This is a genomic window from Bradyrhizobium sp. Kon37, from assembly GCF_055807535.1.
The window spans coordinates 53,553-164,126 of sequence record NZ_JBVVOY010000002.1 but is presented as its reverse complement, the minus strand read 5'-3'; the positions used below and the strand labels follow the sequence as shown (position 1 = coordinate 164,126).

The 110,574-nt window shown below is 63.9% G+C and carries 110 protein-coding genes and 1 tRNA gene (2 of these 111 running past the window's edge); 59 read left to right on the top strand and 52 right to left on the bottom strand.

Annotated features, from left to right (window positions below):
• The 3 genes in view from AC0L3J_RS04925 to AC0L3J_RS04915 are tightly spaced (at most 60 nt apart) and all read right to left on the bottom strand, a layout consistent with a single transcriptional unit that may run on beyond the window.
• On the bottom strand, window positions 1-256 hold the 5' end (the start) of the coding sequence (locus tag AC0L3J_RS04925) for an NAD(P)/FAD-dependent oxidoreductase (protein ID WP_473346216.1). The gene continues 977 nt to the left of window position 1, outside the view; 256 of the gene's 1,233 nt are visible here — the first part of the coding sequence; it begins with the start codon at window positions 254-256; its stop codon lies off the left edge, out of view.
• A gap of 17 nt (window positions 257-273) precedes the next feature.
• Entirely contained in the window at window positions 274-1,500 is a 1,227-nt protein-coding gene (locus AC0L3J_RS04920) for an MFS transporter (protein ID WP_473346215.1), read from the bottom strand.
• A 60-nt stretch (window positions 1,501-1,560) separates the two neighbouring features.
• Window positions 1,561-3,057, bottom strand: a complete 1,497-nt coding sequence (locus AC0L3J_RS04915) for an amidase (protein ID WP_473346214.1) — start codon at window positions 3,055-3,057, stop codon at window positions 1,561-1,563.
• Between the two features lie 209 nt (window positions 3,058-3,266).
• On the opposite strand from AC0L3J_RS04915, the gene AC0L3J_RS04910 reads away from it, so the two are divergent.
• Window positions 3,267-3,950, top strand: coding sequence for a helix-turn-helix domain-containing protein (locus AC0L3J_RS04910; RefSeq protein ID WP_473346213.1), 684 nt, complete (start codon window positions 3,267-3,269; stop codon window positions 3,948-3,950).
• Window positions 3,951-4,017: 67 nt separating this feature from the next.
• Here AC0L3J_RS04910 and AC0L3J_RS04905 read toward each other — a convergent pair whose 3' ends face one another.
• On the bottom strand, window positions 4,018-7,080 hold the full coding sequence (locus AC0L3J_RS04905; RefSeq protein WP_473346211.1) for an Rne/Rng family ribonuclease: 3,063 nt from the start codon (window positions 7,078-7,080) through the stop codon (window positions 4,018-4,020).
• Window positions 7,081-7,784: 704 nt separating this feature from the next.
• Between AC0L3J_RS04905 and AC0L3J_RS04900 the strand changes: the two genes are divergently transcribed.
• The 8 genes from AC0L3J_RS04900 to AC0L3J_RS04865 all read left to right on the top strand — a co-directional run bounded on the left by AC0L3J_RS04900 (window position 7,785) and on the right by AC0L3J_RS04865 (window position 17,669).
• Entirely contained in the window at window positions 7,785-9,077 is a 1,293-nt protein-coding gene (locus AC0L3J_RS04900; RefSeq protein WP_473346210.1) for an N-acetylmuramoyl-L-alanine amidase, read from the top strand.
• A 247-nt stretch (window positions 9,078-9,324) separates the two neighbouring features.
• Entirely contained in the window at window positions 9,325-11,826 is a 2,502-nt protein-coding gene (locus AC0L3J_RS04895) for a penicillin-binding protein 1A (protein WP_473346209.1), read from the top strand.
• A gap of 111 nt (window positions 11,827-11,937) precedes the next feature.
• Window positions 11,938-13,069, top strand: a protein-coding gene (gene prfB, locus AC0L3J_RS04890) for a peptide chain release factor 2 (protein WP_456764514.1) whose coding sequence is annotated in 2 segments (ribosomal slippage) — window positions 11,938-12,006 and window positions 12,008-13,069 — 1,131 coding nt in all. Because the reading frame shifts where the segments join, the coding sequence is not laid out codon by codon here.
• Window positions 13,069-13,950, top strand: coding sequence for an NAD(P)-dependent oxidoreductase (locus tag AC0L3J_RS04885; protein WP_473346207.1), 882 nt, complete (start codon window positions 13,069-13,071; stop codon window positions 13,948-13,950). The genes prfB and AC0L3J_RS04885 overlap by 1 nt, the downstream gene beginning before the upstream one ends.
• A gap of 14 nt (window positions 13,951-13,964) precedes the next feature.
• Complete coding sequence (locus AC0L3J_RS04880; RefSeq protein WP_473286936.1) at window positions 13,965-14,840, top strand: DMT family transporter; 876 nt, start codon at window positions 13,965-13,967, stop codon at window positions 14,838-14,840.
• Between the two features lie 113 nt (window positions 14,841-14,953).
• Complete coding sequence (locus tag AC0L3J_RS04875) at window positions 14,954-15,313, top strand: hypothetical protein (RefSeq protein WP_473286934.1); 360 nt, start codon at window positions 14,954-14,956, stop codon at window positions 15,311-15,313.
• A gap of 100 nt (window positions 15,314-15,413) precedes the next feature.
• A complete protein-coding gene (locus tag AC0L3J_RS04870; RefSeq protein ID WP_473286930.1) occupies window positions 15,414-16,325 on the top strand; it encodes a DMT family transporter in 912 nt (303 codons plus the stop codon).
• Between the two features lie 108 nt (window positions 16,326-16,433).
• Complete coding sequence (locus tag AC0L3J_RS04865) at window positions 16,434-17,669, top strand: ABC transporter substrate-binding protein (protein ID WP_473346205.1); 1,236 nt, start codon at window positions 16,434-16,436, stop codon at window positions 17,667-17,669.
• Window positions 17,670-17,694: 25 nt separating this feature from the next.
• Here the strand turns inward: AC0L3J_RS04865 and AC0L3J_RS04860 are convergent, their stop codons facing one another.
• The 3 genes from AC0L3J_RS04860 to AC0L3J_RS04850 form a co-directional block, all read right to left on the bottom strand.
• Entirely contained in the window at window positions 17,695-18,180 is a 486-nt protein-coding gene (locus AC0L3J_RS04860; protein ID WP_473346204.1) for a low affinity iron permease family protein, read from the bottom strand.
• A 97-nt stretch (window positions 18,181-18,277) separates the two neighbouring features.
• Window positions 18,278-19,636, bottom strand: a complete 1,359-nt coding sequence (locus AC0L3J_RS04855; protein WP_473346203.1) for a M23 family metallopeptidase — start codon at window positions 19,634-19,636, stop codon at window positions 18,278-18,280.
• 110 nt (window positions 19,637-19,746) lie between these two features.
• Window positions 19,747-20,439 (bottom strand): peroxiredoxin, encoded by a 693-nt coding sequence (locus AC0L3J_RS04850; RefSeq protein ID WP_473346201.1) that lies wholly within the window; start codon window positions 20,437-20,439, stop codon window positions 19,747-19,749.
• Between the two features lie 204 nt (window positions 20,440-20,643).
• Here AC0L3J_RS04850 and AC0L3J_RS04845 point away from each other — a divergent pair, with 204 nt between their 5' ends.
• On the top strand, window positions 20,644-24,441 hold the full coding sequence (locus tag AC0L3J_RS04845; protein WP_473346744.1) for a YhdP family protein: 3,798 nt from the start codon (window positions 20,644-20,646) through the stop codon (window positions 24,439-24,441).
• A 185-nt stretch (window positions 24,442-24,626) separates the two neighbouring features.
• Here the strand turns inward: AC0L3J_RS04845 and AC0L3J_RS04840 are convergent, their stop codons facing one another.
• From AC0L3J_RS04840 to tyrS, 4 genes are all read right to left on the bottom strand, one after another.
• Window positions 24,627-26,321: a methyl-accepting chemotaxis protein gene (locus AC0L3J_RS04840; RefSeq protein ID WP_473286919.1), complete on the bottom strand. Its 1,695-nt coding sequence runs from the start codon at window positions 26,319-26,321 to the stop codon at window positions 24,627-24,629.
• A 397-nt stretch (window positions 26,322-26,718) separates the two neighbouring features.
• Entirely contained in the window at window positions 26,719-27,123 is a 405-nt protein-coding gene (locus AC0L3J_RS04835) for a DoxX family protein (protein ID WP_007609771.1), read from the bottom strand.
• Between the two features lie 221 nt (window positions 27,124-27,344).
• On the bottom strand, window positions 27,345-28,616 hold the full coding sequence (locus AC0L3J_RS04830) for an MFS transporter (RefSeq protein WP_473346200.1): 1,272 nt from the start codon (window positions 28,614-28,616) through the stop codon (window positions 27,345-27,347).
• Window positions 28,617-28,673: 57 nt separating this feature from the next.
• A complete protein-coding gene (gene tyrS / locus AC0L3J_RS04825; protein ID WP_473346198.1) occupies window positions 28,674-29,927 on the bottom strand; it encodes a tyrosine--tRNA ligase in 1,254 nt (417 codons plus the stop codon).
• Between the two features lie 164 nt (window positions 29,928-30,091).
• Here tyrS and AC0L3J_RS04820 point away from each other — a divergent pair, with 164 nt between their 5' ends.
• The 3 genes from AC0L3J_RS04820 to AC0L3J_RS04810 all read left to right on the top strand — a co-directional run bounded on the left by AC0L3J_RS04820 (window position 30,092) and on the right by AC0L3J_RS04810 (window position 32,314).
• Complete coding sequence (locus tag AC0L3J_RS04820) at window positions 30,092-31,195, top strand: anhydro-N-acetylmuramic acid kinase (protein WP_473346197.1); 1,104 nt, start codon at window positions 30,092-30,094, stop codon at window positions 31,193-31,195.
• Window positions 31,196-31,302: 107 nt separating this feature from the next.
• A complete protein-coding gene (locus tag AC0L3J_RS04815) occupies window positions 31,303-31,980 on the top strand; it encodes a glutathione S-transferase family protein (RefSeq protein ID WP_473346196.1) in 678 nt (225 codons plus the stop codon).
• Between the two features lie 10 nt (window positions 31,981-31,990).
• A complete protein-coding gene (locus AC0L3J_RS04810; protein WP_473346194.1) occupies window positions 31,991-32,314 on the top strand; it encodes a DMT family transporter in 324 nt (107 codons plus the stop codon).
• Here the strand turns inward: AC0L3J_RS04810 and AC0L3J_RS04805 are convergent.
• Window positions 32,311-32,823, bottom strand: a complete 513-nt coding sequence (locus AC0L3J_RS04805; protein WP_473346192.1) for a DUF1697 domain-containing protein — start codon at window positions 32,821-32,823, stop codon at window positions 32,311-32,313. The genes AC0L3J_RS04810 and AC0L3J_RS04805 overlap by 4 nt on opposite strands.
• A gap of 7 nt (window positions 32,824-32,830) precedes the next feature.
• Window positions 32,831-33,478 (bottom strand): alpha/beta hydrolase, encoded by a 648-nt coding sequence (locus AC0L3J_RS04800; protein WP_007591562.1) that lies wholly within the window; start codon window positions 33,476-33,478, stop codon window positions 32,831-32,833.
• 344 nt (window positions 33,479-33,822) lie between these two features.
• Between AC0L3J_RS04800 and AC0L3J_RS04795 the strand changes: the two genes are divergently transcribed.
• The 8 genes from AC0L3J_RS04795 to AC0L3J_RS04760 all read left to right on the top strand — a co-directional run bounded on the left by AC0L3J_RS04795 (window position 33,823) and on the right by AC0L3J_RS04760 (window position 41,626).
• On the top strand, window positions 33,823-34,962 hold the full coding sequence (locus AC0L3J_RS04795; RefSeq protein ID WP_473346190.1) for a cysteine desulfurase family protein: 1,140 nt from the start codon (window positions 33,823-33,825) through the stop codon (window positions 34,960-34,962).
• Between the two features lie 116 nt (window positions 34,963-35,078).
• Window positions 35,079-36,575 (top strand): Fe-S cluster assembly protein SufB, encoded by a 1,497-nt coding sequence (gene sufB / locus AC0L3J_RS04790; RefSeq protein ID WP_007609805.1) that lies wholly within the window; start codon window positions 35,079-35,081, stop codon window positions 36,573-36,575.
• A gap of 285 nt (window positions 36,576-36,860) precedes the next feature.
• The gene (sufC, locus tag AC0L3J_RS04785; protein WP_027569859.1) at window positions 36,861-37,610 is read left to right on the top strand and encodes a Fe-S cluster assembly ATPase SufC; all 750 of its coding nucleotides are present in this window, start codon (window positions 36,861-36,863) and stop codon (window positions 37,608-37,610) included.
• Window positions 37,611-37,621: 11 nt separating this feature from the next.
• On the top strand, window positions 37,622-38,926 hold the full coding sequence (gene sufD, locus AC0L3J_RS04780; RefSeq protein ID WP_473346189.1) for a Fe-S cluster assembly protein SufD: 1,305 nt from the start codon (window positions 37,622-37,624) through the stop codon (window positions 38,924-38,926).
• The gene (locus AC0L3J_RS04775) at window positions 38,923-40,170 is read left to right on the top strand and encodes a cysteine desulfurase (RefSeq protein ID WP_247408656.1); all 1,248 of its coding nucleotides are present in this window, start codon (window positions 38,923-38,925) and stop codon (window positions 40,168-40,170) included. The genes sufD and AC0L3J_RS04775 overlap by 4 nt, the downstream gene beginning before the upstream one ends.
• Window positions 40,167-40,538, top strand: a complete 372-nt coding sequence (locus tag AC0L3J_RS04770) for an SUF system Fe-S cluster assembly protein (protein ID WP_007591551.1) — start codon at window positions 40,167-40,169, stop codon at window positions 40,536-40,538. The genes AC0L3J_RS04775 and AC0L3J_RS04770 overlap by 4 nt, the downstream gene beginning before the upstream one ends.
• Before the next feature lie 85 nt (window positions 40,539-40,623).
• Window positions 40,624-41,034 carry a HesB/IscA family protein gene (locus AC0L3J_RS04765; RefSeq protein ID WP_081747958.1) on the top strand — a complete coding sequence of 137 codons (411 nt, stop codon included), beginning with the start codon at window positions 40,624-40,626 and terminating at the stop codon, window positions 41,032-41,034.
• 136 nt (window positions 41,035-41,170) lie between these two features.
• Entirely contained in the window at window positions 41,171-41,626 is a 456-nt protein-coding gene (locus AC0L3J_RS04760) for a TfoX/Sxy family protein (RefSeq protein ID WP_473346187.1), read from the top strand.
• A gap of 3 nt (window positions 41,627-41,629) precedes the next feature.
• Here AC0L3J_RS04760 and fabA read toward each other — a convergent pair whose 3' ends face one another.
• The 4 genes from fabA to AC0L3J_RS04740 form a co-directional block, all read right to left on the bottom strand.
• A complete protein-coding gene (fabA, locus tag AC0L3J_RS04755; RefSeq protein WP_473286892.1) occupies window positions 41,630-42,160 on the bottom strand; it encodes a bifunctional 3-hydroxydecanoyl-ACP dehydratase/trans-2-decenoyl-ACP isomerase in 531 nt (176 codons plus the stop codon).
• Window positions 42,161-42,268: 108 nt separating this feature from the next.
• On the bottom strand, window positions 42,269-43,336 hold the full coding sequence (locus AC0L3J_RS04750; RefSeq protein WP_473346186.1) for a GGDEF domain-containing protein: 1,068 nt from the start codon (window positions 43,334-43,336) through the stop codon (window positions 42,269-42,271).
• Window positions 43,337-43,502: 166 nt separating this feature from the next.
• Window positions 43,503-45,107, bottom strand: coding sequence for a DEAD/DEAH box helicase (locus AC0L3J_RS04745; protein WP_473346184.1), 1,605 nt, complete (start codon window positions 45,105-45,107; stop codon window positions 43,503-43,505).
• Between the two features lie 298 nt (window positions 45,108-45,405).
• On the bottom strand, window positions 45,406-46,371 hold the full coding sequence (locus AC0L3J_RS04740) for an AraC family transcriptional regulator (RefSeq protein ID WP_473346183.1): 966 nt from the start codon (window positions 46,369-46,371) through the stop codon (window positions 45,406-45,408).
• A 210-nt stretch (window positions 46,372-46,581) separates the two neighbouring features.
• Here AC0L3J_RS04740 and AC0L3J_RS04735 point away from each other — a divergent pair, with 210 nt between their 5' ends.
• On the top strand, window positions 46,582-48,096 hold the full coding sequence (locus tag AC0L3J_RS04735) for a caspase family protein (protein ID WP_473346182.1): 1,515 nt from the start codon (window positions 46,582-46,584) through the stop codon (window positions 48,094-48,096).
• Window positions 48,097-48,162: 66 nt separating this feature from the next.
• On the opposite strand, the gene AC0L3J_RS04730 is transcribed toward AC0L3J_RS04735, so the two are convergent.
• Window positions 48,163-48,297 carry a hypothetical protein gene (locus tag AC0L3J_RS04730; RefSeq protein ID WP_456764490.1) on the bottom strand — a complete coding sequence of 45 codons (135 nt, stop codon included), beginning with the start codon at window positions 48,295-48,297 and terminating at the stop codon, window positions 48,163-48,165.
• Window positions 48,298-48,415: 118 nt separating this feature from the next.
• Between AC0L3J_RS04730 and AC0L3J_RS04725 the strand changes: the two genes are divergently transcribed.
• Window positions 48,416-49,672, top strand: coding sequence for an FAD-dependent oxidoreductase (locus AC0L3J_RS04725; protein WP_473346181.1), 1,257 nt, complete (start codon window positions 48,416-48,418; stop codon window positions 49,670-49,672).
• A gap of 179 nt (window positions 49,673-49,851) precedes the next feature.
• Window positions 49,852-50,619 carry an outer membrane protein gene (locus AC0L3J_RS04720; protein WP_473346180.1) on the top strand — a complete coding sequence of 256 codons (768 nt, stop codon included), beginning with the start codon at window positions 49,852-49,854 and terminating at the stop codon, window positions 50,617-50,619.
• A gap of 108 nt (window positions 50,620-50,727) precedes the next feature.
• Here the strand turns inward: AC0L3J_RS04720 and AC0L3J_RS04715 are convergent, their stop codons facing one another.
• The 4 genes from AC0L3J_RS04715 to parE all read right to left on the bottom strand — a co-directional run bounded on the left by AC0L3J_RS04715 (window position 50,728) and on the right by parE (window position 55,232).
• A complete protein-coding gene (locus tag AC0L3J_RS04715; RefSeq protein WP_473346179.1) occupies window positions 50,728-51,498 on the bottom strand; it encodes an SDR family NAD(P)-dependent oxidoreductase in 771 nt (256 codons plus the stop codon).
• A 21-nt stretch (window positions 51,499-51,519) separates the two neighbouring features.
• Entirely contained in the window at window positions 51,520-51,705 is a 186-nt protein-coding gene (locus AC0L3J_RS04710) for a hypothetical protein (RefSeq protein WP_007591540.1), read from the bottom strand.
• Between the two features lie 221 nt (window positions 51,706-51,926).
• Window positions 51,927-52,709 carry an outer membrane protein gene (locus tag AC0L3J_RS04705; protein ID WP_473346178.1) on the bottom strand — a complete coding sequence of 261 codons (783 nt, stop codon included), beginning with the start codon at window positions 52,707-52,709 and terminating at the stop codon, window positions 51,927-51,929.
• A gap of 480 nt (window positions 52,710-53,189) precedes the next feature.
• The gene (gene parE / locus AC0L3J_RS04700; protein WP_027569873.1) at window positions 53,190-55,232 is read right to left on the bottom strand and encodes a DNA topoisomerase IV subunit B; all 2,043 of its coding nucleotides are present in this window, start codon (window positions 55,230-55,232) and stop codon (window positions 53,190-53,192) included.
• Window positions 55,233-55,505: 273 nt separating this feature from the next.
• On the opposite strand from parE, the gene AC0L3J_RS04695 reads away from it, so the two are divergent.
• The 5 genes from AC0L3J_RS04695 to AC0L3J_RS04675 all read left to right on the top strand — a co-directional run bounded on the left by AC0L3J_RS04695 (window position 55,506) and on the right by AC0L3J_RS04675 (window position 59,656).
• Window positions 55,506-56,036 carry a DedA family protein gene (locus tag AC0L3J_RS04695; protein WP_027569874.1) on the top strand — a complete coding sequence of 177 codons (531 nt, stop codon included), beginning with the start codon at window positions 55,506-55,508 and terminating at the stop codon, window positions 56,034-56,036.
• A gap of 223 nt (window positions 56,037-56,259) precedes the next feature.
• Window positions 56,260-56,928 carry an FMN-binding negative transcriptional regulator gene (locus AC0L3J_RS04690; RefSeq protein ID WP_473346177.1) on the top strand — a complete coding sequence of 223 codons (669 nt, stop codon included), beginning with the start codon at window positions 56,260-56,262 and terminating at the stop codon, window positions 56,926-56,928.
• Window positions 56,925-57,908: an N-acetyl-gamma-glutamyl-phosphate reductase gene (gene argC / locus AC0L3J_RS04685; protein WP_473346175.1), complete on the top strand. Its 984-nt coding sequence runs from the start codon at window positions 56,925-56,927 to the stop codon at window positions 57,906-57,908. Before AC0L3J_RS04690 ends, argC (AC0L3J_RS04685) begins: the two co-directional genes overlap by 4 nt.
• A 99-nt stretch (window positions 57,909-58,007) precedes the next feature.
• Window positions 58,008-59,054 carry an N-acetyl-gamma-glutamyl-phosphate reductase gene (gene argC, locus AC0L3J_RS04680; protein ID WP_473346173.1) on the top strand — a complete coding sequence of 349 codons (1,047 nt, stop codon included), beginning with the start codon at window positions 58,008-58,010 and terminating at the stop codon, window positions 59,052-59,054.
• Window positions 59,055-59,068: 14 nt separating this feature from the next.
• Complete coding sequence (locus AC0L3J_RS04675) at window positions 59,069-59,656, top strand: class I SAM-dependent methyltransferase (RefSeq protein ID WP_473346172.1); 588 nt, start codon at window positions 59,069-59,071, stop codon at window positions 59,654-59,656.
• A gap of 197 nt (window positions 59,657-59,853) precedes the next feature.
• Here the strand turns inward: AC0L3J_RS04675 and AC0L3J_RS04670 are convergent, their stop codons facing one another.
• The 3 genes from AC0L3J_RS04670 to AC0L3J_RS04660 form a co-directional block, all read right to left on the bottom strand.
• On the bottom strand, window positions 59,854-60,621 hold the full coding sequence (locus tag AC0L3J_RS04670) for an outer membrane protein (RefSeq protein ID WP_473346170.1): 768 nt from the start codon (window positions 60,619-60,621) through the stop codon (window positions 59,854-59,856).
• Window positions 60,622-60,802: 181 nt separating this feature from the next.
• A complete protein-coding gene (locus AC0L3J_RS04665; protein WP_027517739.1) occupies window positions 60,803-61,201 on the bottom strand; it encodes an MAPEG family protein in 399 nt (132 codons plus the stop codon).
• A gap of 65 nt (window positions 61,202-61,266) precedes the next feature.
• Window positions 61,267-63,075 (bottom strand): PHA/PHB synthase family protein, encoded by a 1,809-nt coding sequence (locus tag AC0L3J_RS04660; RefSeq protein WP_456764481.1) that lies wholly within the window; start codon window positions 63,073-63,075, stop codon window positions 61,267-61,269.
• A gap of 253 nt (window positions 63,076-63,328) precedes the next feature.
• Between AC0L3J_RS04660 and AC0L3J_RS04655 the strand changes: the two genes are divergently transcribed.
• From AC0L3J_RS04655 to AC0L3J_RS04635, 5 genes are all read left to right on the top strand, one after another.
• Window positions 63,329-63,604: a hypothetical protein gene (locus AC0L3J_RS04655; protein ID WP_027517741.1), complete on the top strand. Its 276-nt coding sequence runs from the start codon at window positions 63,329-63,331 to the stop codon at window positions 63,602-63,604.
• Between the two features lie 215 nt (window positions 63,605-63,819).
• Window positions 63,820-65,040: an LL-diaminopimelate aminotransferase gene (locus AC0L3J_RS04650; protein ID WP_027569882.1), complete on the top strand. Its 1,221-nt coding sequence runs from the start codon at window positions 63,820-63,822 to the stop codon at window positions 65,038-65,040.
• Between the two features lie 29 nt (window positions 65,041-65,069).
• Window positions 65,070-66,386, top strand: coding sequence for a homoserine dehydrogenase (locus tag AC0L3J_RS04645; protein ID WP_473346168.1), 1,317 nt, complete (start codon window positions 65,070-65,072; stop codon window positions 66,384-66,386).
• A gap of 97 nt (window positions 66,387-66,483) precedes the next feature.
• Window positions 66,484-67,485 carry a class II fructose-bisphosphatase gene (gene glpX / locus AC0L3J_RS04640; protein WP_007609885.1) on the top strand — a complete coding sequence of 334 codons (1,002 nt, stop codon included), beginning with the start codon at window positions 66,484-66,486 and terminating at the stop codon, window positions 67,483-67,485.
• 91 nt (window positions 67,486-67,576) lie between these two features.
• On the top strand, window positions 67,577-68,296 hold the full coding sequence (locus AC0L3J_RS04635) for a haloacid dehalogenase type II (RefSeq protein ID WP_473346166.1): 720 nt from the start codon (window positions 67,577-67,579) through the stop codon (window positions 68,294-68,296).
• 30 nt (window positions 68,297-68,326) lie between these two features.
• On the opposite strand, the gene AC0L3J_RS04630 is transcribed toward AC0L3J_RS04635, so the two are convergent.
• From AC0L3J_RS04630 to AC0L3J_RS04620, 3 genes are all read right to left on the bottom strand, one after another.
• A complete protein-coding gene (locus tag AC0L3J_RS04630) occupies window positions 68,327-70,147 on the bottom strand; it encodes a peroxidase family protein (RefSeq protein ID WP_473346165.1) in 1,821 nt (606 codons plus the stop codon).
• A gap of 195 nt (window positions 70,148-70,342) precedes the next feature.
• Entirely contained in the window at window positions 70,343-71,314 is a 972-nt protein-coding gene (locus AC0L3J_RS04625; RefSeq protein ID WP_456764477.1) for an MBL fold metallo-hydrolase, read from the bottom strand.
• A gap of 153 nt (window positions 71,315-71,467) precedes the next feature.
• Entirely contained in the window at window positions 71,468-72,133 is a 666-nt protein-coding gene (locus AC0L3J_RS04620) for a GntR family transcriptional regulator (RefSeq protein ID WP_473346163.1), read from the bottom strand.
• A 116-nt stretch (window positions 72,134-72,249) separates the two neighbouring features.
• Between AC0L3J_RS04620 and AC0L3J_RS04615 the strand changes: the two genes are divergently transcribed.
• From AC0L3J_RS04615 to AC0L3J_RS04590, 6 genes are all read left to right on the top strand, one after another.
• Window positions 72,250-73,044, top strand: coding sequence for an enoyl-CoA hydratase/isomerase family protein (locus AC0L3J_RS04615; RefSeq protein WP_473346162.1), 795 nt, complete (start codon window positions 72,250-72,252; stop codon window positions 73,042-73,044).
• A gap of 9 nt (window positions 73,045-73,053) precedes the next feature.
• Window positions 73,054-74,313, top strand: a complete 1,260-nt coding sequence (locus tag AC0L3J_RS04610) for a CaiB/BaiF CoA transferase family protein (RefSeq protein ID WP_473346161.1) — start codon at window positions 73,054-73,056, stop codon at window positions 74,311-74,313.
• Window positions 74,314-74,359: 46 nt separating this feature from the next.
• Window positions 74,360-75,352 (top strand): Bug family tripartite tricarboxylate transporter substrate binding protein, encoded by a 993-nt coding sequence (locus tag AC0L3J_RS04605; protein ID WP_473346159.1) that lies wholly within the window; start codon window positions 74,360-74,362, stop codon window positions 75,350-75,352.
• A gap of 193 nt (window positions 75,353-75,545) precedes the next feature.
• Entirely contained in the window at window positions 75,546-76,028 is a 483-nt protein-coding gene (locus AC0L3J_RS04600; protein WP_473346157.1) for a tripartite tricarboxylate transporter TctB family protein, read from the top strand.
• Between the two features lie 11 nt (window positions 76,029-76,039).
• Window positions 76,040-77,602 carry a tripartite tricarboxylate transporter permease gene (locus AC0L3J_RS04595; protein ID WP_473346156.1) on the top strand — a complete coding sequence of 521 codons (1,563 nt, stop codon included), beginning with the start codon at window positions 76,040-76,042 and terminating at the stop codon, window positions 77,600-77,602.
• Window positions 77,599-78,603, top strand: a complete 1,005-nt coding sequence (locus tag AC0L3J_RS04590; protein ID WP_473346155.1) for a 4-hydroxythreonine-4-phosphate dehydrogenase PdxA — start codon at window positions 77,599-77,601, stop codon at window positions 78,601-78,603. The genes AC0L3J_RS04595 and AC0L3J_RS04590 overlap by 4 nt, the downstream gene beginning before the upstream one ends.
• A gap of 7 nt (window positions 78,604-78,610) precedes the next feature.
• On the opposite strand, the gene AC0L3J_RS04585 is transcribed toward AC0L3J_RS04590, so the two are convergent.
• The 3 genes from AC0L3J_RS04585 to AC0L3J_RS04575 form a co-directional block, all read right to left on the bottom strand.
• Window positions 78,611-79,027, bottom strand: coding sequence for a cupin domain-containing protein (locus tag AC0L3J_RS04585; protein WP_473346154.1), 417 nt, complete (start codon window positions 79,025-79,027; stop codon window positions 78,611-78,613).
• 10 nt (window positions 79,028-79,037) lie between these two features.
• Entirely contained in the window at window positions 79,038-79,781 is a 744-nt protein-coding gene (locus tag AC0L3J_RS04580; protein ID WP_473346153.1) for an SDR family oxidoreductase, read from the bottom strand.
• Between the two features lie 235 nt (window positions 79,782-80,016).
• A complete protein-coding gene (locus tag AC0L3J_RS04575) occupies window positions 80,017-81,027 on the bottom strand; it encodes a formylglycine-generating enzyme family protein (RefSeq protein WP_473346152.1) in 1,011 nt (336 codons plus the stop codon).
• A gap of 489 nt (window positions 81,028-81,516) precedes the next feature.
• On the opposite strand from AC0L3J_RS04575, the gene AC0L3J_RS04570 reads away from it, so the two are divergent.
• Window positions 81,517-82,536, top strand: a complete 1,020-nt coding sequence (locus AC0L3J_RS04570; RefSeq protein ID WP_473346150.1) for a helix-turn-helix domain-containing protein — start codon at window positions 81,517-81,519, stop codon at window positions 82,534-82,536.
• 127 nt (window positions 82,537-82,663) lie between these two features.
• On the opposite strand, the gene AC0L3J_RS04565 is transcribed toward AC0L3J_RS04570, so the two are convergent.
• Window positions 82,664-83,740, bottom strand: a complete 1,077-nt coding sequence (locus AC0L3J_RS04565) for a methyl-accepting chemotaxis protein (protein WP_473346148.1) — start codon at window positions 83,738-83,740, stop codon at window positions 82,664-82,666.
• Window positions 83,741-84,017: 277 nt separating this feature from the next.
• Between AC0L3J_RS04565 and recJ the strand changes: the two genes are divergently transcribed.
• The 3 genes from recJ (at window position 84,018) to AC0L3J_RS04550 (ending at window position 87,627) form a co-directional block, all read left to right on the top strand.
• Entirely contained in the window at window positions 84,018-85,859 is a 1,842-nt protein-coding gene (gene recJ, locus AC0L3J_RS04560) for a single-stranded-DNA-specific exonuclease RecJ (protein ID WP_473346146.1), read from the top strand.
• Between the two features lie 51 nt (window positions 85,860-85,910).
• Window positions 85,911-86,720, top strand: coding sequence for an SDR family NAD(P)-dependent oxidoreductase (locus AC0L3J_RS04555; RefSeq protein ID WP_473346144.1), 810 nt, complete (start codon window positions 85,911-85,913; stop codon window positions 86,718-86,720).
• Between the two features lie 109 nt (window positions 86,721-86,829).
• Window positions 86,830-87,627, top strand: a complete 798-nt coding sequence (locus AC0L3J_RS04550; RefSeq protein WP_473346143.1) for an aldolase — start codon at window positions 86,830-86,832, stop codon at window positions 87,625-87,627.
• Between the two features lie 6 nt (window positions 87,628-87,633).
• Here the strand turns inward: AC0L3J_RS04550 and AC0L3J_RS04545 are convergent, their stop codons facing one another.
• On the bottom strand, window positions 87,634-88,863 hold the full coding sequence (locus tag AC0L3J_RS04545) for a lytic murein transglycosylase (protein WP_473346141.1): 1,230 nt from the start codon (window positions 88,861-88,863) through the stop codon (window positions 87,634-87,636).
• 133 nt (window positions 88,864-88,996) lie between these two features.
• Here AC0L3J_RS04545 and AC0L3J_RS04540 point away from each other — a divergent pair, with 133 nt between their 5' ends.
• The 3 genes from AC0L3J_RS04540 to AC0L3J_RS04530 all read left to right on the top strand — a co-directional run bounded on the left by AC0L3J_RS04540 (window position 88,997) and on the right by AC0L3J_RS04530 (window position 89,846).
• Window positions 88,997-89,257: a hypothetical protein gene (locus AC0L3J_RS04540; RefSeq protein ID WP_219680264.1), complete on the top strand. Its 261-nt coding sequence runs from the start codon at window positions 88,997-88,999 to the stop codon at window positions 89,255-89,257.
• 72 nt (window positions 89,258-89,329) lie between these two features.
• Complete coding sequence (locus AC0L3J_RS04535; RefSeq protein WP_473346140.1) at window positions 89,330-89,581, top strand: hypothetical protein; 252 nt, start codon at window positions 89,330-89,332, stop codon at window positions 89,579-89,581.
• Between the two features lie 85 nt (window positions 89,582-89,666).
• Complete coding sequence (locus tag AC0L3J_RS04530) at window positions 89,667-89,846, top strand: hypothetical protein (protein ID WP_473346139.1); 180 nt, start codon at window positions 89,667-89,669, stop codon at window positions 89,844-89,846.
• A gap of 10 nt (window positions 89,847-89,856) precedes the next feature.
• On the opposite strand, the gene AC0L3J_RS04525 is transcribed toward AC0L3J_RS04530, so the two are convergent.
• The gene (locus AC0L3J_RS04525; protein ID WP_473346138.1) at window positions 89,857-90,381 is read right to left on the bottom strand and encodes a MarR family winged helix-turn-helix transcriptional regulator; all 525 of its coding nucleotides are present in this window, start codon (window positions 90,379-90,381) and stop codon (window positions 89,857-89,859) included.
• A 54-nt stretch (window positions 90,382-90,435) separates the two neighbouring features.
• Here AC0L3J_RS04525 and AC0L3J_RS04520 point away from each other — a divergent pair, with 54 nt between their 5' ends.
• Both AC0L3J_RS04520 and AC0L3J_RS04515 read left to right on the top strand, forming a co-directional pair.
• Window positions 90,436-90,915 carry a carboxymuconolactone decarboxylase family protein gene (locus AC0L3J_RS04520; protein ID WP_473346137.1) on the top strand — a complete coding sequence of 160 codons (480 nt, stop codon included), beginning with the start codon at window positions 90,436-90,438 and terminating at the stop codon, window positions 90,913-90,915.
• Window positions 90,916-90,936: 21 nt separating this feature from the next.
• The gene (locus tag AC0L3J_RS04515; RefSeq protein ID WP_473346743.1) at window positions 90,937-91,440 is read left to right on the top strand and encodes a cupin domain-containing protein; all 504 of its coding nucleotides are present in this window, start codon (window positions 90,937-90,939) and stop codon (window positions 91,438-91,440) included.
• A 100-nt stretch (window positions 91,441-91,540) separates the two neighbouring features.
• Here the strand turns inward: AC0L3J_RS04515 and AC0L3J_RS04510 are convergent, their stop codons facing one another.
• The 3 genes from AC0L3J_RS04510 to efp form a co-directional block, all read right to left on the bottom strand.
• Window positions 91,541-92,446, bottom strand: a complete 906-nt coding sequence (locus AC0L3J_RS04510; protein ID WP_473346135.1) for an amino acid ABC transporter substrate-binding protein — start codon at window positions 92,444-92,446, stop codon at window positions 91,541-91,543.
• Between the two features lie 180 nt (window positions 92,447-92,626).
• Window positions 92,627-94,249 carry a M23 family metallopeptidase gene (locus tag AC0L3J_RS04505; RefSeq protein WP_473346134.1) on the bottom strand — a complete coding sequence of 541 codons (1,623 nt, stop codon included), beginning with the start codon at window positions 94,247-94,249 and terminating at the stop codon, window positions 92,627-92,629.
• Window positions 94,250-94,272: 23 nt separating this feature from the next.
• Window positions 94,273-94,839 (bottom strand): elongation factor P, encoded by a 567-nt coding sequence (gene efp / locus AC0L3J_RS04500; RefSeq protein WP_027569909.1) that lies wholly within the window; start codon window positions 94,837-94,839, stop codon window positions 94,273-94,275.
• Between the two features lie 162 nt (window positions 94,840-95,001).
• On the opposite strand from efp, the gene epmA reads away from it, so the two are divergent.
• From epmA to AC0L3J_RS04485, 3 genes are read left to right on the top strand one after another with little or no spacing between them, the layout of a single operon-like run.
• Window positions 95,002-96,066 carry an EF-P lysine aminoacylase EpmA gene (gene epmA, locus AC0L3J_RS04495; protein ID WP_473346133.1) on the top strand — a complete coding sequence of 355 codons (1,065 nt, stop codon included), beginning with the start codon at window positions 95,002-95,004 and terminating at the stop codon, window positions 96,064-96,066.
• Window positions 96,063-97,157, top strand: a complete 1,095-nt coding sequence (locus AC0L3J_RS04490) for a lysine-2,3-aminomutase-like protein (RefSeq protein ID WP_473346132.1) — start codon at window positions 96,063-96,065, stop codon at window positions 97,155-97,157. The genes epmA and AC0L3J_RS04490 overlap by 4 nt, the downstream gene beginning before the upstream one ends.
• A gap of 30 nt (window positions 97,158-97,187) precedes the next feature.
• Window positions 97,188-97,439, top strand: a complete 252-nt coding sequence (locus AC0L3J_RS04485) for a hypothetical protein (protein WP_007609951.1) — start codon at window positions 97,188-97,190, stop codon at window positions 97,437-97,439.
• Between the two features lie 54 nt (window positions 97,440-97,493).
• Here the strand turns inward: AC0L3J_RS04485 and AC0L3J_RS04480 are convergent, their stop codons facing one another.
• The 7 genes from AC0L3J_RS04480 to AC0L3J_RS04450 form a co-directional block, all read right to left on the bottom strand.
• Window positions 97,494-98,579, bottom strand: coding sequence for a 3-deoxy-7-phosphoheptulonate synthase (locus tag AC0L3J_RS04480; protein WP_346770855.1), 1,086 nt, complete (start codon window positions 98,577-98,579; stop codon window positions 97,494-97,496).
• A 234-nt stretch (window positions 98,580-98,813) separates the two neighbouring features.
• On the bottom strand, window positions 98,814-99,392 hold the full coding sequence (locus AC0L3J_RS04475; protein ID WP_247361156.1) for an HdeD family acid-resistance protein: 579 nt from the start codon (window positions 99,390-99,392) through the stop codon (window positions 98,814-98,816).
• 74 nt (window positions 99,393-99,466) lie between these two features.
• Window positions 99,467-100,507 carry a PrsW family glutamic-type intramembrane protease gene (locus AC0L3J_RS04470; RefSeq protein WP_027569915.1) on the bottom strand — a complete coding sequence of 347 codons (1,041 nt, stop codon included), beginning with the start codon at window positions 100,505-100,507 and terminating at the stop codon, window positions 99,467-99,469.
• 570 nt (window positions 100,508-101,077) lie between these two features.
• Window positions 101,078-101,335 carry a hypothetical protein gene (locus AC0L3J_RS04465; protein ID WP_473294193.1) on the bottom strand — a complete coding sequence of 86 codons (258 nt, stop codon included), beginning with the start codon at window positions 101,333-101,335 and terminating at the stop codon, window positions 101,078-101,080.
• A 119-nt stretch (window positions 101,336-101,454) separates the two neighbouring features.
• The gene (locus AC0L3J_RS04460; protein WP_456764450.1) at window positions 101,455-102,081 is read right to left on the bottom strand and encodes a PilZ domain-containing protein; all 627 of its coding nucleotides are present in this window, start codon (window positions 102,079-102,081) and stop codon (window positions 101,455-101,457) included.
• Between the two features lie 165 nt (window positions 102,082-102,246).
• Window positions 102,247-102,876 carry a hypothetical protein gene (locus AC0L3J_RS04455; RefSeq protein ID WP_473346131.1) on the bottom strand — a complete coding sequence of 210 codons (630 nt, stop codon included), beginning with the start codon at window positions 102,874-102,876 and terminating at the stop codon, window positions 102,247-102,249.
• 122 nt (window positions 102,877-102,998) lie between these two features.
• Window positions 102,999-103,073: transfer RNA gene (locus AC0L3J_RS04450), tRNA-Glu, on the bottom strand.
• A gap of 224 nt (window positions 103,074-103,297) precedes the next feature.
• On the opposite strand from AC0L3J_RS04450, the gene AC0L3J_RS04445 reads away from it, so the two are divergent.
• Genes AC0L3J_RS04445 through AC0L3J_RS04435 form a run of 3 tightly spaced genes read left to right on the top strand, consistent with a single transcriptional unit; the run spans window position 103,298 to window position 104,018 of the window.
• On the top strand, window positions 103,298-103,552 hold the full coding sequence (locus AC0L3J_RS04445; protein ID WP_007610106.1) for a PilZ domain-containing protein: 255 nt from the start codon (window positions 103,298-103,300) through the stop codon (window positions 103,550-103,552).
• Between the two features lie 46 nt (window positions 103,553-103,598).
• Window positions 103,599-103,844: a hypothetical protein gene (locus tag AC0L3J_RS04440; RefSeq protein ID WP_473346130.1), complete on the top strand. Its 246-nt coding sequence runs from the start codon at window positions 103,599-103,601 to the stop codon at window positions 103,842-103,844.
• Window positions 103,845-103,850: 6 nt separating this feature from the next.
• Window positions 103,851-104,018, top strand: a complete 168-nt coding sequence (locus AC0L3J_RS04435) for a hypothetical protein (RefSeq protein ID WP_155809976.1) — start codon at window positions 103,851-103,853, stop codon at window positions 104,016-104,018.
• A gap of 109 nt (window positions 104,019-104,127) precedes the next feature.
• Here AC0L3J_RS04435 and AC0L3J_RS04430 read toward each other — a convergent pair whose 3' ends face one another.
• The 3 genes from AC0L3J_RS04430 to AC0L3J_RS04420 all read right to left on the bottom strand — a co-directional run bounded on the left by AC0L3J_RS04430 (window position 104,128) and on the right by AC0L3J_RS04420 (window position 106,151).
• The gene (locus AC0L3J_RS04430) at window positions 104,128-104,766 is read right to left on the bottom strand and encodes a glutathione S-transferase family protein (protein ID WP_473346129.1); all 639 of its coding nucleotides are present in this window, start codon (window positions 104,764-104,766) and stop codon (window positions 104,128-104,130) included.
• Window positions 104,767-105,074: 308 nt separating this feature from the next.
• Window positions 105,075-105,527, bottom strand: a complete 453-nt coding sequence (locus tag AC0L3J_RS04425; RefSeq protein ID WP_456764445.1) for a VOC family protein — start codon at window positions 105,525-105,527, stop codon at window positions 105,075-105,077.
• 225 nt (window positions 105,528-105,752) lie between these two features.
• Complete coding sequence (locus tag AC0L3J_RS04420) at window positions 105,753-106,151, bottom strand: VOC family protein (RefSeq protein ID WP_473346128.1); 399 nt, start codon at window positions 106,149-106,151, stop codon at window positions 105,753-105,755.
• A 260-nt stretch (window positions 106,152-106,411) separates the two neighbouring features.
• On the opposite strand from AC0L3J_RS04420, the gene AC0L3J_RS04415 reads away from it, so the two are divergent.
• The 3 genes from AC0L3J_RS04415 to AC0L3J_RS04405 all read left to right on the top strand — a co-directional run bounded on the left by AC0L3J_RS04415 (window position 106,412) and on the right by AC0L3J_RS04405 (window position 107,847).
• On the top strand, window positions 106,412-106,654 hold the full coding sequence (locus tag AC0L3J_RS04415; RefSeq protein WP_473346127.1) for a hypothetical protein: 243 nt from the start codon (window positions 106,412-106,414) through the stop codon (window positions 106,652-106,654).
• 5 nt (window positions 106,655-106,659) lie between these two features.
• On the top strand, window positions 106,660-106,929 hold the full coding sequence (locus AC0L3J_RS04410; RefSeq protein ID WP_473346126.1) for a hypothetical protein: 270 nt from the start codon (window positions 106,660-106,662) through the stop codon (window positions 106,927-106,929).
• 681 nt (window positions 106,930-107,610) lie between these two features.
• Window positions 107,611-107,847: a hypothetical protein gene (locus tag AC0L3J_RS04405; protein ID WP_473346125.1), complete on the top strand. Its 237-nt coding sequence runs from the start codon at window positions 107,611-107,613 to the stop codon at window positions 107,845-107,847.
• A gap of 77 nt (window positions 107,848-107,924) precedes the next feature.
• On the opposite strand, the gene AC0L3J_RS04400 is transcribed toward AC0L3J_RS04405, so the two are convergent.
• Complete coding sequence (locus AC0L3J_RS04400) at window positions 107,925-108,128, bottom strand: DUF3072 domain-containing protein (protein WP_051462968.1); 204 nt, start codon at window positions 108,126-108,128, stop codon at window positions 107,925-107,927.
• Between the two features lie 416 nt (window positions 108,129-108,544).
• Between AC0L3J_RS04400 and AC0L3J_RS04395 the strand changes: the two genes are divergently transcribed.
• Window positions 108,545-108,925 carry a hypothetical protein gene (locus AC0L3J_RS04395; RefSeq protein WP_473346124.1) on the top strand — a complete coding sequence of 127 codons (381 nt, stop codon included), beginning with the start codon at window positions 108,545-108,547 and terminating at the stop codon, window positions 108,923-108,925.
• A gap of 22 nt (window positions 108,926-108,947) precedes the next feature.
• On the opposite strand, the gene AC0L3J_RS04390 is transcribed toward AC0L3J_RS04395, so the two are convergent.
• The 4 genes from AC0L3J_RS04390 to AC0L3J_RS04375 form a co-directional block, all read right to left on the bottom strand.
• Entirely contained in the window at window positions 108,948-109,472 is a 525-nt protein-coding gene (locus tag AC0L3J_RS04390; RefSeq protein WP_473346123.1) for a hypothetical protein, read from the bottom strand.
• Window positions 109,473-109,690: 218 nt separating this feature from the next.
• A complete protein-coding gene (locus AC0L3J_RS04385; protein WP_007610124.1) occupies window positions 109,691-109,867 on the bottom strand; it encodes a hypothetical protein in 177 nt (58 codons plus the stop codon).
• Window positions 109,868-110,042: 175 nt separating this feature from the next.
• Complete coding sequence (locus AC0L3J_RS04380; protein ID WP_456764436.1) at window positions 110,043-110,315, bottom strand: hypothetical protein; 273 nt, start codon at window positions 110,313-110,315, stop codon at window positions 110,043-110,045.
• 126 nt (window positions 110,316-110,441) lie between these two features.
• Window positions 110,442-110,574, bottom strand: the 3' portion of a protein-coding gene (locus AC0L3J_RS04375) for a hypothetical protein (protein WP_473346122.1). Its footprint extends 170 nt past the window's final position; only the last 133 of its 303 coding nucleotides appear in the window; its start codon lies beyond the right edge, outside the window; the stop codon is at window positions 110,442-110,444.

Genomic DNA, 110,574 nt, shown 5'->3' with positions numbered 1-110,574 from the left:
TATGGAGATGAAGCGATGAGAGGCTGTAACGCACGTCGTTGGTGCGGCCAGTCGCGATCTTCAGGAGCGTGGCGAGGTCGCGTGGCATCGGATAGGGGCGCACCGCTTCCGCCTGGATCATCCCGGCATTGCCGTAGCTGGTCTCGCGGCCCGGCTCCCTGCGGTCGATCAGCGTGACGGACCAGCCGCGCTGCTGGAGGTGCAGCGCCGCGCTGACGCCGATCATGCCGCCGCCGAGGACGATCGCGCTTTGCATTGGAAGAAATTCTCCTGTCAGGCCGTCTGCGGCGTGAGCTTCGGCTCGGCCGTGTTGATGGTCGCGGCGACCACGGCGGATAACGCCGTCATCGCCACGAGGAAGCCGAAGGCGGCATCGAACGATCCGGTTCCGGTCACGATGAAGCCGATCGCAACGGGTGCGACGAAGCCCGCGCTCTGGCCGCCGAGATTGACCATGCCGATGCCGGATCCGATCTGGTCGTCGCGGAGCAGCTTGGTCGGAAGCGCAATCACCGAGGCCAGCACGAAGGATTTGAAGAAATAGACCACCGACTGGTAGGTGATCAGCATCGCGATCGTCTCCGCCTTGTACATGGCGTAGAGGAAGATGCCGGTCAATGCGGAGGCGCCGATCAGCAGATATTTTTCGCGCTCGGCGAAGAACGTCGTCATCACCCAGCCGCCGATCGCAGTCGCGATCGTCGCCATCACGAACGGGATCGGCGCCACGATGCCGACGGTCTTGAGGTCGAGCCCGCGCTGCTGGAGCAGATAGAGCGGCATCCAGGAATCCAGGCCCTTGTTGACGCAGCTGAGGCCGAACCACACCACCATCAGCTGCCACAGCAGCGGATTCTTCATGAGCTCGCGCATCGGTGCACGGTTCTCGGCCTTCGCCCCCGACGGGTTCGGATCGTTCGCGCCCGGGCGGCCCAGATACGGGACGAAGACGAAATAGGCCACCGCGAACACGATGCCCGCGATGCCGATCGCGTTGAAGGCATGGCGCCAGCCGAGCCAGAGGATCAACGGCGCCATGATCAGCGGCGCGATCATGCTGCCGGCATAGTTGGACGACAGCAGCAGCGCCGACATCTTCGGCCGGCTGTCCTTCTTGAACACCTCGGCGACGGCACGGATGCTCGCCGGCGGGAAGCCGCCCTCGGCGATACCGAATAGGAAGCGGATCGCGATCAGCGAGGTGAGTGACCAGGCAAGGCTCGTGAACGCCGTAAACAGCGACCACATCACGATGGTGATGATCACCACATATTTCGATCCGAAGCGGTCGGAGAGCCATCCGCCCGGCACCTGCATCGCGGCATAACCGAGGAAGAACGCGCTGATGACGATGCCGAGATCTGCGGCCTGGAGGTTGAAGTCCTTGCCGATCTGGGCCAGCGCCAGCGAGATCGCGGCGCGGTCGACATAGGAGATGCAGTAGGCGACGTAGAGCAGGACGAATGCGACGATGCTGGTCTTCCTCGGCAATTCCGTCATCCTCGTCTCCATTGCGTCGATGCCGCAGCTAGGGCTGGCTTCCGGTCATTCCCAAGTTCTTCATTCCCAGGTCAGGAAGCCGGGTGCAGTCGAGAGCGGCGGCGCCGCGGCAAGCCGGGCCAGATCGGGCGCAGGCCGGCACAATTGCGCGTCGCCGGCGAACGCTGCTTCGAGGCTCGCGGCCACCGCGAGCACGGCGGCGTCACCGCCACGCTGACCGACGATCTGCAGGCCGAAAGGCAGGCCAGATTCATCGAGGCCGAGAGGAATGCTGATGGCGGGATGGCCGGGAAGCGTGACCGCATAAGCGAGCGCGAGCCAATGGAAGTAGGATTTGGTAGGTAGCCCGTCGATCTCCGCGGGATGCGGCTCCGACCACGGCCGCGGACTGAGCGTGATGGTCGGGCTGATCAGCACGTCGCAGCTTTCGAAGAAGCTTTGCCAGGCGCGATAGATCCGCGTCTGCGTCGTTGCGGCGCGCGCGTGATCTTCGAGCGTGTAGCCGAGGCCTTCCTCGACATTGGCGCGGACATTGGGCCCGAGCATCTCGGGCCGCTCCTTGTAGTTCTTGCCATGTGTCGCCAGGAACATGCCTGCACGCAGCACGGCGAAGGCGTCGTCGGCGCCGGAGCAATCCGGCGTCGCCTCGCGGCACTCGGCAAAGAGAGGTGCAAGCTTGCTCACGCGCTGACGGAACACGCGCCGGATCGCCTGCTCGGTCGGAGCAAAGCCGAAATCTTCGGTGAAGGCGAGGCGCAGCCTGCCGAGCTCTGCGGGGCGCGGCGCGGCCCAGCGTTCGGCACGCGCGCGCACGGACTCGCCGGGCAGCGTATAAGCGAGCGGATCGCGGGCATCGTCGCTCGCCATCACCGACAGCATCAGCGCGGTGTCGGCGACATTGCGCGCCATCGGCCCGTCGGTCGACAAATTGGACCAGCCGAACACGCGCTTCTCGCTGGCGACGAGGCCGTAGGACGGACGCATGCCGACAATGCCGGCGAAGCCCGCCGGATTGCGCAATGAGCCGCCGGTGTCCGACCCCGAGGCGAGCGGAGCCATGCCGCAGGCGAGCGCCACCGCCGAGCCGCCGGAGGAGCCGGCCGCCGAGCGCATCGGATCGAACGGATTGCCGGTCGCGCCGAACACGGGGTTGCGGGTGTTGCCGCCGGCCGCCCATTCCGGTGTGTTGGTCTTGCCGAAGATGATGGCGCCAGCTGCGCGCAGCCGCGCGACCGAGGCCTGGTCGGCGAGCGGGACGTTGTCCGTGTGCAACGGGCTGCCATAGGTGGTGCGCAGGCGAGCAGTGTCCTGGGTGTCCTTGATGAGAACAGGGAGCCCGTGGAGGGCGCCATGATCCTCGCCGCGCAGGATGGCGGCCTCGGCTTCCCTGGCAGCGGCGCGAGCGCCTGATACGTCCAGCGTCACGACGGCGTTGACGGCGGGATTGACGGTGGCGATCCGCGAAAGGCACGACTCCAGCAGCTCGACGGGTGAGATGTCCCGGGTAGCCAGTCGGCGGCGCAGTTCAACGGCGCTGGAATCGCAAAGCTCGGACAATGCCAATCCCTTTCAAAATTTGAAAACGATTTAGCATATCGGAAAGTGAAGGCTGCGCACCAATATTCGTCAGAACCGGCCGTTTCATGCACAAATGCTGGTTTACCTGCCCAAGCCGCGACCAGATGCGGAACCTGGCGCCGCCCTCAGTCGAAAAGATTAAGTGGATCGGTCAAACAATTTCTCTGTTGCCGTGGTAGCCTTGCTGCATGAGCGAGATCCTGACCACGCCGGAGGGCGCGAACTCCCAGCTCGGCCAATGCCTCAAGGCTGCCCGCCAGGTGCGGGGGCTGACGCTCAAGCAGGTGGCGGAGCGGACCGGCATGGCGCTGTCGACCCTGTCAAAGGTCGAGAACGGCCTGATGTCGCTGACCTATGACAAGCTGCTCCAGCTCACCTCCGGCTTGAAGATGGAGATCGCCGAGCTGTTCAATCCGGCGCCCCCGCGTCCCGAGCAGAGCCGGCCGGTCACGGCGCGACGGAGCATCAGCCGCGCCGGGCAGGGGCAGGTGATCACGACCGGATTCTACACCTACACCTATCAATGCACCGATCTGATCGGCAAACGCATGGTGCCGATCCTGGCCGAAGTCCGGGCGCGCTCGCTGGAGGAGTTCGGTCCGCTGCTGCGCCACGCAGGTGAGGAATATTTCGTGGTGACGAGCGGACGCGTTGCCGTCCACACCGAGTTCTACGCGCCGGAGATCCTGGGCGAGGGCGACGGCATCTATCTCGACAGCACCATGGGCCACGCCTACCTCAACGCCGGTGAAGCGTCTGCTGCGAAAGGCGTCTGCCTCTGCACCAGCGAGGCGCCCGACCTCTATGATCAGCTCCGCCGCATCGCTTCGCGCGACGTGGCGCCGATCGAGGACGATCCACCGTCGCTCTGAAGTCGGCAACGAGAGTGCGGAACGAAAAACGCCCGGCCGAGGCCGGGCGTTCTTGATTGGGGCTTGTTTATTCGCCGCCGCCGAAGCGGCGCGACCACCAGCCGGCACGACGCGGTGCGGCCGACGTTTCGCTTGCCGCTGCGGGCGCGGGCTCCGGAGCCGGTGCGGGCGGGGCAACCGGCTCGGCCGCCTGAGCAACCGGTGCCGGTTCACTCTGGCTGCTCGATAGGAAGCTCACCTTCTCCCGAACTGTCGAACGGCGTCGTGCAGCCTTGTCGTCGGCGTGCTCTTCGTCCGCGGCAGCAGGAGCCGGTTCAGGCTGAGTCGTTGCCTCGATCTTTGCCTCGGCGCGCGGCTCTGGCTGGGTGACCTGTGGCTGCGAGGTGTGCTCGGCCTGCGCGATCGAGGGCGCAGCCTCGCCGCCAAAACCGTCGAAATCGGCGACTGCGTCGGTCGCCTCCGACGGCGCATTGGCCGCGAGCTCGTCGCCGATGGAGCCGGCGAGACCTTCTTCACCAGGACCGCGACGGCGGCGTCCGCCACGGCGGCCACGCCGGCGACGGCGATCGGCGCTGCCCTGCTGTTCGCCACGGGCTGCCTGTTCCTCGCCTTCCTCGCCGTCCGGCTCGGCCTCTGCATCCTCTTCGCCTTCGCCGGCCGCCAGGGCCGTCTCAACAATAGCGGGAGCGCCATCTTCGCGCGTCTCCTCGTCGCGCGGGCCACCGCGACCGCGGCGACGACGGCGACGCTTGCGGCGCTGGCTGTCCTGTTCGGTCGCGGCGTCGCCTGCGGCCTGCTCCTCGACGAGACCCTCGGTCTCCTCGGTCTCGACCTCGGATTCGGTCTCGGGATCGAACTCCTCGTCGTCATAGGCTTCTTCGACCAGGGGCGGCGGGCTTGCGGCCGCCTGGGCCGCCAGCAGAGCCTTGGCGGCTTCCAGCGTATGCACCTGCTCGCCGCGGTCGATGACATAGGCCTGAGGCCCGTTGACGCTCGGGTCGGCGATGACCGCCAACGTGACCTTGAAGCCGTTCTCGAGGTCGCGCAAATGGCCGCGCTTGTGGTTCAGCACATAGAGCGCGACGTCGGTGCGGGTGCGGACCACCAGATTGTGGGTCGCGCCCTTCATCAGGATCTCTTCGAGGCCGCGCAGCAACTGGAGCGCAACCGAGGACACCGAGCGCACATGGCCGGTGCCGCCGCAATGCGTGCAGGGATCGGTCGAGGACTCCAGCACGCTGGCGCGGATGCGCTGGCGTGACATCTCGAGCAGGCCGAAGTGCGAGATGCGTCCGACCTGGATGCGCGCGCGGTCCTGCCGGAGGCAATCGGACAGCTTGCGTTCGACCGCGCGATTGTTGCGCTTCTCGTCCATGTCGATGAAGTCGATGACGATCAGGCCGGCGAGGTCGCGCAGCCGAAGCTGACGCGCGACTTCCTCGGAAGCCTCGAGATTGGTCTTGAGCGCGGTGTCCTCGATATGATGCTCGCGCGTCGAACGACCGGAGTTGACGTCGATCGAGACCAGCGCTTCGGTCTGGTTGATCACGATGTAGCCGCCGGAGCGCAGTTGCACGGTCGGCGAGAACATCGCATCCAGCTGGCTTTCGACGCCCATGCGCGAGAACAACGGCTGGCCGTCGCGATACTGCTTCACCGCGCTCACATTGGCGGGCATCAGCATCTTCATGAAATCGCGCGCTTCACGGTAACCGGATTCACCGGCAACTGAGATCTCGTCGATCTCCTTGTTGTAGAGGTCGCGCAGCGAGCGCTTGATCAGCGAGCCTTCCTCGTAGACGAGGGTCGGAGCCTGCGACTTCAGCGTCATGTCGCGCACCGTCTCCCACATCCGGATCAGGTACTCGAAATCGCGCTTGATCTCGGGCTTGGTGCGGGCGGCACCCGCGGTGCGCAGAATGATCCCCATGCCCTCCGGCACGTCGAGATCCTGCACCACTTCCTTCAGGCGCGAACGGTCCTGCGCGCTCGTGATCTTGCGGCTGATGCCGCCGCCGCGCGCGGTGTTCGGCATCAAGACGGCATAGCGGCCGGCGAGCGAGAGGTAGGTCGTCAGCGCCGCGCCCTTGTTGCCGCGCTCTTCCTTGACGACCTGCACCAGCATCACCTGGCGGCGCTTGATGACTTCCTGGATCTTGTACTGGCGGCGGGGACGGAAGGTGCGTTCCGGCACTTCCTCCAGCACATCGTCGCCACCGACGGATTCAACGACGTCCTCTTCGGCTTCCTCGTCGTCCTCGTCTTCGTCGTCATCCTCGGCCGCCACTTCGGAGTCGTGGTGCGGAGCCTGCACATTCTCGCCGGGGGCGTACACGGCGTCGGCAGGCTCAGTCGCCGATGTCACGGCCTCGGCAAGATCGTCGGCGTGTGCGTCGGAGGCAACTTCGTGCGGCTCGGCAACGGCCTCAGTGGCGACCGCGGGCTCGGCGCCGATCGCTGCGACAGGCGCCGGTGTCTCGTCGGCATGATCATGGTCGTGGTGGTCGTGCTCGCCGTGATGACCGTGGTCACCATGGTCGTGGGCGTGATGATCGTCACCATGGGCATGATGATGGTCGTCGTGGTCATGTGTTTCGTGGCCGTGATCGTCATGATCGTGGCCGTCGTGCTCGCCGTGATGCTCTGCGGCGTGCAGGTGCTCGCCCTCGTGCGACGCGCCCTCGGGCAAGGCCTCGCCCTGGACCTGCCGGGCCGCGGGGTCGCTGCCTTCGACGATTTCGCTGCGGACGCGCTCGCCATGGCTACGGCGGCGGGAATTGCGGTGGCGGGAGCGGCGGCGGCCCTGGGAGCGGTTCTCGCTCTCTTCCTCGGCCTCGCGATGGGCCTGCTCCTCGGCTTCGATCAGCGCCTGCCGGTCGGCAACCGGGATCTGGTAGTAGTCGGGATGGATTTCGCTGAAGGCGAGGAAGCCGTGGCGGTTGCCGCCATATTCAACGAAAGCGGCCTGGAGCGAGGGTTCGACCCTTGTGACCTTGGCGAGGTAGATATTCCCGCGCAGTTGCTTGCGTTGCGCGGTCTCGAAATCAAACTCTTCGACGCGATTGCCGCGGACCACGACGACCCGGGTCTCTTCCGGGTGGGTGGCATCGATCAACATCTTGTTGGGCATGTCTTAACTCTTGGCGGCGGCGGGCGCGATTCACCGTGGGCGCCATCAGCGCTGCCGGGTGACGCGACGGTCCACCTGATTCGGGGGTGAGGGGAAGGCCGAAACGCCGTCTCTCGCGCCTTGCCGAACCGAAAGCCGGAGGACCAAAGCGGCGCGCGGAATTGTCACTCCGCAGCGTCGCGAATGGTCCTTCAGAATTGGTCGGCACAGTCTGGCGCATCAAGCGTCGGCCCGTATGAAACATTGGGCGGCGGGGCCGCCCCTCAATCAGTTGCTGTTGGCCAGGCATGGCGCGAGCGCGCTCGCCTTGGGTATTACGAACCGCTCCCTTGGGATTAAGGGACCGGGTAACGGGTTGCGCCGCTGTCAGAACCGTCCCGGAAACGTGGTGGTAACCGGGGACCGTCCGCCGCCGGGGCTTGCCCCGTCCACCTCGCTGCCGCGCACCGCGCTGGACTTAGAGGGGAACGGAAAAACGCTGGAATTCCCAAACCTTGAGAGTTCCGGCGCTGCACCGGGAGGCTGAATGCGACACAACCGGAAATATCGGCCGTCAGCATTCCGTACATACGTGGATTGGGCCATCCGTGCAAGGAGCGTCGCACGGCGGTCACAGTCAGCGAGTTTCGCGTGTCCGTCATTAAGGATCGTTTAACCCTGTGGTTCTATTGCGTTAAAGAGGCTGCTCGGAGGCACGGAATCTGGTGGCGAGCCGCGCAAATCAAAGGATCTTGCTGGGATGCGTGCTGCTCTGCGCGGCGGCATTGCCGTGCGCTGATTCCTCGCGCCTGAAGGCCGCCGAAAGTCAGCCTCAACTCCCTGTTGCATCAGCGAATTTCGCGACGGCCTCGGCCGCCCGGCTGGCCGGTGACGGCAAGCAAACCCGCTTTGTCCTCGACATCGATCAAACCGTGACCTTCCGCGCCGTCATCTTGGCCGACCCGTACCGGGTGGTGGTCGACGTCCCCCAAGTCAATTTTCAACTTCCCGCCGGAACCGGGTCCAGCGGACGCGGCCTGGTCAAGGCCTTTCGCTATGGGCTGGTAATGCCCGGCGGCTCCCGAATCGTGTTCGACCTGTCGGGCCCGGCCAAGATCGCCAATTCCTACGTGGTGGAGGCTGCCAACGGACAGCCGGCGCGGCTGGTGCTCGAACTGGAGGAGGTCGAACGCACCGCCTTCGTGCCGTCGCTGGCTCCGGAAAACCGTCCTGAGCTGCGGCCGGCAATTGCCGATCCGCCGCCCGCGACGGTTCCCGCATCTGCACACCCCGAAGCCGGGCAGAAGGCCGATGGCCGCGCGGTGGTCGTCATCGATCCCGGCCATGGCGGCATCGACAACGGCACGCAGTCGAGCGGCGAGAGCGAGAAGAATCTGGTGCTGGCCTTCGGCCTGGCACTGCGCGAACGGCTGGAAAAGACCGGTAAATATCGCGTGGTGATGACGCGCGACGACGACACTTTCATCCCGCTCAACGACCGGGTCAAAGTCGCTCGCAACCTCAAGGCGGCGTTGTTCGTCTCGATCCATGCCGACGCGCTGCCGCGCGCCGAGGGCGATGCGCAGGGCGCGACCATCTACACGTTGTCCGACAAGGCCTCCGACGCCGAGGCGCAGCGGCTGGCGGATGCGGAAAACCGGGCGGACGCCATCGCCGGCTTCAACCTCGCGGAGGAGCCGACCGATGTCGCCGACATCCTGATCGATCTCACCCAGCGGGAAACCCGCACCTTTTCAAGTCGTTTTGCTCGCCTGTTGATGGGCGAAATGAAGTCGACCGTGCGGATGCACAAGCATCCCCTGAAGTCGGCCGGATTCCGGGTGCTGAAGGCGCCCGACGTGCCGTCGGTCCTGGTCGAGATCGGTTATGTCTCCAACAAGGGCGACCTCGAGCATCTGGTCTCCGAGGGATGGCGGTCACGTGCCGTGGGCTCGATGGCGCAGGCGATCGACGGGTTTTTGGCGAAACGGATGGCCACGGCCGGATCCTCGAATTGAGAGTGATTTTCCGTCCCGCCGCAAAAGCCCTAGTTTGGCCACAGCGGGCGCTTTATAAAAACGCCGCAGGGGGTTCCGGAATCGGCGAGAATCCCGCTCGGCAAGCGTCTTGGGTCCGGCACTGATATTGAGTAAGGCCGGTGAATTCGCGATGGTTTGGTGCCTGTTTCGGGTGCTGAGGGCTGATCTTAAGCTGGTCTTGGGCTGTTCTTTGGGCTGATCCAGAGTTTGAACGGATAAACAGATAATGCGCTTGCTGGTGCGGTTCATGGGCTTCCTGTTCGCCGCGGGAACGGTGTTGTTCCTTGTCGGGGTCGGCGCCGTCGCAGGCCTGATCTGGCATTTCTCCAAGGACTTGCCGGACTACTCTCAGCTTCAGGATTACGAGCCGCCGGTGATGACCCGCGTGCACGCGACCGACGGCTCGCTGCTCGGCGAATACGCCAAGGAGCGGCGGCTTTACCTGCCGATCCAGGCAGTGCCGAAGCTGGTGATCAACGCTTTCCTCGCGGCCGAGGACAAGAATTTCTACGAGCATGGCGGCATCGACTACACCGGCATGGCGCGCGCCGGCGTGGTCTACATCCAGAACTACGGCTCCAACCGCCGTCCGCAGGGCGCTTCCACGATCACCCAGCAGGTCGCCAAGAACTTCCTTCTGACCAACGAGGTCTCCTTCGCGCGCAAGATCAAGGAAGCCTTGCTGGCGATGCGGATCGAGAAGACCTACTCGAAGGACAAGATCCTCGAGCTGTATCTGAATGAAATCTATCTGGGCTTAGGTGCCTACGGAATCGCGGCGGCGTCCCTGGTTTATTTCGACAAGTCGGTGAACGAGCTGACGGTGGCGGAAGCGTCCTATCTCGCGGCGCTGCCGAAGATGCCCGCGACCCTGCATCCCGTTCGCAACCGCGACCGCGCCATCGAGCGCCGCAACTATGTGATCGATCGTCTGGTTGAGAACGGCTGGGTCAAGCAGGCCGACGCCGACAAGGCGCGCAAGGAGCCGCTGGCCGTGACCAGCCGTTCCAACGGCGCCCACACCTTCGCCGGCGAATATTTCGCGGAGGAAGTGCGCCGCGACATCTTCGAGCGCTATGGCGAGAAGAAGCTGTACGAGGGCGGCCTCTCGGTCCGCACCACGCTCGATCCGAAGATCCAGGTCATGGCGCGCAAGACCATGGTCGCCGGTCTCGTCAACTATGACGAACAGCAGGGCTATCGCGGCGCCATCAGCAAACTCGACATTTCGGGCGACTGGGGCGTGAAGCTCGCCGAGATCAAGTCTCTGTCCGATATCTCGCCGTGGCGCATGGCGGTGGTGCTGGAGACCAGCGACCAGTCGGCGCGCATCGGCTTCCAGCCGAGCCGCGAGCTCGGCGGCGCCGTCAGCAAGCAGCGCGAGACCGGCCTCATCACGCTCGACGGCATCAAATGGGCGAGAGCGGCCTCGGGGGCTGCGAAGGGCAGGGCGGCGAGCGCGGTATCGCAGGTGCTCCAGCCCGGCGACGTGATCTACGCCGATCCGCTATACAAGGACGCCCAGCCTGTCGAAGGCCAGTACCGGCTGCGACAGATCCCCGAAGTGTCCGGCGCGATGGTGGTGATGGACCCCTGGACCGGTCGCGTGCTGGCGATGGTCGGCGGCTTCTCGTTCGACCAGAGCCAGTTCAACCGCGCCACGCAGGCCTATCGGCAGCCCGGCTCGTCGTTCAAGCCGATCGTCTATTCGGCCGCGCTCGACAACGGCTATACGCCCTCGACTGTCGTGCTCGACGCGCCCATCGAAATCGACCAGGGCCAGGGCGCCGGCGTGTGGCGGCCTGAAAACTTCTCCTCGGGCAAATTCCAGGGGCCGGTGACGCTGCGCAATGCGCTGCGGCAGTCGCTCAACACGGTGACGGTGCGCCTCGCCCAGGACATCGGCATGCCCCTGATCGGCGAATATGCCCGCCGCTTCGGCGTTTATGACGAACTGCCGAACTATCTCTCCTACGCGCTCGGCGCCGGCGAGACCACGGCGATGCGCATGGTCACGGCCTATTCGATGCTCGCCAATGGCGGCCACCGGGTGAAGCCGACCCTGATCGACCGCATCCAGGATCGCTACGGCCACACCATCTTCAAGCACGACCAGCGCGAATGCCGCGGCTGCGACGCGCCGGGTGGTTGGAAGAACCAGAACGAGCCGCAGCTGATCGACCGCCGCGAGCAGGTGCTGGATTCCATGACCGCCTATCAGATCACCGAGCTGATGGAAGGCGTGGTCCAGGCCGGTACCGCGACCGTGGTCAAGCAGGTCGGCAAGCCGATCGCCGGCAAGACCGGCACCACCAACGAGGCCAAGGACGCCTGGTTCGTCGGCTTCTCGCCCGACGTCGCCGTCGCCATCTATATGGGCTACGATAAGCCGCGTCCGCTCGGCAAGGGTAACGCTGCGACCGGCGGCCATCTGGCAGCTCCCATCGCACGCGACTTCCTCCAGCTCGCGCTCGCCGACAAGCCCGCGGTCCCGTTCAAGGTACCGGCCGGCATCAAGCTGGTGCGGGTCGTCGCCAAGTCCGGCATGCGCGCCGGTCCGGGCGAGACCGGCGGAACCATCCTCGAAGCCTTCAAGCCGGGCACGGCGCCGCCGGATAATTATTCGGTCATCGGCGTTGCCGATGCCGACGGCCGCATGCCGGCGTCACAGCAGCAGCAGCCGGATTCCGGCTTCTTCATGCGGCCGGGCACTGGCGGGCTGTACTAGGGCTTAGGACAATAAGGGCGTTCGTCGCCGCGGCGGTTGCGCTTTGCAGCCGCCGCCGCTACATCCCGTTGTCACTAGACGCGGAACAATCCCGCGAGATCAGAGAACCACATGCGCGCCGAAATCGAACGGTTGGTAGAAGAGATCAAGCAGTCTGTCGGGCTGCTGAGGAGGCATCTTTGACGTCGAGAAATCGACGGCGCGCCTCGCTGAGCTGAACAAGCTCGCAGAAGATCCCAACCTCTGGAACGATCCACAGAAAGCCCAGAAATTGATGCAGGAGCGCACCTCGCTTGAGGATGCGCTCTCCGGCATCGGCAAGGTCGAGCAGGAGCTCGAAGACGACATCGGCATGATCGAGCTCGGCGAAGCCGAGGGCGACGAGGGCGTCGTCAAGGAAGCCGAAGCTGCGCTGAAGACCCTCAAGAAGGAAGTTGCCCGGCGCGAGCTCGAGGCGCTGCTGTCGGGCGAGGCCGATAGTTTCGATTCCTATCTCGAAGTGCATGCCGGCGCCGGCGGCACCGAGAGCCAGGACTGGGCGCAGATGCTGCTCCGCATGTACTCGCGCTGGGCCGAAACCCGCGGCTTCAAGGTCGAGATGCTGGAAGAGTCCGAGGGCGAAGAGGCCGGCATCAAGTCCGCGACCATCCAGGTCTCCGGCCACAATGCCTATGGCTGGCTGAAGACCGAGGCGGGCGTGCACCGCCTGGTGCGGATCTCTCCATTCGATTCCAACGCGCGGCGGCACACCTCGTTCTCGTCCGTCGCTGTGTTTCCGGTGATCGACGACACCATCAAGATCGACATCAAGGAATCGGACGTTCGCGTCGACACCATGCGCTCCGGCGGTGCCGGCGGCCAGCACGTCAACAAGACCGAGTCCGCGGTGCGGCTGACGCATATCCCGACCGGTGTCGCCGTGGTCTGCCAGGCCGGCCGCTCGCAGCACAAGAACAAGGCGCAGGCCTGGGACATGCTGCGCGCCCGGCTTTACCAGATCGAGCTGAAGCGGCGGGAGGAGAAGGCCGCCGCCGACCAGGCCGCCAAGACCGACATCGGCTGGGGCCACCAGATCCGCTCCTACGTGCTCCAGCCGTACCAGATGGTGAAGGATCTGCGCACCGGTGTGCAGACCTCCGACACATCGGGCGTGCTCGGCGGCGACCTCGACGACTTCATGGCCGCGACCCTGGCACAGCGCGCCTTCGGCACTCCCGGTGCCGACATCGAGGACGTCGATTGATGCCCCGGATCGCCTTCATCGGGCTTGGGCGGATGGGCCATGGCATGGCCGGCCGCTACCTCGATGCTGGCTTCACGGTGACGCTGTGGAATCGCAGCAAAACAAAAGCTGAAGACCTGATCGCGCGCGGCGCGCTGTGGGCGACCTCGCCTGAGGACGCAGCAATCGACGCCGATGCCGTCGTGACCATGGTCGCCGATGACGAGGCCTCGCGTGCGGTTTGGCTTGGGCCCGAGGGCGCGGCCAAGACGGCGAAGGCCGGCACCATCGCGATCGAATGCTCCACCGTCTCCTATGACCATGCGCGCGAGATGGGCCGCGAAATGAATGCGCGCGGGCTGATCTATATCGATTGCCCCGTGACGGGATTGCCGGATGCGGCAGCCAGCGGAAAGCTGACGCTGCTCGTTGGTGCCGATGCCGCCGATCTCGAACGCGCGCGGCCCTATCTGACACCGATCGGCTCGACCATCCGCCATTTCGGCGCGGTCGGCTCCGGCACGGTCTACAAGCTGATCAACAATCTGATGGGCGCGATCCAGATCGCCGGCCTCGCCGAGGGACTCGCCATCGCCGAGCAGGCCGGGCTCGACATGAACCTCGTGCTGGACTCGATTCAGGCTGGCGTTGCCGCAAGTCCGCAGGTGCAGCGTCACTCCAAGCGCATGGTCGCGCGCGATTTTTCCGGCGCGACATTCACGGCAGCGCTGCGGCACAAGGATGCCGCCTACGCGGTGAAGCTCGCCGAGAGCCTGCTGGCCGACAAGCCGCTGGTCGCGCGCGCCGCGGTGGAAGCCTACGCGCAGGCCAAGGCCGTGATGCCTGACGACGACGAAGGCAAGATGATCGAACTGGTGTCGCGGCCGAAGAAACCGTCCTAGCGGATCACATCGACATGGGGCAGCCTCGTTCGGAACGCGGTCTCGGCATTGCCCTCGTCATATCAGCCGCGATTGCCTGGAGCACGGCGCCGTTCTTCACGCGGCTTCTGCCTTTCGATCCCTGGACCATCCTGTTCTGGCGCGGCCTGTTCGGCGGCAGCCTGACCACGGTCTTCCTGGTCATGATGCAGGGCCGCGCTGCGCTATGGCAATTGGTCGTGCCGGGGAAGGGCGGCTTGCTCGTCGCGTCATCGTCGACGGTCGCTATGGTCTGCTTCATTCCCGCTCTTCAGATGACCAACGTCATGAATGTCGCGGTGCTGATCGCAACGCAGCCCTTCGTCGCCGCGGCGCTGGCGTGGCTGTGGCTTGGCGAAGCCGCCACATGGCGGACGCTGATCGCGAGCGTGATTGCCTTTGCCGGCGTGGCCGTCACGGTCGGCGGTGTGCAGGCCGGAGCCGATCTGGGCGGCGTCGCCTTGAGCTGCCTGATGGTACTCGCCGTCTCCGCCATGACCGTGGCGATCCGGCGCTACCGGCAGACATCGATGGTGGCGGCGGCCGCACTCTCGAATTTCCTGGGAAGCCTCGCCAGTCTGCCATTTGCCCGTGATCTCGCGCATGTGGGTGGAAGTGATCTTCTGACACTTGCGATGTTCGGCTGCCTCCAGGTCGCACTCGGCCTGACGCTGTTCGTGCTCGGCTCGCGCTTCTTGCCGTCTAGCCAGTCCTCCCTGATCGCGACGCTGGAGACGCCGCTGATGCCGTTCTGGATCTGGCTTGCCTTTCGCGAGATACCTGCCGTCCACGCTCTCGTTGGCGGTGTCCTGGTGATTGGAGCAGTCGTCGCCGACATCGCTGCTGACGCGCGAAGCCGGGAAGACGTTTGACGGCCAACGTTGTGTGACCTGTGGAGCAATCGTCATTTCGGAAGCTGAACGAGGGATGGAACGCAGAGCCGAATGCTCCGTGGCCGCGCGTGGCTATATCTGGCCGAGACATCTTGCTGCGCTTCCTGGTCAACGCTTTTCGATTCACGTCGTTCGCGGAGGAAGATGAAGGCATCCTTCGTTTCAAAAATTGCGCTCGGTATCGCCTCGGGCCAACCAACGACGAGGGATGGTTTCGCGGGCAATGCCGTTACAGCAAATTAGCGCCGGGTTGGGGTGAATTCTACGAGATCGCAGGTCCTGATCTCCATTTGATGGATCCCGTCGACTGGAAGATGGCGGGTGGGGCTTCGACTTCGTCGCGTCACTTCCTGTTCTATTTTCGCGATGAGACGTTCGAGTGCATCGCCGACGAATGGACTTTCGAACCTGTTCCGGAAAATGCTTTGGCCAACAAGCTGCGTGCCGGTTGAGCTGAATCCCACTTCCCGATCTCCGTCGCGTCGGAAATCGGGTGGCGCTGTTCGCTGCGGTGTCCTAGGGCGGCTGTCTCGCCCACCGTCATGAGACGCCATGCCCCCGAATGATAACCGGATCGACGCGCGAGACTGGTCGCTGCTCGCTGTGCTCTCGGTTCTCTGGGGCGGCTCGTTCTTCTTCAACGGCGCGGCGCTGCGGGAATTGCCGCCGCTTACGCTGGTGCTTTTGCGCGTTGCACTCGGATCGGCCATTCTGCTGCCGCTGCTCCGCATGCACGGCATCGGTTTTCCCAAGGGCATCGCCGGCTGGAAACCGTTCTTTGCGATTGGGCTCCTCAACAACGTCATCCCGTTCTCGCTGATCGTGGTCGGCCAGACTTTCATTCCAAGCGGGCTGGCGTCGATCCTGAATGCCACCACGCCGCTGTTCACGGTGATCGTGATGGCGGCGGCAGGAGAAGAGGCCTTGCGGCTGCGGCGCGTTGCCGGCGTGGCAGTGGGCCTCGCCGGCGTGATCATCCTGCGCGGATGGGGCGCTGAACCACGGGCAGGGCAGGGGCTCGGCATCCTGCTCTGCCTCGGCGGCGCCTTCAGCTATGGCTTTGCGGCGCTGGCAGCGCGGCGGTTGTTGAAGGACTCCCCGCCGCTGGGGACGGCAGCATATCAACTGATGGCTTCCACGGTGATGATGGCGATCGTCGCCGGCGTAGTGGAGCAGCCATGGCGGCTCCCGATGCCGGGCGTGACGATTTGGCTCGCGGTGCTCGGCCTTGCCGGCCTGTCGACGGCGCTCGCCTATATCGTCTTCTTCCAGATCCTGCGGCGCTCGGGCGCGACCAACGTGATGCTGGTGACACTGCTCATTCCCGTCACCGCCGTTCTTCTGGGATGGCTTGTGCTGGGCGAACCGATTTCCATGCGCGAGATCGCGGGCGCGATCGTGATCGGCAGCGCGTTGCTGGTGATCGATGGGCGCGTTCTGAACCTGCTGCGGCGCGGCACATAGTTTCGGAGCCGCCGTTTCACCTCACGGAAAATCGCGGCGCTTGCCAGCGGAGAGACACCTTGCGACACTCTCGGCAAAACAAGACTACAAAACACAGGGGAGAGAACGATGCCGGGTCGTCGCAATAACCTTGCTGCCCTCGCCATTCTTGTTGCCGGCGTGCTCGTCACGACACCGGCCCTAGCGCAGAAGAAATACGATCCCGGCGCCACCGACACCGAAATCAAGCTCGGCAACATCATGCCCTATAGCGGGCCGGCGTCGTCCTATGGCGTGATCGGCAAGACCGAGGCCGCGTTCTTCAAGATGATCAACGACCACGGCGGCATCAACGGGCGCAAGATCAATTTCATCAGCTATGACGACGCCTATTCGCCGCCAAAGGCGATCGAGCAGGCGCGCAAGCTGGTCGAGAGCGACGAGGTGTTGCTGATCTTCCAGCCGCTCGGCACGCCCTCGAATTCCGCGATCATGAAATACATGAATTCCAAGAAGGTGCCGCAGCTCTTCGTCGCCTCCGGCGGCACCAAGTTCGGCGACCCCAAGAATTTCCCATGGACCATGGGATTTCAGCCGAACTACCAGAGCGAGGGACGGATCTACGCAAAATACATCCGTGACAAGTTTCCGAACAGCAAGATCGCGGTGTTCTGGCAGAACGACGACGCCGGCAAGGACCAGTTCAAGGGCCTGAAGGACGGGCTTGGCGACAAGGCCAATATGATCATCGCCGACAAATCCTATGAGGTCAGCGATCCCTCGATCGACTCGCAGATCGTTGCGCTTCACGATTCCGGCGCCGACATCTTCTTCTCATGGGCCGCGCCGAAAGGCTCGGCGCAGGCGATCCGGAAAGTCGGCGAACTCGGCTGGAAGCCAAAATTCTTCCTGGCTAACACCGCGACCTCGGTCGCCTCGGTGCTCAAGCCCGCCGGGCTCGACTATTCCAAGGACATCATCTCGACCGTCTATTTGAAGGACCCGACCGATCCGACCTGGGACAAGGATCCTGCGGTGATCAAATGGCGCGAGTTCATGGACAAATATTACCCTGACGGCGACAAGGCCAATTCCAACAATGTTTACGGCTACGTCCAGGCCGAGGCGATGGCGCAGGTGCTGAAGCAGTGCGGCGACAATCTCACGCGAGACAACGTGATGAAACAGGCCACGAACCTAAAGGATTTCCACACCGACCTGATGCTGCCCGGCATCATGGTCAATACGTCGCCCGACGATTATTTCCCGATCGAGCAGATGCAGCTGATGCGCTTCAACGGGCAGGCCTGGGAGTTGTTCGGCGACGTCATCACCGGCGAGGTCGGCCACGAGCGGGGCCAGTAGTCAGCCTCATTTTCGGCGTCACCGCTTATTCGGTGACGAGATCGGCGGCGCGTTTCGCCTTCTTGCCGGCACTCTTGACCGTCTCTTCTCCGACCTTCTCGGCCTCGGCGCGAAGCTCACATTTGGTGCGGATCTCGTCGAGCTCGTCGTCGGTCAAATGCTCGATTCCTACGAATGAATTGTGCGCCGCGCTCACCCGGATCAGTTCGTCGAGCTTCACCTGGATCGCCGCGCTATCGCGATTCTGGGAATTCTGAATCAGAAAGACCATCAGGAACGTCACGATTGTGGTGCCGGTGTTGATCACCAACTGCCACGTGTCGGAGTAGTGGAAGACGGGACCGGTGACCGCCCAAACCAGGACGATGCCGGCTGCAATCATGAATGTCAGCGCGCGCCCGGCAGCTTGAGATGTTCGGTTGGCAATGTCGCTGAAGAGTTGAGCCGCGCTGTTACGTGGCTGGTCCGATTTATCCTTGGCCGGACGAGCTTTCGTATCGGTCTGTTGCATCAGAAGATCGCGCCATTGAGGACCTGCGACCTAACGCGGAGGGAACTCCGAAGTTCCGCCATGTAAACCGGACTAGGCGATCGCGCTCCCAACGAGCCTAGCCCGCGCTGAGTCGCACGCCGGCGCGCAAGAACTTCTGTGGATCGACCGCTTCGCCGTCGATGCGGGTCTCGTAATGCAAATGCGGGCCGGTGGATCGGCCGGTCGACCCGACGAGACCAACGACCTGGCCGATCTTCACGATCTCGCCGACCCGGACATTGATCTCGGAGAGATGGCCGTAGCGGGTCGCAAGGCCATTGCCGTGATCGACCTCGATCATGCGGCCGTAGCCGCCGGACCAGCCGGCGGAGACGACCTTGCCGTTGGCAGTGACGCGAACGGGATCGCCGGTCGCGGCGCGGAAGTCGAGGCCGGTGTGCATCGCGGGCCGGCCGAGGAACGGATCGCTGCGCACGCCGAAGCCGGAGGTGAACTCGACCTCGCCGATGACGGGCTTGCGATAGGGCACGAGTGCTAGCGTGCGATTGAGCCGGTCCATCTCGGCGCGGGTGCTGTTGATGCGATAGAGCTGCTTCTCGAACGGCCCCGAACTGGCGGTGAGCTTAACGGGTACGAAAGGCCCGCCCATTGCTGTGCGCGGCACGGCGGCTTCGAGATTTGCGAGGTTCAGGCCGAGATCGCTGACGACGCCGCGCATCCGGCGCATGCGTGAATCCATGCCTTCCTCGACGGCGTTGAGCGCTGCCATCTGGCGACGCTCGACCTGATCAAGCGAGGTCGTGAGCCGAACGACGACATTGTCGAACCCTTGATTCTTGGCGAATTGATTGACGGGCGGAGCTGCGAGGGTCGGCGCGCGCGACTCGAGCCGCGCTTCGCGATCCGGCGGCGCCACGAAGATCACGGTGTCGCTGATCGGCGAAGGCTTGGGCGTGCCCTGCGTCGTCTGGCTGGCATCGCCACGCTGCGGGGTGGAGCGGGGAATCGATCCGGTCACGTCCGGCATGGACCCGAGCGCCGTGGCACGGGACTCCAGCGCCGTCTGGCGCTTCATGATCTGGTCGAGCTTCTGGTCGAACTGCTCCTGGTCGAGTAACTGCCGGCTGGTGGTGCGGTCGACCTTGGCGCGCAGCTCGGCGATTCGGTCCTCATAGGCGTATTGCATCTCGGCCTGCCGGGCGATCAGCCGGGTGAGGACGTCGTCGCGGAAGGCGAAATAGGTCGCGGTTGCGGCCGACCAGAGCCCGAGCAACACGATCGTGCCGACCACGATCCAGAACACCACAGGCCCCAGGCGAACCTGCTTGCCGTGATGCACGATGGTGTAGGCGTCGTCAGTGTCCGGAAGGGGAAGCGCGGTTGCCACCGCGGCAGCACGGCGATGAAAGGCTCGGCCGTGGTCGTGGGGGTGATGTTGGGGGTACTGCGAGAGTTGGGCAGAACTTTTCGACATCGGCACTCCCGCGCCGGTCGGATGAGTCCGTACGGCCTAATTGCCGCGGCAATCTGGGCCAGTCATGGTTAATTTTCCGGAAACGGAACCGCTTGAATTTAAAGGATTGGTTAAAGGCTCCTTGCGGCTTCCAGCACTTCGTCGGCGTGGCCATCGACCCGGACATTGCGCCAGATCCGGGCGATCTTGCCGTCGGCGCCAAGCAGCATCGTAGTGCGAAGAACTCCCCGGAAGCTCTTGCCATACATGGACTTTTCGCCCCAGGCGCCGTAGGCCTCCAGCATCTCGTGCGTCTCGTCTGAAATGAGGGGCACGCCGAGATCGTGCTTGTCGCGGAACTTGTCCTGAGCCTTGACTGGATCGGCGGAGATACCAAGCACGGCGGTGCCGGCCTTGGCGAAGGCGCCGGTCAGCCGGGTGAAATCGATGGCCTCCCTGGTGCAACCCGGCGTGTCGGCGCGGGGGTAGAAGAACAGGACCAGCTTCTGGCCGGCATAATCCGATAGCGCGACGACACCACCACCGTCGCGGGGCAGGCGGAAGGCGGGGGCCTTCTGACCCTCGGCCAAGCCGGCCTTCGCCGTCGCTTTGGGCGCTGATGCCGATTTGGAAGAATTTAACCGTTTCGATGCGGCCTTATGCGATGCTGTCTTTGCTATGGTCCCAGTTGATTTGCTCGCCGGTGTCCGCTGTGTTTTCGCGGACTTGGTTTGAGTCGCAGCCCGCACTTTCACGGGTGTCTTTTTAGCCGTCGGACTGCCGGAGGGCGTTTTGGACGATTTCTTTCGGGATTTCTTAGACATACGCCTTCCTTTCGTCGCTTTCGGCGGGTCAACCAAAGCAGTATTGCAGCCCTCTTCCGGTCTGGCGGAATCGTGCCCTCGGCTGGGCGAGTCTGACGACGCCGGAGTCTGGTTACAAGGAATTCCACGGACCACCCCACTGCTCGTTGAACGCGCTCCCGGGGCGACATGACGAACAGAAGGAATATTCGAGGTATGGCGGCAATGCCGGCGCGGGAGGCTTCGCTTCCCGTCGACGGCTGCGGCCCCGGCGGCGCTCAATCCCACGACGGGCGCCTGTATCGAGAGGCAATGGCAAGGAATACGTCGCCCCAGGATTACAATCGGGATTCGGATCGGCGCGGCAGCCAACCAGAGCAGCAGCAATGGGACGATGCCGATTGGGATCCGGATCAGGAAGCGGCGGCGGGCTATCGGGCGCGCCGGCTGTTGTCGCGTTCCAACTCGGGCTTCCATCGCTTCGCTGACGGGTTTGGGCCGCTGCGCCGCTGGCTGGGCGGCGGTCGCTGGCTGAAGCGCGTGGCCGTGGTCGTCGGTGCCCTGATCGTCATCTTCGTCGGCTGTTTCGGCGCACTGTGGTGGCGGCTCGGCGCCGGTCCCATCAATCTCGACATTGCGACGCCGTGGCTCGCGGCCGCGATCGAGGACAATATCGGTCACGGCAACACCGTGGAGGTCGGCGGCACGCAGATCGAGCGGGCCGGGCGGATCCGGATCGCCGTGCGCATCCGCGATATCGTCGTGCGCGACCACGATCACGTCATTGTCGCCACGGCACCGAAGGCCGAGGTGAAGCTGTCGGGCGCGGGCCTGCTGATGGGGCATCTGCGCGCCGAAAGCCTCAACCTCGTCGATGCCGAGCTCGCGATCCGGATCGCGCCTGACGGCACCGTCACGGTATCGGCTGGCGACACCGCAAAGCCGCTCGCCACCGGCGTCGCATCCAAGAAGGACGCGGGGCTGCCGCCGACTTTCCCGCGCAACGGTGTGCCACCGCCGCCATTCGCCACCGAGCCTGCGACCTCCGACGCATCGCAAGCCGCGACCCAGGTCACGGCCCCGACCGGCATTCTTCAGGGCCTCGACTGGCTCGACAGTCTGAGCATGACCGGCCTCGACGGCCAGAATCTCAACGAGATCGGCCTGAAGAACGGCAATCTGATTGTCGACGACCAGCAGCGCGGCAGCAAATGGACGTTTGAGAATATCACGCTCAGCCTGCGCCGACCGAGCCGTGGCGGCGTCGCGCTCAGCCTCGGCGAGGAGGGCGCGCGTCCGTGGTCGCTGCGTGCCACGATCGGCCCCACCGAGAACGGGGTGCGCTCGGTCGACATCCGCGCCGACAAGGTTTCGACCGCCAACATCCTGCTGGCGCTGCGGGTGAAGGATCTCACCTACACCGCCGACCTGCCGCTGACCGGCGAGCTCAAGGGCGAGCTCGGCCGCGACGGCGTGCCGACCTTCTTTCGCGGCAAGATCGCAGTCGGTGCGGGCAACATCATCGACACCGATACGCCCGATTATCCGATGGCGATCGACTCGGCCGAGATCAATGTCGAGTGGGACGCCAATCGGCGGGTGCTGGTCGCTCCGTTCAAGGTCCTCTCGGGCGCGAACCGCATGACGCTTCTGGCTCATGTCGAGCCGCCCAACGGCACCGTCAATGACTGGCAGCTCGGTTTCAGCGGCGGCTCGATCCTGCTCGGCGGCATCGACAATGAGCCGCCGCTGGTCTTCAACCGCATTGCGATCGGCTTCCGCTTCGACACCGACCACAAGAGGCTGCTGTTGACCCAGGCCGATATCTCCAACGGAGAGATCGGCGTCGCCGGCACCGGTGCCATCGACTATTCGGGCGAGCCACGGCTGACCTTGGGTTTTGCGGGAACGCCGATGTCGGCCTCCGCGCTCAAGCGGATGTGGCCGACACTTGTCGTTCCCGAATTGCGCGAATGGGTGATCGAGCGGATCGAGCGTGGAACGCTCCAGCGCATCGAGATCGGCGTGAATTCGCCGACGAAGAATCTTCCGCGCAAGGGCCCACCCATTCCCGACGACGGCTTGTCGGTCAATATCGTGGCGAGCGGTGTCACGGTTCGCCCAGTAGATGGCCTGCCGGTGGTGCACGATGCCGATTTGAAGGCGCGCGTGACCGGGCGCACCGCGACCGTGAATATCGGGCAGGGCATCGCCGATACGCCAGCGGGCCGCAAGATCACGATTTCCGACTTCGTCTTCGAGGTGCCCGATATGGCGCCCAAGCCGTCGCCGTCGCGGACCAGGTTTCGTGTCGAAGGCCCGGTGCCCGCAGCCGCCGAAATGCTTTCCAACGATCGCCTGAGCGATCTGTCGTCGACCGTCATCGATCCCAATACCAGCAAGGGGACGTTCTCGGCGAACGTCCAGCTTGGGCTGCCGGTCAAGGGCGAGCTGACCAAAGCCGACACCAGCTATAGCGTTACCGCCGATCTCAACGGTTTTGGTGCCGACAAGCTGGTGATGAACCAGAAGCTGGAGGCCAACAACCTCAAGATCGTCGCGAGCAACCAGGGCTATCAGGTCAAGGGCGACGTCAAGATCAACGGGCAGGCGGCCTCGCTCGATTATCGCAAGCCGGCCGAGGGCGATGCGGATGTCAAATTGCAGACCACGCTGGACGATGCGAGCCGCGCGCGCCTCGGATTCGATCTGGGTCCCGCCGTCAGCGGATCGGTGCCGATCAAGCTGTCAGGCAAGATCGCAGGGGGGCCCGACCAGACGACCAAGCTCGGCATCGAAGCCGACCTGACCTCGGTCAAGCTCGACAACATCCTGCCCGGCTGGGTCAAGTTGCCGGGCAGAGCGGGCAAGGCCAGCTTCAAGGTGGTGCCGACAGCGCAATCCACGCGCCTGGAGGAGATCGTCATCGAAGGCGGCGGCGCCTCGATCAAGGGGTCGCTCGAGGTCGATGCCAACGGCGATCTCATGAACGCAAACTTCCCGACCTACGCGCCGTCCGACGGCGACAAGGCGTCGCTGAAGGTGGAGCGCAGCCAGGACGGCGTGGTCAAGGGCACCATGCGCGGCGACGTATTCGACGGACGCGGCTTCCTGAAATCGGCGATCTCAGGCAATTCCAAGGACGATGCCAAGAGCAAGACGAAGAACGTCGATTTCGACATGGACGTGAAGCTCGGCGCCGTCATGGGTTTCAACGGCGAGGCGATGCGTAGCGTCGAGGCCAAGATGTCGCGGCGCAATGGTGCGGTCAAAGCCTTCACGCTGAGCGGCAGGATCGGAAAAGACACGCCTGTGGCCGCCGATTTGCGCGGCGGCCGCGCCCAGGGCAACCGCGAGGTGATCTATCTCCAGACCAGCGATGCCGGCAACTTCCTGCGCTTCACAGACACCACCAACAAGGTCTTCGGCGGCCAGATGGTGGTGGCCATGGAGCCGCCGACGTCAGAGCCTACGACAAGGGAAGGCCTGATCAACGTGCGCGACTTCTCGGTCAAGGGAATGGATCAACTCGATCGCGTCGCGGCGGGCGCTCCCAACGGCGCGCAGAGCGGCGTGGCCTTCACGGCGTTGCGCGCGGAGTTCACGCGGCAGAACGGCGCGCTCACGATCCGCGACGGCGTGGTCAAGGGGCCGATGATCGGCGCCACCATCGAGGGCTCGATCGATTTTCCCGGCAACCAGGTCTGCATGAGCGGCACCTTCGTGCCCATGTATGGCGTCAACAACATCTTCGGCCAGATCCCGTTGTTCGGCATCTTCCTCGGCGGCGGCAACAATGAGGGATTGATCGGCGTGACCTACGAGGTCGTCGGCACGCCGGCTGCGCCCGTGATGCGCGTCAATCCGATTTCGGCGATGGCGCCCGGTCTGTTCCGCAAGATCTTCGAATTCAACACCGGCAAACAGAACTCGCCGTTCGAGGAATTTCCGTCGCAGTCGAGCGATGGCTCGACCGGAACGCCGCGCCAGCTCTCGAGCGGCTGCACCCTCGCGCGGCGATAGCGGCGAGCTACCCCCTTCTCGTGTCCGAGAATGAATGCGGACAGTGTTTTGCGCGCAGCCATCCTTCGAGACGCCCGCCACGCGGGCTCCTCAGGATGAGGCCCTGTTCCAAGGATAAATCTTAGATCCTCATGGTGAGGAGCCCGCGGAGCGGGCGTCTCGAACCACGAGGCCCGTGCGCCGCCTTACGCCGCGCGCACGCCCGCCAGGAAGGTCCCGACTTCGCCGGAGAGCTGTTCGGCCTGCTTGGAGAGGTTTGAGGCCGCGGCGAGCACCATGCCCGCGGCATTGCCGGTCTCGTTTGCTGCCGTGCTGACGCCGCCGATATTGGTGGTGACTTCCTGGGTCGCCTCCGCCGTCTGCGAGACGCTGCGGGCGATCTCGGCGGTGGCGGCGCCTTGCTCCTCGATCGCAGCGCCGATCGAGGTGGCGATCCGGCTGACCTCCTCGATGGTGGCGGTGATGCCGCCGATGGCGTCTACCGCTTCCTTGGTCGCGCCCTGGATCTGGGCGATCTTGTCGCCGATCTCGCGGGTGGCTTCCGCGGTCTGGCTCGCCAGCGACTTCACCTCCGAAGCGACGACGGCAAAGCCGCGGCCGGCTTCGCCGGCACGTGCGGCCTCGATGGTGGCGTTGAGCGCGAGCAAATTGGTCTGCGCCGCGATGCTGGAAATCAGCTCGGCAACGTGTTCGATCTGCTGGGCGCCATCGGAGAGCGCGCGCACGATGGTGTCGGTGCGGCGTGCGCTGTCCACGGCGCGACCGGTGACCACGGCGGACTGCGCGACCTGACGGCTGATCTCGGTGATGGAGGAGGAGAGCTCCTCGGCGGCGGCCGCGACCGTCTGGACGCGCTGGCTGGCTTCGGTGGCAGCCGAGCCCACGACGGCGGCGCGGCGGTTGGTGCCTTCCGCGGTCGACGACATCGACTTGGCGGTGACCTCCAGCTCGCCGGAGCCCGAGGCCATCAGGCCGACGAGCTGGCCGACGGAGGCATCGAAGCGATCGGCAAGCGAGATCAGCGCGTCGCGCTTCTCCTGTTCGCTGCGGGTCTTGGTGGCGACCTGCTCGGCCTCCAGCTTACGCGCCGTCAACGCGGTCTGCCTGAGCACTTCTAGGGTCTCGGCCATGCGGCCGATCTCGTCGCCGCGACCGGTCTCCTCGACCGCCGCGTCGATGGCGCCTTCGGAAATGGCCTGCATGCGGTTCTTCTGGCGGTCGAGCGCGCCGAGCACGTCGCGGGCAATCAGCCAGGACAGCGTCGCCATCAGCAGCATCAGGCCGATGCCGATCGCCCCCAGCTCCAGCGTCAAGGCTCGCACGTCCGCATCGATGTCGTCGACATAGAGGCCGTAGCTGATCGTCGCGTTCCAGGGCGCGAATTTGCGCGCGAACACGGTCTTGCGGACCGGCTCGGTCTGGCCGGGGCGGGGATAGAGGTAGGAGGTCACGCCGCCCTGTGCGGTCTCAGCGCCGGCCTTGATAATGGCGTCGGCGATCAGGACGCCATTGGAGTCCTTCGCACCGGTGATCTTGCCTTCGAGCTGCTGGTTGGCGCCGTTGACGATGAGGGACGTATCGGCGTTATAGACCACCGGATAGCCTTGGCCGCCATTGAAGCTCATGCGGCGGCCGCGCTGGTGGAACTGGATTTTTGCTTCAGCCTGCGTCAGCTTGCCGGCGCCGACTTCCTCTTCAAGTGATTGGGCGAGGTTGTGGAGCATATCGACCGCGGTGCGCATCTGCTGGACGCGGTCCTCCAGCATGCGGCTCTTGCTGAGCACGGACGACACCCCGATGATGGCCGTGACCGTGAGAGCCGAAAGACAGACCATGCTGGCGAGCTTGGTGCGGATCTTGAGGTGACTCAGCAGCTTCATCACGGCCTCGACGGAATGGTTATTGTTGCTCGCGTCGGTAGCATGAAATTCTTACCAATCATGAATGGACGTGTGCGACGAGCTGCCGCGCAAGCGGCGTCCGCGAGCTGCATGCGCAAACATCCATGCGGAAATGCGCCGCGTCGGCGCTTGGCAAGTCAACTCGGAGGGAAATTGTGTGGGTCTTTAGTCGCGACCGAATCCGGTGGGAGCCGACATGAACCGATTCGTTCACCGCCTCATCATGTCGATGCTGCTGGTCGCGGTCCTCGTCCTGGTCTGGAACGTGCTGGGCTCGCGCTGAGATGGCACCCGTAAATGTACGGATGCCATCCCTTTATTCGCGAATCAATTGCTGATGCCTCAGCGCCGCGCGAACGCGCCGCCGGTCGTGCCGCTAGTCCTTGCCCATCGCCGCATCGGCGCTGACCGAGCCGCCGCCGGCTGCCGAGAGATAGAGGCAGGCGAAGCAGAACAGGATCGCCGCGGTGCCACCATTGAGCAGCGGCAGGAACACCGGCGTCTCGCCCTTGAACATGTGGCCCATGAAGTAGGCGAAAGCCATCTCACCCGACAGGATGAACGCCGCGAGGCGGGTGAACAAGCCGATCATCAGCAGCGCGCCAAGCACGAGCTCAAGCGTACCGGCTGCGTAGATGATCGGCGGGATGTTTGCGAAGTAGGGAAGCACCGGAAACTTGAACAGCTTGGCGATGCCGTACTGGAGCAACAGGAGTCCGGTGATGAAGCGAAACAGGCTCAAGAGAACCGGTTGAAAGCGAACGAGATAGGGAAAGTTCATTGGTTTGTGCCCTCCATCCAATGCTTGCGACTAGGACCGCATTCAGTTCTGCCCTGCAAGCCGCCCAAGGGCAATTTGCGCTGACATTTTTGTCATGTCGGACAAAACACCGCAGAAAGGACTTTCAGTCGCGCGCCATCCACATTTTTTGCGGCTGTTCGCGTCGTGCCCATCCGTAATTTCCCGGTGACGCGAATGCGCTCAAGTTACCTTGAGGACACCTACCGCCGCAAGGCGGGCACGACCAGGAACGGGATCATCCCGAGCACCACGCTCGCAAGCGCGAAGGCGAGCAGCGCGTTGTAGCCGTGGGTCGCGTCATGGATCAGGCCGCCGCTCCAGGAGCCGAACGCCGAGCCGAGCCCGCTGCCGATCGAGATGGTGCCGTAAATGGTGCCGACGCGCTTGCCTCCGAAGATCTTCATCGCGGTCGCCGTGATCAGCGGTCCACGTGAGCCCATCATGCTGCCGAAGCAGACCACGAATCCGGTGAGCAGGAGGAGATTGGCGGAGTATTGCAACAGCCACAGCAGGAAGATGCCGAGGATCGAGATTGCGTAGCTGAGCAGCACCGACGGCCGACGTCCGATCAGGCCGTCGAGCGCGGACACGCCGAGCATGCCGAACACCAGCACGACGCCGGAGAAGCCCCAGGCCGTCGCGGCCTGCAGCGGCGGAAAGCCGGCATCGATCAGATAAGCCACGATCTGGGCTGCGATCGCATACATGCCGACCGCGGTGAAGAAGAAGGTCGAGAACAGCGCCCAGAAGGCGTGATGGCGCATCGCGCTCGGAAGGGTCCAGCCGTGATCGACGAAATCCGGATCGGTCTTCTTCGCGATATGCGGCGAGCCCGAGGCGAACAGCCGCCATGGCAGCAGCATCAGCGGCACCAGCAGGCCAAGAGCGGCGAAGCCGAACAGCTGGTAGGTTTCGCGCCAGCCGAGACGATCGATCAAAAGCTGCGAAGCCGGCAGCAGCGCCAGCACGCCGCCACCCATGGCCGAATAGACCACCGCCATCGCGGTCGGCAGCTTTGGGCCGAACCAGCGGCCCAGCAGGATCGAGTTCGGCACATTGCCGATGAAGGCGACGCCGACGCCGACGCAGAGTCCGATCGAGAGCTGGAACTGCCAGAGTGACTGCGCGTGGCTTGCGATCAGGAAAGCCGAGCCGAGCAGCAACAGGCCGAGTGCGTAGACGATGCGCGGTCCGGAATGATCGAACAGGCGCCCGACCAACGGCGCGGTCAGTCCGCTGACGAGCCAGGTCAGCGAATAGATCGAGACCACCTGGGCGCGATCCCAGCCAAAGTTTTCCGAGATCGGCTTCAGGAAGACGGTGAAGCTTTCGCTGAGGCCGCGGCCGAGCACGGCGAGTGTGAAGCAGAGCGCGAGCACCACGAGCGCGGTGCGCACGACGCCCTGCGGCGTCGCCGTGACGCGTTCCCTGGTCGCTTGCTTGGACTGTTCCTCTAGCGTGTTCTGGTCCATTGCCGATCAGGGAGCGCGCTTCAGCGCGCCCTGACAAGCAGCGAAAAGCTCATACGCCTATGCAGGCCTGAGCAGGATGTGCTTCTTCTTGCCGAACGACAGCTTGATCACGCCTTCCGGCGTCAGGTCGGCTGCCGACAACGCCATCTTTTCGTCGGTGACGAGCTCGTCATTGACGCGCAGGCCGCCGCCCTTGATCTGGCGCCGTGCTTCGCCGTTGGAGGCAACGAGGCCCGCCTTGACGAAGGCGTTGAGCACGCCGAGGCCGGCGTCGAACTCGCCGCGTGGAATTTCCACGGTCGGCAGGCTCTCGGCCAGCGCGCCTTCCTCGAAGGTGCGGCGCGCGGTCTCGGCCGCCTCGTTCGCCGCGTCGCGACCATGCAGGAGCGCGGTCGCCTCCGTGGCGAGCACCTTCTTGGCCTCGTTGATCTCGGAGCCTCCGAGCGCCTCGAGCTTCCTGATCTCGCTCACCGGCAGCGTCGTGAACAGCTTGAGGAATTTGCCGACGTCGGCATCCTCTGTGTTGCGCCAGTACTGCCAGAAATCATACGGCGAGAACTGGTCCGCATTGAGCCAGACCGCGCCTTGCGCGGTCTTGCCCATCTTGGCGCCCGACGCGGTCGTCAGCAGCGGCGTCGTCAGCGCGTACAGTTGATGGGTGCCCATGCGGCGGCCGAGATCGACGCCCATGATGATGTTGCCCCACTGGTCGGAGCCGCCCATCTGCAAGTTGCAGCCGGTCCGCCTGGCGAGCTCGACATAGTCATAGGCCTGGCAGATCATGTAGTTGAATTCGATGAAGCTCATCTCCTGCTCGCGCTCGAGGCGCAGGCGCACGGAGTCCATGGTCAGCATGCGGTTGACCGAGAAGTGCCGGCCGACGTCGCGCAGCATCTCGATGTAGTTGAGCTTTGTCAGCCACTCGGCATTATCGAGCATGATGGCGTCGCTCTTGGCCTCGCCATAGCGCAGCACTTTTGCGAATACACCACGGATCGATTCCTTGTTCGCCTCGATCTCGGCGACAGAGCGGATCGCGCGCGTCTCGTCCTTGCCGGAGGGATCGCCGACCATGGTCGTGCCGCCGCCCATCAGGGTGATCGGCTTGTTGCCGGATTCCTGGAGCCAGTGCAGCATCATCATGGTCAGGTAGTTGCCGATGTGCAGCGAGCGGGCGGTGCAATCGTAGCCGACATAACCGGTCACCTCGCCCTTGGCGGCGAGTGCGTCCAGCCCCTCGAAATCGGAGCACTGGTGGACGAATCCACGTTCCTGCAGCGTGTTGAGGAAATCCGATTTAAATGCAGTCATTTGTCGGCGCGCCTGACAATTCTTGGTTTACTGTTTTGGGAGCAATTTAAGGGTCTTCCGTGGGAACTCGGTTGCTGCCCGCCACTTTGGCCTGTGGCATTATAAGATGTGTCCCTCTGGCACAAGATCGGCATGCCGGAAGGGTCTCTTGAGGACGCTGATCCATGATGTTGACGGCACTCGGTTTGATGAGCGGCACCTCGCTGGACGGGGTGGATGTCGCGCTGATCGAAACCGACGGAAAGCAGGTGAAGGCATTCGGGCCGTCCGGCTACCGGCCCTATAGCCCGGCGGAGCGCAACCTGCTGCGGCAGGCGCTGAGCGAGGCGGTGCACCTGCCGCAGCGCGATGCCCGGCCGGGGATCTTGGCCGAGGCCGAGCGCGCGGTGACCCAGGCGCATGCTGAGGCGGTGGCTGCCTTCATCGCCCAGAACCGGATGAAACCGGAAGACATCGACATCGTCGGCTTTCACGGCCAGACCGTGCTGCACCGCCCCGAGAGGCGACTGACGGTGCAGATCGGCGATGCGCCGGCGCTGGCCAGGGCGATCCATATCCCGGTGATGCATGATTTTCGCGCCGCCGACGTCGAGGCCGGCGGGCAGGGCGCGCCATTCGTGCCGGTCTACCACCGCGCACTCGTCCATTCGCTAGAACGCGAAGGACCGATCGTCGTGGTCAATATCGGCGGCGTCTCCAACATCACCTATATCGACGGCAACGACACGCTGATTGCCTGCGACACCGGGCCCGGCAACGCGCTGCTCGACGATTTCATGTACCGCACCATGAATCAGGCGTTCGACGTGGACGGAAAGTTCGCAGCCCTCGGCAAGGCGGACGAAGCCTGGATTGCACGCGCCCTGGAGTTGCCGTTCTTCGCAAGCCCGCCGCCGAAATCGCTCGACCGCAACGATTTTGCCGCACTAAAGCTCGGCGAGGTGCAGCCGGCCGACGGCGCCGCGACTCTAACCGCCTTCACCGCGGCGGCCATCGCCCGCATCATCCCGCTGCTGCCACGCAGGCCGCGAAGCTGGATCGTCTGCGGCGGCGGCGCCCGCAACCGGACCATGCTCCAGATGCTGCGGGAGCGCGTGGGGTCCGCCACTGTCGAGGCCGCCGAGACAGTCGGCTGGGCCTCCGACGCCATCGAGGCGCAGGCCTTCGGCTTCCTGGCCGCCCGCGGCATGAAGGGCCTGCCGTTGTCGTATCCCGCTACCACGGGGGTGCCGATGCCGATGACGGGAGGGGTGATCGCGCGGCCGTGAGGTGATCTTACAGCGATACCGGTCGATGCAAATGCATCGAACTTGACGAGTGCATGCAAATGCATCTATATTGAATGCAGTTGCATTCAACCGCCGGGATCGTTGCCATGACCGCCTCACTCAAACTGATCAGCCACAAGCTTTGTCCCTATGTGCAGCGCGCGGTGATCGCGCTCAACGAGATAGGTGTGCCATTCGAGCGGGTCGACATCGATCTCGCGAACAAGCCCGACTGGTTTCTCAAACTGTCTCCGCTCGGCAAGGTGCCGGTGCTGGTCGTCTCGACCGACAAGGGCGAGGTCGCATTGTTCGAGAGCAACGTGATCTGCGAATACATCGAGGAGACGCAAGGCGGCCGAAAACTGCATCCGACTGATGCGCTCGAGCGTGCCGAACATCGCGCCTGGATGGAGTTCGGCTCGGCGATTCTCGGCGATCTCTGGGGGTTGGAGACCACGACCGACCCGGCGACCTTTGAGAGTAAGCGCCAGGCGCTGGCGGCGAAGTTCGCGCGTGTCGAGGGCGCGCTCAGCGCAGGCCCATTCTTTGCCGGCGATGCGTTCAGTCTCGTCGATGCGGTGTTCGCTCCCGTCTTCCGCTATTTCGATCTGTTCGATGAAGTGACCGAACTCGGCATCTTCAAGGATCTGCCAAAGGTGCAGGCGTGGCGGGCCGAACTGGCGAAGCGCCCCAGTGTGCGCTCGGCGGTCGACTCAAATTATCCGGAATTACTCCGCGCCTTCCTCGTGCGCCACGACGCGCATCTGCTCAAGCTTGCGGCCTGAGCCCAAGCCGATGTCGCAATCCATGGCCTGGCTGATGCTGGTGATCGCCGGCGCACTTGATGTCGGTTGGGCGATCTCGATGAAATATACGGAAGGCTATACGCGCGCAGGCTGGAGCGTCGTTTCGCTCGTGCTGCTCGTAGCCTTCGTTGTCCTGCTCGGGCGTGCCTTGAAGGTGCTCGAGGTCGGCGTCGCCTATTCGGTGTGGACCGGGATTGGCGCCGCCGGCACCTTCATCATGGGCGTCGTGCTGTTCGGCGAGACCTTGAGCGCGATGAAGCTTGCGGGCATCGCGCTCGTCTTGATCGGAATCGTCGCGCTCAAGCTGGCCTAGAGCGCTGCGGCCATTTTCGCGAGCGTCGCGATCGTGTTCATGTTGCGCGCGGTGCCGGTCTTGGCGGCGGGGATGACCAGCTTCGACGTGCCCATGCCGTCGCCGTAATGCACGTAGATCTCGCGGCGGCCGAGGCGGACCTCCTCCTTGTTCTGGCCGCGAATGCCGGCGAGCGCATCCGCCGGCGGCGCCTTGTCGAGGAAGATCGCGACGGTGCGGTTGGGCGCGGCCTTTGGAAACGGATTATCGGCCAGGACCCGCGCGATCTCGGTGGCGCTGCGCACGTGCACGCCGACCGGCGCGCCGGCATAGGCGTGCAACCGCTTTTCGAGTGCGGTCTTGATCGCAGATTGCGACTTGCGGCTTGTGAAGACGACGTTGCCGCTTGCAATATAGGTGCGCACGGCGGCGTAGCCGAGCTCCTCGCAAATGGCCTTGAGTTCGCTCATCGGCAATTTGCCGGTGCCGCCGACATTCACGGCACGCAGCAATGCGATGAACGCGCCCACGGAAAGCTTAGCGCACGTTGGCGAGACGCATGTCGAGATAGGCCGTGATGGTTTCCATCAGCGGCTCGAGCTTGGCGTCGAAGAAATGATTGGCGCCGGGGATGACCTGCTGGTCGATCACGATGCCCTTCTGCGTCTTCAGCTTCTCGACCAGCGTGTTGACGTCCTTGGGCGGCACCACCGCGTCCTTCTCGCCATGCACGATGAGCCCTGAGGACGGGCAGGGCGCGAGGAACGAGAAGTCGTAGAGGTTGGCGGGCGGCGCGATCGAGATGAAGCCCTCGACCTCCGGACGGCGCATCAGCAGCTGCATGCCGATCCAGGCGCCGAAGGAGAAGCCGGCAACCCAGCAGGCGCGCGCTTCGGGATTGATGGTCTGCGCCCAGTCGAGCGCCGCGGCCGCGTCCGACAATTCGCCGGTGCCGTGGTCGAACGAGCCCTGGCTGCGGCCGACGCCGCGGAAATTGAATCGCAGCACCGAGAAGCCACGATGCGCGAACGCATAGTAGCACTGGTAGATGATCTGGTGATTCATCGTGCCGTGGAACTGCGGATGCGGGTGCAGGACCATCGCGATCGGCGCGTTCTTCTGCTTGGCCGGATGGTAGCGGCCTTCGAGACGGCCGGCGGGGCCGGTGAAAATAACTTCAGGCATGATGATCTCTTGATTGATCCCTTGAAGACGCTCTTCAACAATCAACCGATTGTGCGGATTTCATCGGCTGCTGGGCCGATCAAGCCGCGAATGGAAGGGTGGAGCGGCGCCCTCGGATGATGCGCGAGCGGCGCGCGGCGAACTGACGCGCGCGTTCTAACATGAGGCGAGGGTCAAAAAGCAAGCATCTTGAACATCCCGCAATCGGCTCAAGACGTTAGCGTGTCATGGCCGTCATCGCGCGAAGGCGATTGGGAATCGAGATTGCCAAGCGCTGCCCGGGGGCCCATGTCGGGTATCAACGCGGGCGAAGCAGCCTGATCCGAATGGTAATATAATACGTCATGCCGAGCCGTGTTTATCTCGACTGGAACGCGACCACGCCGCTTCGCTCCGAGGCGCGAAGCGCAATGCTCGCAGCCTACGAGCTGATCGGCAATCCGTCCTCGGTTCACGCCGAGGGGCGCGAGGCGCGTCGGCTTATTGAGGAGGCACGGACCACGCTTGCGATGGCTGTGGGAGCGCTGCCGCGGAACGTCGTCTTCACCTCCACGGGAACCGAAGCCAACGCGCTGGCGCTGTCACCGGGGCTTCGGGGGCCGTCTGGGGGGCCTGTCGAGCGGCTTCTAGTCTCGGCCGTCGAGCATGCGTCGGTACTGGCAGGCGGTCGGTTCCCGGCAGATGAGATCGGTCAGATCAGGGTCACGCGTTCCGGTGTGATCGACCTCGATCATTTGAAGGCGCTGCTCAGCGAGGGGCCGCCGGCGTTGGTCTCCGTCATGGCCGCCAACAACGAGACGGGCGCACTGCAGCCGGTCACTGACGTCGCGGGAATCGTTCACGGGGCCGGCGGCCTCCTGCACGTCGATGCAATCCAGGCGCTTGGAAAAATCCCCTTCGATATCAAAGTGATCGGCGCGGACCTTGCGACCTTTTCTGCGCACAAGATCGGCGGCCCCAAGGGGGTCGGCGCGCTGGCCGTGGCCGAGGGCGTGGCTGGACTTGAGCCGGTGCTGCGGGGCGGCGGGCAGGAGCTGAACCGGCGCGCCGGAACCGAGAATGTCGCCGGCATTGCCGGCTTCGGGGCATCCGTACGGGTTGCCCTTCAGGCTTTGCCGGAGGATGCGGAGCGGATGGTAAGCCTCAGAGATCGTTTGGAAAATGGCATTCGCTCCATGGCCGGAGCAACGGTGTTCTCAGATGACGTCAGGCGGTTGCCAAATACCGTTCTTTTCACGGCTCCCGGCTTGAAAGCCGAAACCGCCGTGATCGGCTTCGACCTCGAAGGTGTCGCGGTGTCCTCGGGCTCTGCCTGTTCCTCGGGCAAGGTGCAGCCGTCCCACGTGCTGTCGGCGATGGGGTATGATCCCACCGTCGCCCAGGGAGCGGTGCGTCTCAGTCTGGGCTGGTCCACGGAGCCCGATGACATCAACAGGGCGTTAGAGGCTTGGCGAAAGCTCGGTAATACCCTACTTAAGGGATAAGCGATGAAACACGGCTTGAACGGTTCTAAGCGCGTGCGTCTCGCCAAGAAACATCGTAATAGTCGTCCGAGTTTGATGATCCACCGCGGTCCTTGAAACCGCGAGCGGAGGATAGAATGCCAGCCGTGCAAGAGACGGTCGAGCGCGTGAAGCGCATCGACGTCGATCAGTATCGTTATGGGTTTGAGACCCTGATCGAGTCCGACAAGGCCCCCAAGGGGCTGTCGGAAGAGACCGTCAAGTTCATCTCCGAGAAGAAGAACGAACCCGCCTGGATGCTCCAGTGGCGGCTCGAGGCCTATCGGCGTTGGCTGACCATGACCGAACCGACCTGGGCCCGCGTCGATTATCCCAAGATCGACTTCCAGGACCTCTATTACTATTCGGCGCCGAAGCCGAAGAAGACGATCACCTCGCTCGACGAGATCGATCCCGAGATTCTGAAGACCTACGAGAAGCTCGGCATTCCCTTGCGGGAAGTCGCCATGCTCGAAGGCGTCGAGCCGAAGCCCGGCGAGGAAGATCCTAACCGGCGCAAGATCGCGGTCGACGCCGTGTTCGATTCGGTCTCGGTTGCGACCACCTTCAAGGCGGAGCTGAAGAAGGCCGGCGTGATCTTCATGCCCATCTCCGAGGCGATCCGCGAGCATCCCGAGCTGGTGCAGAAGTATCTGGGATCCGTGGTGCCGACGTCGGACAATTTCTATGCGACGCTGAACTCGGCGGTGTTCTCGGACGGCTCGTTCGTCTACGTGCCGCCGGGCGTGCGCTGCCCGATGGAGCTGTCCACCTACTTCCGCATCAACGAGCGCAACACCGGCCAGTTCGAGCGCACGCTGATCATCGCGGACAAGGGCTCCTACGTCTCCTACCTCGAAGGCTGCACCGCGCCGCAGCGCGACGAGAACCAGCTGCACGCGGCCGTGGTCGAGCTCGTCACCCACGACGACGCCGAGATCAAATATTCGACGGTGCAGAACTGGTATCCGGGCAATTCGGAAGGCAAGGGCGGCATCTACAATTTCGTCACCAAGCGTGGTGACTGCCGCGGCAACAATTCCAAGATCTCCTGGACCCAGGTCGAGACCGGTTCGGCGATCACCTGGAAGTATCCGAGCTGCATCCTGCGCGGCGACAATTCGCGTGGTGAATTCTACTCGATCGCGATCTCGAACGGCTATCAGCAGGTCGACTCGGGCACCAAGATGATCCATCTCGGCAAGAACACGTCGAGCCGCATCATCTCCAAGGGCATCGCGGCCGGCAGGTCGCAGAACACCTATCGCGGGCTCGTCACCGCGCATCGCAAGGCGACCGGCGCGCGCAACTTCACCGCCTGCGATTCACTGTTGATCGGCGACAAATGCGGCGCGCACACCGTGCCCTACATCGAAGCCAAGAACTCGTCGGCGACGTTCGAGCACGAGGCCACCACGTCCAAGATCTCCGAGGACGTGCTGTTCTACTGCATCCAGCGCGGCCTCACGCAGGAGGAGGCGGTCGGCCTCGTCGTCAACGGCTTCGTCAAGGACGTGCTGCAACAGCTGCCGATGGAGTTCGCGGTGGAAGCGCAGAAGCTGATTTCGATCTCGCTGGAAGGCAGCGTGGGGTAGTCGTGGCGGGAGATGGCCGGATTTGACCGAGATTTACTCGATCGTGCTCATCGTCACTGCATGCGCAATCGTGAGGAGATCGAGAAGAGCTCGGTATGCGGATGTTTCTATTGCTTGGCGACATTTCCGGCCAAGGAAGTTGACGAGTGGACCGACGATCAGCAAACCGCGCTCTGTCCAAAATGCGGCATAGACTCGGTTTTGGCGGGGTTGCCGAACGTACCCGCTGCTGATGCCGAGTTTCTGACGGCGATGCGCATACGGTGGTTTTAGAAGGTTGATGTGATGGCTTTGCTTGAAGTGAAAGACCTGAAGGTTCGTGTCGAGGAACGTGAGATCCTCCACGGGCTGACGCTGACCGTGAACGAGGGCGAGATCCACGCGATCATGGGGCCGAACGGCTCCGGCAAGTCGACGCTGTCGCACGTCATCGCCGGCAAGCCGGGCTATGAGGTCACCGACGGCGAGATCCTGTTCAAGGGCGAAGACCTGCTCGCGATGGCCCCCAACGAGCGCGCGGCCAAGGGCGTGTTCCTGGCGTTCCAGTATCCGGTCGAGATTCCCGGCGTCTCCACCATGAATTTCCTGCGCACCGCGCTGAACGCGCAGCGCAAGGCGCGCGGCGAGAGCGAATATTCGACGCCGGACTTTTTGAAGAAAGTCCGCGACGTCTCGAAGTCGTTGAACATCCCGCAGGACATGCTCAAGCGCGGCGTCAATGTCGGCTTCTCCGGTGGCGAGAAGAAGCGCAACGAGGTGCTGCAGATGGCACTGTTCGAGCCCAGCCTGTGCATCCTCGACGAGATGGATTCCGGCCTCGACATCGACGCGCTGCGCATCGCAGCCGACGGCGTCAACGCGCTGCATTCGCCCAAGCGCGCGATGGTTGTCATCACCCACTATCAGCGGCTGCTCAACTACATCGTGCCTGACGTCGTGCACGTGATGTCAAAAGGCCGTGTCGTGAAGAGCGGTGCCAAGGACCTGGCGCTGGAGCTGGAGTCGTCCGGCTACGCCCAGTACGAGGACGCGTAAGGAATTTTGCGATGAACGTTGCTGTGGCAAAGACCGGAAACGGCCGCGCGGTGAGCGATCTCTTCGCCAGCGCCGCAGGCCGCCTGCCGGGTTCGCCTTCTGTGATCGCCGCGCGCCGTGAGGCGTTCGAGACCTATGAGCGTCTCGGCCTGCCGCACCGCCGGATCGAGGAATGGAAATATACCGATCTGCGCGCACTGGTCGGCGAGGTGCTGCCGCTGGCCGCAGCGCCCGATACGGCTGCGTTGAAGCGCGCCGCGGACGCCGTGAAAGCGCACGCGATCGCGGGCGCCCGCAAGCTGGTGTTGGTTGACGGCGTGTTCGCTCCCGATCTCTCGGACGTCAAGGCGCTGGCCTCCGAGGTGAGCGTTAAGACCTTGCGGGAGACGCTGGAGAAGGATTCCAGTCTGTTGAAGACCGCGGCCACCGATGCGGTGATCGCGCTGAACGCGGCGATGGCGACCGACGGTGTCGTGCTTACGGTCGCCGATGGCGCGCAGCTCTCCGCGCCGATCCAGATCATTCACATCGCAATCGCTGCTTCGGCATCGACGTTCACCCGCTCGCAGATCGCGATTGGGAAGGGCGCTCGTGCCACCATCATCGAGAGCTTCGTCGCGGCCGGCGCCAAGGCTTACCAGGTCAGCGATGCCGTCATCCTCTCGGTCGGCGACAACGCAGACGTCGCGCATATCCGCCTGATGGATGATTCGCCGGATGCGGTGAACATCACCTCCCAGTTCGTCACGGTTGGCGCGAATACAAAACTCAATTTCTTCAACATGACCACCGGTGCGGCCGTCAGTCGTCTCCAGGGCTTCATCACGCTGGCAGGTGAGGGCAGCGAGCTCTCGGTCAACGGCGTGAACCTGTTGCAGAAGACCGAGCATGGCGACACCACGCTGGTGGTCGACCACGCCGTGCCGAACTGCGTCAGCCGGGAAGTTTTCCGCGCCGTGATCGACGACCGTGCGCATTCGGTGTTCCAGGGCCGCATCATCGTTCGTCCCGACGCACAGAAGACCGACGGCAAGATGATGATCCGTGCGTTGCTGCTCTCGGACGAGGCGGAAGCCGACAACAAGCCCGAGCTCGAGATCTTCGCTGACGACGTCTCCTGCGGTCACGGCGCCACCGCCGGTGCACTCGACGACAGTCTGCTGTTCTACCTGAAGGCGCGTGGCCTGCCGGAGAAGCAGGCCCAGGCGCTGCTGATCCAGGCTTTCGTCGGAGAGGCGATCGAGCAGATCGCCGACGATGATCTGCGCGAGCACGTGATCGGGATTGCCGAGCGCTGGCTGGAGCGGCGCCAATGAGCACGCATCCGGCAGTCAAGAACGGCTCTTACGACGTCGCGCGCGTGCGCCAGGATTTTCCGGCGCTCGCCATGCAGATCTATGGCAAGCCGCTGGTCTATCTCGATAACGCGGCTTCCGCGCAGAAGCCGAGTGCCGTGCTCGATCGCATGACGCAGGCCTACACCTCCGAATACGCCAACGTGCATCGCGGGCTGCATTATCTCGCCAACGCCGCGACCGAAGCCTATGAGGGTGGCCGCACCAAGGTGGCGCAGTTCATCAACGCTGCCCGGACCGAAGAAGTGATCTTCACCCGCAATGCGACCGAGGCAATCAACCTCGTCGCCTCGTCCTGGGGTGAACCGAACATCAAAGAAGGCGACGAGATCGTCATCTCGATCATGGAGCACCACTCGAACATCGTGCCCTGGCATTTCCTCAGGGAACGCCATGGTGCCGTGATCAAATGGGCGCCGGTCGACGACGAGGGCAATTTCCTCATCGAGGAATTCGAGAAGCTCCTGACATCGAAGACCAAGCTGGTCGCGATCACGCAGATGTCGAATGCGCTCGGCACCATCGTCCCGGTCAAGGACGTCGTGAAGATCGCCCACGCCCGCGGCATCCCCGTGCTGGTCGACGGCAGCCAGGGCGCCGTGCATCTGCCCGTCGATGTCCAGGACCTCGGCTGCGACTTCTACGTCTTCACCGGCCACAAGGTCTACGGTCCGACCGGCATCGGCGTGCTCTGGGCCAAGTACGACCACCTCGTCGCGATGCGTCCGTTCAACGGCGGCGGCGAGATGATCCGCGAAGTCTCGCGCGACATCGTCACCTATGGGGATCCCCCGCACAAATTCGAGGCCGGCACGCCGGCGATCGTCGAGGCGGTCGGACTTGGTGCCGCCATCGACTACGTCAATTCGATCGGCAAGGAGCGTATCGCCGCGCACGAGCACGATCTCGTCACCTACGCCCAGGACAAGCTGCGCGAGATCAACTCGCTGCGGCTGATCGGCACGGCACGGGGCAAGGGCCCGGTGATCTCGTTCGAGCTCAAAGGCGCCCACGCCCATGACGTCGCCACCGTGATCGACCGCCAGGGCATCGCGGTGCGCGCCGGCACCCATTGCGTGATGCCGCTTTTAGAGCGGTTCAACGTCACGGCCACATGCCGGGCGTCGTTCGGCATGTATAATACGCGGGAAGAAGTCGATCATCTGGCACAGGCGCTGTTGAAGGCGCGGGATTTGTTCGCATGAGTGACACGGCAGAAATCAAAGCCAATCCGATGGAAACCCAGTCGGCGCTGCCGCCTGAAGAGACCGAGCGTCTCACCACCGAGATCATCGCCGGGCTGAAGACCGTGTTCGACCCGGAAATCCCGGCTGACATCTATGAGCTCGGCCTGATCTACAAGGTCGAGATCAAGGACGATCGCTCGGTCGACGTGCAGATGACGCTGACGACGCCGAATTGTCCGGCCGCCGGCGAGTTGCCGACCATGGTCGAGAACGCGGTCGCCAGCGTTCCCGGCGTCGGCGTGGTCGACGTCAAGGTGGTCTGGGAGCCGGCCTGGACGCCGGAACGCATGAGCGACGAGGCCCGCCTCGTGCTCAACATGTGGTGACGCGTAACCTCGGCTTTAGATACTCGTTAGATCCTTGTTGGATCCTTGGCATTGAATTCGCTCGGCAACGGACCACATCACTGACATGACACAGATATCGTCGGGCTCGACACCAGCATCCACTCCAAAGCCGCGGCGGCCGCGCCCGCAGGTAATGCGGCTGACGGACGCTGCTGCCCAGCGCATCAACGAGCTGACCCAGCGGGCCGATTCCGAGATCGTGGGCCTTCGCGTCGGCGTCAAGAACGGCGGCTGTGCCGGCCAGTCCTACACCGTCGAATACGCCCATGATGTTCGTCCGACCGACGAGGTCGTCGAGGACAAGGGTGTCAAGATCCTGGTCGATCCGAAGGCTGTGCTGTTCCTGCTCGGCACCGAGATGGACTATAAGGCCGACAAGATGCAGGCCCAGTTCGTCTTCAACAACCCCAACCAGATCTCCGCCTGCGGCTGCGGCGAGTCGGTCGAGCTGCGCCCGGCGCAGATCGACGGGTAGTTTTTCCGTCATTGCGAGGAGCACTTGCGACGAAGCAATCCAGACTGTCTCCGCGTCGACAGCCTGGATTGCTTCGCTTCGCTCGCAATGACGGCGGTGGTATGAACGCTGGGCTGCTCGCCCCGGGAATCCTGCCATGGACCGCGAATTCCTGATCGACCTGTTCGCCGATTTCGGCCCCGTCGCCATCCGGAAAATGTTCTCCGGCTACGGCATCTCCGCCGACGGCGTCAACTTCGCGCTGTCTCTGCGCGCCGGCCTATTCTTTCGCGCCGACGAGATGACCATCCCGGACTTTGAAGCGGAAGGCTCGAAGCCGTTCCAATACGCGACCCGCGCCAAGACCGTGGTGGTGAACTCCTACTGGGAGCTGCCGGCCCGCCTGTTCGACGATTCCGCGGAACTCGCGCAATGGGCGAGGGCCGCGCTCGCCGCCGCCCAGCGCGCCAAGGTGAAGAAGCGGCCCAAGGCCAAGAAGACACCGAAGAAGGCGGCGAACAAGCCGGCCAAGAAGGTCGCCAAGCCTGCGAAAGCGCCGAAGAAAGTCGGCAAGAAGAGCCCGGCCCGCAAGCGCGCCACGCGAAGGGCTTGAGGTTCAATCCACGGCCTTGGTCAGACCAACCCGCATGTCCTTGGCAGTGAAGACGCAGGTGCCGTCGGCAAGCACGCGACCATCGGCAATTCCGAGCACCAGCTTGCCGCGCCGGACCATCCGCATGGCGACCTCGTAGCGCACGCATCGTGTGTCCGGTGTAACCTCGCCCGTGCACGCGACCTCGCCGACGCCGATCGCGCGGCCCTTGCCCGGCGAGCCCGACCATCCCAGCCAGTAGCCGACCATCTGCCACATGGCATCCAGCCCCAGAGACGCTGGCATCGTGGCATCGCCGCGATAGTGGCAATCGAAGAACCAATGGCCCGGCGCGATGTCGAGCTCGCCGACGATGTGGCCCTTGCCGAACTCGCCGCCGTCCAGGCTGATCTCCGTGATGCGATCCATCATCAGCATCGGCGGTGCCGGCAATTGCGCGTTGCCCGGGCCGAAATAGCCGCCCTCGCTCGATCTCAGCAGGTCGTCCCTGGTGTAGGACGGTTGCGGCGTGTGAAAATCATGCGGGTTGGGCAAGACGACAAGTCCTCCGGATGCGCGCAGTCGGACGCCTCAAGACGGCGAGGGAGATGTCGTTCGTCAGGCCAGAATGTCAAGCGCAGGTGGCGGTGCGTAGCTTCGGCGTTACGCCACCCGGTTGTGCGTCTCGACCGCGAATTCCGGATCGGCCTCGCAGATCACGCGGTTGCGTCCGTTGCGTTTGGCGGCGTACAGGCAGGCATCCGCGCGTTCGATCAGCGCATCGGTGTCGTCGCCCTGCTTCAGCATGGAGACGCCGACGGAGATGGTGACGCGGCCGAGGATTTCGCCGGTGGACTTCTTTTTCAATTCCTTGGCCATCACCGCGCGGCGGATGTGATCGGCCACCGTAAGGGCCTGGCGCAGCGCGGTGTTGGGCAGCACGACCGCGAATTCCTCGCCGCCATAGCGCGCGGTGATGTCCTGGCCCTTGATGGTCTGCTTCAGCGACAGGCCGACCAGCCGCAGCACCTGGTCGCCGGTGAGATGGCCGTAGGAATCGTTGAACGACTTGAAATGATCGATGTCGACCAGCAGCAGCGACAGCGGCTCGCTGGAGGCGAGGGCGCCTTGCACGGCCATGTCGATCATGCGATCGAAATATTTGCGGTTGCCGAGCCCCGTCAGCGGATCGGTCAGGCTCTCGGCGCGGATCGCCTCCAGGCTCTGCTGGAGGTTGCTGATCTCGCTCTTCGACAGCGTCAGCCGGTCTTCCAGCGCTTTGTTGGTCTCGCGCATCTCGCTGGTCGAATGCAGCAGCGTCTCGACGATCGACTTGAGCTGCTCGCGGCTCTCGGCCGATGAGAGCTTTTCGGTCGCGCCCGACAGGCTGGCATCGTAGGAGCCGGTCATCCCGAGCGCGTCACCGAGGACCTTCATCACGTCGTCGATCTCGCCGATGACGCGCGCGCCGACCTTGTCGATGCGGTCGGTGGTCTTGATGTGGGAGAGGTAGGTCTCGTAGATCTGATCGAGATCGGCTTCGGTCAGCTTGCCGCTCCGCGCCAGTGTCTCGTTGATGATCTTGTTGAGCGGGGCGTTGTAGCCGGTGGCGTAGACGAACCAGATCTCGTAATTGCGGGGAATTGCCGTCTGTCGTAGCGATCGGATCTGACCGAGCGCTACCTCGGCGAACGCCATCGTGCGTTCGTGTTCGTCGAGCACCTTGACCACGGAACATACCCCACAGCGATCGGCGTGCCGTCGACCGCAGCAATACTTAAATTATGTTCGTAGGCTAACGGACGATCGTGAACGCCCCGTAAATATACGTCCACGAATACGTCCAAAAAAGTGCGCGCCAGCTTTATTTCAACCAAAGCCGGGCGCACATCGGGCTTCAGGCGCCGGCCGGGGAGCGAACCGGACGCAGCAGAAAGGCCGGCAGATGCGAGTGGTCGCCCGGCTCGCTGTCGGCCTCGCGTTGGCGGCGCGGCTCGGGACGGCCGATCGACGGGACATGCGACGGATTGGCCTGCTGGCGCGCACCGTCACGCGGCTCGGATGATGGCTTGGCTTCGCGCGGAGGCCTGGCTTCACGCGGAGGCCTGGCTTCACGCGAAGATCTGGCTTCACGTGGAGGCCTTGCCTCGCGCGCGGGCCTTGCTTCGGAAGCGGGCCTTGCTTCGGAAGCCAACCTTGCCTCGGGAGCGGACCGTGCTTCGGCTGAAGGCTGTGCCTCGCCACGCGCTTCGCGCGGCTCCTGGCTGCGCTCGCGATCGCGACCGCGTTGCGGCTTGCCACGTCCGCCGCGTGAACGTTCACGGCCGCGCTGCTCGCGCGGACGCTCGCTCGCATCGGAAGCATCGGTGCGGACTTCGAAATCGCCTTCGGCGCGCGGAATGCTCTGGCCGATCAGCTTCTCGATCGCCACCATCGACTTCTGGTCGGGCGGCGTGACGAGCGAGATCGCCATGCCGGACCGGCCTGCGCGACCGGTGCGGCCGACGCGGTGGACATAGTCGTCGGGATGGTGGGGAACGTCGAAATTGAAGACGTGGCTGACCTCGGGGATGTCGAGGCCGCGGGCGGCGACGTCGGATGCGACCAGCAGCGGCAGCTCGCCCTTGCGGAACTGTTCGAGCGCCGCCGTACGGGCCGACTGATCCATGTCGCCGTGCAGCGCGCCGACGCTGAAGCCGTGCTTTTGCAGCGACTTGTGAACGACGGCGACATCGCGCTTGCGATTGCAGAAGATGATCGCGTTCTGGAGATCCTTGGCCTCGCGGAGCAGTCGGCGAAGCAGCTCGCGCTTCTCGTGCGCCTCGCGCCCGGCCGGGACCTGACACTGCGTAACGGTGACAGCGGTGGTGGCGGGCTTCGATACCTCGACCTTCTGCGGATTGTGCAGGAAGGTTTCGGTGATGCGCCGGATCTCCGGCGGCATGGTTGCGGTGAAGAACAGGGTCTGCCGCGTGAACGGGACGAGCTTGCAGACGCGCTCGATGTCGGGAATGAAGCCCATGTCCAGCATGCGGTCGGCTTCGTCGATGACGAGCAGCTCGACGCCGGTGAGCAGCAGGCCGCCGCGCTCCGTGTGGTCGAGCAGGCGGCCGGGAGTGGCGATCAGCACATCGACACCGCGCGTCAGCTTGGCATCCTGGTCGCCGAAGGAAACGCCGCCGATCAGGAGGGCGACGTTGAGTTTCTGGCCCACGCCGTAACGGTCGAAGTTTTCCTTCACCTGCGCCGCGAGTTCGCGGGTCGGCTCAAGGATCAGCGTGCGCGGCATGCGCGCCCGGGCGCGGCCCTTTTCGAGAATGGTGAGCATCGGCAGCACGAAGGCGGCGGTCTTGCCGGTGCCGGTCTGGGCGATGCCGAGCACGTCCTTGCGAGCGAGGACGTGAGGGATCGCCTGTTCCTGAATGGGGGTGGGGGTGGTGTAACCGGTGGCCGCCACTGCGGCGAGGACTTTTTCGGATAGTCCGAGATGGGTAAAAGACATTGAGCCTCTGGTCGAAACCGCCGTTCGGATTCGAGGGTAATAAGGCTGTCGCGTTCCACCCCAAAACGGCGCGCTCTCAAAGAAGCTGGGGGTGCTGACTCACGCGAACAAAGCGCCAAGCTCAGGAATCGCTCTTCGATACCGAGCCGCGTCGACCCGGAACATAGGCGGGAATCGGCCAAAGTCAATGGAGCAGCCGCGGGAAGGCCCTAAAAAACCTGAGGTTTTCGCTCAAATAGCGGGCGAGGCTGCGGTTTTGGGCCAATCCAGCGGTCGGCCGGAGCTGCCCAAACGTCGGCTAACGCCCTTCCGGACCCTGGGCGCGGAAGTCGCCGGGGGCCATCCCATAGGCGGCGTTGAAGACCCTGTAATAGGTCGCGAGGCTGTCGAAGCCGCAGGCGGTCGCGATGTCGGCGATCAGCCGGTCCGGGGCTTCGCGCATCAGGCGGCGGCTCTGGTTCAGGCGTTCCTCCGTCACGGTTTGCGAAAAACTCTTGGCTGCGCCTTCGAACAGCATGTGCAGGTGACGGACCGACACGCCGAGAAGGTCGGCCACCATCGGTGGCGCCATATCCGGGTCTTGCAGGTGACGTGCGATCAGGCGTCGCGCCTGCGAGAGCCGGGCGATCCGCAGCGCGGCCTGCCCGAGGCGGCTGCCGGGCCGCAGGATGCCGCGCTCGATCAGCGCCAGATGGGCTAAAGCCTGGACGAGGGGGACGGCATCGGCGGCGCCGTCATCACCCGCGGCAACCGTACCGAGATCGGCAAAGCAGGCGTCGAGCAAGGGCGCCAGGGTGGGATCCTCGAACGTCCGGGGCGCAAGCTCGCGCATGCGCTTGTCCTGCGTGGACAGGCCGCTCACGGGAATCTTCAGGATCCGCAGGTGGAAGCCTCCCGCGCCCAGCGGCGCCGCGCGATAGGGCTGGTCGGTATGGCTGGTCGCGAAGCTGCCATTGGCGATCGTGAAGTCGCTGCCGCGCATGCCGCCGAACCAGGCGCCGCTACCGAGCTGCTGATAGACGCAGAGGCTGTCGCCCGGCGCGTCAGCGATGTCGGTCATGCTGCGCTCGACCGTGTAATGCGAAGCCTTCAGCTCGACGAGGCCGGCTCCGCCAAGCTGACACAGCGAGAATTCGCCGAAGAAGTCCGCGCGGCGTTCGCGCTCGAGTTCGGCGGTGACGCCGAACAGGCCCTTGGCGCGCACCTCGCGCCAAAACTCGAAGCGATCGTGCGGCTCGACCTCGTCGGTGCACCAGCGATACACGGCGTCCCCTCGCTTCCAGCGGAATTGCCCACAAGAATTGACCGAGAAAACGCAAATTCCGGTGGCATCTACCATAGGCTAGACGACAGACCTGAGTCCTCAGGGCTGTTGAACCAGCGCTATGGCTGGGCCGACTATCACATCAACGACGCGGTTCCCATGAACCGCTGTTCGAAGGAACCGGCGTGGGCCGTTCTTGAGGGATTTTCGATGACACGTCGGCTTTTCAGAGTACTGGCAGCGCTTGGCCTCGCGGCCGGCCTCAGCGGTTTCGCGCTTCCCGCCTGTGCCGAGAAGCGCGTCGCGCTCGTGGTCGGCAACAACGACTATAGGAACGTTCCGAAGCTGCTCAAGGCGGTCAACGACGCCCGCACCATGGGCGATACGCTGAAGCAGCTCGGCTTCTCGGTGATGGTCGCCGAAAACCAGAGCCGGCAGCAATTTTCGGAGACGCTGCTCGCGTTCGATCGGACGATCGAGCCCGGCGACACCGCGTTCTTCTTCTATGCCGGCCACGGCTTCGAGATCGCAGGCCAGAATTACCTGCTGCCGACGGACGTGCCGGCAGCGACGGAAGGGCAGGAAGAGCTGGTGCGAGACGCCTCCATCCTGGCCGATCGCATCGTCGAGCGCCTCCAGAACAAGAAGGCGCGAACCTCGATCCTGGTGTTCGACGCCTGCCGCAACAACCCCTTCGAGCGCAAGGGTACCCGCGCCGTCTCCGGTGGTGGCGGGCTTGCCCCGATGGTGCAGCTGCCCGAAGGCGTGTTCTCGGTCTTCTCCGCGGGCCCGCGCCAGACCGCGCTCGACCGCCTCTCCAACGACGACGCCAATCCCAATTCGGTGTTCACGCGCACCTTCGCCAAAGAGCTGCTCCAGCCCGGCGAGAACCTGGTGCAGGTGGCGCAGCGTACGCGCCGTCTCGTCAGCGAGATGGCCGACACCGTCAAGCACAGGCAAGTGCCGGTCTATTTTGATCAGATGGTCGACGACGTCTTCCTCAGCGGCATCGCCAAGGATGCCGCCGTGCGCCCGGCCGATCCGCCGGCGCAGAAGCTCGCGGCGCTACCACCGGTCTCGGTGCCGCGCGTGCCAAAGGAAGAGACCACCAACGCGCCGATCGCGAGCTTCTCGCGCCACAATGGCGGGTGGAGCGTGGTGTTCTCCTTTGCAGATCCGACCCTCGGCGTTTCCTGGCGCATGGCCGGCAATGGCGACTTCCGCGAAACCGGCTTCATCGATACGCTCGACCCGCGCACGCGCAAGAGAATGCCGAACCCGTCGATCGAATTGCCGCCGGACGCGCAGGCCGGCACCATCGAGGTCCGCTATGTCGACCAGTCCGGTGACATGCAGGGCCCGTTCCCGATCAGGTTCGATCCCGAAGCCGCGCTGATCCGCGACCAGCGCAAGATCCTCGACATGACCGCGACGAGCTGGCTGTCATTCCGCGAGTTCAACGGGCTGCTGGTCTACTACACGCACCTCGTGTCCTACCGCTGCGCCATTCGCGAAGTGCGCATCGGCATCGACACCGCCGTTCCGAACCAGGTGTTGAAGATGCCGGGCTGCGACATGCGCGACCCCAGCGCGATCAGCGCCGGCATGCCGCTCTACATGAAGCTCGCACCGGCAACGCAGTTCATCTCGGTGGAGCTGACCTATCGCGACGGCAGCGTGTCGGAGATCAAGAGCTTCCGCAGCGCGAACCGCAGCAACAACTGATGAAGCGGGCGAAGGCGTCGCGCACGCTTTTGCCACCCGCTTCCTGATGAAGCGCTTGAGCTTGTCCTACTCCTCGTAAGGATAACCGTTGTGTTCGATGCGCACCGGCGCAAGCGGCGGCCTGCGCGGTGCGATCATGATCAAGACGAAAAGCACGTTGATCAGGATCCAGACGCCGAGCAGTATGAGGATTGTCTGCACTGCAATTTCCTGAATGAGTCGGAATTGACAGCAAGGCTAACGGCCATTCACAACTGCGGCAAATGAATCTTGCTTGCTGCAGTGCACGCAAACCTTGACCCGTAATGAGGACCCGGCCGTGAACCTCAATACGTCGCCGCATCCCCATGGCTCCTCGGTGAAGGTCCGCTGTTGCATCGTGGGCGGTGGACCGGCCGGCATGATGCTCGGCTATCTCCTTGGGCGCGCCGGCATCGATGTCGTGGTGCTGGAGAAGCATGCGGATTTCTTCCGCGACTTCCGCGGCGACACCGTGCATCCCTCGACGCTCGAGGTGATGGACGAGCTCGGCCTGATCGACGGATTCCTGAAGTTGCCGCATCAGCGCTTGCAAAAGATGGACGGCCTGTTCGGCGGTACCCCCGTTCGCATCGCCGATCTCAGCCGCCTCCGCACCAAGTACCCCTTCATCGCTTTTATGCCGCAATGGGATTTTCTGAACTTCCTGCGCGAGGCCGGCCAGCGCTTCGCCTCGCTGAAGGTGATGATGAACACGGAAGCGGTCGATCTGATCCGCCGCGGTGAGACCATCGCTGGCGTGCGGGCGAATACGCCGGATGGCATCGTGGAGATCGAAGCCGATCTCACCATCGCCTGTGACGGCCGGCATTCGACCGTGCGCCAGCGTTCCGGCCTCGAGGTCGAGGAGATCGGCGCGCCAATGGACGTGCTGTGGTTCCGCGTCGGCCGCAAGGCGAACGAGACCGAGAACGTGTTCGCGCGCGTCGAGCCCGGCAAGATGATGATCACCTTCGACCGCGGCGACTATTGGCAATGCGCCTATGTCATCGCCAAGGGGCAATACGACGCGGTGAAGGCGAGGGGATTGCAGGCGCTGCTCGACGACGTCGTTCGCATGGCGCCGATCCTGAAGAGCGGCATTGCCGATGTGAAGAGCTTCGACGATTTCAAGCTGCTCACCGTCGCGATCAACCGCCTGAAGCGCTGGACGCGGCCGGGCCTGCTTCTCATCGGCGACGCCGCACATGCGATGTCGCCGGTCGGCGGCGTGGGCGTCAATCTCGCCGTGCAGGATGCGGTCGCGACCGCAAATTTGCTGGCGGACAAGCTGCAGCGCGGCTGCCCGTCGGAGGAGGAGCTCGATGCCGTGCGCCGTCGCCGCGAATTCCCGGTGAAGATGACGCAGCGAATGCAGATGATCGTGCAGAACAACATCATCAGCGGCGCCTTGCAGGGCGGCGACCGGCCGCTGAAAGTGCCGCTGATCGTGCGTCTCATCACCGCGGTGCCGTGGCTCCAGGGTATTCCGGCGCGCTTGCTCGCGCTTGGCGTCCGGCCCGAGCACGTGCAGTCGAAGGCTGCGCCGGCACGGTAGCGCAAGGACTCGGTAGGGATAACGCGGCGTTAAATCGCGCTCAGCGCGTTGCCTGCGTACAACAGTTCAGATCCATTGAAGGCGCGCTGCTTGCCAATCCGGCGTCTTAACTGTCTTGATTCAAATTTGAGTAAGAACTGCGTGTGAGCGTGCATCCATCAAAGGACACGGGGTGTACCATGCGTACCAAGTTGATTGCCGCCTTCGCCTGCACGACCGCTCTGGTTTCGACCGGCGCCGCTTCCGCCGCCGATCTCGGTGCGCGCTACACGAAGGCGCCCGCCTATGCGGAGCCGCTGTTCAACTGGACCGGCTTTTATGTCGGCGGCCACATCGGCGGCGCATGGACCAACGAGCAGTTCATCAACAACGGGACCGGCGCGCCGTTCGGCGATCTGACCCCGGGGCAGGGCTACCGTCAGCGCAACTCCGGCATCCTGGGCGGCGCCCAGATCGGCTACAATTGGCAGGCCAACAACTACGTGTTCGGTATGGAAGGCACGATCTCGGGCCTCGACAACAAGGGCTCGTTCTTGAACACCGCGTTTGGCGCGGGTGACGACGTGTTCTCCTGGCGCGCCAATGTGCTTGCCACCGTCGTCGGTCGCGCCGGCTTCGCCGTGCAGAACAACCTGTTCTACATCAAGGGCGGCTATGCCGGCGTGAACAACCGTCTGTCGGTCACCGACACGGTCGGTCCGTTCACCGGTTCTGGCGGTCAGACCCATTGGGCCAACGGCTGGACCGTCGGTGCCGGCTGGGAATACGGCATCACCCGCAACTGGATCGTCGGCCTCGAGTACAACTACGCAGCCTTCACCAGCCAGACCTATCAACTTGGCGGCACGTCGGGCAATTACAGCTTCGATGCCAAGCCGCGCGACCTCCAGTGGGCCGTCGTGCGCGCCAGCTACAAGTTCGACGCGCCGGTCATCGCCCGCTACTAAGGGGGCAACGAACGACCAAGCAGCCATAAAAGACGATCACTGCCCAAATTCAAAAGCCCCGGCATTGTCCGGGGCTTCTTTTTTGTGTGCAGGTTTCTGGCGTACGGCCTACGCCATCACCGAGAACCCGCCATCGACGGGGATCGCGGTGCCGGTGACGAAGTTAGACGCGGGCGAGGCAAGAAACACGGTGATGCCGGCGAAGTCGTCGATGTCGCCCCACCGCCCCGCCGGCGTGCGTGCCAGCACCCGCTCGTGCAAGCCCGATACCTGCTGCCGCGCACCGCGGGTCAGGTCGGTGTCGATCCAGCCGGGAAGGATGGCATTGACCTGGATGTTGTCGGGCGCCCACGCGTTGGCGCAGGCGCGCGTGTACTGAACGATACCGCCCTTGCTCGCCGCATAGGCCGTTGCGAAGCTCGCGCCGAATATCGACATCATCGAGCCGATGTTGATCACCTTGCCGTTGCCGGACGCCTTCAGCGCCGGATAGGCCAGCTTCGAGCACAGGAAGGCGCTGGTAAGATTGGTGTTGATCACCGTATTCCATTCGTCGAGCTCGAGCTCGTGCGGCGGTTTGCGGATGCTCATGCCGGCATTGTTGATGAGGATGTCGACGCGGCCGAGATCGGCGACGACACGCTCGACCATCGCGGCGATGGCCGCCTTGTCGGTGACATCGGTGGCAACACTGATCGCCTTCACGCCGCGTTGAGTGAGGTCGGCGACGGCCGCGGCGGATTTGGCTTCGTTGCGTCCGACCACGGCGATGTTGGCGCCGGCATCGGCGAGGCCACGGGCCATGCCGAGCCCGATGCCGCCATTGCCTCCCGTGACGATCGCGACCTTGCCGCGGAGATCGAACCGACTGGATGTCATGCTGCTATTCCCTGGTTTCTTCTATTGGTTGCTCTGCCAGATCAGCACCAGCCCGAAGCCGGCCATGGCTGCGCCATAGCCGGCCCATTGCAACTGGTTGACCATGAAGCTCGATCGCGGCCACGCGACGGTACCCGTGCCCTGTCCGATCCAGAGCAGCCCGACGGCAAGGGCAAACAGGCCTGCTACAAGCAGAAATCTGCGCATGCATTCCTCCCCATGGGTCCGCTTCTGTCGTGACGCGGCATGACCATTGCCGCGGCCCGAAAACTTGGCGGGAGACTAGCCGTAGCCGTGGTTCGGATACAATGGCCGCTGATGCAGGCCGCAGGGCGGATGCATGTCCATACGCAAGGTCCGCTGAAGCACCGTACAACGAAAAAGCCCCGGACGATGCCGGGGCTTTGACGTCTGAACTTGCGTTCGGATCAGTACTTCGCGACGACCGGACCGGTCCAGTTGAAGCGGTAGACCAGCGAGGTGGAAATCGTCTGGTTCCAGCTGTTGGCGCGGATGTCGCGGCCGACGACGACGTTGCCAGCATCGAACAGTTCGTTCTGGGTCTTGGCGTTGTAGAAGGCCGAGCGATATTCGGTCTTCATGAACCAGCCGGGCGACTGGATGCCGAAGATGTTCAGGTTGTTCTCGACGCCGCCGCCGATGAACCAGCCATTGCGGTTGTAGCTGTTGAGATGGATACCGGCGGGCACGCCGGCCAGGGTCATGAAGTTGGTCTGGCCGAAGTGAGCGCCCGAGTAACCGCCGTTGACGTAGGAGAGAACGTTCGGAGCGACCAGCCAGCCGAGGCGGACACCAGCGGCCCAGGAATCTTCCAGCTTCTGGTTGCCAGTGATGCCAGCGATCGGGTCCTGAATGGTAGCACGGATGCTGCCGAACTGACCGTCAGCGAACACGCCAGCGACCCAGGTGCCGCTGAACTGCCAGTCGTAGCCGAGACCGACGGTGCCGAACCAGCCCGAGCCACCCTGGCGCTGATCGATCGTCAGGGGAACTGCGCCGACCGTGGTCTGCACGCGCTGGTCAGAGGCCGAGAGGCCGCCGCCGGCGCCGCCGAAGATGTAGAAGCCGGTCCAGTTGGCGACGGGAGCCGCCATCGGCGCCTTCACGTAGGGACGGGCGCCAAGGTCAGCGGCCGAGGCCGAACCGGTCATCGCGGCAACCGCGGTCAGTGCGAGCAAAATCTTCTTCATCTTAAAATCCCCAAGCTTTGGTCTGTCTGGAAGGCGCGAGCGCACTGAAGTCCGTGTGATCTGATGTCCCGGACTATACCTGCTTCTCTCCGAAATGCTGTTGCAGAGCAGGCACAGTCGCCGGGAAACGCCGCACGGCAGGGATTTTGAGGGTCGTTGTCGAAAGATAAAATAACCCTGCATTATCAATACAGTACGTCGAATTTTGCGATTTATATTTTGGTAACTTCTCGTTAGTGAATCCGGCTTTGTCCGAAACGGAGGCAATCCTGCATCAGCCCGGCTGGGTGAGTCGTTGGCCGAGTCGCGATGCGACGAGGCAGGGAATCACCGAAGTCGAGGCGAACCGTTGGCAGGATCGGCGGGCAGGATCGGCGGGCAGGGTCGTCGGGAAATGGCGGTTGTCGTCCCCAAAAACAAAAGAGCCCCGGGATTTATGCCGGGGCTCTTGATGGGATGCGACCGGGCAGCACCTGCGGATCAGACGTCCAGCAGGTCGTCATTGGCGAATTCGGCCTTGTCCGAGATGAACGCGAAGCGCGCTTCGGCCTTGGTGCCCATCAGCCGCTCCACCGAATCCGCCGTGGTGTCGCGGTCGTCGGCGAGCAGAACCACTTTCAGCATGGTCCGCTTGGCCGGATCCATGGTGGTTTCCTTGAGCTGCGCCGGCATCATCTCGCCGAGGCCTTTGAAGCGATTGACCTCGACCTTGGCGTTGGCGTTGAACTCGCTCTTGATCAGCGCTGCCTTGTGCGCGTCATCGCGGGCGTAGACCGACTTGGTGCCGTTGGTCAGCTTGTAGAGCGGCGGCACGGCGAGGAAGAGATGGCCTTCGTCGATCAGCCGCGGCATCTGCCGGTAGAAGAAGGTGATCAGCAGCGAAGCGATGTGGGCACCGTCGACATCGGCGTCGGTCATGATGATGATGCGCTGATAGCGCAGATCCTCCTCGCGATACTGCGCGAGCATTCCGCAGCCGATCGCCTGCACGAGATCGGCGAGCTGCGTGTTCGCAGTCAGCTTGTCCTTGCCGGCGGACGCGACGTTGAGGATTTTGCCGCGCAGCGGCAGCACGGCCTGGGTCTTGCGGTCGCGCGCCTGCTTGGCACTGCCGCCGGCCGAGTCTCCCTCGACGATGAAGAGTTCTGAGCCGTCTAAACCCGCATCGCTGCAATCGGCGAGCTTCCCCGGCAGGCGCAGCTTCTTGCCGGCGGTCTTGCGCGCGGTCTCCTTCTCTTGCCGACGGCGCAGCCGCTCCTCGGCGCGGTCGACCACGAAGTCGAGCAGCCTGTTGGCCTGGTTCGGATTGCCCGACAGCCAATGGTCGAACGGATCCTTCATCGCCTGTTCGACGATGCGCTGCGCTTCGGCGGTGGCGAGACGGTCCTTGGTCTGGCCCTGAAATTCGGGCTCGCGCACGAATACCGAGAGCATCACGGCTGCGCCGACCATCACGTCTTCAGACGTAATGGACGACGCGCGCTTGCCCTGGCCGACGCGCTCGGCGTGGTCCTTCAGACCGCGCAGCAGCGCGCTGCGCAGGCCGGATTCGTGCGTGCCGCCATCGGGCGTCGGCACGGTGTTGGTGTAGGACGACAGGAAGCCGTCGGCATCCGCGGTCCAGGCCACCGCCCATTCGCAGGCGCCATGCGCGCCGTTGCGGCCCGACTTGCCGGAGAAGATATCGGGATGCACCAGCGTGTCGGCATGGATCGCGGCGGCCAGATAATCCTTGAGGCCACCGGGAAAGTGGAACGTCGCTTCCGCCGGCACGTCGTCGACGCCCTTGAGCAGTTCGGGCGCGCAATTCCAGCGGATCTCGACGCCGCCGAACAGATACGCCTTCGAACGCGTCATCTTGAACAGGCGCTGCGGCTTGAAGGCTGCCTTCGCACCGAAGATGTCGGTGTCCGGCTTGAAGCGCACGCGGGTTCCGCGGCGGTTGTTGATCTTGCCGAGATCCTCGAGCTTGCCCTTCGGGTGGCCGCGCTCGAACGTCATGCGGTAGAGTTTCTGGCTGCGCGCGACCTCGACCTCGAGCAGCGAGGAGAGGGCGTTCACCACGGAGATGCCGACGCCGTGCAGGCCGCCCGAGGTCTCGTAAACCTTGGAGTCGAACTTGCCGCCCGAGTGCAGCGTGCACATGATGACTTCGAGCGCCGACTTCTTCGGGAATTTTGGATGCGGATCGATCGGAATGCCGCGGCCGTTGTCTGTGACGGTCAAGAAGCCGTCCGCGCTCAACTCGACTCCGATGAAGGTCGCGTGCCCCGCCAGCGCCTCGTCCATCGAGTTGTCGATGACTTCGGCAAAAAGGTGATGCAGCGCCTTCTCGTCGGTGCCGCCGATATACATGCCGGGCCGGCGGCGCACCGGTTCCAGGCCCTCGAGGACCTCGATGTCGGCTGCGGTGTAGTCGGCCTCGGCACCGCCTGCGCGCGGGGTCGCCTTGGCGGCGCGGGGCTTCGGCTCATCGCCGCCGAAAAAATCGTCTTTTGCTTTGGGCTTCAACTGCTTGGACATATATCTTTATGCGTTTTGAGGGCCGCATGAGCGGCGAATCGGTTGGGCCGACTATGCCACTTCTGACCTGGAAAGGTTATCGCAGGGCGGGCCGGGCGGTGTGGTTGGGAGCCAATCCCGGCGATTTTACGCCGCAGCCCCATCAATTCCCGGCAATGTGACGTTCCGGTCCGGCCTGGACCGGACTTTGTGACTTGATGTCACACAAGTCCTTGGCTTACCAGTCCTTTTCATCGAGCAGCACCTTCGGGCAGGGCGGAAAGGCTATTTTGAATGGAGCAGTTTGCGCACGCGCTGGCGGATTTCGTGCGCGCTCACCAGACATGGGCAGCTCCCATCGTGTTCGTGCTCGCCTTCGGGGAGTCGCTCGCCTTCATCTCGCTGCTGATCCCGGCCTGGGGCGCGTTGGTCGCGATCGGCGCGCTGATCGGCGCGAGTGGCATCAGCTTCTATCCGGTCTGGATCGCCGGCGGCATCGGCGCGGCGCTGGGCGACTGGGTCTCTTACTGGTTCGGCTACCGCTACAAGGAGAAGGTCGCCCAGATGTGGCCGCTCTCGCGTTATCCGGAACTTCTGCCCCGGGGCGAGGCCTTCGTGCGCAGCTGGGGCGTGCCGAGCATCTTCATCGGCCGCTTCTTCGGCCCGTTGCGTGCCTCCGTGCCGCTTGCAGCCGGCATTTTCGAGATGCCCTATTGGAGCTTCCAGGCCGCCAATTTCGTTTCGGCGCTGATCTGGTCGGCGGCGCTCCTGCTGTTCGGCGACGTGATCGCGAAGATCATGGAATGGATCTGGCGCGTGGTGTGACGTCCGAACCTTGACGCGAACCGCAACTGGCCTTATAGCCCCGCGCCATGATCAACGCCGCGACCATTTTGTTCGCCCGTCGCCGCCGCCGCTCTTTAGCGGTTTGGGCGGTCGATCGCGTTTGAGATCATCGTCTTTGCCGCTGGATCCGATCCGCGGCATTCTCTCTCCTGTCAGTGCGATCTGATCCGGCGGCCACCAAGGAGGCCAGCAGGAGACTAGGATGTACACGCCACCCTTTTTCAAGCAGGATCGCGCCGCGAGCCTGAAGTTTGCCGACAAGCGCGGCTTCGGCACCATCTGCGCGTTCGACGGCCACAAGCCGATCGCCTCGCCAATTCCGTTCTATTTGACCTATGCCGCCGACGGCACGCCGCAGGCCGCCTTTCATGTCGCCCGTCACAATCCGCTGCTAAAGCTTGCGGACGGGACGACCTCCTGGCTGCTCGCGGTCAACGGCCCCGATGCTTACGTGTCGCCGGACTGGTACGTCTCGCCGGATCAGGTGCCGACCTGGCTGTACCAGTCGGTCCATCTGACCGGGCCGGTGCGGTTGTTGTCGGATGGTGAACTGGCCGTGCAGATCGACACGCTCAGCGACAAGTTCGAGAGCTGGCTGTTGCCGAAGAAGCCGTGGACCTCAGCCAAAATGACGGCGGGGCGGCTCGAGGCGCTGAAGAAGGGGATCGTGGGTCTGGTCATGACGGTTGAAGAGGTCGAAGGCAGCTTCAAGCTCAATCAGCACAAGTCCGAAGCTGACTATACGGCGATCGCCAACGCGCTTGGCGCGCAAGCCCATGCTGACGCCAGGGAGATCGCGCAACTGATGCAGGACGTCAGGCCGGGGGTCTTCGCGGCCGAAACCAACAAGCTCGAAAGGAGCGTACCATGAGCCTCGCGGACACCACCAAAGCGCCGACCACCGGCATCACCAAGAAGCCCGCCACGGTCTTCGTCGACGGCGGCTCCGGCACCACCGGGCTCGGCATCAACGAGCGGCTGAAGCTGCAGAACGACCTGGTCGTCAAGACGATCGCCGACGACAAGCGCAAGGATCCCGCGGCCAAGAAAGCGCTGATGGAGGAGGTTGACCTCGTCATCCTCTGCCTGCCGGACGACGCTGCCAGGGAAACGGTTGCGCTCATCGACAGCATGGGGCCGTCGGGCCCAAAGGTGCTCGATGCCTCGACCGCGTACCGGGTGGCGCCCGATTGGGCCTATGGCTTTCCGGAACTGACGCCGGACCAGGCTGGCAAGATCAAGGCTGCGAAGAAGGTCTCCAATCCCGGCTGCTATCCGACCGGCGCGATCGCGCTGCTGCGGCCGATCGTCGATGCCGGCCTGCTGCCTGCGGACTATCCCGTCACCGTCAATGCGGTGAGCGGCTATTCAGGCGGCGGCAAGTCGATGATCGCGAGTTTCGAGGACGGCAGCGCGCCGTCCTTCGAACTCTACGGCCTCGGCTTCGAGCACAAGCATCTGCCGGAGATGCAGCTCTATTCGAACCTGACCCGGCGGCCGATCTTCATCCCGTCCGTCGGCAATTTCCGGCAGGGTATGCTGGTCTCGGTGCCGCTCCAGCTCGACACGCTGCCCGCCAAGCCCAGCGGCGCCGATCTCCAGGCCGCGCTGGCCAAGCGTTACGCCGGCTCGGAATACGTCTCGGCGATGCCGCTTCAGAACGAGGCGACCAAGGGCGGCAAGCTCGAGCCGGAAGCGCTCAACGAGACCAATATGCTCGAGCTCTACGTCTTCGCCAGCGACAAACATCACCAGGCGGTGCTGGTCGCCCGGCTCGACAATCTCGGCAAGGGCGCGTCCGGCGCGGCCGTGCAGAACATGCGGCTGATGCTGGGCCTTGCCGAGGAGTAGCCGATGAGCGTTGGCTGCCAGACCGGTCCGGTGGACGAAGCGACGCTGCAACTTTCTACTCCGGCAAGACGATCCAGCGACGCCTGAAAGGAACGTGTGATGAGTTCGAAGAGAATCGGCATTCTCGGCGCGTCCGGCTACACCGGCGCCGATGCGGTGCGCCTGCTGGCGCGGCATCCGAATGCGGAAATCACGGCACTCACCGCCAACACCCATGCCGGCAAGGCCATGAGCGAGGTGTTTCCGCATTTCTTCATGCTGGATTTGCCCCAACTCGTGGAATGGGAAAAGGTCGACTGGACCAAGCTCGACGCGGTGTTCTGCGGGCTACCGCACGGCACCACGCAGCAGATCATCGCGGCCGTGCTGAAGGCCAACCCGAAGATCAAGGTCCTCGACATGTCCGCCGATTTCCGGCTGCGCGACAAGGAAACCTACGCGCAGTGGTACGGCCACGAACATCAGGCGCTCGCGTTGCAGGGCGAAGCCGTCTACGGCCTGACCGAATTCTATCGGGAGAAGATTACCGCGGCGCGGCTGGTCGCCTGTCCCGGCTGCTATCCGACGGCAGCGTTGTTGGCGCTGGTGCCGCTGGCGAAAGCAAAACTGATCGACGTCGAGGACATCCTGATCGACGCCAAGTCAGGCGTCACCGGCGCCGGACGTGGCCTGAAGCAGAACACACTATTCAGCGAGGCGGGCGAGGGGATTTCGCCATATTCGGTCGGCACGCACCGGCATGCGCCGGAAATCGAACAAGAGATCGGCGTCGCGGCGGGCGCGAGCGTCACCGTCAATTTCACGCCGCATCTCATACCGATGTCGCGGGGCGAGCTCTGCACGTCCTACGTCAAGCTCAACGGCGCGACGCCGGACGATTTGCGGTCCGCCCTCGAGAAAGCCTACGCGAACGAGCCCTTCGTGCATGTCGTCAAGAAGGGCGTGCTGCCGCAGACCCAGAACGTACGCGGCTCGAACTATGTCCAGATCGGTGTCATCGCCGACCGGATCAAGAACCGCGCCATCGTGATTTCGGTGCTCGATAATCTGGTGAAGGGCTCGGCCGGTCAGGCGATCCAGAACATGAACCTGATGTTCGGATTCCCCGAGACCGCTGGACTGGAGCAGATCGCGCTGTTTCCCTGATCGGAGAGGTCGCGGTGGACGAAGGGACTCTGCAATTCTATCGCAGCAACGCCCGGTCCTATGCGGACTGGGCGAAGGCGCCCTCGATGCGGCTGCGAGGCTTTCTCGCTCTGCTGCCGTCCGGCGGCTCGATCCTCGAGCTCGGCTGTGGCGCCGGCAATCATTCGGCGGTGATGCTGGCCGAGGGTTTTTCGGTGCGCGCCACCGACGGCTCGCCTGAAATGGCCGAGATCGCGTCGCAGCGGCTCGGTCATGCCGTCGAGGCGATGCGGTTCGACCAGCTTGACGCGCACGAGGCCTATGACGGCGTCTGGGCCAGCGCCTGTCTCCTGCACGTGCCGCGCGACGAACTCGCCGGCATCCTGGCGCGGGTTCATCGCGCGCTCAGGCCCTCAGGCGTGTTCTATGCCAGCTACAAGATGGGCGAGGGCGATGGCCGGGACAGTCTCGGGCGCTATTACAATTATGCGTCGCCGGAATGGCTCGAGGCGACCTACGCCAGCGCAGGACCGTGGATCACGCTGTCGTCGGACAGGAACGTGATCCAGAGCTTTGACGAGACGCCGGCGAACATGCTGCATCTCGTCGTTCGCAAGGCCTGATCTAAAACAACAAGGCCTGATTCTCAAACCACCTTGAAGATCGCGACGGCCAGCACGGCCTGCGCGATGAAGCCGACGGTGAAGGCCACCGCCGCGGTCGAGGGAGAACGTGTGTGTCCGGGCCTCGGCCTCACCGAAGCGGCTTCGGCCGCGCAGGCGCGACCAGCCCGGGCATGACGACTGCGAGAGGCGCTTTCTCAGTACTTCGCGATGATCGGGCCGCCGAATTTGTAGTTGATGCGGGCGGTGATCAAATCGACGTCCTGGCCGATGCGGTCGGTGCGTGAGAACGTGCCGACCGGCGTCAGCGCGCCGTTGGAGGTGAGCGTGACGTCGTGACGGCCCATGAACAGATGGTCGTATTCGAGGCCGACCGACCAGTTCGGGGCGAAGCCGTATTCGATGCCGATGCCGACCGTGCCGCCCCAGCGGGTGTCGTCGGCACGATCAAATTCGGCTCCGGCGAGACCGCCCGTTCCGATACCGCGGTAGCGGTCGCGGGTGACGGCGGCGCCGCCCTTCACGTAAAGCAGTGCGTTATTCCACGCGTAGCCGACCTGGCCAGTGAACAGGCCGAAAGCATCGACACGGGTGCGGTTGGCGACGCCTGCCACGGTGCTGGCGCTCCGGCCGGAGAGGTCCGCCCAGTCGCCCTGCGCTTCGAGGCCGAATACGAAGGCGCTGCTCTGCCAGCGATAACCGATCTGGCCGCCGGCGACGGCGCCCGTTGCGTCATGACAGCCTTCCGCAACGCCGGGCGCGAAACCAACAGTCTGGTCCCAGCAATTGCGTGACGAGCCATAGCCGCCGTTGGCACCAATGTAGAAGCCGCTCCAATCATAGATCGCCGCGATCATCGGCGGCGCCTTGGTGTAGGGACGGGCGGCGAGATCTGCGGCACTGGCCTGGGTCGCGACGGCTGCGAGCGAGAGTCCGGCGAGCGCGGATGCAATCTTCCAATTCATATCTGCCCCGAATCATCAATGAGATGACCAAATATACCTGTGGATAGGCGATCCTGCGTGTCAGCCTACCGATGGCATCCCTGTTTTTGTCGCACTGTCATCCTTTGGCAACACCAGGAGCCGGGCAGGCTTTCGAGGATTTCACTCCTCTGTTGCAGGCGCTAGGCCATCGGAGATCCGCTCAAACCACCTTGAAGATCGCGACGGCGAGCACGGCCTGCGCGATGAAGCCGACGGTGAAGGCCACCGTGCGGAATACCGGAATTCCGAGCGCATAGACGATCAGATGCGCGACGCGCGACCAGAAATAGACGGCGCAGGCAAGCACCGTCCATTTCGAAGAGTAGTCGATCGCGTTCAGGATCAGCACCAGCGGCGCGAACAGCACGAGGTTCTCGACGGCGTTGTCATGCGCGAACATCAGCCGGTTCGCCCATTCCGATTGCGGCTTGTCGGTGCGCGAGGGATTGGCCATCGCGCCACCGAGACCGCGAATCTGGCAGCGGTTGATGGTGTAGGGAATCCAGAGGATTCCGGTCAGGACCACCGTCAGTGTCAGCCAGAACAATTCACGCGTCATAACCCGGTCCCCTCATCAATTTCTGCTGCAGGCGTGGAGCTTATACGAAAGCGCGGAAGATTCTGCTATGCGCGAACCCTGACATAGCTGCCGGGCGCGTCCTCGATCGGGGGAAACGCCTCGCTGCCGACCGTGCGGGCCGGGACTTCCTCGGGATCGAGTGCGCCCAGCCATTGCCGCCAGTCCGGCCACCACGAGCCCTTGTGCTCGACCGCGCCCTTCATCCACTCGGCGACGTTGGCGGACTTGACGTTGTCGTTGGTCCAGTACTGGTATTTGTTCGAGGCGGGCGGATTGACCACGCCGGCGATGTGGCCCGAGCCGGACAGCACGTATTTCACCGGGCCGCCGAAGAACTGGGAGCCGTACAGCACCGATTCCGCCGGCGCGATATGGTCCTCGCGGGTTGCGAGATTGTAGATCGGCACCATGACCTTGGAGAGATCGAGCAGGGTGTTGTCCAGCACCAACGTGCCGGTCGAGAGCCGGTTCTCCAGATAGCAATTGCGCAGATAGTACGAATGGTTCGACGCGGTCATGCGCGTCGCGTCCGAATTCCAGTGCAGCAGGTCGAACGCGCTCGGCTGCTGGCCCTTGAGGTAGTTGCTGACGACATAGGACCAGATCAAATCGTTGGAGCGCAGCATGTTGAAGGCCATCGCCATCTTCGAGCCTTCGAGCACGCCCGCCGCCTTCATGTCCTGCTCGAGCGATGCGATCTGCTCCTCGTCGACGAACACGAGCAAATCACCGGCATGGGTGAAGTCGACCTGTGCCGCGAAGAACGTCGCGGAGGCCACGCGCTGGCGGCGCTTCTCGGCGAGCCAGGCCAGCGTGGTCGCGAGCATGGTGCCGCCGACGCAATAGCCGGCGGTGTGCACCTTCATCTCGCCGGTGACCTTCTCGATCACGTCCATCGCCGTGAGCGGGCCTTCCTTCATGTAGTCTTCCCAGCTCTTGGCACCGAGCCGCTTGTCGGGATTGACCCATGAGATCACGAACACGGTGATGCCCTGGTCGACGCACCACTTGATGTAGGATTTCTCCGGCTTGAGATCGAGGATGTAGAACTTGTTGATCCAGGGCGGGATGATCAGGAGCGGCGTGCGCAGCACGTTCTCCGTCGCCGGCGCATACTGGATCAGCTGCATCATCTCGTTCTGGTAGATCACCTTGCCCGGCGTCGTCGCCATGTTCACGCCGACGACGAGATTGTCCGGATTGGACTGACGGATTTTCAGCGTGCCCTTGCCGGCGGCGATGTCCTCGGCCAGCATCTTCAGCCCGCGCGCGAGATTTTCGCCGCTGCTGGCCACCGTCGCGCGCAGCACTTCCGGATTGGTCAGCACGAAGTTGGAGGGCGATATCGCGTTGGTGAGCTGCTGAACGTAGAACTCGGCCTTGCGGCGGGTCTGCGGATCGAGCCCCTCGGCGTCGCGCACAAGCTCCTGCGCAAATTTGGTCGTGAGCAGGTAGAGCTGCATCATGAAATCGAAGAACTGGTTCGACTTCCATTCCGGATCGGCAAAGCGCTTGTCGCGCGGCGAGGGCGCGATCGCGGGCGGGGCGTCCTGACCGGCCATCCGTCGCGCCGCCGAGCCCCAGAGGTCGAGATAGTCCTTGGCGAGCTTGGTCTGGAGTGCGGAGGACCGCGACGTATCCGACAGCCAGTATTCGGCGACGGCAGTGAAGGTCTTGACGACCTCGGCAAGCTCGGCCGGCGGACGATCCTGCACCTCGCCGCTCTCGCGCGGCTTCAGGTACGCGGCGAGCGCCTTGCCGCCGCTCTCCATCGCCCGCGCGACATTCATCGCGAAGGCTTCCGCATCGAACTTGGTCTCGGGTTTGGGCGTATCGGTCGTGGCCATACTCATGAGCAGAACAGTAACGATTCATTCCGTATTCGTCACCGCGAAGCTCGCATGTTTGGCATTAAACACTCTCGAAGATGTGTTGCAGTGCGACAAATTTTCTTGGTTCCGTCACAATCGAGCCGCACCGCTCGGCTTGGTGGTACCGGGCTAATTTCTCGCTCGGACCATTTGGGCAGCAATGGTTTGAGCTTGGGCGCGGACTTGGGTAAGGTTGCCCGGGGCCGTGCTTTGGGACGAAGTGGGGATTTCCCTAGTGTTGGCGTTGAGGGACCTGCAAAAGTCGCGACGGATCTGTGGCGCGCTGCTGATGGCGACGCTCGCCCTGGGCGGTTGCTCGAGCCAGCTTGCGGATATGACGCCGTCCGATGCGCAAGCGCATCCCAGGGAGGCCGGTAGCTATCTGCCGGTGCACGATCTGCCGCCGGATCGCGATCAGGCCGTCATGCCGCCGGACCAACGCGCCAAGATCGAGGCCGAGCTTGCTGCCGCGCGCGACCGTCAGGCGGTTGCCACCAAGGACGCGAAATAGCGCGCTGCAAGGTAATCGCTGGCGCCTCCGCCTCGCCGTGCTAAAAGACCTTAGTTCAGCCGAGAGTCAGGGCGAACGACTTCAGTCACCGTCGTCGATAATTGCTCTAAGTATTTGATCTTGAGTAATTTTCGCGAGGGAGGCGAGCGCCTTTCCGCATCGCCATTATGGCCTGTCGATTCTGTCCTGACCGGTTGCCCGGAGCCGAGAGAGCCATGGAAGAGTTTTACCGCATCCGCCGCCTTCCACCTTACGTGTTCGAACAGGTCAACCGGGCCAAGGCAGCCGCGCGGAATGCCGGCGCCGACATCATCGACCTCGGCATGGGCAATCCGGACCTGCCGGCGCCGGCGCACGTACTGGAGAAGCTGAAGGAGACGCTGGGCAAGCCGCGCACCGACCGCTACTCGGCCTCCCGCGGCATCCCCGGACTGCGCCGGGCCCAGGCCGGCTACTACGCCCGCCGTTTCGGTGTGAAGCTCAATCCCGACACCCAGGTGGTGGCGACGCTCGGCTCCAAGGAGGGCTTTGCCAACGTGGCGCAGGCGATCACCGCGCCCGGCGACGTCATCCTTTGTCCGAATCCGAGCTACCCGATTCACGCCTTTGGCTTCCTGATGGCGGGCGGCGTGATCCGCTCGGTGCCCTCGGAGCCGACGCCGCAATTCTTCGAGGCTGTCGAGCGGGCGATCGTGCATTCGATCCCGAAGCCGCTGGCGCTCGTCGTCTGCTATCCTTCGAACCCGACCGCCTATGTCGCGAGCCTCGACTTCTACAAGGACCTGGTCGCATTCGCGAAGAAGCACGAGATCCTGATCCTGTCCGATCTCGCTTATGCCGAGGTCTATTTCGACGAGAACAACCCGCCGCCCTCGGTGCTCCAGGTGCCGGGCGCGATGGACGTCGCCGTCGAGTTTACCTCGATGTCGAAGACCTATTCGATGGCTGGGTGGCGCATGGGCTTCGCCGTCGGCAACGAGCGCGTGATCGCGGCACTCGGCCGCGTCAAATCCTATCTCGACTACGGTGCGTTCACGCCGATCCAGGTCGCCGCGACCGCTGCGCTGAACGGACCGGACGATTGCATCAAGGAGATGCGCGACACCTACCGCAAGCGGCGCGACGCGCTGGTGGAATCGTTCGGCCGTGCCGGCTGGGAGATCCCGCCGCCGGAAGCGTCGATGTTTGCCTGGGTGCCGCTGCCGGAAGCCTTCCGCAGCGTCGGCAGCATGCAGTTCGCGACCCTGATGGTGGAGAAATCCGGTGTCGCGGTCTCGCCCGGCGTCGGCTTCGGCGAACATGGTGAAGGATATGTCCGCATCGCCATGGTGGAAAACGAGCAACGGATCAGGCAGGCCGCGCGCGGCGTGCGCCGCTTCCTTGAAAGCGGCATCGAAACGTTGCACAACGTCGTTCCGCTCGCCACTCGGCGTTAAGTTCTCTTCCGCAGGTTTTCCAAGGCATCATGGTTGCACCCCTGAAAGTGGGCATAGCGGGGCTCGGCACCGTGGGCGCCGAAGTTGTCCGTCTGATTGAAACGCAGGCGCGCGTGCTTGCCGGCCGCAGCGGCCGCGGCATCCGCGTCGTCGCCGTCACCGCGCGCTCGAAGGCCAAGAAGCGCGGCGTCGATCTGCGCGGCATCGAATGGGTCAAGGATCCGCTTGCCCTTGCGACGCATCCCGGCATCGACTGCTTCGTCGAGCTGATGGGTGGCTCCGGCAATCCCGCGCTGGCGGCGGTCGAGGCCGCGCTCGCTGCCGGCAAATCCGTCGTCACCGCCAACAAGGCGTTGCTGGCAAAGCACGGCCTCAAGCTGGCAAGGGCCGCCGAAAAGCACGGCGGCGCGCTGAATTTCGAGGCAGCCGTCGGCGCTGCGATCCCTGTCATCAAGACGTTACGCGAAGGTCTTGCCGGAACCGGCATCAACCGGGTCTACGGCATCCTCAACGGCACCTGCAATTACATCCTGACCCGGATGGAGCAGGAGGGCCTGTCCTTCGCCGAATGCCTGAAGGACGCGCAACGGCTCGGCTATGCCGAGGCCAATCCGTCCTTCGACGTCGACGGCCACGATACCGCGCAAAAGCTCGCTATTCTCGCCAGCCTCGCTTTCGGCACGAAAGTTGCTCAAAGCGCGGTGTATGTCGAAGGTATCTCCTCCATCGCGCCGGAAGATCTCCGTGCCGCCGACGATCTTGGTTACCGGCTCAAACTGCTCGGGGTCGCCGTTCGCACCGCTAAGGGTATCGAGCAGCGCGTGCATCCGACCATGGTTCCAAAATCCTCGTCGATCGCACAGGTGATGGGTGTCACCAATGCTGTCACGATCGATGGCGAGGGCATCCCGCCGATCACGCTGGTCGGCCCCGGTGCCGGGGGAGCGGCGACCGCATCCGCCGTCGTGGCCGACATTGCTGACGTCGCGCGCGGCATTCGCGCCAATCCGTTCGGCCGGCCGATTGCGCAGCTGCGCGATACCAAGAAGGCGCCGATGGAGCGCCACGAGGGCGGCTACTATATCCGCCTTCTGGCACGCGATTTCCCGGGCACCGCGGCTGCGATCGCGACGCGGCTCGCGGAGCAGAAGATTTCGATCGAGTCGATCGTGCAGCGCCATCCCAATGGCGGCGCTGCGCCGGCAGACGGCAAGGCGGTCCCGGTGCCCGTCATCCTCATCACCTATGCCACGCACGAGGACGCCGTGCGCCGCGCGCTCGCGGCCGTGCAGAAGGACAAGGTGATCAGCGGACGGCCGCAGGTCATCAGGATCGAGAAGAACTGAGCATGGTTAGGCAATGACACGGTTCGAACGAACTGTGGGTGTTACGAGTTGATGCGGCGGAGATGTCCGTCCAAAACTGTTTCGAAGGAGTGAGCCGATGTCGACCCATATTTCAGTCCCGCCGCAAGCGTTGCTCGAGCGCATTCTCACGCTGGAGATCGTGCGTGTGACGGAGCGGGCGGCGGTGTCTTCGGCGCGTCTGCGCGGGCACGGCAACGAGAAGGCGGCCGACCAGGCCGCGGTCGACGCGATGCGGCGCGAGCTCAACAAGCTGCCGATCGAGGGCACCATCGTCATCGGCGAGGGCGAGCGCGACGAGGCGCCGATGCTCTTCATCGGCGAGAAGGTCGGCATGAACGCCGGCCCGCAAGTCGACATCGCGGTCGATCCGCTCGAAGGCACCACGCTGTGCGCCAAGAACATGCCGGGCTCGATTGCCACCATGGCGATGGCCGACGGCGGCACGCTGTTGCACGCCCCCGACGTCTACATGCAGAAGCTCGCGATCGGTCCCGGCTATGACAAGGGCGTCGTCGAGCTCGATGCGACACCGGCCGAAAACGTCCGCCGCCTCGCCAAGGCCAAGGGCGTCAAGCCCGACGGCATCACCGTTCTCGTGCTCGACCGCCCGCGCCATGCCAGCATCATCGAGAGCGTGCGCTCGACCGGCGCCGCCGTGCGCCTGATCACCGACGGCGACGTCGCCGGCGTGATCCACTGCGCCGACCCTGATAATACCGGCGTCGACATGTATCTCGGCACCGGCGGTGCACCCGAAGGCGTGCTCGCGGCCGTGGCGCTGCGCTGCATCGGCGGCCAGATGCAGTGCCGTCTCATCCTCGACTCCGACGAGAAGCGGGAGCGCGCCGCCAAGATGGGCGTCAACGATCCCAAGATGATTTACGGCATCGAGGACATGGCGCGCGGCGACTGCCTGTTCGCCGCCACCGGCGTCACCACGGGCTCGCTGCTGTCAGGCGTCAAATTCCGCAAGGACGGCGTGATCGAGACCGAGACGGTGGTGATGCGTTCCGTCACCGGCACCGTACGCTACATCAAGGCCGAGCACCGCGAACTGGCGAAGTTCCATTTGGACTGATCGACGTAATGACGACGGCCGTCATTCCGGGCTTACGCCTCACGGCGCATCCCGGAATGACCAATAATAAGCAGCCTAAAGGGAAGCGCGCATGTCGGATCTCACCGCCGTCAAAGCCCTTGTCTTCGACGTGTTCGGCACCGTCGTCGACTGGCGCACCAGCCTGATCACGGACTTCATGTGGTGGGCAAGGGGCCGCGGCATCTCCGCCGACTGGACCGCCTTGGTCGACGGCTGGCGCGGCATGTACATGGCTTCGATGGATGACGTGCGCAAACATCCCGAGCGCGGCTATGTCATGCTCGACGATCTGCATCGCCGCTCGCTGGAAAAGCTGGTCGCGCAATTTTCGATTCCAGGCCTGACCGAAGCCGATCTCGATCACCTCACCAAGGGGTGGCACCGCCTGCATCCGTGGCCCGACAGCGTCGCGGGCCTGACGCGGTTGAAGACGAAATTCGTGATCTCGCCGCTGTCGAACGGCAATGTCGCGCTGCTGACCAACATGGCGAAGTTCGCAGGGCTTCCCTGGGACCTCGTCATGTCGGCCGAGCTGTTCGAGCACTACAAGCCCGATCCCGAAACCTATCTCGGCGCCGCGCGCCTGCTGTGCCTCAAGCCGGAAGAGGTGATGATGGTCGCCGCCCACAACGGCGATCTCGCCGCCGCCCAGAAGAACGGGCTGAAGACGGCTTTCGTGGCGCGACCGACCGAATACGGTCCGCTCCAGAAGGTCGATTTCGAGGCCACCGGCAATTGGGACATCGTCGCCAGGGATTTTGGCGGGATCGCCGACAAGCTCGGGTGCTAGGGCGGCTGCGACTTTGCAGAGGGCCAAGGCTCAGCCTCGCAGCACGTTCCACGGGGCGAAGGCGTTGTTGACGCCCTCGAGCGCCGGGCCGAGTTGCGGCACATGCCGCAGCAGCACCGATTTCATTCCGTTATTGTGGATCCAGTCCAGACCGAAATTGGTGTAGATTTCCGCCCGGTAGTCGTCGGTGAAGAACCGGTCGCTCTTGAGGCGCCGCGATGCCATCAGGATGAAAATGCGGAAGGCAGTATCGCTGAAGCCAAAACCGTCCGGCAGGTCCTCGGCCAATAGTCCGACCATCAGATCGACGCGATCGACATCGCCCTTGTAGATCGCGCGCATCTTTCCGGCGGCACCGGGGATGCTGGTGATTTCCTCGAATGTCTTGACCCGCTTTTTGCCGACCAGTTCGCGGAACCGATTGTAGCGCGGCACGCCGCGCTCGCGATCACGCATGATGTCGATCGCCGCCACGTCGAGCAGCGGCTGGTCGTCTTTCGTGAACTGGCGCAGAAAGTTGGGATAGTTGTGGAGGCGAATGGCGCCGGGATGAGCGGTGCCGAACGAGTACAGCAGGTCGACGAAGCCGTGAGTCTGCATGAACTCGCGGGAGGCGGGGCCCTGCATATCGAGCAGGTCGCTAGGGGTAATCTCTGTGCTATCGAGCCGCCGTACATCAATCGTTTCCGGGAGCAGCGGGTGCAGGCGGTACACGGCGGTGAATTCCTCCGTCATCGCGTAGGGCGCGCTGTGCTGATCCGTCGGAGAGCCGATGATACCAAAGGCGGCTTCGCTGTTCTTGCCGAGCACCGCGCGCAGCACCCGGCACGGGATCCCCGACCAGTTCGCGTGCATGCTGAAGTCCAGTGCGGGATGGCCGAGGATGCCTGGCGTCCATTCGACGGTGTGGATCTTGGCGATCAGGGCCGCGTTGATCAGCCGCGCATGCTGGAATAGCGCCTCGTCGTTCCAGGTCGGATACCGCGTCTTCAAGCCGTCGCAGATGACATTGTGCTCGCGTGCAAAGAGGTTGTGCAGCAGGCTGAGCCCCACCCACCAGTTGTCATTGAAGCCGGTGAGATCGGCGCCCGGATGCACCGGATCGGCTGGAAGCATCCCATCATCGCCGACCGCGATCTTCCCATCTGCCCCGGAACGTATCTGCATCTGCCTCGCGCGGTCGCTGCCGTAGATCTGTCCGGCGTCCCACCAGTGCGAGTTGAGGTTGCGGAACGTGGGGGTCGCGCCGAGCCATGGTTCACGTGGCGTCTCGTCGCAAACGGTCCGACGGATCTTCATGCAGCCGTCGATCCGCTGATCCGCGGGCCATTTGTCGTTTGGCTTCAGCGGAATCTTGAATTCGTTTCCCGACTTCGGGGACCCATGGCTGAACCAATTGTGGGTTTCGAACTGGATCCAGGCGGCGGCCAGCAGATTGAGGCTGGTCGCGGGAATGAATTCGCGGCGCGCCAGCAATTCCTCCGAGATCACGCGCGGACTGGGTTCGAGCAGGTCGTCCAGGCTGTCCGGCACGCATTCGGGTAGCGCGAAATTGCGTCCGAACCGGGCGCCAGCCATCCCCATGCGGGGATGGTCGAGGCTGTTGAACGAGCCGTCGGCGGAACGCCAGCGGTCATTGCCCGTGCTCCAGCGAGGCGATGTCGTGCCGTAGCCGGTATGGTGCAGATTGCGCTCCCGCAGCCGATCGCGGAACGCCGAAAGATTGGCAGCTCCGAGCAGCCTCGGCAGTTTGTCCCATCTGACAAAGAAGTTGATGGCCCGATAGACAACATCCGGGACCCGTTGGAGCCGATCACGATGAAAGACAAAACCATCGTTCTCGCGGGACATTGACGCTCCCAAACAAATTCACGTCAATAAATTTTCGATTTGCAATTAGTAGCTGTAGTTCAATAACACCAAAATGTCCGCCTGCCAACGCCGCCGGAGACATTGCGGATTGTAGTTGCTTGCCGGTCAGCCGGACAGCGGTGATCGTTCGGGCGGTCCGGGCGGCGCGTACGCCACCCGGACCTGATCCGGCGATTACAACGTCATCTGCATCGGTTCGGGATAATAATGGAATCCTTCGCCGGCCTTGGCGACATGGCCATAGCCCGGCCATGCGAAGTGATACGACATTACGGGCGTCTTGTTCGCCGCAAGCATGGTCAGCAGTTTGACGCGCGACTCGGCCGCCTGCTTCGGGTCGGTGTCGTAGGAGAATTCCATCCGCGGCCGCTCGAGCAGCAGGACGGGATGGTGCGAGAGGTCGCCCATGAAGGCGAAGGACTTGCCGGCCGACGAGACCATGAAGATGGTATGGCCGACGGTATGACCGGGCGCTGCGATCGCCTGAACGCCCGGCAGGAATTCCTGGCCGTCCTTGAAGAACACGATGCGGTCGCGCACCGGCAGCAGGTTCTTGCGGGCGTGAACGACGAAATCCTTGGCGTCGCTGCCGAGCTTGCCTTCGTCGGTCCAGAAGTCGAAGTCGGTCTGCGAGATGTAGATCTGCGCGTTCGGAAACAGCGGCTTGCCGCCGTCGTCCACGATGCCCCCGATGTGGTCGATATGTGCATGCGAGCAGACCACCGCATCGATGTCCCCGGGCTTGATACCTGCCTCGGTCATGCTCTTCTGCTGTCGGCCGGTGGTGGCGCCGAACATCTTCGAACTGCCCATGCCGGTATCGAACAGGATGAGCTTGTCGCCGGTGTTGACGATCGGCGAGTTCTGTTCGAGCACGACATTGTCCGGCGACAGGAAATTGTCGGCGAGCATCTTCTTCACCTCTTCCTTGGGAACGCCAGTGAAGGTGCCGGAGGGGTCGCCGAGCGGAAGCGGTCCGTCGGACACGATGGTGACTTCGGCATCGCCGAGAACGAAGCGGTGCCAGTAAGGCGTCTGGGTGCCGAGCTTGGGAGCGCGCGCCATCGCGCTGCTGCCGAGCATTGCGCTGGCACCAAGGCCAGCCCCGAGGGCGATCAAGGACCGACGTGAGACATCGATTGTCATGCGTTTCCTCCGCTTTTGTCTTTTGTTTTGCGCAATTGTTTGCGCGTTACCAACTGTGCGGCTGAATGCAATCAATGATTGTGTCGCGATTGTGTCTCTTGACCGCGCGTTGTAGTGGGATCGCAAGTTTCTTTCTGCGTCGCGAACGCCGTCTCACGCAATCCGCGGCACCAGGTCGCTGCCTTCCGTTTCGGCAAAGCCCGCCTGCAAAACCTCTTCGCGCTTGTGGCGCAGATGCGCGCGCAGGATATGGGCGAGGCCGACGCCGTCGCGCCTCTGCAGTGCGTTCAGGATGGCATCGTGCTCCTGCACGGCGACCGCCCAGCGCTCGGGCGTCATCGGCGTGACATAACGCGCGCGCCGGATGCGCGCGGTCACGGACGCATACAACCCCGCGAGCACCGGGTTTCCGGCCGCTGCGACGATGGCTTCGTGAATGGCGCGGTTGCCGCGATAGTACTGGATCAGGTCGCCATCACGATAATGCCGCACCATGTCCGCGTGCGCGGCGGCGATCGCGGCGATCTCGGCATCGGTGATGCGTTCGCAGGCGAGTTCGCCGGCGAGCGCCTCGAGACCCTGGCAGACCTCGAACAGGTCGCGCATGTCCTTGTCGGTCAGTTTTGCCGCGCGCGAGCCACGATGGGGCAGGAGCTGCACGAGCCCTTCGGCGGCGAGCACCTTGAGCGCCTCGCGGAGCGGGGTGCGCGATATCTGCAGCCGCTCGCACAGCTCGCGCTCGGGAATCCGCGCGCCCGGCGGGATTTCGCCGTCGAGCAGGATGGCCCGGATGCGGCCGACGACTTCCTCATGCAGCATGGTCTGAAGTCCATTTGAATGCAAAAACGGAGCTATATACGCATTAATGTAAGTTCCAGCTTGTAAATCGATCATTTTGCATTCAAAAATGTAAAAAAGCAGAAGGACATGGGGAAATGGACCAGCAGGTGAAGGCGGAAGACCTCGTTTTCGAGCGCCAGGACAGTATCGGGCGGATCACCTTCAACCGTCCGCAGGCCCGCAACGCCTTCACCTTCGCGATGTACGAGCGGCTTGCCGCGATCTGCGAGGAGATCAACGACGATCACGCGATCAAGGTGCTGGTGCTGCGCGGGGCCGGCGACAAGGCCTTTGCCGCGGGCACCGACATCAATCAGTTCCGCGATTTCAAGTCGCCGCAGGACGCGATCGACTACGAGAACCGCATCGATCGGGTGCTGACCACGCTCGAGCAGTGCCGCGTGCCGACGATCGCCGCGATCAACGGGTTCTGCACCGGCGGCGGCGCGGGCATTGCCGCGGCCTGCGACCTCCGCATCGGCACCCAAAGCGCGAAAATCGGCTTTCCCATTGCCCGCACGCTCGGCAATTGCCTGTCGATGTCCAATGTCAGTCGTCTCACCGCACTGATCGGCGCTGCCCGCGTCAAGGATCTGATCTTCACAGCGCGCCTGGTCGACGCCACGGAGGCCGCCAGTGTCGGGCTGCTCGGCGAAGTCGTCGAGGATCTCGCCGCGCTCGACCGACGCGCCGACGAGGTCGCCCGGCTGCTCGCCAGCCACGCGCCGCTGACGCTGAATGCGACCAAGCAGGCCGTGGCACGCCTGCAAAGGCGGCTGACGCCGGACGAGGGCGAGGACCTCATCCTGATGTGCTACACGAGCCAGGATTTTCGCGAAGGGCTCGATGCTTTCCTCACCAAGCGCGCGCCGCAATGGCGCGGCCAATAGGACGCCCCGATGCAAAGCGATCGCTCGCAATCAACCTCCGCCCGTTCGGGGCCGCTTGCCGGCCTCAAGGTCATCGACCTCACCCATGTCATGGCAGGGCCGACCTGCACCTTGATGCTGGCCGACATGGGCGCCGACGTGATCAAGATCGAGAAATCGCCGAACGGTGACGACACCCGCCATTCGGTGCCGCCAAAGATTGGCGACGAGGCGGCCTCGTTCCTGATGATGAACCGCAACAAGCGCGGCATCGTGCTGGATCTGAAGACCGAGGGCGGCAAACAGGTGTTGCGGCGGCTGATCGCGGGCGCCGACGTGCTGGTCGAGAACTTTGCGCCGGGCGCCATGGAGCGCCTCGGCTTCGGCTACGAAGACCTGCACAAGCAGCATCCAACGCTGATCTATTGCTCGCTGTCGGGCTTCGGCCGCACCGGACCCTACAAGCATCGCCGCGGCTTCGATCTGGTCGCCCAGGCCATGAGCGGCATCATGAGCTTTACCGGCGAACGTCCCGATGGTCCGCCCGTGAAATGCGGCCCGCCGCTGTCCGACATCACCGCCGGCCTGCTGGCGAGCATGGGTATCCTCGCGGCCTACACGCACCGTCTCAAGACCGGCGAAGGGCAGTGGGTCGAGACCTCGCTCTATGAGGCCGCGCTGGTGCAGACCTACTGGCAGTCGACCATCGCGCTGGCCGCGGGCACCGCGCCGCGCGCCATGGGCTCGGCCCATCCGCTCAACGCGCCATATCAGGCTTTCGAGGCCTCGGACGGCTGGCTGGTGGTCGGCGGCGCCAACAAGAAGCACTGGCTGTTGATGCTCGACGCGCTCGGTGCGAACGAGCTGGCCGCCGATCCGCGTTTCATCAACGGCGCCGACCGCATGGCCAATCTGAAGGAACTCGAAGCTGTCCTGAGCGAGCGCTTCCGCACCCGCACGCGCGCGCACTGGCTGGCGGCGCTGGACGAGAAGGGCGTGCCGTGCGGACCCGTGCACGACATGCTGGAGGCGCTCAGTGATCCGCAGACGCTGGCGCGCGAGATGGTCGTCGAGGTCGAGCATTCCACGCTCGGTCCGGTGAAGACGATCGGCTTGCCGGTCAAGTTTTCGGAGACCCCAGGCAAAGTGCGTACGGGCGCGCCGGTCTACGGTGAGCATACAAGCGAGGTGCTGGTCGAGCACGGGTTCGACCAGAAGCAGATCGAAGCGCTCGAACAAGAAGGCGCAATCGTCCTGGCATCGGGAAGACGCGAGGAACGCGTCGCCTGATCGGACGTCGAAAACAACAAGAGACAAAAATCAGCTGGAGGACATCATGGGTCGGACGTCAACATTTCTGCTCTCCGCGGCCGCAATTGTGCTCGCCGGCACGATGCCAGCGCTCAGTGCGTGGCAGCCGCAAAAGCCGATCGAGTTCGTGGCGACGGCCGGACCCGGCGGCGGCACCGACAATCTCGCGCGCGCCGTGCAGAACATCATCACCAAGCACAAGCTGGTGGAGCAACCGATCGTCGTCGTCAACAAGGGCGGCGGCAGCGGCGCGGAAGGCTATGTCTACGGCAAGGCCTCCGCCGGCGATCCCTACAAGGTGATCTTCGGCACGTCGAATGCCTGGCAGCAGCCGCTCGTCTCCAAGGTCGCCTTCAACTACACCGATCTCACTGCGATCGCGGCAATGGCGCAGGACGAGTTCCTGCTCTGGGTCAAGCAGGACGCGCCCTACAAGACGGCGGGCGACTATCTGAAGGCGGCCGCATCAGGCGAATTCAAGATGGGCGGCGCGCAGTCAAAGGACACCGATGAGGTGCTGACCCGCATGATCGAGAAGGCCGGCCACATCAAGCTGACCTACATTCCCTTCAAGAGCGGGGCTGAGACCGCCGTGCAGCTCGCCGGCGGACACCTCGACTCCCACGTCAACAATCCCAGCGAAAGTCTCGGGCAATGGCGCGGTGGAACGCAGCGGCCGCTTTGCGTTTTCAGCCCGAAGCGGCTGCCGCAGGGCGCCAAGGTCACCGCGACCGAAGGCTGGGGTGATGTTCCGACCTGCGTCGAGCAGGGCCTCGATATCAAGCAATATGAGCAGCCGCGGACGGTGTGGCTCCCCGGCAAGGTCACGCCGGACCAGGCCGCGTTCTATGTCGACCTGATGAAGAAGGTGCAGGCGACGCCGGAGTGGAAGGACTACATCGAGAAAACCTCCCAGGTCGACACCTTCCTGACCGGCGCCGAGTTCGACAAGTTCATCAAGGAGGACCTCGAGCACGTCAAGCAGGTCGCGGGCGAGCAGGGCTGGTTGGTCAAGTGAAGCGGCCGATGGCGTTCGATTGCGCAGCCGAGTTCAACCACCGTCCTCATCCTGAGGAGCCCGCCGCAGGCGGGCGTCTCGAAGGATGGCCGCGGATGGGATGTCGCCCGGAGCCGTCCTTCGAGACGCGCGCCGAGGCGCGCTCCTCAGGACGAGGACTGAGCAAACATCTGGCGTTTCGCTGGAGTGGCCCATGATATCGCGCCGCGCCCTCGAGCTTGCGACCGCAATCCTCACCGGCAGCTTTGGTGTGACCGTCGTCGTCTCCAGCCTCGATAACGGCATCGGCTGGTCGAGCGCGGGCGTGGACGCCGGGACGTTTCCGTTCCTGACCGGCATCATCATCGTGCTTGGAAGTCTCTACAATCTGGTGCGCGGTTTGATGCCGGTTACGTCACTGGCGAACGTCCCCATTGCCATCACATCGATCGAGCTGCGACGGCTTGCCGGCCTGTTCGTGCCGGCCGCGATTTTCGTGGCTGCGATTCCGTTGCTCGGGATGTACGTCGCCTCAGCCCTGTACATCTTCGCGGTGCTCGCGATCCCCCGACAACAATCCGTGCCGCGCGCGCTTGGCACGGCGGCAGCGACAGCGCTCGCGCTCTACATCGTGTTCGAGCGTATGTTCCAGGTGAGCTTGCCGCACGGCGCGCTCGCCGCGGCATTCGGCTTCTGACGGAGAGGCCGATGGACAATCTCCAGGAACTCCTTCACGGCTTTGGCATCGCGATCACGCTGCCGCATCTGGCGCTGATGGTGATCGGCGTGCTGCTCGGCATCCTCGTCGGCGTGCTGCCCGGGCTGGGTGCTCCGAACGGGGTGTCGCTGCTGCTGCCGCTGACCTTCGGCATGCAGCCGGTCTCTGCCATCATCCTGCTCTCCAGCATGTATTGGGGCGCCTTGTTCGGGGGATCCGTGACTTCGATCCTGTTCAACATCCCGGGCGAGCCGTCGTCTGTCGCCACCACCTTCGACGGCTACCCGATGGCGCGCGACGGCCGTCCGACCACGGCGCTCGCCACCGCCTTCGGCTCGGCGGCATTCGGCGCGCTGATCGGCGTCATCCTGATCACCTTCCTCGCATCATGGGTGGCGCAGGTCGCACTCGCCTTCGGGCCGGCGGAATATTTCGCGGTCTATTTCCTGGCCTTCGCCAGCTTCGTCGGCATGGGCGGGTCGGCGCCGATCAAGACCGTCGTCGCACTGGCGATCGGCTTTGCGATCGCGGCTATCGGCATCGACACCGTCTCCGGCAGCGTGCGCCTCACCATGGGTGTCGACGAGCTGGTCAAGGGCGTGAACTTCGTCGTCGCGGTGATGGGCCTGTTCGGTATCGGCGAGCTGCTCGTCGCCGTCGAAGAGGAGTTTCATGCCCGCGCGATCTCGTCGAAGATCGAGTGGCGCGAGGTGTTTCGCGCGATCGGCCGCCTGCCGCGGCATAGCGTGGCACTGCTGCGCAGCGCGGCCATCGGATGCTGGATGGGGATCACGCCAGGCGGCCCGACCGCGGCATCCTTCATGAGCTACGGCATCGCCCGCCGCTTCTCGCGCCGTGGCCGATATTTCGGCACTGGAGAGGTCGAAGGCATCATCTCGCCGGAGACGGCCGATCATGCCGCCGGCACCAGCGCGCTTCTGCCCATGCTCTCGCTCGGCATTCCCGGCTCGGCCACTGCGGCCGTCATGATGGGCGGGCTGATGATCTGGGGTCTCAATCCCGGGCCGATGCTGTTCGTCGACCAGAAGGACTTCGTCTGGGGCCTGATTGCCTCGATGTATGTCGGCAACATCGTCGCCGTTGTGCTGGTGCTGCTGACCGTGCCGATCTTCGCGGCCCTGATGCGGATTCCCTTCGTGATCATCGCGCCGCTGATCGTGATCATCTGCGTCGTCGGTGCCTATTCGGTGTCGAACTCCTATCTCGATGTCGTCATGATGCTCGGCTTCGGGATCGTCGGCTATCTCTTCAAGAAGCTGTTCTATCCGCTGGCGCCGCTCGTGCTCGCGATCGTCATCGGCGACAAGGCCGAGGACGCGTTCCGGCAGTCGATGCTGATGTCCAAGGGATCGCTCGGGATATTCTTCGCCAACAAGCTGGTGACATGCCTGATCGTCGCCGGCATCGCGCTGTTGCTGCTTCCGCTCGTGCTGCAGCTTGCGCGCCTGCTGCGCAAGCCTGCGCCGTCGATCCACGAGACGACAGCCCAGAACACAGCTCGAGAGACCGCTCGGGAGAAGGTGATCATATGACCGCACAGCCGCTCGTTGCATTGGCAATGGGAGATCCCGCCGGCATCAGCCCGGAATTGGCCGCAAAGCTCGTGGTGCAGGACGACATCCGCGCGCGTAGCCGGATTGTCGTGATCGGTGACCGCCGCATCTTCGACGCGGGCGCGCGCATTGCTGGCGTCAAGCCGGAGCTGAAGACAGTAGAGCAGGGAGCAGATTTGCGCGCGGCGGAGGGCGAGACGCTGTTCGTCGATCTCGGCCACCTCGACCCCGGCGACATCAAGCAGCGAGTTGCGAGCCTTGCCGGCGGCAGGTTCGCGCTTGCCAATTACAAGCACGCGCTCGAACTCGGCCGCGACGGCCGGGTCGATGCCGTCTGCTTCACGCCGTTCAACAAGCAGGCGATGCGGCTCGCCCGCGCCGAGTATGACGACGAGATCGCGTTCTCCGCAGAAGTGGTCGGACTCAAAACCCCCGCAAGCGAGTTCAACGTGCTGGACCGGCTCTGGAACGCCCGCGTGACGTCCCATATCCCGCTCAAGGACGTCTCCGCGCGACTGTCCGGCGAACGCATCCATCGCGCGCTCAAGCTGACTGATGCTTGCATGCGCAATGCCGGCTTCGCCCGGCCGCGCATCGCGGTCGCCGGTCTCAATCCGCATGCCGGCGACGGCGGCAATTTCGGTCGTGAGGAGATCGATGTCATCGCGCCCGTGGTCGCCGCCGGCCAGCGCGAGGGCATTGCCGCCGAGGGGCCGTTCCCGGCCGACACGGTGTTTTTGCGCGCCAAGGGCGGCGCCTTCGATGCGGTGCTGACGATGTATCACGACCAGGGCCAGATCGCGATGAAGCTGATGGGCTTTGATCGCGGCGTAACCCTGCTCGGCGGCTTCCCATTCCCGATCTGCACACCGGCGCATGGCACTGCCTACGACATCGCCGGCCAGGGCATTGCATCAATCGGTGCCAGCCGTGCCGCGGTGTTGCTCGCGGCAGAGATGGCCGCGCGTCGCCTCACATGATCCGTTGCTACTTCGGCAGCGGCATCGTCAGCTCTTTGTCGGCAGTATCCACCACGAACACGGCAAGCAGCTTCGCGGGCTCGCTGTCGCTGGCATTGGCGCTGACGGCATGGCGGTCGCCGGGCTTTTCAGAGAAGTTCTCGCCCTTGTGAAAGACCTTGGCGGGGCCGTCATTGACCTGACTGCGGATCGCGCCTTCCAGGACGGTGGCGTAGATGAAAGCCGAGGGCGCGTGGATGTGGGCCGGCGAGGACCCTCCGGGACCATACTCGACCAGCACGCCTTTCATGCTCTTGCCGGGAACATTGGGCAGCGCCTGGTCGAACACGACCGTCACCTTGGCCGTGGGTGTCGCCGTCTCGGCGGCATGGGCCGTCAGGAATGATGCGGCATAGACGGCGGTTGCGATCAGCAATTTGCGCATGGGAGTCTCCTCAAAGTCTCGCGAGCCATGTTGCGAGCGACGTTTTGCCGAGCCGCGCCTCGCCGAGAGGGTTCAGCGACGTGTCGTTGATGGGAGCGCCGTAGTACGGCGCCTTTGGGTCTCCCACCACCGGTCGGGCGTCGCCGGACGCCTTCAGGCGCCGTGCGATGAATTCATTGAAGGGCGCCTTCTCAGGCCCTGCGATATCGATCGTGCCGTTGAGCGGCTGGCCCATCGCGACCTCCGCGAGGCGATCGGCGACGTCCTCGGCTGCGATCGGCTGAAACAATGCCGTGGGAACCACGATCCGGCCCTCGGCCGCACCCATGTCACCGATGGCGCTGAGGAATTCGAAGAACTGGGTGGCGCGAACGATCGAGTAGGGGACCGGAGATGCCTTGACGATGGTCTCTTGCGCGAGCTTCGCCCGAAAATAGGCGATGTCGGGCGAGCGCTCGGTCCCGACGATCGAGAGTGCCACATGATGCTTCACGGCCGCAGCCGCCTCGGTCGCAGCGAGGTTTTTGCTCGAACGCTCGAAGAATTCGAGCACGGCGGCAGGCTCCCAGGACGGCGCGTTGGCAACGTCGACGACGACATCCGCGCCCGCCAGCACTGCTGCGAGGCCTTCCCCAGTCACGGCGTTCACGCCTGATTTCGGCGAAGCCGCGACCGCGTCGTGGCCTTGCTGCTTGAGCTTCGCTACGAGCTTGGATCCGATCAATCCGGTCCCGCCGATCACGACGATCTTCATGGCATGCCTCCTCGGCACGTTGCGGGCGCGAGCGTTTCAGGATCGACGGCGCGCGCGTCGCGAAAGCGATGAGGCGACTCTTACCGGGGAAATGGGGCAGGCTCTTGCCTGTAACCGGCCTGCCTTGTCCAAAAATGCTGAAGATGTTTATCGATCGCCGATAGATAAGTTGCATATCGAAATAGTCCGACGCGCGGAGCGCACCGATGACGCCGGCATCCGCCAGCGGCGCTCGCTAGATTGCAGCACGTCCTTGTTGGCGCTCCGTCACAGACGGCATTCGCACCACGCAGCGGAACCCGACATGGCTCGTCGAGGTATCGACCGGTTCGGCGTGCCGCGCGGCCGGGCGATATCGGCGGCAATAGTTCGGAGCGCAGAGGTGTGAGCCGCCCTTGAGGACCTTGCGCGGAATCTGGATGTCGGGGAGGCGAGGGTCGTAACTTGTGTGCTCACCGCCGCCGCGGGGATTCTTGGGAATGCAGCAGGGTTTTGCAGCGTCGGCGGCGTGCTTTGACGACCACCAGTCGGAGGTCCATTCCCAGACATTGCCGATCGTGTCGTAGAGACCGTAGCCGTTCGCCGGGAAGGCCATGACCGGCGAGGTACGCTCGTACCCATCCTCGCCGAGATTCTGGACGGGGAAATTGCCCTGCCAGACATTGGCCATGTGCTTGCCGCCCGGCATCAGCGCATCGCCCCAGGCGTATTCCTCCGCCTCAAGGCCGCCGCGCGCGGCGAACTCCCATTCCGCCTCCGTCGGCAAGTCCTTGCCGGCCCAGTGGGCATAGGCTGCCGCATCGCTAAAGGAGACGTGCACGACCGGATGGTCGTCGAGGTCCTTGATGTTGCTGCCGGGACCATAGGGATGACGCCAGTTGGCGCCGCGCAGGAATGTCCACCACTGGCTCCAGTCGGTGAGATCGGTGATGCGCGGCAGCGGGGAGAACACCAGCGATCCCGCGTAGAGCATCTCTGCCAGCGCGCCCGGATAGTCCTTCGGATCGGGAATGATCTGCGCCTCGGTGACATGGCCGGTTGCGTCGACGAACTGCTTGAACTGCCGGTTGGTCACGGGCGTGCGGTCCATCCAGAAGCCGTCGACAGCAACGCGATGGCTCGGCGCTTCCTCCGGATAATGATGGTCGGATCCCATGCGAAAGGTTCCGCCGGGAATGAAGACCATCTCGCCGGTCTTCAAATCATCAGGCAACCACTCGCAGTGATCCAGATCCGCTCGCAACATGGTGGAAGCTCCGATACTCGCATTCCACCCGTTGCTACTGCGCCAACTCTGGCAGACTTCGACGATAGCTCTTTGCCCGGCCCATTGTCTAGTCCCCGCCTTTTTGGCGCTCGGGGAGAGGAGGACGCCGCGTTGCGTCAACATCTCTTTCCTTTGCACGCACGCCTTCGAGCACGCGGCAAATCTATGCCGCGTGCGCTCTGCCATCCGCAGAGCGCTTCCGCTTAATATCGCTAAGGTTGCAAACGGTATCCGAAGATTGGACGGCTGTGATGTGCAGTTTGTGCCAGTCTGGCCGGGCGGTTGGTGAGACCTAATGCCCCATGACGCAGATCCCACAACGCAGGCATTCAAGAGCATATTTTGCAACAAATTCGCGATGATTTTCCTCAAAACGCGAACTCAGCTTGTCGCACCCACCTCGCGTTGTGGTGGTACTTCGCTATCGCGTGCCGCAGAATTGTCGCGCTTCAGTAACAGGGTACAGCCATGGGGCAATTCCTTCTGGTTGATTCGCGCAAGCTGGACGGTTTCGAAGGACTTCAGCAGGCCGTCCACGGCTCGCATGTCGATGTGATGCAACTCGGCCGCGGTCGGTTGCGCGGAACGTTATCCCATGTCGGCATCGGCGACTTCTCGCTCAGCATCGGTGCTTTCAACGTCGGCATGCGCACGCAGCGGGTTTCCAGCGACGACAAGCTGATCATCGGGATGCTGCTCGCGGCCGAAGAGCGCGTCGCCCACTGGTCGTTCGACATGCAGCTCAACGATGTGCTCGTCATTCCGCCACGGCTCGAACATGACGGTGTTTTTCACGGCGGCTCCGCTTACGCCGCCATGCGCTTCGACCTCAGCGAAGTCGCGACGCTGTTCGGCGGTGAGGCACGGCTGAGCGACCCCGACACCTGGCGCAGCCGTGGTCATTTCCACGCGGACCTCGAGAGCGGCGCGATCGCCTCGCGCCGCCTGGTCCGGATCATGTCGCACCTGCGCGACAACAAAGATGGGTTGACGCCATCAACTGCCGATTTCTGGAAACGATCGATCGCAGAATGCATGGCTGCCAACGTCGCGTCGTCGCTGCCACCCGACGGCAATGGCTGGCTGCCTTCCGCGCGACGGCTGATCCGCAAGGTCGAGGAGTTTCTCGACGACGCCGGCACCCGTCCGGTGCACGTGTCGGAAATCTGCGCGGCGCTCGGCGTATCGCGGCGCACCCTCCACCGCGCCTTTCGGGAGGTATTCGGCCTCGGCCCGGTCAGCTTCCTCAGGCACAAGCGTCTCTGCGCCGTCCATTCGATCCTGCACCAGAGCGCACCCGGCTCGACCACCGTGACAGCGGTCGCTATGCAGCAGGGCTTTTACGAACTCGGCCGGTTTTCGCAATATTACCTTGCAATGTTCGGGGAGCGTCCGTCGCAAACGCTCGGAATCGCGGCGGTGCAGGCCGCCGAAGACGAGATCGCCAGAGCCTCGCGCTCTGAGCCTGGACCGCGAACGACGCCATGATGGCATGCATGCCGGTGTTTTGCAGGCGTCAAACGCCGAGAAAAACCGTCATGAAAACAACCAGATGGCTACTGTGCATGGGGTTGTTTTCACGGTTTTGAGTTGGATAGGCAGGCCGCCTCCAGCTTCACGCCCCGCAGACGATCACGCCGTACCAACCCAGGCCGCGATAGGTCTCGTAGCCGGGCGTCGCATGGAACGCGATCAGCATGCCCGAGCCGTCCTGGTAGAAGCCGGAACGCTGGCCATTGAGCGACAGCGAGATGCGTTCGCTGAGAATGCCTTGTCCGTCGGAAGCGGCGATCACGCGAAGATTGGAGTCGACCAGCAGCACGCGCGCCTTGTCGCTGTCGCCGACGCGCACGCCTTGCACGATGGCGCGGGCCTGCGCCTCCCAGTCGAAATGGATGGCGAGCACCCCGATCGGCGCGCCGTTGGCCTGGCCGCCGGCGCGGACGCTGGCGCAATAGGTCGCGACCTGGGCATTGCCGAGCAGCGGCTGGTTCTCGACGTCGCCGGCGACATAGTCGTCGCCGGAGCGCAGGGTCTTGGCCTCGCGAAACCATTTGGTGTGGGCGACGTTCTGGCCGACGACCCGAAAGCGGTCGGCGCGACCGTTGGCGATGACGTTGCCGTCGAGGTCGCAGAGCCAGAGGTCGAGATAGACGGTGTAGGCCCCGAGGATCACGCCGAGACGCTGCGAGGCATAGTTGACCGCCGCCGGAGCAGGCGAGGCCGCGCAATCGACCAGGGCGGAGTCGGTGGCCCACCAGCGCACGTCGCAGGTGCGTTCATAGAGGTTGCGGTCGATCAGTTCGACAGCGTTGAGCGACAAATCGACCATGCGCTCGCCGCGCGAGCGCTGGCTCATCCGGTCGATCGAGGCGACGAGATCGCCGGTCCGTTTCGTCAGCTGGCTTTCGAGTTCGCGGGCGATGGTCTCGACCTGCTGGCCGACGCCGCGGACCTCCTGCGCCACCACCGCGAAGCCCGCGCCTTGCGCGCCGGCCCGCGAGCTTTCGATCAGCGCGTTCAGCGCCAGCATCTTCATCTGATTGGTGATCTGCTGGATCGACTTGGTCTTGTCGACCGCGATCTGGTTGACCTCCGCCGTGAGTCGGTTGATCAGCGCGGAGATGTCGGAATCATCATCAGCGGGTTCATTTGCGATCGGCTTGGCTTTGAGACCCAGCGCAGCAGACATCGGGGGCTTCCCTTGGCAATGAGGTCTGATCTGCAACGAACCCGGAACAATCACTGACAGATCGAATACGATTCTTTTTCGAAGATTCCGCCTAACGCCTGCTTAATTTGCTGTTTTGCGGAATGCTCAAATGATAGTCAGTCCGCGTAGCAAAGCGGCAATCCACCGCTTTGTGCGGCGCAGACATTGCAAATCCCGGGGGATTGCGGGCCAATCGTCCCGTCGGCCGGGCGACGCAATACCTCGGCTCCCAGGTTCCTCAAACCGACAGCTGTTCATGACGCCGCCCGCCACCGCCTTGCCCGTCGAAGCGCCCCAGGCATTTCTGGGGGTGGCGCGCTCGCTCACCGACAAGCTCTGGCGCGACCGGCTGGATGCGCGCGGAGCGGCCAAGGCGCTTGCCATCGTGCAGCGCCACCAACTGCCCGAGCTGCTGGCGCGGGTGCTGGCAGGCCGGGGTGTCGACAGCGATGCCGTTGTCGATTTCCTCGATCCCACCATCCGCAAGCTGCTGCCGGACCCGTTCACGGTCACGGAGATGGAAGCCGCCGCGAAGCGGATCGCGGATGCCGCGGCGAACGGTGAGAAGGTCGCGATCTTCGGCGATTACGATGTCGACGGCGCGACCTCGGCGGCGCTGCTGACCTGGCATCTGCGCCATTGCGGGCTCGATCCGCTGATCCACATTCCCGACCGCATCTTCGAGGGCTACGGACCCAACACGGAGGCCGTGCGTGCGCTGGCCGAAAAGGGCGCCACGCTGCTCGTCACCGTTGATTGCGGCACCACCAGCATCGAGCCGCTCGCGGAGGCAAAACGTCTCGGCATGTCCGTCGTCGTGATCGACCATCATCAGGCCGGCACGGAATTGCCGGAGGTCGACGCGTTGGTCAATCCGAACCGGCTCGACGATCTCTCCGGCCTCGGCCATCTCGCCGCCGTGGGCCTCGTGCTGGTGACGCTGGTCGCGGTCAATCGTGAATTGCGCCAGCGCGGGTTCTGGAATGCGGAGATGCCCGAGCCGGATCTGCTCGGCATGCTGCATCACGTTGCGCTCGGCACGGTTGCCGATGTCGCGCCGCTGATCGGTCTCAACCGCGCGTTCGTCGCCAAGGGCCTGATCGCGATGCGGCGGCGCGACCATATCGGCCACACCGCGCTGATGGACGTGGCGCGGCTCAATGGCCCGCCGGAGGCTTGGCATCTCGGCTTCATGCTGGGGCCGCGCATCAATGCCGGCGGCCGCATCGGCCGCGCCGATCTCGGCGTGCGGCTGCTTTTGGAGGGTGACAGCGTCGAGGCCGCGCGGATCGCAGCCGAACTCGACCGCCTCAACAGTGAGCGGCGGATCATCGAGCAGGCGGCCGAAGCGCAGGCCGAAGCCGAGGCGCTCGCCTCGATCGGACTCGAGGACAAGATCGGGGTGATCGTCACGGCCTCCGAAGGCTGGCATCCGGGCGTGGTCGGTCTCGTTGCATCCCGGTTGAAGGAGAAGTTCTCGCGGCCCGCCTTCGCGATCGCGCTGGAGCCCGGCGGCATCGGCACCGGCTCCGGCCGTTCGATTGCCGGCGTCGATCTTGGCAAGGCAGTACGGCAAGCGGTCGCCGACGGCATTCTGCTCAAGGGCGGCGGCCACGCGATGGCTGCGGGCGTCACGCTGCGGAAGGAAAAGCTCGCCGAATTTCGCGCCTATCTCGAGCATGCCCTGGCGCGCGACGTTGCCGAGGCGCGCCACGTCAACGAGCTCTACATCGACGGCGCGGTCTCCGCGCGCGCGGTGACGACCGAGCTTGCAACGACGCTCAACCGCGCTGGTCCCTTCGGCAGCGGCAATCCGGAGGTCGTGTTGGCGCTGCCGGCGCACCAGCTCGTCTATGCCGACGAGGTGGGACAGGCACATTTGAGGCTACGCTTCAAGTCGGGCGACGGCGCCATCGTCAACGGCATCGCGTTCCGTTCGATCGGACAGAAGCTCGGCAACGCGCTCGTTGCCAATCGCGGCCAGCAATTGCATGTCGCGGGATCATTGTCGGTCGATCGCTATCAGGGCGCCGAGCGTGTGCAATTCCGCGTCATCGACGTCGCGCTACCCGACCAGGGACCATCCATGATTAGATAGGCCGGCAAACAACAAAAAAGCTAACAGAAAAAAAGAAAAAAGGGAGTGAACATGGCAGGGCAGGTTGAGGGCAAGGTCGCGCTGGTGACCGGCGGCGCATCCGGAATTGGCGAGGCAATTGTCGAGCTGTTCGCGCGCGAGGGCGCCACCGTCATCGCCACCGACATCGACGAGCTGCGCGGCCCCGAGCTCGCCAATCGCATCACCAAGGCCGGTGGCAAGGCGATTTTCCTCGAGCAGGACGTCACCAGCGAAGAGCGATGGATCGAGATCGCAGCCGAGATCGCGAAGCGCTTTGGCCGGCTCGATATTCTCGTCTCGAACGCCGGCATCGGCATTGCCGTACCCTCGATCGTCGACATGACGCTCAGCGATTGGCGCAAGCAGAACGCGATCAACCTCGACGGCGTCTTCCTCTCGGTCAAGCATTGCCTGCCCCTGATGCGCAAGACCGGCGGCGGCTCGATCGTCATGATGTCCTCGCTCGCGGGCCTGCGCGGCGCGCCCGGGCTGTCGGCCTATTCGGCGACCAAGGGCGGCGTGCGGCTATTCGCAAAGTCGATCGCGATGGAGTGCGCGGCGGCCTGTGACGGCATCCGCGTCAACTCCGTCCATCCCGGCATCATCGACACGCCGATCTGGGGCAAGATCCCGACCGGCGCGACCGGCAACCAGGGCAACGCGCCGATCGACCCAGACGAGCGTGCGCGCGTCGTCACGCCGCTCGGCCGGGCCGGCCAGGCTGCGGAAATTGCCTCCGGCGTGCTGTATCTGGCCTCTGATGCCTCGCGCTACGTCACCGGCAGCGAGCTCGTCATCGATGGCGGCATGAATGCCGGCGGCGTGCCGCGGCGGCAATAGCCCGCCGCGCGGGCTGCGAAGGGCAGGGTGGCGCCCGCGGGGGCTGACGCGCAGGCGTCGGCCCTGTACAACGCGGGCGTCTTCCGACCGACCGAGGTGTCTTTCCGCCATGGCGCACAGCCTTCACTCTTCGTCATCCACGCCCGCAACATTTCGCTCGAACCGTCCGGATCTCGTCAGCGACGGGATCCGCGGCGCGCGCGAGGATCTTGCCGCCTGCTTCCGCATGGCTGCGCGCAACGGCTTTGAGGAGGGCATCTGCAACCACTTCTCGGCCGTGGTGCCGGGCCATGACGATCTCTTCCTGGTCAACCCTTACGGCTACGCCTTTCGCGAGCTGACCGCGTCAAAACTGCTGATCTGCGACTTCCACGGCAACGTGCTCGACGGCGAGGGCGTGCCCGAGGCGACCGCGTTCTACATCCACGCCGAGATGCACAAGCGCCTGCCGCGCGCCAAGGTCGCCTTCCACACCCACATGCCCTACGCCACGGCGCTGTCGATGACCGAAGGCGATCCGCTGATCTGGGCCGGCCAGACCGCGCTGAAATTCTACGGTCGCACGGCCGTGGACCGTGACTACAACGGCCTCGCGCTCGATAACCGCGAAGGCGCGCGCATCGCGTCCAGCGTTGGGAATGCCGACATCATCTTCATGAAGCATCACGGCGTGATGGTGCTGGCACCGACCATCGCGGAAGCCTGGGACGATCTCTATTATCTCGAACGCGCCGCCGAGGTGCAGGTGCTGGCGATGTCGACCGGGCGACAGGTGCTGCCGGTCGATCCCGCCATTGCGGCCGAGACCTACAGGCAGATGCGCGAGGGCGATTCCGAATCCGCGCGGCTGCATCTTGCGGCGATCCGCCGCCAGCTCGATGCGGAGGAGCCGCAGTATAGGCATTGAAGCGCGTTACGACCCCTGCCGCAGCTTCGCCAGCACCTTCAGCCCGCCATAGCCGTCCGCAGGCGTGATGCCCGCGCGCTGCTGAAAATCCTTGATTGCCTTCATGGTGTCATTGCCGACACGGCCGTCGGTGCCGCCGGTGTCGAAGCCCGCCTTGGTTAGGCGTGTCTGCATCTCCTGCACCTCGGCGAGCGTCAGCGCGCGCTCGGAGCCGGGGAATGGCTGGATGAAGGGCGGGGCGCCGAGGCAGCGGTCGCCGAGATGGCAGATCGCCAGCGCGTAGTTCATCGAGGGGTTGTAGCTCTTCACCGCGTTGAAATTCGGCCCCACCAGAAACGTCGGCCCGCCCGCAACCGGAGTCCATATCTGCGCCGATGCGGAGGGTTGCGGGAACGGCTGGCCGTCGGCGCGGGTGACGCCGGCCGCCTGCCAAGCCGCATAGGTCCGGCTGCCGCTCATCTCACCGGGCGCGCGCACCTCGTATCCCCAATGCTCGCCGCGGTGCCATTTGCCGCGATTGACGAGATATTTTGCGGTCGAGCCCAGCGCATCGTCGGGCTTGCCGAACGGCGACACCTTGCCGTCGCCATCGTAGTCGATGCCGACATTAAGCCAGACCTCCGGCATCCATTGCGAATGCCCCATCGCGCCGGCCCAGGATCCCTGCATCTGCTCCGGCGTGCTCCAGCCCTTGTCGACGATGCGTAGCGCGTTGATCAGCTCGGTCTCCCAATAGGCTTTTCGGCGCGGCTCGTTCCAGGCGAGCGCGGCGAGCGAGGGAAACACCGGCGTCATGTGGTTCTGCTGCACCAGCGGATCGCCATAGGCGGACTCGACGCCCCACAGCGCCAGCAGCGTACCGCGCTCGACGCCGAAATCGCGCTCGATGCGTGCAAGCAGCGCCTCGTTGTTCTTCAGCGCGATCTTGCCGTTGATGATGCGCCAGTCGGAGACGCGGCGGTTGATGTATTGCCAGACCTGCTCATGGAATTCGGGCTGGTTGCGCATCTGCTTGAACACGCTCATGTCGGGCTCGACCCGCGCCATCGCGCGCTGCCAGGTCGCGGCCGAGATGCCCTTGGCCATGGCGCGAGCGCGAAAACCCTCACGCCATTCCTCGAAGCCTGGAGGCGCGGCCAGGATGCGCGTTGGGAATGCGATGAGTGCGGCTGCGCCGACCGTCGATCGAAGCAGAGCGCGGCGGCTGCGAGAGGCTATGGAATCAGCGTGTTTCATGGACCCATTCTAGCGGGAAACATGGTGGCTGTGACCAGTTCCTGGAACTGCAGGAACAGATGCGGGCCCGCGTTCCCCGGAACAAACTGTCGCACTCCCGCATTCCCCCAGCATCACGTTCGAGGAGGAGAAGATGAGGAAATATCTGTTTGCCGCCGCCATGGTCACCGCCATCGCCGCGCCTGCTTTTGCCGATGAAGTCGGCGTTCACGTCGGTCCCGTCGGTGCCGGCGTGACCGTCGGACAGTCTCACGAATATCGTGAGCGGGACCGCGATCGCGACCGCACCACCGTCATTAAGGAGCGCGAGCCCGCTGACCGCACTACGGTGATCAAGAAGGAAGATGAGTTCGGCAATCGCAGCAAGACCGTGATTCATCACGACAACGATTGACGGAGTGGGGCCCCGGCCGATCGCCGGGGCCCTCCGTCGCACGCAGTCCGTTCATCGATAATTCGGGGTGGAATGAAGATACGCGCGCATGCGGAAAGCCATGTCGTCGAGCTGGACGACGGATCGCAATGGCAGATCTTTCCCGGCGATCTCGCGACCACGCTGAGTTGGGAGCCAGAAACCGATCTGCACCTGGAGCAAAGCGGCGAGCGCGTGAGTTCGCATGAGCTGGTGAATGACGCCGATCAAAGCCGCGTCCGCGTAATCGCAGCGGGCGAGACCTGGCCCGATGGCGAGGTTAAGAAAGTGTTGAAGGGCGGGTAGGGCGCGCCTGCAATAGGTCGGATATCCCCAATTTTGAGCCTGTCACTTTACGGTCGGTTTGCGTCCGTCTGCGCACAATGCGTGAATGCAGGAGCTGTTCGACATTATCCGTGCCAATCCCTGGCCGTTCGGCGCCGGGTTGTTCGTCGTCATCCTGATGATCCTCGCGGAGAACTTTGGCGGCGGTATTCAAGGCGACGGCGCCGTCAGTGACTTCTCGGATTCGGACGGTGGCGGCTGTGGCGACGGAGGAGGCGGCGACTAGGGCCGCTCACCTAGTCCTCCTGCAAATCGGCCGCGATGCCTGCGAGCCAGCGGCGAATGCTTGCTTCGGCCTTGGCGTCGAGCCCGGCGGCAAGGCGCTTCTCCAACGCAATCACCCGCTCCCGGCACGCTTTCAAAAGCGTCGCGCCGCGTAGCGTCAGCGTCCACTGCTGGATGCGGCCGTGGACGGGATGGGGCGTCATCACAATCGCACCGTCACGTTCGAGATTACGGATGATGACGCCGACGGTCTGGGGCGTCAGAAAGGTGAGGCGGGCAACGTCGGCCCCTGACAGTCCCGGATAGGCATTGAGCATGGTCAGCACCGCGAATTGCGGTGAGGTGACACCGAGATCGGCCAGCGACCGCTCCATCGTCAGACGGACTGCGGCGTGGGCCTGTCGCAGCAGATAGCCGAGATAACCCTGCTCGCCGCGCTTGCCTTCCCCTGGAGCTGGGAGGCGCACCGCCGGGGCGGCCGTGGCTGCCTTCCGCCGCGGTTGCGATCTCGTGATATCAGGCGGCTTGCGCGTCATGTAAGTGCCCTTATAAGGTATCAGTACTCTTACAATACCACGAGGTGAACGGCAATGTCACACGCCCGCAGCGAATATGAGGATTTCAAGAAGATCGCGCCCGACGCGTATGAGCTGGTGCTGGCGCTCGGCCAGGTCGCGGCCAAGGCCGGCCTCGACAAGCAGCTTCTCGAACTGGTCAAGCTGCGGGCATCGCAGATCAACGGCTGCGCCTTCTGCCTGCAGCATCACATCCTGCTTTCGGAGCGGATCGGCGTGCCGGTCGACAAGCTCAATTTGGTCGTGGTCTGGCGCGAGGCGCCGATCTTTTCCGCGCGGGAACGTGCCGCGCTGGCCTGGACTGAGGCGCTCACCTGCCTGCCTGACGGAGTCGGCGAACAGGTGTACGCCGAGGCGAGCCGTGAATTCTCGGAGACCGAGCTGACATACCTGACCTCGGCGGTCGCCTCGATCAACGTCTGGAACCGTTTTGGTGCGGCGTTTCGCTGGACGCCGGCGAAGCGGCCGGTCGCAGCGAATGCAGCGGCATCCTGATTGCAACGAAGGGAGATCATGATGACAGCGATGAGTCTGCCCACCACACCGCGCCCGTTGCCATCGCGCTCGATGGCGATCGCCGTTATCGGCGGGCTCGCCTGCGCGCTTGCGATTGGCAAGGCGCTGCCGGTGACGATGGACACCATATCCGGCGCACTCTCGCCGCTCTGCGCCACGGCTGCCGAAAGCTCGCCGCTCGACAAGGTCGAACCGATCGGCTCCTACGCGCTGCCGAACGTACCGGGCAAACGCGTCACCATCGTGCGCGTGTTCTACGGTCCCGGCGGGTTCTCGCGGCCGCATCGTCACGCGGGATCCGTCACCGCCTACATCACCAAGGGCGAGATCCGCTCCCAGCTCGGCGGCGGCCCGATCGAGACGTTCGGCGTCGGCCAGTCCTTCTTCGAGCCGCCCGGCTCGACCCATCTGGTCTCGGCCAATGCGAGCACCACGGAACCGGCGGAATTGATCGCGGTGTTCGTGGCAGACGAGGGCGCCCAGCTGACGACGTTGCTGGATTGATCCGTAGCCCGGGTGAGCGAAGCGACACCCGGGGCAGTCGTCGCGTGAGTCCCGGATGTCGCTTCGCTCATCCGGGCTACGTTACCGGCGTGCTCTCTCGTCAGCCGCCATAGGATGCTGGATCAGGGTTGTCCGACGGGTGCTCGAACGACTTCTTCATCGACACCGGCATGGGCACGTGGAAGTTCAGGCCGCGCGGCGGCACCGGCTCCATGAACCATTTGTTGTAGATCTTCTCGATCTCCGAGCTCTTGTAGAGTTTTGCGGTCGCGCGATCGACCACCGCCTTAAACGGCGCATCGTCCTTGCGCAGCATGATGCCGTAAGGCTCCGGATCGGAGAACGCGCCGGTGCTGATCGCGTAGAGCGACGGATCCTTTGAGGAGGCGATCATCGCCGCCAGTTGGATGTCGTCCATGACGAAGGCCACGGCGCGGTCGGTCTCGACCATCAGGAACCCTTCGGGGACATCCTTCGCGTTCATCACGGTGATGTCGAGCGAGCGGGCCGCATTGGCCTTGTTGAGCTGCGTGATGTTGGTGGTGCCCGAGACCGAGACGACGGCCTTACCCTTGAGATCGTCGATTTGGTCGAGCTTCGAAGTCTTCTTGGACACGAAGCGGCTCGCCGTGAGGAAATGCGTGTTGGTGAACCACACTTGTTTCTGGCGATCGGCGTTGTTGGTCGTCGAGCCGCATTCGAGATCGACGGTGCCGTTCGCCATCAGCGGAATGCGGCTGGAGGAGGTGACCAGGTTCTCGTTGACTGCGAGCTTGTCCAGCTTGAGTTCGGCCTTGATCTCCTCGACGATCTTCATGCAGATGTCGATGGCGTAGCCGACGGTCTTCTGCTTCTCGTCGATATAGCTGAAGGGCACCGCACTGTCGCGCACGCCGAGCGTGATCGCGCCGGTGTCCTTGATCTTCTTCAAGGTCCCGCTCAATTCCTGCGCATGAGCCGGCACGCCGAACGCGACGGCCAGAACGGCCGCTATTGTGAGACGCATGTGCTTTCCTTCATCCTGTTTGCCCGTTGGGAGGAAAGCAATTCTGAGGCCAGACAATTCTGAGGCCAGAGAAGGCTCCGACATAAGGAGGCCGGGCCGGTCAGGCGGCGTGCGTGCAATTCGCTGTCATAGGACTGTCATCAGACAGTTTGGTTGGCTGTCTAGATGGCGCAAGCAGCGTCAGTTCTCGTCGCCGCCCGATCCCTCGCGCAGGTCCGGCTTGAGCACGTCCTCCGGCAGCGCATGCGCCACGGGCTGTGGCGTGCCGGCGATCTCCGGGCCGACCTCGCGGCCGCGGGCGCGGATCAGACGCTCGTACGCCGAGACCAGCGTGACGTAAGGACTGACCCAGATCCAGCCGTCGCGGGTGAACACCTGCACGTCGAAATGCAGGTGCATCGAGGTGCCGGCGGGATGGTCGAGATAGTTCGAGACCACGCCGATCTTCTCGCCCTCCGATACGATGCGGCCGTTGAGCAGGCCATCGGCGTTCAGCGCCTGCGGGTTCATATGCATGTAGCGGAAACGGATGTGCTCGTTCCGGCTGTTGATTTGCAGCGTCACGGCCTGGTCCTTGGAAGCGCGTATGACCCTCGCATCGCGCACGGCGACGACGGCGCGCTGCTTGGGATCACAGGCTTGGCGGCCTTCACCAGGCGATGGGCACTCGGCCGCGCGGATGTCCTCGCCCTGATGGCCATAACCGCCGCCGCATTGCCAGACCTCGAAACTGCGGGATTCGCAGAAATTGTCGCGCCAGGGGTAAGCGGTCGTGCTCTCCATCTTGTCGCGCTTGGCATAGGATTGCGAGCGCACGAACGCGGGGGCCTTCTCGAGAGGAAAGCGGATCTGTGCGTAGGCCATCACATCGGGATGGCCGCCCACCTTGCGATAGCCGGTGTTCGGGATGATGTCGCCACTCGGCCGGTAGGTGAAATCCGGGGAACGTACCGCAGGACGATCGAGAATGTTGGAAGCGATGTCCGTGAGCGGCCGCATGCGCTGGCCGCCCGCCACGCGCAGCGCCTTCAGGAAGCGTTCGGCGACCGGATAGGCCTCCTTGCAGGCAAGCCGCCGCGGCTTGGCGACGCTGTCGAGGCATTGGATCGACACCACATAGGTGACGCCGAAACGGGTGAAAGCGTAGCGCACATAGCCTTCTCGGATGAGCTTGCGCAGGTCCGGGTAGAGCGCCGCGAGCGGTTTGACCGGCTCGCCCTTGCCGCCCGAGGGATCGGCAATGTCATAGACGAGCGCCGAACCCGTAATCTGCACCTCGACCGGCCTTGCGAAGACCCGGCTCGGCATGCCGTCTCCGGTACCAGGCTCGAACGAGAAGGTCGCGCTGTAGCCGGCGGGCCCGGCATCGAACATGTCGACGGAATTGAAGTCGGCCTGGTAGCGCGACAGCGCGAGGGTCGCCGGCGCGCCATTGCGCCGTGCTTCGAAATACGCGGCAGCGTCGAACGGCAGCAGCACGGGCACGGAGCTGCGAGCGATGCCGGTGAAGAAGTGCGAGGAGATCGCGTTGAGCTGCACCAGCGCCGGCATCGCGCGCGGATCGTAGCGCGGCACCGAACGACGGGGAGCGAAGATGAAGTCTTCCGCCGCCCGGGGGTGGGCATTGATTTCGGTGCGGAGCTGGTCGAGCGCCGCGCGCCAATCGACGCGCAGCGCCGTGAGCGAGGGGCTGCGGAATTCATCCGCAGCCAGCGGAGAGGCAATGAGGAGCGAAAGCGACGCCAGAAGTTGCGAGACGAAGCGGAAACTTTTCCCAACCACTGTCTCGCCCCCCGGCGGCACCTGTTGCGCTCGCTTTGGCCCCGTCAGTCCTTAGCGCGCTCGGAGTAGGAGCCGTCTTCGGTCATCACCACGATTCGGGTGCCGACGGCGATGTGCGGCGGCACGGTGGTGCGCACGCCGTTGGACAAAATCGCGGGCTTGTAGGACGAGGAGGCGGTCTGGCCCTTGGTCACGGGCTCGGTCTCGACCACTTCGAGCGTCACGCGCTGCGGCAACGCGATCGACACCACATTGACGTCGTGCGTCGACAATTTGACCGTCATGCTCTCCTGAAGATAGGCCGCGGCGTCGCCGATGACGTCCTTCGACACCTGGACCTGGTCATAGGTTTCAGGGTTCATGAAGTGGAAACCGTCACCGTCTTCATAGAGATAGGTGAAGTTGCGTTCTTCGATCGTGGCCTTCTCGACCTGGTCGGTGGTCTTGTAGCGCTCGGAGATCTTTACCCCGTCCGAGATTCGGCGCATTTCGATCTGGCTGACCGGGGTGCCCTTGCCGGGATGGATGTTCTCGGCGGTCACGACGACATATAGCTTGCCGTCTTGCTCGATCACGTTGCCCTTGCGAATAGAACTGGCGATGACTCTCAAAGCTGTATTTCCTGCTTGCTTGGCCCGGCTCGGGCCAGGAGGTGGTCAAATTGATGGGGGACCTGGGGCCCCAAATCAGACCGCGGCACCCGTTTCGGGCCGCAACATACTGGTTTTGCCGTTGGATGCCAGCATTTTGCTGGCCAGCGGAGCAGTCGGGTAATGGCTGGGGACAAGCCGATGTCGCCGTTCTGGTCCCCCTCGCGGCATCTCGACCGCCGGCCGTTCCTTCAGGCCAGGGGAGCCATCACCGGCGCTCTACGGGGATTTTTCGCCGAGCAGGGCTTCATCGAGGTCGAAACCTCCGTTCTCCAGATCTCCCCGGGCAACGAGACCCACCTGCATGCCCCCCGGACCGAGATCATGCGACCCGACGGCAGCCGTGTGAGCCGATATTTGCGGACTTCGCCGGAATTCGCCTGCAAGAAGCTGCTGGCGGCCGGAGAGACCCGGATTTTCGAGTTCGCCCGGGTGTTCCGGGACCGCGAGCGCGGCGACCTGCATTTGCCCGAATTCACCATGCTGGAATGGTACCGGGCAGGCGCCCCCTATGACGCCATCATGGCCGATTGCGTCGTCCTCATCGCCCGCGCGGCCCAGGCGACCGGTATCGGTACCTTCGCCTTCCGCGGCCGGACCGCCGATCCCTTCGCCGAGCCGGAGCTTGTAACGGTGGCCGGCGCCTTCGAGCAATTTGCGGGAATCGACCTGCTTGCGACCATTTCCGGCGGCGAGGGCGACCGCGCCTCGCTCGCCCGGGCCGCGGCCGGCAAGGTCCGCGTCGCCGAGGATGACACCTGGTCCGACATCTTCAGCAAGGTCCTGGTCGAGCATGTCGAGCCGCATCTGGGGCATGGGCGTTTGACCATTCTGTTCGAATACCCATCTCCAGAGGCGGCACTGGCGCGCGTGAAGGCGGGCGATCCCCGCGTTGCCGAACGGTTCGAGGTCTATGCCTGCGGTGTCGAGCTCGCCAACGGCTTTGGCGAGCTGACCGACGCCGAGGAGCAGCGCAAGCGCTTCACGCAATCCATGGCGGAGAAGCAACGCCGCTACGGCGAAGCCTATCCGCTGGACGAGGACTTTCTGGCCGCGGTCGCGGCCATGCCGGAGGCGAGCGGCGTCGCGCTCGGCTTCGACCGGCTGGTGATGCTGGCGAGTGGCGCATCGCGAATTGATCAGGTGGTCTGGACGCCGCCTGCAGATGAAACGTTAAGCGAGACATGATGAAGAGCAATCTTGCGCGCACATTGCGTGAGCCGGCCGAACTTGTGGCCGAGCAGCTGGTATCAGCCGAAGCGCTGCCGGCGCTCGAACGTGTTGCCGCGCGCTACGCGGTTGCGATCACGCCGGCGCTGGTCGATCTGATCGACAGGTCCGATCCCGACGATCCCATTGCGCGGCAATTCATTCCGACCGCCGCTGAGCTGCAGATGCAACCGGGCGAGGACGCAGATCCAATTGGCGATCATCCGCACTCGCCGGTTCCCGGGATCGTGCATCGCTATCCCGACCGCGTGCTGTTCAAGCTCGTTCACGTGTGCGCGGTCTATTGCCGCTTCTGCTTCCGCCGCGAGATGGTCGGACCCGGCAAGGAGAACGCGCTCTCGGACGGCGCCTATCGCGCGGCGATCGACTACATCCGCTCGCACGGCGAGATCTGGGAGGTGATCCTGACCGGGGGCGATCCCCTGATGTTGTCGCCACGGCGGATGAGCGAGATCATGGCCGATCTGGCCGGCATCGATCACGTCAAGATCATCCGCCTTCACACCCGCGTGCCCGTGGCCGAGCCCGCGCGCATCAGCGACGAGATGGTGGCGGCGCTGAAGGCCGAAGGCGTCACCACCTGGGTAGCGCTGCATGCCAACCATGCGCGCGAACTGACGGGGCCGGCGCGTGCCGCCTGCGCGCGGCTGGTCGATGCCGGGATTCCCATGGTGAGCCAGTCCGTGCTTTTGCGCGGGGTCAATGACAGCGTGACCGCTCTGTCGGATTTAATGCGAGCTTTCGTCGAATGCCGGATCAAGCCCTATTATCTGCATCACGGCGATCTCGCGCCCGGCACGGCGCATCTGCGAACGACACTCGCCGATGGGCAGGATTTGATGCGGCAGCTGCGCGGACGGGTGTCTGGACTGTGTCAGCCTGACTATGTCATCGACATTCCCGGCGGCGCCGGCAAGTCGCCGGTGGGACCGAATTACGTGTTGCCGATGCAAAATACCGCACCTGATGCGGGTGATGCGGCATCGGAAACGCGCTATCGTATCGTGGATTATTGCGGCGACATTCATCTCTATCCGCCCGAGACCTGAAGATGCCGGCTTGAGAAATGGAGAGGTAAAATGAGAAGCATCATTTTGGCACTGTCGCTTCTGACGGTGTTCGGCAGCGCCGGCTTCGCGCAGACGGGAAGCAAGGGATCGACGAGCTCGGGACAATCGGCGGGTTCTTTGCCGCCTGCGCCCGTCGGTCATCGGCAGCCGCGCGTCGGCGACGTGCCAAACGAGAAGAACCTGAGCGACCCGAACGATCCTCTCAGCAAGGAAAATCAGGCGCTCGACAAGAAGATCAAGAGCATCTGCCGCGGCTGCTAGGCGCCGGAGCGGCGGGCAGGGTGCGACAGCCTCACCCCGCCCGCGATCGTTCGGTCAGGCGGAGCGCTCGTGCAGCCCTGCGCGCTTGGTGTTGCGCCGGATCTCGACCGCGTCAGCGAGCTGCTTGAGCACGGTTGCCGTGGTCGCCCAGTCGATGCATCCGTCCGTGATGCTCTGGCCATAGGTGAGCGGCTTTCCCGGCACAACGTCCTGGCGCCCGGCGACGAGATTGCTCTCGACCATCACCCCCATGATCCGGTTCTCGCCGCCGGAAATCTGCCTGGCGATGTCGGCCGTCACGAGGGGCTGGTTTTCCGGCTTCTTGCTCGAATTGGCGTGGCTCGCATCGACCATCACGAGCGGCGCGACGCTCGCTTTCGCCAGATCGTTGCAGGCCGCCGCGACGCTTGCCGCATCGTAATTCGGCGTGCTGCCGCCGCGCAGGATGATGTGACAATCCTCGTTGCCCGCGGTTGAGGCGATCGCCGAGCGGCCGAGCTTGGTCACTGCCATGAAATGATGCGGATTCGAGGCCGACTTCACCGCGTCCGCCGCGATGCGCACGTTCCCGTCGGTGCCGTTCTTGAACCCGACCGGGCAGGACAGCCCCGAGGCCAGCTCGCGATGGATCTGGCTTTCGGTCGTGCGCGCGCCGATCGCGGCCCAGGACACGAGGTCCGCAATGTATTGCGGCGTGGTCATGTCGAGGAATTCGGTGCCGGCGGGCAGGCCGAGATTATTCACCGCCGAGAGCACGTTGCGCGCCAGCCGCAGGCCCTTGTTGATGTCGAAGCTGCCGTCCAGATCAGGATCGTTGATCAGGCCTTTCCAGCCGACCGTTGTGCGCGGCTTCTCGAAATAGACCCGCATCACGATCTCGAGTTGGTCGGCAAGCTCTTCGCGCAAGCTCGCGAGGCGCTCGGCGTAGTCGAGCGCGGCCCTGGGATCATGCACCGAGCAGGGACCGACCACGACCAGAAGCCGGTCGTCCTGGCCATTGAGGATCGCATGGATGGCGTTGCGTGCTGCCATCACCACGCGCGTCGCCGTGAGCGTGCGCGGGACTTCCCGCATCACCTCTTCGGGCGTGCTCAGCTCTTTCAGTTCGCGGATACGAAGATCGTCGGTCGTGCTCAGCACGGCGGGCTCCTGTCATTTTGAGACCCCGCCGGCCAATAAAAAAGCCGCCAGGTCTGGCGGCTGTTCGGACTAGATGCTGCAATTTGTCAGATTGAGCGTGATCCTCCCACCGCCAGCGAGCTGTCGTAGCTAAAATACCAATAAAAGCTGGTGGTGGCGGTGATCATGGCCAGTCATATAGCGCGCGGTCGGCGGCTTGTCACCCCCGAATGACGTGACGGCGCAAGGGGCGCCTCAACTGTTGCTTTTGCGTGCCGCCAGCGCCATGCCGATCAGGGTGGCGCCGCCGAACAGCAGGTTGATGCCGACGAGGATGCCGATCGCCCATTCCGCCGAGCTCGGCAATCCCGTGATCACCATGAACGAGATCGCGATGTCGACGAGGCCCGAGATCAGGAGCCACGACCAGCGGCCGCCCGGCTCGCGGCGGTGCTCCAGTGCGTACATGATGGTGGCGACGCCCTCGGCGAGGAAATAGGCGCCGAGCACGATGGTCAGCGTCAGCACGGCCTGCATCGGCCGCGCCAGCAGCAGCATGCCTGCGAGCACGGCGAGCGCGGCTGAGATCAGCGACCACCAGAAGCCCGGCGTGCTGCGCGCCCAATAGGTCGCGATCAATCCGCCGATGCCGCTGATCAGGAACATCCAGCCGAGGAAGATCGCAATCGCAAGGCTTGCGAGCGGCGGCAGGATCAGCGCGGCAACGCCGAGCACGGAAAGCAGGATCCCTTCGAACAAGAAGGCCTTCCAATGCGCCTTGACCGTCCGGCTCATGGCGGATTGCAGCCGGGAAAGATCCTCAGGCGATGTCATGGGCAGGCTCCGGATCGAGAGGCGTGTGCTCGATCTAGTCTAGTACGCGCGCACCGCGCTCGCCACCCCGCGGTTCAGCCGCCGCCGTGCGCCGACGAAAAACCTTCGCCGCTGGTGCGGATGCGGTTGCGGCCGAGAACATAGATCGCGGTCGTGACGATCAGAAGTGCGAGGCCGAGCAGGATCGAGACCAGGCCGATCGGGATCAGGGCCAGCGTCAGATTGCGCTCGGGGTTGATGAGCCAGTGATGGATCGAGGTCAGCACGAAGGCGAGCCCGAGAAAGCCGACGCCGCCACCGGCAAGCAGCAGCGCCCACATCCGGCGGAGCTGGCTGAGGCGCTCTCGCGCGACGTCGGTTCGGGGTGCGTGATGGCGCGCGACGCGCCGCACCAGCCGGATGGCGAAGGCGATCGAGCTGAAGCCGATCAGCAGGCTCGCGCCGCCCAACCACATCCGCAGCGTCGGATCGAGATCCGGCATGCGCTGGAGTGTGAGCAGGGGGAAGTCGAAGGCCGAATGCAGGGCGAGCGGGCCTGCAAAGATGAGCAGGCGGCTGGAGAGACGGGCCCAGTCGCGATGATGGCGGTTCGCACCCAGCGCCGTGCCGGCGCGCGCGATGGTCAGATAGGCGCCGGCGATAATGCCGAGCGCGCCGTGGAACGGCACGGTCAGCACGCTGCGCAAGGCGGCCAGCGAGCGCCACATCTCGGCGTGCTGGACCAGATAGGCGAGGTTCTCGTAGGCGGCGAAGCCCAGTCCGACCGCGGCGCCATAGACCACGGTGTCCATCGGATTGGCGAAGGTCCGCCGCTTGGTCGAGGCGACCAGCACGATGGCGATCACCTTGACCGCTTCCTCCGGCAGCGCGACGCCGAAGATCGAATGCATGGCCAGCGCAGCCCACGGGTTGTCCGGGGCCGCGACCATTTTGGCAAAAGGGGCTCGGGCTAGGCCCAGCAGCGAAATGCTGGCCGCGCCGAGCAGGAACGCGGTCCAGACCTGGGCCGGCGGTCCTGGGCGTTCCTCGGCGGCAATGACGAGCCACAGCATCAGCAGCGCCGGGGCAATGGCGGCCGTTCCGATGACGGTGGGTAACGCTTCAATCAGGTACATCGGCGCCGAAAATAGGTTCCCTTGATCCGCTTATCCACATCGTCCGATGCGACCTTGTGTCATGCGCTTGCTGTCGCGTCGCTTAACAAGCGTGACAGCCTACGTTCATCAGGACGGTCGCCGAGGGGTAGAATATGGAGTGCAATCAATCGCATGACAGAACCACCTCGTCATCCCTGACAACGGTCGCGCGCCTGTCGTCGGATCGCGATTGGTAAGTGAGATCAAGGCAATGTGCAGGTTTCTTCGATTCACGATGAACGTGTCGCCGCGGCAAGTCCAGAGCCGGGATTGCTCCCTCCAGGCGACGCGCGGCCGATCGGGCCGGCCTAGTCACGCTTCGTCGCGCGGGATGGTGACGCGATCCGGCGTGTCCGTACCTGCTCCAGCTCCCAGAAGACGCGTATGAGGCACGTGCCAAGGCAGAGCACGATGAGCAACAGCAGGAAGGCCTGGTCGACGGCTGGGATGTGGGTCATTGCAACGATAAAGCAACGCCCGTGCCACGCGTTCCCGCCGCGGCCTGTGCTATCTGCAAGGGCCGCCGATCCCAAGCCCGCTTTGACTGTCTCAATGCGTGGTGAAAGGCGGCGGTGCGTCGGGCGCGACGTCGAAGGCGCCGAGATGGAATTCCTCGCCGATGGACGCGTCCGGTTCGGAATGCTGCGCCATCAGCGTGAACGCGGCCTGCGGGTATTGCTTCCAGATATCGAGATCGCCGGCGGTGATGGTGAGCCAGCCGAAGGTGTACATGTAGCGTCCGGGCTCGGTGACCCGGCCGACCCTGTCCCAGGTGATCTTATCGACCCTGATCTTATCGACCGTAATTTTCTCGACTGCCATTCGGTCCCCCGATCGCAAGTCTGCAGATGATGCTCGGCACGAGGCGCGGACCTTCAAAAGCTGACCCCGGAATGGGGCTGCGATAGGGCGGCGCGGCCGGAGGATCAGGCCGATTGCAGCATGGGCGAGCGGACGATCAGCCGGACGACGTCGTCCCGCGACTGCTTTTCGGCGAATTTGACCGCAAACCCGTTTTCGAACTTGCGGATCACGCGCCCGACGCAAGCGCCGACCGCAAGCGGAGTTCCCACCGGCGGATCGTATTCGCAGGATATCGCAACACCGGCCGTGGAGACGTCGATGATAAAGCAGGCATGGGTGCTGCCGTCGGCGAGCGTCAGGAAGGTGTGCGCGACCTGCGGAACGAAGCGCGCGTCATTCCGCAGCTCCTGGACGCTGGCGTCCTTCTGCTTCTTCTCGAGCCAGGTCAGCTTTTCCGACATCCAGGCGCGCCGGGCCCGCGTCATGTCGAGCTCCATCAGGAAGCCCGATTTCAGCGTCGCGCTGATGGTGCACTGGAATTCCCCAAAGTCCTGGAAGTAGGAGGTCACGCGCTCGCCGACCTTCCCGACCACGGGAACGTCGACCATCATGCGGAACGGTGAAACGCGGCTGGTGCGGCAGGCGAAGGTCCGGAGCTTGCCCTCGCAATCGTACCAACGCGGCAGCGAGTAGCTGCCACTCACGGTGACTTGTACGGCACGCTGTCTGAGGAACTCTGCGACGGACATGGGCGCCAATCGTGTTTCGGAGGTTTTCCGTAATTCCACGGTAGCAATCAAATTCTAAGCAAATGATACCGGCACTCACGAGCAGGGGTAAATTTTTGGTAAATGCGCCGACCGGGACGGGCGGCATAGCGCCGCGATTATCGGGCCCGCGACCTCACGATCGCGTCATCCGAGCAGCACCAGCAGGGCTAGCACGCCAAGGGCCATGACGAGCTTGATCGTCGCGCAGACCAGGCTGCTGGGTCTTCTCTCAAATCCGAACCACGGCAATGCATGCTGCATCGCGCGCGTTGCCAACGCTTCGACGATGACGAGCAGAAGGGCGATGCCGGCGAGGAAGGACCACGACGCGTCCGGCAGCATCCATGCCGCGAGCCACGCGGGGACGGACGCTTTCAACGACGCTAGCAGCGCGAACCATCCGAACAGGGATACGAAGCCCTTGATGACGTCGGGTCCGATCGTGCCGGGCTCGAGACGGATGCCGATCTTTCCAAGAGCGAGTTCGATGCGCTCGCCATCGCTGAAGAAGAGGAAGGCGCCGAGGTAGAGCGGAACGCGCGACTGAAACAGGAGCGCGATGATTCCGAACAAAACGGCGTAGCCGTACGCGTCCGCAAGAATGTTCGTGCCGGCCGCCTGCGACGGCGCCGGTGCAGCAGTGGCCCGAGGCAGCGATCTGGCGCGCACCATGTGTTCCAGCATTCTGGCGCGCCGCTCCGGCGCGCAGGCTGCCGAACGGTGGATCCATGGCGGCGGCGGCGCCGGCGAGGCAATCCCGGCCGGCTCGTCCAAGGGAGATTTCTCCTGCGCCATTGGCCTGCATCCGGTTCCATCTGGACATTGGTCGGAGGCGAGGGGCAGGCAGGTTCATGCGAGGCGGCAGATTTCGCCGCGTCATCCAAACGCCCGGATGATGGCGCTCCCTAGCGGAATCGAACCGCTCTCTCCACCGTGAAAGGGTGGCGTCCTAACCGATAGACGAAGGGAGCAAACCCAGGGCCCCGCCGCTTTTCGCGGCACGGCCGCTGGCCGCCCGAGTCATGCCCGGCGGCTGCGCGGGCGAACCTATAATGGCCTTTGGCGCCCTGGGCAAGCCGTTCGGGAACGGTCTTTTGGCACCGGTGGATAGCATCCCGCCCCAGGATCAGTCGGGGCGAATTCAACGGTTTCTTAGGTTCCCTGAGCTAGCGCTGGGCTGGGAGAATTTGAGCCGATGCCACCGCCCAAGAAGCGCGCAGCCCGCAAGTCGCTGTCGCAGCATGCCTGGATCACGCTCGAGGGCGGATTCGCGGCGCGGCAATGCCTGGTCCAGGACATCTCCGCCACGGGCGCCAAGATCACGCTGGACGAGGATGCGAGCCAGCTTCCGGGCGTGATCCGGATGGCATTCGCGCGCGATGCGCGGACCGGGCGGAGCTGCCAAGTGGTGTGGCGGCGCGGCAAATCGGCCGGCATCAAGTTCATCTGAAGCGCCCCGATAGCGCGCGACACCGGTCCGGGCTAGAACGGCCCGCATGCGTGCGCCGCTCCTCATCCTGATCTCGTTGCTGACCATGTCCGCGGCCGCGGCGGAAGCCTTGCGTCTGCCGCCTGCGGAGCGTCCACAGGCCGGCAAGGCCTTGCCGCTCAAGGGTGCCGGCGGGAGCGCGAAAGCGGGCTCCTGCGCCGCCTATGGCCGCGGCTTCCATCTGGTCGAGAGCACCGGCACCTGCGTCAAGATCGGCGGCTCGATCAGCATCGAGACCACGATCAGGCGCTGAAGCCCCATGCCACCTGATATCATGCGGCCCGAAATCATCGTCCCGTTCGTGATGTATTGCGCGCTGCTATGGTGGATCGGCCGCGGCCTGAGCTGGACCGCGCGGCTCGCCACCGCGGCCGTGACGCTCGTGCTGATTTTCTGCGTGCTGCTGTTCGAGCGCGGCTGGCCCTAAACAAAAAAACGCGAAAACAAGCCCATGCACAGTAGCCGCCACCTCCCGGCGGCGCGCGGCGAAGTGCCGATTCATCGTGCTCTCAACGGACTTTAAGCCGCGTCACCGCTCACGACATCGGCGGTGCCACAAATTGCGCAAAACCGGGCCGTTTGCCGAGCTCGGCGAGCCAGCGCGTCAGATGCGGCTGCGCGGGCCGGGTGATGCCCTCGACGCCGAGCCAGCGCCGCGCATAGGCTCCGATCGCGATGTCGGCGAGGGTGAATGCATCGCCGTCCATGTACGGGCGCGTGGAGAGCAGGCGGTCGGCGATGGCCCAGACCTCGGCGGCGGCATCGGCATCCTTCTGCAGCTGGATCATGTCGCGCTCAGCGGGCGGCGTGCGCACGAGGCCCCAGAACACCGGGCGGTCGACCGGCTGCACCATCGACAGTGTCCAGTCGAGCCAGCGGTCGACGCTGGCGCGCAGCTTCGGCGCCTCGGGATAGATTTGCGTGCCGCGCCCGTGCGCGAGGCAGAGATAGCGCATGATCGAATTGGATTCCCACAGCGTGAAGTCGCCCTCGACCAAGGTCGGGATCCGCGCATTGGGGTTCATCGCGAGATAGTCGGCCTCGCGGGTCTTGCCAAAAGCCATGCCGGCGTCGATGCGCTCGTAAGCCAGGCCGAGCTCGGCGAGGCACCACAGCACTTTCTGCACGTTGACCGAATTGGCGCGGCCCCAGATCGTCAGCTTTTGGTCCGGCAAATCATCCTCCCCAGGCGTTTCTTTCGGCGCGGGTAATAGCGGAATTCACTGCGGCGAGCGACGCGCGATTGCGCCGATCCTCTTATGCAAAAGGTCCGCATGCAAAAAGCTCCGCCTGAGGCGGAGCTTTCATTGCAAGGTCAAGCTGGTCAGGCGATCAGCGGCCGAAGAACAGCCACAGCAGAATGATCACCGGAATCGGCACACCCAACATCCACAACAAAATTCCGCGTCCCATCGCGTCCTCCTCCAATTGCATTGTCGGGGAGAGAACGCCGCAGGTACGGGCTGGTTCCCGCAAAAAGGCTCTACCAATGGCCGATGTTGGGCATCGACGACCACGGCTCCTGCGGTGGCTTCGGATCGCCCTTCTGCAAGATCTCGATCGAGTGCAGATCGGGCGAGCGGACGAAGGCCATGTTGCCGTCGCGCGGCGGCCGGTTGATGGTGACGCCCGCCTTCATCAGCTTCTCGCAGGTGGCGTAGATGTCGTCGACCTCATAGGCGAGATGCCCGAAGAAGCGGTCCTCGCCATACTTCTCCTCGTCCCAATTCCAGGTGAGCTCGACCAGCGGCGCGCCGCGCGTCTGCGGCTGCTTCTTCAGCGCTTCGAGATCGTCCGACGAGCACAGGAACACCAGCGTGAAACGCCCCTTGTCGTTCTCGATCCGCCGCACCTCCGTCAAGCCCAGCGCATCCTGGTAAAACTTCAGCGCGACATCGAGATTGCGCACGCGCAGCATGGTGTGGAGGTATCGCATGGTTGTTGCTCCCTTGAACGGATGGGGTTTTGCTTTGGGCCGGGACGGCGGGGGTAGGAGATAGCAGGAAAATCCCGGGAGGGGCAGGGGGCGGGTGCACGTGTGCGTGAGGGCGAAGCCAGCTGATGAAGTAATCAGCCGGCGAATTTCAATGCACTTTCACAGCAAATCCATTGCAGCACACGCGCCCCTGGCAATGTGTGCGGGCCGGTCTGTCGCCGCGGCCTATTGCGCAGCGAGGCGCTTCCCGGCGTCCTCGATCGGCGGCATGAAGAGCGATACTGCGGTGCCTTCGGGGTCACGAAACTGGAACGTCTTGTTGCCCCAAGGCATCGTCTTCAGCTCATGCACCAGCGTGACCTTGTCTTTCAGGCGCTGATAATCCGCATCGATGTCTTCGACTTGAAACTCGATCACGGCGGTGCGGTTGGCGCCGGGCTCGGCACTGTTTTCTTTCCAGAGCGCGACGGTCTCGGCTGCGCCGATCGCCAGGTTGGCGCCCGGCGTCACGATCTTGGCGAACACCGGCGCGAGCCATTCGGCGGAAACTCCGGTGATCATTTCGTAGAACGAAACCATGATTTTGATGTCGGTGGCGATCAGGCGAGTGGAGGCGAACTTCATGGCATGTCCTTTGGTTGACCGCAGATTTGAGCGGCATCGCGGGGCTCGTCGCACACCGCTGCTGCCACCCTGATGTCAGCAGTCACGATGCCGCGCCGAGCGCCTGAACTAAGGGCATGAATTGCGATGACAATGCTCAAGCGCTAGACGACGAGCCCCTTCACGCGAAGCGCCCTGCAGCGCTAACCGGGCCGTTGGAACGGTGACGCCAACCGCAGAATTGGCCACCTCGCTCACGGGTGGACAGGATTGTGTAGCCGTTGGCAGATGAACTCCTTGCGGAGCTGACGCGACTAACGGCCATGGCCAATATTCTAGGCGAGCTTCTGTTTGCACTTATCCGCTCGATTGTTGCTGGATGGGCGTATGCGCTCTGGGTCAAACTGGCGACATGGCTCGAGCCGAGAATCCAACGGCGTTGGGTGAAAATTGCCGCAGGAGGCCTCCTCGGCCTGGCAGCCTTTTTTATGATTCCGATCGTGATGGGACTGTTGGGGCTTTGAAGACAATGAAATCGGGTGTCGTCATCGCACTGGCAATCGGGGCACTCGTCTCGACGGTGCTCCTCGTCATGGAGCAGCTCACCGACTACTCCATCGCTGTGATGGCATGGGAGATGCCGGGCATCTCCGCAGCTTACCTTTTCTGGGGAGCTGTCGGCAGTTCCGTTTTCCTGGGCGTCGCCATCACTTGGGCCGTGAATGCCATCGTTTACGGGGCCCCCGCCTTCGTTGTCCTCACAGTCATCAAGCTGGCAATCCGCGATCTACCGAAGTGACAGGATTGAGCTCGGCGGCGGAGCCGTTGCTCAGCGTGTCCAAGAAAATGAGCGGCAGCAGGTCATGCAAGGCGCCGGACGCGCCTGCGTGATCGTCTGAAATTTCGCCTGCCTGCGAGCGGCCGGACGGTCGGCATCATGAACCACGACGGAGTTCGAGGCGACGAATGCCCGTAAACGAAGGTCTCTCGTCGTGAAATGGTTTAGACGATACGCAGTTGGCTGCCTGATCGCGGTGCTCCTTTTCGCGGGCCGGGACAGTTATAAACGGCCGGGCGAAGACATGCGCTACGGGGCCATCCTTATGGTAGCCGCCGGTTGGCCTGTTGTTGCCGCGATGGTCGTGGGAAGCACCATCGGTGACATCGTCCATGACGTGAAGCAAGGCAAAGCGGGATGAGTGCCCGGCTGGCAAAGCGGACAGGCCGCGATCCCGGCAAACAAGTTTTGGAGCCCACTACGTTTCGTGCGCTTAATTGACGCCCCCCATGTTCGGCGAAATGCAGCGCGCTTAACGTTTGTGAATGCCGCGTTGCCTCAACGCCTGCAACCTTCCCAAATATCGGCGGCACTTCTGATCATCGATGGAGGCATGTTCTTCCGTCTCACGGGGGCGGGCGTGCATGCCCGCATCGGCGTCCGTCCGCCAACGAGAGTAGTCGTGATCATTGTGAGCTGGGGATGGTGATGTTGCTTCTGGAAGAGTTCAACGCACGAACGCTGTCGCACATGGACAAGGCGTTGGAGTGCGTCAGCGAGATGATGCCCGAGGTAATGGAAGCCTACGCCGCGCGCCGGTATGTCGCCGAACGGATCATCCATTGCGCCAAGCACGAGACACGCGAGATCGACGGCCTCGTCGCGGCCGGTCGGCGTGCGGTCGCTGAGCTGGCTGTCCGGGTCGTCGAAAGCGATTAGCTGTCTGGTCGCGAACAGCGGCAGCGTTCCGGTCAGCCGCCGCCTGTCAATCCGTGTTTCGCAATGCCTGAAGCTGTCTATTTCTCGAGCCCGGCCTTCTGCCGCATCGTGTCGATCAGCTCTGACGCCTCCGCCTTGGTCAGATCCTCTTTGGGGAGGGGCTTGTGGGCCTGCTCGGCGAGGGTCTTGAGGTAGGATTCCTGGGCGCCGGTCATCGGGTCGTCCCCGGATACCCAATCCTTCGGATCCTTTTGGGTGTTGCCGGCGGTGTTGCCGGCCATCTTGTTGTCAGTCACAGCGATCTCTCCTTTTCAGGCTCAATGCCGACTGATGCTTTTTGTTCCTTATTTGTTCGTGGCTGGCCCATGACGCGGCTGGGGCGCACTTTGCCCGGATCAGCGTCGGGAGATGATCACGAAACGGCCGGCATCGATCGGCGTCTGCGCATCAGACTTAGCTTGCGCCCCCAATCGAGGATCGGTGCCTCAACGGCGACGTGCGAGGCGGCGGCGAGATCAACGGAGAGCAGGATAGAGTGCCCGCAACTGCGCGGAGTGCACTCACCAGTTGCCGAGCGGAAATCTATCACGATTGAACCCGGGCGAAGCGCGGCGCGACCAACCGCCATGCTGCAAAGCCTGCCCGGCATCGGAATTGGCTTCGCGGCCTAGGTGCCAAGACACTAAAGAGGAATGTCGTGAAGGCGATCACGCTGCTCGCGGTGGCGGCCATGCTGCTGGTGGAAGTCTTCGGGTCGAAGGCGAGCGTCGGCGGCTCGATGAGCTTCATGCTGATCTTCGTGCTCGTGATGCTGGCTGTCGCGATCTTCGAGGCGTGGTCGAACAAGCGCGGCGCGACGGGATGGATCGTCAATTTGATCGCTTCGGTGGTTGGCGGGCTGGTTGCGGTTGCCCTGATCGGAATGGCCATGGAGGCGATGCTGCCTTACCTTCACCTCGACGGTTCGCTCGCATCCTCCCAGAATCCCCTGAAATACGTTCTGGTCGCAGCCATTGCGATCTGCATGGTGCTGGGATCGTGGCTGCCGCTACGAGCCGTCAACCGGCTTCGTCACTGAAGGGCATCCAGCGTCGCGCTCCCTAGCGCTTTGCTTCCTGCTTGCCACGCCTGACATCCTCAGCTTCGTCCACGAGCTTCAAGGTTGTGCCGTCGTAGGTCAGCTTCAGCCCACGGCCGACGGTCCATATCCATCCTTCCCGAGCGTCGCTGGTTGGCTGGGCATTGAACTGGTCGGATATCGATTTGACTGCAGCGTCTTTGGCCGCAGCGTCCTGGGCACCAGGGTTGTTCAACTCCGCATCGACGCGCCAGATGGGATGTTTGGGGTCCGGATTCTTGGGGTCAACGTCGTCGGCAAAGATCGTGACCTTGGCGCCGTCGACTGCGCATTCGAGGACGTAGGAATCGCGAAGCTGACGGCAGCGGTAGCGACGTTGCGTGATGAGCTTGTTGGTCTCGTCGAATGTCATTCCGGGCGAAAAGCCGAGAATGTCGGACTTCTTCACGAGTGCCAGAGACGAAGGCTTCAGAAAGCCGGGCTGTACCGACACGAGAACGGCAGCAGCAACAACGATCAAGCCGGCGATAACAATGGCAATCTTCATCAGCCCCTCATAAGAAACGTCCGACCATACAACGGCCGAAGCGTTCTAGCAGCCATTGCGCTGCATGGTTCGAGCCGCCCGCTGTCTTTGTAGGACCGCAGCTCGGAAGATCGCAGCTTCGGAAGATCGCATGGCAACTATCGGCTGGTCATGAACGTAGAAAACCGCCCCTGACATGACCAGGGGCGGCTCTCACCAAACGGGGTTTCGAACGCGATCTAGTGACCGGTGCCGGGCTTCGTCGTCTTCGGCGGCTTGCCGTCTTCGATCCGGCCTTCGTTGCGCAGGTCGCGACCTTCCTGAGCCTTCTTCTGGCTCTCGGGGGACTTGCCGTGTTCGTTCATCTCTTCTTTGATGAACCCGGCGCCTTCCTTCACTTTGCCTTCAACGCTCATGACGATCTCCCTTGCTGGAGATGGGGCAACTCGCGGCGAGAGCTGACCGTTCCGGTGCGCGCACAATTGTGAGGCGTGCATTCGCGGCAGGTTCCAAAAAAGACCCTTCTCATGAAATGGCCGCGCCGCCTTGTGGGAAGCGACGCGGCCGGGAGCAGCCGTACAGGAAAACGGCTTACTTCATGTTGCTGCGGGTCCTGGTGCCGCCCTGGTCGCTGCCGGGGCCGGAGCCACCCTGGCCGGAGGCGTCGGGCCTCACCGTTCCGCCCTTGCTCATGCCGTCATGGCTCATGCCGGTCGTGCCGCTGCTCATCGTGCCCTTGTCCGTGTTGGTCATGCCGGGCTTCTGCATGTTGTCGGACTGCGGGGCAGGGCCCGTCTGGTTCTGCGCAAAAGCGGAGCCGCACATGAGGCCGAGGGCGGCGGTCGCAATGATGAGCTTCTTCATCTCAAACTCCTGGTTGGTTGTGTGGGCCAACGGGAGCGCAGAAGCCGTGTTCCTAAAACTGGGCGTTCCGGAGTGCAAAAATTCTCGTCTGCGCGCGAACCGCTATCGACTTCGCTTGAAATCGCTCTAAGCCGCAATGCGCTGGTCGGCCGGGCCCGTCAGGTGCTTGAGCACTTCCGCGTGCTCCAGATCGGGAACCGCGATGGCCGTGTGGCTGTAGCTCGCATGGGTTCGTGAGTTTGCAATCCTGTCCAGGATC

What these genes read in the sequence shown, in the direction of transcription:
- AC0L3J_RS04660 (WP_456764481.1), bottom strand. Translation starts at nt 63,075, where the DNA reads ATGAGTATGGCCACGACCGATACGCCCAAACCCGAGACCAAGTTCGAT.
- AC0L3J_RS04405 (WP_473346125.1), top strand. Translation starts at nt 107,611, where the DNA reads ATGGTGATGTTGCTTCTGGAAGAGTTCAACGCACGAACGCTGTCGCAC.
- AC0L3J_RS04850 (WP_473346201.1), bottom strand. Translation starts at nt 20,439, where the DNA reads ATGTCTAAGAAATCCCGAAAGAAATCGTCCAAAACGCCCTCCGGCAGT.
- parE (WP_027569873.1), bottom strand. Translation starts at nt 55,232, where the DNA reads ATGTCCAAGCAGTTGAAGCCCAAAGCAAAAGACGATTTTTTCGGCGGC.
- AC0L3J_RS04715 (WP_473346179.1), bottom strand. Translation starts at nt 51,498, where the DNA reads ATGACATCCAGTCGGTTCGATCTCCGCGGCAAGGTCGCGATCGTCACG.
- sufD (WP_473346189.1), top strand. Translation starts at nt 37,622, where the DNA reads ATGAACGTTGCTGTGGCAAAGACCGGAAACGGCCGCGCGGTGAGCGAT.
- sufC (WP_027569859.1), top strand. Translation starts at nt 36,861, where the DNA reads ATGGCTTTGCTTGAAGTGAAAGACCTGAAGGTTCGTGTCGAGGAACGT.
- AC0L3J_RS04835 (WP_007609771.1), bottom strand. Translation starts at nt 27,123, where the DNA reads ATGAACTTTCCCTATCTCGTTCGCTTTCAACCGGTTCTCTTGAGCCTG.
- sufB (WP_007609805.1), top strand. Translation starts at nt 35,079, where the DNA reads ATGCCAGCCGTGCAAGAGACGGTCGAGCGCGTGAAGCGCATCGACGTC.
- AC0L3J_RS04565 (WP_473346148.1), bottom strand. Translation starts at nt 83,740, where the DNA reads ATGTCTGCTGCGCTGGGTCTCAAAGCCAAGCCGATCGCAAATGAACCC.
- AC0L3J_RS04820 (WP_473346197.1), top strand. Translation starts at nt 30,092, where the DNA reads ATGATGTTGACGGCACTCGGTTTGATGAGCGGCACCTCGCTGGACGGG.
- AC0L3J_RS04905 (WP_473346211.1), bottom strand. Translation starts at nt 7,080, where the DNA reads ATGCCCAACAAGATGTTGATCGATGCCACCCACCCGGAAGAGACCCGG.
- AC0L3J_RS04665 (WP_027517739.1), bottom strand. Translation starts at nt 61,201, where the DNA reads ATGACGCGTGAATTGTTCTGGCTGACACTGACGGTGGTCCTGACCGGA.
- AC0L3J_RS04530 (WP_473346139.1), top strand. Translation starts at nt 89,667, where the DNA reads ATGCAGGAGCTGTTCGACATTATCCGTGCCAATCCCTGGCCGTTCGGC.
- AC0L3J_RS04625 (WP_456764477.1), bottom strand. Translation starts at nt 71,314, where the DNA reads ATGACAATCGATGTCTCACGTCGGTCCTTGATCGCCCTCGGGGCTGGC.
- AC0L3J_RS04580 (WP_473346153.1), bottom strand. Translation starts at nt 79,781, where the DNA reads ATGAAGATCGTCGTGATCGGCGGGACCGGATTGATCGGATCCAAGCTC.
- glpX (WP_007609885.1), top strand. Translation starts at nt 66,484, where the DNA reads ATGTCGACCCATATTTCAGTCCCGCCGCAAGCGTTGCTCGAGCGCATT.
- AC0L3J_RS04695 (WP_027569874.1), top strand. Translation starts at nt 55,506, where the DNA reads ATGGAGCAGTTTGCGCACGCGCTGGCGGATTTCGTGCGCGCTCACCAG.
- AC0L3J_RS04535 (WP_473346140.1), top strand. Translation starts at nt 89,330, where the DNA reads ATGAAGATACGCGCGCATGCGGAAAGCCATGTCGTCGAGCTGGACGAC.
- AC0L3J_RS04860 (WP_473346204.1), bottom strand. Translation starts at nt 18,180, where the DNA reads ATGCAACAGACCGATACGAAAGCTCGTCCGGCCAAGGATAAATCGGAC.
- AC0L3J_RS04735 (WP_473346182.1), top strand. Translation starts at nt 46,582, where the DNA reads ATGACACGTCGGCTTTTCAGAGTACTGGCAGCGCTTGGCCTCGCGGCC.
- AC0L3J_RS04570 (WP_473346150.1), top strand. Translation starts at nt 81,517, where the DNA reads ATGGGGCAATTCCTTCTGGTTGATTCGCGCAAGCTGGACGGTTTCGAA.
- AC0L3J_RS04595 (WP_473346156.1), top strand. Translation starts at nt 76,040, where the DNA reads ATGGACAATCTCCAGGAACTCCTTCACGGCTTTGGCATCGCGATCACG.
- AC0L3J_RS04690 (WP_473346177.1), top strand. Translation starts at nt 56,260, where the DNA reads ATGTACACGCCACCCTTTTTCAAGCAGGATCGCGCCGCGAGCCTGAAG.
- AC0L3J_RS04590 (WP_473346155.1), top strand. Translation starts at nt 77,599, where the DNA reads ATGACCGCACAGCCGCTCGTTGCATTGGCAATGGGAGATCCCGCCGGC.
- AC0L3J_RS04885 (WP_473346207.1), top strand. Translation starts at nt 13,069, where the DNA reads ATGCCCCGGATCGCCTTCATCGGGCTTGGGCGGATGGGCCATGGCATG.
- AC0L3J_RS04815 (WP_473346196.1), top strand. Translation starts at nt 31,303, where the DNA reads ATGACCGCCTCACTCAAACTGATCAGCCACAAGCTTTGTCCCTATGTG.
- AC0L3J_RS04555 (WP_473346144.1), top strand. Translation starts at nt 85,911, where the DNA reads ATGGCAGGGCAGGTTGAGGGCAAGGTCGCGCTGGTGACCGGCGGCGCA.
- AC0L3J_RS04385 (WP_007610124.1), bottom strand. Translation starts at nt 109,867, where the DNA reads ATGAGCGTTGAAGGCAAAGTGAAGGAAGGCGCCGGGTTCATCAAAGAA.
- AC0L3J_RS04645 (WP_473346168.1), top strand. Translation starts at nt 65,070, where the DNA reads ATGGTTGCACCCCTGAAAGTGGGCATAGCGGGGCTCGGCACCGTGGGC.
- AC0L3J_RS04770 (WP_007591551.1), top strand. Translation starts at nt 40,167, where the DNA reads ATGAGTGACACGGCAGAAATCAAAGCCAATCCGATGGAAACCCAGTCG.
- AC0L3J_RS04585 (WP_473346154.1), bottom strand. Translation starts at nt 79,027, where the DNA reads ATGCGCAAATTGCTGATCGCAACCGCCGTCTATGCCGCATCATTCCTG.
- AC0L3J_RS04400 (WP_051462968.1), bottom strand. Translation starts at nt 108,128, where the DNA reads ATGGCCGGCAACACCGCCGGCAACACCCAAAAGGATCCGAAGGATTGG.
- recJ (WP_473346146.1), top strand. Translation starts at nt 84,018, where the DNA reads ATGACGCCGCCCGCCACCGCCTTGCCCGTCGAAGCGCCCCAGGCATTT.
- AC0L3J_RS04845 (WP_473346744.1), top strand. Translation starts at nt 20,644, where the DNA reads ATGCCGGCGCGGGAGGCTTCGCTTCCCGTCGACGGCTGCGGCCCCGGC.
- AC0L3J_RS04795 (WP_473346190.1), top strand. Translation starts at nt 33,823, where the DNA reads ATGCCGAGCCGTGTTTATCTCGACTGGAACGCGACCACGCCGCTTCGC.
- AC0L3J_RS04630 (WP_473346165.1), bottom strand. Translation starts at nt 70,147, where the DNA reads ATGTCCCGCGAGAACGATGGTTTTGTCTTTCATCGTGATCGGCTCCAA.
- AC0L3J_RS04880 (WP_473286936.1), top strand. Translation starts at nt 13,965, where the DNA reads ATGGGGCAGCCTCGTTCGGAACGCGGTCTCGGCATTGCCCTCGTCATA.
- AC0L3J_RS04420 (WP_473346128.1), bottom strand. Translation starts at nt 106,151, where the DNA reads ATGAAGTTCGCCTCCACTCGCCTGATCGCCACCGACATCAAAATCATG.
- AC0L3J_RS04760 (WP_473346187.1), top strand. Translation starts at nt 41,171, where the DNA reads ATGGACCGCGAATTCCTGATCGACCTGTTCGCCGATTTCGGCCCCGTC.
- AC0L3J_RS04515 (WP_473346743.1), top strand. Translation starts at nt 90,937, where the DNA reads ATGACAGCGATGAGTCTGCCCACCACACCGCGCCCGTTGCCATCGCGC.
- argC (WP_473346173.1), top strand. Translation starts at nt 58,008, where the DNA reads ATGAGTTCGAAGAGAATCGGCATTCTCGGCGCGTCCGGCTACACCGGC.
- AC0L3J_RS04545 (WP_473346141.1), bottom strand. Translation starts at nt 88,863, where the DNA reads ATGAAACACGCTGATTCCATAGCCTCTCGCAGCCGCCGCGCTCTGCTT.
- AC0L3J_RS04485 (WP_007609951.1), top strand. Translation starts at nt 97,188, where the DNA reads ATGAGAAGCATCATTTTGGCACTGTCGCTTCTGACGGTGTTCGGCAGC.
- AC0L3J_RS04445 (WP_007610106.1), top strand. Translation starts at nt 103,298, where the DNA reads ATGCCACCGCCCAAGAAGCGCGCAGCCCGCAAGTCGCTGTCGCAGCAT.
- AC0L3J_RS04380 (WP_456764436.1), bottom strand. Translation starts at nt 110,315, where the DNA reads ATGAAGAAGCTCATCATTGCGACCGCCGCCCTCGGCCTCATGTGCGGC.
- epmA (WP_473346133.1), top strand. Translation starts at nt 95,002, where the DNA reads ATGGCTGGGGACAAGCCGATGTCGCCGTTCTGGTCCCCCTCGCGGCAT.
- AC0L3J_RS04830 (WP_473346200.1), bottom strand. Translation starts at nt 28,616, where the DNA reads ATGGACCAGAACACGCTAGAGGAACAGTCCAAGCAAGCGACCAGGGAA.
- AC0L3J_RS04440 (WP_473346130.1), top strand. Translation starts at nt 103,599, where the DNA reads ATGCGTGCGCCGCTCCTCATCCTGATCTCGTTGCTGACCATGTCCGCG.
- AC0L3J_RS04575 (WP_473346152.1), bottom strand. Translation starts at nt 81,027, where the DNA reads ATGTTGCGAGCGGATCTGGATCACTGCGAGTGGTTGCCTGATGATTTG.
- AC0L3J_RS04650 (WP_027569882.1), top strand. Translation starts at nt 63,820, where the DNA reads ATGGAAGAGTTTTACCGCATCCGCCGCCTTCCACCTTACGTGTTCGAA.
- AC0L3J_RS04475 (WP_247361156.1), bottom strand. Translation starts at nt 99,392, where the DNA reads ATGACATCGCCTGAGGATCTTTCCCGGCTGCAATCCGCCATGAGCCGG.
- AC0L3J_RS04705 (WP_473346178.1), bottom strand. Translation starts at nt 52,709, where the DNA reads ATGAAGAAGATTTTGCTCGCACTGACCGCGGTTGCCGCGATGACCGGT.
- AC0L3J_RS04910 (WP_473346213.1), top strand. Translation starts at nt 3,267, where the DNA reads ATGAGCGAGATCCTGACCACGCCGGAGGGCGCGAACTCCCAGCTCGGC.
- AC0L3J_RS04410 (WP_473346126.1), top strand. Translation starts at nt 106,660, where the DNA reads ATGAAATCGGGTGTCGTCATCGCACTGGCAATCGGGGCACTCGTCTCG.
- AC0L3J_RS04720 (WP_473346180.1), top strand. Translation starts at nt 49,852, where the DNA reads ATGCGTACCAAGTTGATTGCCGCCTTCGCCTGCACGACCGCTCTGGTT.
- AC0L3J_RS04840 (WP_473286919.1), bottom strand. Translation starts at nt 26,321, where the DNA reads ATGAAGCTGCTGAGTCACCTCAAGATCCGCACCAAGCTCGCCAGCATG.
- AC0L3J_RS04510 (WP_473346135.1), bottom strand. Translation starts at nt 92,446, where the DNA reads ATGCGTCTCACAATAGCGGCCGTTCTGGCCGTCGCGTTCGGCGTGCCG.
- AC0L3J_RS04895 (WP_473346209.1), top strand. Translation starts at nt 9,325, where the DNA reads ATGCGCTTGCTGGTGCGGTTCATGGGCTTCCTGTTCGCCGCGGGAACG.
- tyrS (WP_473346198.1), bottom strand. Translation starts at nt 29,927, where the DNA reads ATGACTGCATTTAAATCGGATTTCCTCAACACGCTGCAGGAACGTGGA.
- AC0L3J_RS04670 (WP_473346170.1), bottom strand. Translation starts at nt 60,621, where the DNA reads ATGAATTGGAAGATTGCATCCGCGCTCGCCGGACTCTCGCTCGCAGCC.
- AC0L3J_RS04620 (WP_473346163.1), bottom strand. Translation starts at nt 72,133, where the DNA reads ATGCTGCATGAGGAAGTCGTCGGCCGCATCCGGGCCATCCTGCTCGAC.
- AC0L3J_RS04865 (WP_473346205.1), top strand. Translation starts at nt 16,434, where the DNA reads ATGCCGGGTCGTCGCAATAACCTTGCTGCCCTCGCCATTCTTGTTGCC.
- AC0L3J_RS04470 (WP_027569915.1), bottom strand. Translation starts at nt 100,507, where the DNA reads ATGTACCTGATTGAAGCGTTACCCACCGTCATCGGAACGGCCGCCATT.
- AC0L3J_RS04745 (WP_473346184.1), bottom strand. Translation starts at nt 45,107, where the DNA reads ATGTCTTTTACCCATCTCGGACTATCCGAAAAAGTCCTCGCCGCAGTG.
- AC0L3J_RS04610 (WP_473346161.1), top strand. Translation starts at nt 73,054, where the DNA reads ATGCAAAGCGATCGCTCGCAATCAACCTCCGCCCGTTCGGGGCCGCTT.
- AC0L3J_RS04390 (WP_473346123.1), bottom strand. Translation starts at nt 109,472, where the DNA reads ATGAAGATTGCCATTGTTATCGCCGGCTTGATCGTTGTTGCTGCTGCC.
- AC0L3J_RS04710 (WP_007591540.1), bottom strand. Translation starts at nt 51,705, where the DNA reads ATGCGCAGATTTCTGCTTGTAGCAGGCCTGTTTGCCCTTGCCGTCGGG.
- AC0L3J_RS04600 (WP_473346157.1), top strand. Translation starts at nt 75,546, where the DNA reads ATGATATCGCGCCGCGCCCTCGAGCTTGCGACCGCAATCCTCACCGGC.
- AC0L3J_RS04870 (WP_473286930.1), top strand. Translation starts at nt 15,414, where the DNA reads ATGCCCCCGAATGATAACCGGATCGACGCGCGAGACTGGTCGCTGCTC.
- AC0L3J_RS04435 (WP_155809976.1), top strand. Translation starts at nt 103,851, where the DNA reads ATGCCACCTGATATCATGCGGCCCGAAATCATCGTCCCGTTCGTGATG.
- AC0L3J_RS04635 (WP_473346166.1), top strand. Translation starts at nt 67,577, where the DNA reads ATGTCGGATCTCACCGCCGTCAAAGCCCTTGTCTTCGACGTGTTCGGC.
- AC0L3J_RS04800 (WP_007591562.1), bottom strand. Translation starts at nt 33,478, where the DNA reads ATGCCTGAAGTTATTTTCACCGGCCCCGCCGGCCGTCTCGAAGGCCGC.
- AC0L3J_RS04550 (WP_473346143.1), top strand. Translation starts at nt 86,830, where the DNA reads ATGGCGCACAGCCTTCACTCTTCGTCATCCACGCCCGCAACATTTCGC.
- AC0L3J_RS04460 (WP_456764450.1), bottom strand. Translation starts at nt 102,081, where the DNA reads ATGTCCGTCGCAGAGTTCCTCAGACAGCGTGCCGTACAAGTCACCGTG.
- AC0L3J_RS04775 (WP_247408656.1), top strand. Translation starts at nt 38,923, where the DNA reads ATGAGCACGCATCCGGCAGTCAAGAACGGCTCTTACGACGTCGCGCGC.
- argC (WP_473346175.1), top strand. Translation starts at nt 56,925, where the DNA reads ATGAGCCTCGCGGACACCACCAAAGCGCCGACCACCGGCATCACCAAG.
- AC0L3J_RS04920 (WP_473346215.1), bottom strand. Translation starts at nt 1,500, where the DNA reads ATGACGGAATTGCCGAGGAAGACCAGCATCGTCGCATTCGTCCTGCTC.
- AC0L3J_RS04605 (WP_473346159.1), top strand. Translation starts at nt 74,360, where the DNA reads ATGGGTCGGACGTCAACATTTCTGCTCTCCGCGGCCGCAATTGTGCTC.
- AC0L3J_RS04540 (WP_219680264.1), top strand. Translation starts at nt 88,997, where the DNA reads ATGAGGAAATATCTGTTTGCCGCCGCCATGGTCACCGCCATCGCCGCG.
- AC0L3J_RS04855 (WP_473346203.1), bottom strand. Translation starts at nt 19,636, where the DNA reads ATGTCGAAAAGTTCTGCCCAACTCTCGCAGTACCCCCAACATCACCCC.
- AC0L3J_RS04490 (WP_473346132.1), top strand. Translation starts at nt 96,063, where the DNA reads ATGATGAAGAGCAATCTTGCGCGCACATTGCGTGAGCCGGCCGAACTT.
- AC0L3J_RS04615 (WP_473346162.1), top strand. Translation starts at nt 72,250, where the DNA reads ATGGACCAGCAGGTGAAGGCGGAAGACCTCGTTTTCGAGCGCCAGGAC.
- AC0L3J_RS04765 (WP_081747958.1), top strand. Translation starts at nt 40,624, where the DNA reads ATGACACAGATATCGTCGGGCTCGACACCAGCATCCACTCCAAAGCCG.
- AC0L3J_RS04520 (WP_473346137.1), top strand. Translation starts at nt 90,436, where the DNA reads ATGTCACACGCCCGCAGCGAATATGAGGATTTCAAGAAGATCGCGCCC.
- AC0L3J_RS04525 (WP_473346138.1), bottom strand. Translation starts at nt 90,381, where the DNA reads ATGACGCGCAAGCCGCCTGATATCACGAGATCGCAACCGCGGCGGAAG.
- AC0L3J_RS04810 (WP_473346194.1), top strand. Translation starts at nt 31,991, where the DNA reads ATGTCGCAATCCATGGCCTGGCTGATGCTGGTGATCGCCGGCGCACTT.
- AC0L3J_RS04425 (WP_456764445.1), bottom strand. Translation starts at nt 105,527, where the DNA reads ATGCGATACCTCCACACCATGCTGCGCGTGCGCAATCTCGATGTCGCG.